The following is a 114,181-nucleotide window of genomic DNA, read 5'->3' as shown; positions in this document are numbered from 1 at the left end:
GTTGGTGCTGCAGGTCAAACAGGCAGCCCTGTCCGTGGTCAACGAATACGGCGGAATCGACACGGAACTATCCCCGGAGATCGGCCGTCGTGCTGCTGCCGCGGAACCCGGGTTCCGGGTCACGGCCAGCCAACGGATCCTGCAGGCGGTCTCGGACCCGTTCCTCGGTTTTGTCACCCTGGATGACAGGGCCTTCTACATCCGCCAGTTCCGGGACCACAATGTCTCCTTCGATCTGGAAACCCTGGATGCCGAGTCATTCGCCGACTACGTGGATGCCTGCGCCGTCACGTTGGCCCGGACCCATGCGCAGAGCCCCAACGCGGCGTTCATCGCCGGATACCTGGGCTCAGGCGGGAGTTTCGACAACGCCTTGGCCCGCTGGGCGACAAGCTATGCCAGGCAGTCATTGGCCGACTACCAGGCGCTGGTCGACGCGGTAAATTCGGGACGGCTCGGCGCATAGCACCGGCCCCTATGCATTGTCGGTCTCGGCCTCGTCAAAGGATTCGCCGATCGATTCCAGAAACACCATACGCAGCGTTTCCGCCGCTGGATTGGCCGACGAGTCATCCCAGGCCAGGTACATGTCCGAGTGATTCAGGTCCTTCAGCCCCTTGGGTCCCACCAGTTCCTCGAACACCACATTCGGTGGCGCGAAATCCATGGCGCTGGCCGGGACCAGTGATACTCCCAGATCGGCGGCCACCAGGGCCATCAGTGCCGGGATCTGGCTGGCGATCTGGGCGATGCTCGGTTTGGCCGACACCGAGTCGAACAGCCGGAGCACCAGGTCGTAGAAATACCGAGCCTCATTGGTGGAATACATCATCAACGGCAGGCCAACGATTTCCTTGATCAGCACCCCTTTCCCGGTGGCCAGGTGATGGCCCTTGGGCAGTGCCACCACCAGCCGGTCCTTCTTGACCAGATGGGTTCGGACTCCGGAACGGTTCACGACCGGGCGCAGCAGGCCGATATCGATGGTTCCCCGGCTCAACGCGTCGAGTTGCTCCACCGAGACGGCCTCACGCAGCACCAGGGTGACATGCGGAAGCTTGCGTGCCGCCGTGGACAGCAGTTGTGGCAGGACCGATTGCCCGGCGACGGCCGTGTAGCCCACCACCACCGTCCCGGACTCCCCGCTGGCCACCCGTGAGACCTCCAGGCTGGTCTTGTGGCTCAGGTCCAGGAGCCTGCGCGCGTTGGGCAACAGGACACGGCCTGCAGGAGTGAGTTCGACATTGCGTGAGTTGCGGATAAAAAGCTTGGCTTGCAGCTCGCGTTCCAGCAGCTGGATCTGCCGGCTCAAGGGCGGCTGGGTCATGTTCAGCCGCTCCGCCGCCGCCCCGAAATGTAGTTCCTCGGCCACTGCGACGAAGGATTCCAGCTGTATCAACGAAAACATCAATTCACCTCTTGAATCGTTAGTTGCGTTCTTTGGCTTGGACAGTATCGATCAACGCTTCTAGGGTGATTCTAGACACCCCAAGCCACAATGCCTGCGAAAGAGGACGAATATGTCTGAGCACTCATCCGCCGGACTGCTACCGGGCACGAACGCTCCGCGTAGCCCCATTACCGCTGTCCAGGTGGTGCCGGTGGCCTTTGCCGATCCGCCGTTATTGAATTCCGTGGGGGTGCATGAACCCTTTGCGCTGCGGGCCATCGTGATCGTGCACGCTTCCGGCGGAGTCCACGGGTTGGGCGAAACCTATGGGGACAGCGCGCACCTGGCCCGGTTGGAACGCGCCGGGAAGCTGCTGATCGGCACCGACGCCTTCAACCTGAACCAGGTTGCGGCACGTGTCGAGCAGTCATTGGTCGATGATGCGGGAACCGGCGGCCACGGCACCGGTGGAATGGTGACCACCACATCGTTGACCGACCGGGTGCTCTCCGCGTTCGACGTGGCGTGTCTGGATATCCAGGGAAAGGTGCTGGGCGTCCCGGTCAGCACCCTGCTCGGCGGCGCGGTGCGTGACGCTGTGGATTTCAGCGGGTACCTGTTCTACAAGTGGGCCGGTCACCCGGGCGCGGAACCCGATGCCTGGGGCGAGGCCCTGGACCCGGCCGGGATCGTCGCACAGGCCCACCGGATGATCGACAGGTACGGTTTCACCGCCCTGAAGCTGAAGGGCGGGGTCTTCGTCCCCGACCAGGAGGCCGCGGCGATCGAGGCCCTGCGGGCCGAATTCCCCGGCATGCCGCTACGCATCGACCCGAATGGTGTATGGACCGTGGAGACCGCGATCCGCATGGGACACCGCCTGGAACCTGTATTGGAATACCTGGAGGATCCGTGCCTGTCCATTGCGGATAACGCCGCGGTCCGCTCAGCGATCAACCTGCCGATCGCCACGAATATGTGCGTGGTGTCCTTCAACGACCTGCCCCCGGCGATCGAGGCCCACGCCGTTGACGTGGTGCTCTCGGACCACCATTTCTGGGGCGGGCTGTCCCGCTCACGCCTGTTGGCGGGTATCGCCCGGACCTTCGACCTGCGGCTGTCCATGCATTCGAATTCCCATCTGGGCATCAGTTTCGCGGCCATGATCCAGCTGGCGGCGGCCACCTCGAATATCGACTATGCGTGTGATACCCACTGGCCCTGGAAACGGGCCGAGGATGACGTCATCCGTCCGGGCGTGCTGGAGATCAGAGACGGCGCGGTCAAGGTCCCGACCGCACCCGGGTTGGGAGTGGAACTGGACGAGCAGGCCCTGGCCAGGTTGCACCAGCAATACCTGGACTGCGGGTTGAAAAAACGTGATGACACCAGCTACATGCAAAGCATCCATCCGGAATTCGAATTGAAGAGCCCACGATGGTGACCGGGCTGAAGGTCGTGGTGACCGACCCGATTGTCTCCCGCCTGGAGCCGCTGTTCCGGGAACTGGGGCCGGACCACGAGTGGCATTTCGTTGCCGGGCAAACCGACCGGGAACAGGATGCGGCAATCGCCAGCGCCCAGGTCTTGGTTTGTTCCCGGCTCACAGCCGAACAGGCAGCGAGCTGCACCGCTTCCTTGGTTCATATCACCGGTTCCGGAACCGATCGGGTGGCCTTGTCTTCACTGCCCAAGGACACCGTGGTGGCACGTACCGCCCATCATGAGCGATCGATTGCCGAACATGTGCTCATGGTGATCCTCGCCCACCAACGCAGGTTGCTGCAGGTCACCGGTGAACTACGGAACGGCGTGTGGAAGTCCGTGGCCACCGAAAACTCCACCGCTATGCACCGCAGCTTCCGTGAGCTGAGGATCGGCTTCGTGGGCCTGGGTGGAATCGGCCGTCAGGCCCTGGAATTGTGCGCCGCGATGGGGGCCAGCTGCGTTGCGGTCAAGCGCACCCCGCGCGAAGACGATCAATCACTACCGGGCTTGGAATGGGTCAAGCCCATGGGCCACCTTCCCCGATTGCTCGAAACCAGCGACGTGGTGGTTCTGGGCGTGCCGCTTACAGAGGATACCCGCGGGATGATCGGCGTAACCGAGCTGCACACCATGCGTGACGGTGCGCTGCTGGTTAATGTCTCACGTGGCGCGGTGGTGGACCCGGATGCATTGTACGAGGCCCTCGTGGCCGGCAGAATCGGCGGGGCCGCACTGGACGTCTGGTGGGATGCCCCGGAAGGATCCCGCGCACCGGATGACACGCAGAGGTTCTCTGCCCTGCCGAATGTCATTGCCACCCCACACTATTCCGGACATTCGCTACAGACATTTCGCAGTCGGGTTACGGAAATCACTACGAACATCAATGCGTTCAGTGCCCGTAGCGCATTGGCCAACACTGCGCCGGGAATCTCGGCACCTGACTACCGGTCGGCAGGCTGATTCCCCACCTTGCTCCCGGAAAAACCCGGGTAACGTCTCTCCCCCATATCAGTGACGCTACCCGGGCGTTGAAACGCTGCGGCAGAAGCCCGGCCTCTGCCGCAACGTGGACTTAGCGCTTCTCTTCGATGGTGACGGACCAGCCCGCGAAGCCTGCGGCGCTGACATCCAGGTAGTAGTTTCCTGCCGTGCGATGCAAGAACGTCTCGTCGCTGTCATCTTCGGTCAGCATGAGTTCCGGGATTCCGCCATCAACCTGGATATCGGTTCCCTCGGTCAACAGGTAGACCGCAGCCATCCCGAAGTCGCCACTTCCCTGGAAGTCATAGGTCATCCGTGTTTCGGCTCCAGTAAGTTCAAAGATCCCACTGGATTTATCGGATTTGCCATCCAGGGTCACAACTTCCTGCCAGGTTGCTTCCTGGACAGGTGCCGCTTCGGTTTCCTCAACAGGTTCAGCCGACTCAGCTGCGGGGTCTACCGATTCCACCTCGGCTTCCGCGATCGGCGCTTCGGCTACCGGTGCCGATGCTGGTGGCTGGGATGCCACGTTACCGGCGCTGTTCGCGCCACTGATGCCGCCAATGGCAAACAGGACCACGGTCACGATCCAGGCCACGATCTTGTGCTTGGAGTAGCCTTCCAGTGGACGACGGGATTTGTCGGTCATGCCGCCGCAGAGGATGATGATCAAGTCAATCAGCACCCAGATACCCAGTCCGCCAATCGTGAACAGCTTGAGTAATCCGGTGCCGACCTTGCCCAGGTAGAAACGGTCTACACCCAGGGCACCGAGGAAGAGCGAGAGCAGCCAGGTGACCAGGAAGGATTTCTGGGGCGTCGCGGGCTGGTATCCGGGCATTGGGGCCGAGTGTATCTGTGTATCAGTCATGGGGTTCTCCTTGATATGTGTGATTCAAGTGTTGGTTGTAGGGGTTCAGCTACTGCTTGACCCACGTGCCGCAGCGTTTGGATTCGAAGTCCTGTCCCTTTTTCACGGTGACCGTAGGTCGACCACCACCGGGGATTCCATTGCTGGCAATGTCACGGCCGTTGGTCCCTGATTTGAGCACTGCCCAGTAGCAGCTGCTACCCACCGATTCCTTCGGCCGATAGGTTCCCGCCGAGATGTCCTGGCCCACGGTCCAGACGCCGTCGCCGACCGAGTTCGCGGCCTGTTCGGCCTCGATGGTCCCGACGGCCTTTTCGCGCTCCAGGACGTCTTCTTCCTGGCTGGCCAGATCCTCGGCCCGTTCCTCGAGTTCGCCACTGCGTTCATCCAGTTCATCGGTACGCTTCTCGACCTCGGACTCCCGCTTTGCGATTCCGGCTTCCAGGCTGTCGAAGTCGGCCTGGATACGGTCGCGTTCCTGGATGAGCTTCCCGTTGCTGGCCTGCACGGTCTGGAACTCGTCCGATTCCATGGGATCCACCACTTCCATGCCCAACAGCAGGCCGCCGGCAAACGCTCCGGCCACCGCCACACCACCAATCACAATCCCCCAAGGCTTGCGTTTGGCAGGTTTCGGGCTTCCACTCGGTCCAGTGTTCATTTCTTGTCAGCTCCTTCGATCAGGACATGGACACCGTTATCCGGGTGGTATGACCAGCTGGCCTTATGGCCTTCCCAACTATCCGTTTGCGTACCGTCAAGGGCCCGGGTTCGGTCCATCTTGTGTTGGGTAGTTTCCGGAACCCCCAGTTCGTTGAGCATGCAGTAGTAGGCAAGGTAGTTTTCGGTTCCCGCGTCCCCTGAATCCTCGCCCTTGGTATCGAGTTGGATGGCCTTACCGCCGTCAAGAATCCTGTAGCCGGCCTCATCCATCCCGCAGCTTTCCACCGCCGCGGCGATCGCCTTTTCGTCCAGTCCGCTGCCGGACGATGCAGCGGAGGCCAGTCCGTAACCGCCGGCGAATCCCATGGTTGCCCCAATGACCAAGCCGATCGCGGCAGGTGCCATCCAGCGTGATTTCCTGCGGCTGCGCTGTAACTCCGGTGGCACGTACGGCCCTTCGCCTGTAGCTTGCATGGTTTCCTCCTGAATGACTGCGAGCGTTTCGGCAACCGACGCAACTCCGTTGAGCACATTGTGTCGGTGGCCGTGGTGATCTGAAATCCATACTTCTGGATGCGACTTCAGAAGTCTTGAAAACTACTGATAAGGGGTATTATCAGTGGTGTTCACGAACACGTCCGCAATTTGCATAGGCTGATTGCACGAACACCAATCACCGGATAGAAAGGGCCCCGATAATGGCATTCACCGAGGCTCTCTCCTTGGCTGATATCGCCCGGCTTGCCAAGGTCCAACGTCCGGTGGTCAGTGTCTGGCGAACACGAAGTCGGGATAGCGCGCGGCCATTCCCCGAACCGAAATTCCAGCGGAATTCACAGGACTACTTTGATCTTGGGCAGGTCGTGACATGGCTGCAGGAAACAGGACGCGGGAACAACCCGCATGCGGCAGAAGACGCTGCCGCATTCTCCATTGAGACCCGGATGGCGTTCGAAGAAGTCTCGGCCCTCCTGGCGCTACGCGCGCTTAGCGACCAACCATTAACGGGCATGGATGCTGATGAGTTGCTGGATCTGGCCGACGACATCGATCCGGATGACGAATTCTGCTATTCCGAGATCGAGCAGCTTGGTGACCGGATAATGCCATTGGCTGGCTACTGTGACAGGTTGGTCGATGCCTCATACGGTGCGGTGCCGGCGTTTGAATTCCTGCTCACCGACCGATTTCGGCTGGCACATCCCCCCTTGTCGCAAACGGCGCTAGACCATGACGCATTACAGCTGCTGGCAACCGCTGCCCTGGAAATCAGCGGACGACCCCGGGTCTTCGCTGAAGCCACCCCGGTGGGAAGCGACCTGCTGGTTGCCGTGGCAGAGCTCCTTGGCGAATCAACCGATGGAACTTTCCTTCTGGCCGAGATGCCCAGAAAGGGTTCGGATCTCAGCAGGCTGGCCACGCGACGGATAGTCGTCCTAACGGCCCTACGAGACAATCTTTCTTCCGCTTTGCCCCATAGCGCGCCGCCGGGCGTGGTGTATCTGGCCCAGTATCCGGGGCCCGGGGCTCCCGACATGGACGAGGTCTCCATCCTGCAGGCCATTGACGATCTGGTTTTGCAGCTTGGGCCGACAGACCGCGCAGTAATTATTGCTCCCGCCTCGTTGCTGATTGACCGGTTGGACTCCGCCCATCTGGAAGGGACACGGTCTGCGACTCTTCGCTCTGGCCGCGTACGGGCCGCCATCCGGCTGCCGCAAGGACTGATGGTATCCAAGCCGCGCCAGGCCATGGGACTGTGGGCTCTTGGCCCCGAACCGAAGTCGGTACCTCTGGGCGAGCGCGGGGTCATGGTTGCCGATCTATCCGAGTACACACTGGATGAAGCCGTCGTGGGCGATCTAGCCACTGATCTTGCGGCGTCACTTGGCGGTCCCGAGACCATCCACAAACATGCTTTCCGGTTCGCCAAGCTGGTGAGGACCAGCTCGCTGCTGGCTTCGGCCTCCGGTCTGATCCCGCGCGCGGCTCGGCATCAGCAGGGCATACCACCGAGACCTGACACTGCAGCCGAATCCCTCATTCGCCTCGAAAACGCCGTTGAGTCGGCCAATGCCTCAGCAATCGCACGGCCAGCACTGGGATTCGATGTCGTCTCACGTTCAGCGGGACAGTCCGCTGATCCATACCGTACGCTGGCCTCATTGCACGAAGACGGATCAATTCGCACACTGCCCGGAACACGAATCGACGATGCGGATTTATCCCGTGTTGGTGATTCGGGAATTAGTGTGTGGACGGCCCAAACCCTGGATTCTTCTGGCACCTCCGAGCGGATGGATCCCATGCTGTTGGCCGCCCACTACCCGCGCGCCATTCTGACCGAACCAGGTGATATCGTCTTTCGGACTGGGCCTACCCCAGCTGCGGTGGTGGATTCGCACGGTGCCAGCGCCGTCCAGTATCCAGCGCGCATCCTGCGGGTCAGTAAGAATTCAGGGACAGGCCTACTGCCCACCGTGCTCGCTGCGGAAATGGCCGCTTCGAAGCCCGGCCCTTGGAGGCGTTGGAGTGTTCGCACTGTCCCCCCGGATCAGGTTGATACCCTCGCTGAGGCGTTGACCGTGATTCACCGGGAGCGGGAAGCCGCCGAAGAACGCCTGAAGCGGTTGGCGGACGTCGAAACCCAGCTCATGAATGGATTGATCATGGGCAATCTTGAGATGATGAGAAGTATGAACAGTATGGAAGGACGGCCCTAGTGGCAGCAACAAGAAAAGCCGCGGCCAAGCAGGCAGCGGTACCCAGCACCATGAAGGAGCTGAAGGACACGTTGTGGAAGGCCGCGGACAAGTTGCGTGGATCCATGGACGCCTCCCAGTACAAGGACGTGATTCTGGGTCTGGTGTTCCTGAAGTACGTTTCGGATGCCTTTGATGAACGCCGTGAACAACTCGGTCAGGAATTGGCCGCCGAAGGTATGTCCGAGGACCAGATCGCGCAGCTGATCGACGATGTGGACGAATATACCGGTCGTGGCGTCTTCTGGGTTCCCGACACTGCCCGCTGGGAGTACCTTGCCCAAAACGCCAAGGGCCTGCCCGCTACGGGCGGTGAAGCACCCAAGAACATCGGTGAGCTCGTGGACGCCGCCATGGATGCCATCATGGCCGCCAACCCGACCCTGGCCGCTACCCTGCCACGTATCTTCAACCGGGAATCAGTGGACCAGCGCCGTCTGGGTGAACTGATCGACCTCTTCAATACCGCACGCTTCACCGGCCAGGGCGCAGGCCGGGCCCGAGACCTGCTCGGCGAGGTCTATGAGTACTTCCTGGAGAAGTTCGCCCGCGCCGAAGGCAAACGCGGCGGGGAGTTCTACACCCCAGCCGGGGTGGTGCGTGTCCTGGTAGAGGTACTGGAGCCAAGCAGCGGCCGGGTCTATGACCCGTGCTGCGGCTCCGGTGGCATGTTCGTACAGACCGAGAAGTTCCTCGACGCGCACAACGAGGACCGCACAGCGATTTCCGTCTACGGGCAGGAACTCAACGAACGCACTTGGCGGATGGCCAAGATGAACCTGGCCATCCACGGGCTGAACGCCAACCTGGCGCCACGGTGGGGTGATACCTTCGCCCGTGACCAGCATCCGGAGATGCAGGCCGACTACATCATGGCCAACCCACCCTTCAACATCAAGGATTGGGCCAGGAACGAAGCCGATCCGCGATGGCGTTACGGGGTACCCCCGAAAAACAACGCCAACTATGCCTGGATCCAGCATATTCTCTCTAAACTTGCACCGGGTGGTACCGCCGGTGTTGTCATGGCCAACGGTTCCATGTCCTCGAACTCCGGTGGCGAAGGACAGATCCGTGCCGAGATTGTGGAGGCGGATCTGGTTTCCTGCATGGTCGCACTGCCTACCCAACTCTTCCGTTCCACGGGAATCCCGGTGTGCACCTGGTTCTTCACCAAGGACAAGAGCGCAGGTGAACAGGGTTCGGTGGACCGCACAGGCCAGGTACTGTTCATTGATGCCAGAAACCTCGGTTACATGATCGACCGCGCTGAACGTGCGCTAAGCGATGAGGACATCGCGAAGATCGCTGACACGTACCATGCGTGGCGTGGCAGTGCGTCAGCGGACGGCAAAGAATACCTAGACGAGGCTGGCTTCTGCTATTCGGCAACCTTGGCGGAAATCAAGGAGGCAGACTATGCGCTCACCCCGGGACGCTACGTCGGCGCGGCCGAGGTTGAGGACGACGGCGAACCGATCGAGGAGAAGATTGCACGGCTGAAGAAGGAACTATTCGAACAGCTTGAGGAATCTGAGCGGTTGGCGGCGGTTGTACGCGAGCAGTTGGGGAGAGTTTCGTGATGACGAACATTCACCTCACTTGGGCCGACCTCGGAACCACATTCGACGGACCACACGCGACTCCTCAGCGCGTCAATGAAGGGCCATATTTTCTGAATATTTCCAGTCTGAATAGTGGCCGACTTGACCTCGAAAAATCGGACCACGTTACCCCTGAGGAATTCGCAAAGTGGACGCGACGGGTAACACCGCAGAAGGATGATCTACTGTTTTCGTACGAAACCCGACTTGGCGAAGCTGCATTGATGCCAGATGGAATTGAAGCATGCCTTGGCCGACGTATGGCGTTACTTCGACCTAATCGAGAGATTGTGAATCCCCGTTTCTTGCTCTACTTCTACCTGAGCCCAGCATTTAGGCAATTGATCGAGCAAAATACGATACATGGAGCGACGGTCAATAGAATCGGCCTGTCAACAATGGGTAACTGGTCACTCTCGATCCCTCCAATTGACGAACAAGGAAAGATCGCTGAAGTCCTCGGTGCTCTCGACGACAAGATCGCTACCAACAACAAGATCGCCCTCACGATCGAAGCTCTCGGTTCTGCCAGATTCCGACAGTTAGGTCTCGATACCGAGCCTTCGAATGACTATGTTTTATTAGGAGAGTATTTCGACCTCAATCCTCGTCGAAATCTCAAATCCGATAACCCCACGATTATAGATATGCAAGCTCTACCGACGACTAGTCCTATGATAGAACAGTGGAATACTGGCGTACGCAAAGGCGGTGCGAGGTTCACTAACGGAGACACTCTGATCGCAAGAATTACCCCGTGCCTCGAGAACCGGAAGACGGCTTTCGTTGATTTCTTACGCGACGGAGAAGTAGGAATCGGTTCAACTGAGTTCATCGTCCTAAGGTCTAAGAATGACCTTCCTCTTGGGTTGTCCTACTTCATGGCCATCAGCGAGCGATTCCGTGATTTCGCGATTCAGAATCTGGTGGGAACTTCTGGCAGGCAGCGAGTGTCTGCGGCGGATCTGGCTAGACACACCTTGACCCCTGCTGGGTCCTCCGAGGTTCGCGCATTCGGGGAATGGGCCGATCGTAGCCTCCAGTACCTAGGTTCCCTCCGCGAGGAGAACCGTTCCTTAGCCACGACCCGCGATACCCTCCTTCCCCACCTCATGTCGGGCAAACTCCGTGTCAAGGAAGTCGAATCGCTGGTTGAATCCGTCGTGTAACCGGTCACGATTTTGTCCGTAGCATGGGATAAGTTCTAGTTAGAGGTTGCTTTACAAGGGGGAGGACAAGTGGCATGGCTTCGGAAAGCAAGACATCTGATTCCGACGACGTCACGCGGTTTGCCAGCACACCGCCTGCCACCGGCCTTCCCCTGTGGTATCCGACGCTTCTTGATTCTGTTAGTGAACGGATATCCCAAGACCAACAGCGTGCCAGTCTTGCTGCCAATCAGGAGCTGGTAAGTACTTATTGGCACATCGGACACGATATTCTCGCCCGTCAGAGCGAACAGGGGTGGGGAACCAAAGTCATTGACCGGCTCTCCGCCGACCTCAGGGACCGTTACCCAGGTATCAAGGGATTCTCCCCTCGAAACCTGAAATACATGCGCTCATTCGCCGAAGTGTGGCCTTCAGATTCAATTGTGCAAGAGCCGCCTGCACAATTGCCGTGGTATCACCAGATCGCTTTGCTTGAAAAGCTTGACGATGAATCCACGCGCATTTGGTATGCCCATCATGCAGTTGCTGAAGGTTGGTCCCGCAATCACCTCGTCCGCCAGATCGAAACACGACTGCACGAACGTTCCGGCCAAGCAACCTCTAGTTTCCAGGCGACCCTCCCACCGCTAACGTCGAGCATCGCCCAGGAAGCGTTGAAGGACCCCTACGTCTTCGATTTCCTGACCATGAGCGAAAAGCGCAGCGAGCGAGAGCTTGAGGGCCAGCTCCTGCAACACGTCGAACGCTTCCTGCTGGAGCTGGGGCGCGGATTCGCATTCGTCGGTCGTCAAATTCGCTTGGACGTGGCAGGGGACGAGTTCTTCCCTGACATGATCTTCTACAATTTCGTCCTTCGTCGATTCGTCGTGATCGAACTGAAAGCAACCAAGTTCGAACCCGGCTATCTGGGCCAACTGGGCATGTACATGAGCGCCGTTGACGATCTGCTGGCCCAGCCGGGTGACGAACCGACGATCGGACTACTGCTGTGCAAGACCAAGAACTCCGTGGTTGCCGAATACGCATTGCGCGGTTTCAAGTCACCCATCGGTGTGGCGGAGTGGGCAACCGAACTCAAGGAAGCACTGCCCGAAGAGGTGTCCAGCAGCCTGCCGACCATCGATGAGTTGGAAGCCGAACTCGCAGGTTCCGGGATCGATGAGGAAGCCGGCCGCGAAACATGACAGCCGAGAAACACCCGAGCCGTTTCATCCACGGGGCTTCAGGCATGCGCAGGTCATGTCTGAACCGTGCACTTTCGATTCCACTACTAACTATCGAACAACGCCTGACTAACCTCCTCCCTGAGAACAAGGATTTGGCTCCATGACATTGCAGACCCGTTTCACCGAAGCCGATTGGGAATCGCTCGCCCTCGAGCGGCTCGGGGACGAGAATTGGCGACCGATACAGGGTGAGAAGATCGCCCCTGGTGCAGGAGAACGAGAATCCTGGGACGAACTGCTGATCCGTCCCCGGCTGCTGGCCGCGCTACGCAGGCTCAACCCCGGCGTGCCGGAGCAGTACCTGCAACAGGCGCTGGCGGAGATCGTTGCCCCGCAATCCCAGGACGCGATCACCGAGAACTACCGCATCCACAAGATGTTCACGGAAGGCCACCGGATCAACTATCTGGATCCCGATGGCACCGAGCAGAACCCCACGCTGCGGATTCTCGGGACCGAGGAAACCGACAATGACTGGTTGGCGGTCAGCCAGGTCACATTGGTGCAAGGCGAGCATCGCCGACGTTTCGATGTGGTGCTCTACTGCAACGGCATGCCGATCAGCATCATGGAGCTGAAACGGGCTGGTTCGCAGACCGCAGATGTCACCGCGGCCCACGCCCAACTGCAGACTTACCTGCGTGAGTTCCCTCTGGCTTTCCGCTTTTGCGTCTTCACCCTGGCCTCCGATGGGCTCTCCGCCAAGTACGGTACCCCGTTCACCCCGCTGAACCACTTCTCCCCCTGGAATGTGGATGATGACGGTGTGCCGGTTCCGCTGGATGCGGTTCTGGATGGAGAAGCCGTGCTTCCCATCGAAACCGCCATCACCGGTTTGTACAATCCCACCCGCTTCCTGCAACTGGTACGTTCCTTCACCGCCTTTGATGCCGGTGGCGATGGGCTACTTAAACGTATTGCCAAACCGCACCAGTATTTTGCGGTCACCAAAGCCGTAGGAAACACGGTCGAGGCTGTACGATCCCATGGCAAGGCCGGCGTAGTCTGGCACACCCAGGGATCGGGCAAGTCCATGGAAATGGAGCTCTACACCGCTGCCGTCATGCGCCACCCGGCGCTGAAGAATCCAACGGTTGTAGTGATCACCGACCGCAACGAACTCGATGGCCAGCTCTATTCCGGATTCGCCCGCTCCCAGCTCTTGCCTGATACCCCTCGGCAGATCCGCCGACGGGCGGAACTCCGTGCCGAGCTTTCCGGACGGGTCACCGGGGGCATCTATTTCACCACGCTGCAGAAGTTCGGACGCAGCAAGGCCGAGAAGGATGCCGGGGCCGAGCATCCATTGCTCAGCGACCGACGGAATATCATTGTCATCGTGGACGAGGCACACCGCAGCCACTATGACGATCTGGACGGCTACGCACGCCACCTGCGTGATGCCCTCCCCAACGCCACCTTGATCGCCTTCACCGGTACCCCGATTTCCTTTGACGACCGCAACACCCGGGACGTCTTCGGCGACTACATTGATATCTACGACCTGTCACGTGCCGTTGAAGACGGTGCCACGGTACCGGTGCACTTCGAACCCCGCCTGATCAAGGTTCGCATGGCCGAGGGGATGACCCAGGAGGACCTGGACGCGGCCGCGGACGAGGCCACGCTGGGATTGGATGACACCGAGCGTGCCCGGATTGAACAATCCGTGGCCGTAGTTAACGCCGTCTACGGTGCCCCCGAACGTCTTGGTGAACTGGCTAGGGACCTGATTTCCCATTGGGAAACACGTCGTGACGCCGTGGCCCCGTTCATCGCCGACACGGCAGGCTCCCCGACCTACGGCAAGGCCATGATCGTGGGCGGTACCCGGGAAATCTGTGCCAACCTCTACTCCGCCATCATCACCATGCGTCCGGACTGGCATGCGGAGGACATCGACCGGGGCAAGATCAAGGTGGTCTATTCCGGTACCGCCTCCGATGCACCGCCGATCTCCGATCATGTCCGCCGGGATTCCGAGAACAACGTCATCAAGGAACGCCTGAAGAACCCGGAAGACGAGCTGGAACTGGTGATCGTCAAGGACATGATGCTCACCGGCTTCGATGCACCCCCTTTGCACACCCTGTACCTGGACAGGCCGTTGAAGGGTGCACTGCTGATGCAGACACTGGCCCGGGTCAACCGCACCTTCAGGGGCAAGAGCGAAGGGCTGTTGGTGGCCTACGCCCCACTGGCCGAAAACCTTTCCAAAGCCCTGGCCGAGTACTCGCAGAGCGACCGTACGCACAAGCCCATGGGCAAGAACATCGACGAAGCGGTATCGCTGGCCGTTGACCTGGTGTCCCAGCTACGCGGGATATTGGTCGGCTACGACTGGCGTGCAGTACTGTCAAAGCCCGGCCCCAAGGCGTTCCTGAATGCCTCGACCGGAGCGGTGAACTACCTGCGCGACTCCACCACACCGGGCAATGCGCCTGACGCGGACGGCGCCCAGCCCTTGGCGGTCCGCTACCGCGAGGTTGCCGGACGTCTTGCCCGAGCATGGGCGCTCTGCACCGGATCCGGCCAGTTGGAGCAGCTACGTCCGGAAATCCAGTTCTACGAGGAAGTCCGGGTCTGGATGGGCAAATACGATGCCCAGGATCGGCAGTCCCGCGGTGAACCGGTACCCGAGGAGATCCAGCGGATGCTCGGACAGCTGATCGCCACCGCCACTGATGCCACCGGCGAGGTATTGGATATCTACGACGCGGCCGGTATGCCCAAGCCCTCCTTGGACGATCTGACCCCCGAGTTCATCGCCAAGGCCCAGAAAGCCCGCAACCCCCAGTTGGCCATCGAAGCCCTGCGCAAGCTGGTGGCCGACGAATCGATGAAGTCCACCCGCAACAACACGATCCGCCAGCGAGCCTTCTCCGATCGCATCACCGAGCTGATGAACAAGTACACCAACCAGCAGCTCACCAGCGCCGAGATCATCGCCGAGCTCCTGGAGTTGGCAAAGGAAGCGCTGAAGGAGGCCAACCGCGGGCAACGGTTCTCACCTCCGCTGGACTATGCCGAACTCACCTTCTACGACGCCATCACCCAGAACGAGTCCGCCGTCGAGATCCAGGGTGAGGGCGTGCTCGCGGAAATCGCGCGCCAGCTGGTTCAGGTCATGCGCCGTGATGTGCGCACCGATTGGACCGTCCGGGAGGACGTACGCGCCAAGTTGCGTTCCCAGGTCAAGCGGCTGCTCATTCTGAACGGATACCCGCCGGATGAGCAGCCGGAGGCCATCAGGCTGGTCATCGAGCAGATGGAAGTCATGGCGCAATTGGAATCCAGCGCCAAGGCCTGACGCCGCACCAACGGGGATCGAAACGTCCGGACAAGTGATAGATGCAAGGAGAACGTAACTGGGTCCGATCCCTCGTGTAGGCCATGGCTGCGATTTTCCGGGATCCTGCAACCCATCCTCATCTCTCGGCAACGACCTATTGCTTTGCGCTCTGACATGCGTGCTACTGTTCGTTTTGATGGCAACCGGTCGATCCATTCCCACCAGGGAACGTGTTGGCAGTGGTCACCAGGCCGTCACCTTGTTGACCGAGTTGGAAGGCCCTCGCAATGAGCAAAGAAAATGAGCCAGTCCCTCCCGCGGCTTCCGATGTGGTCTCAACTGAGGCGTCAAAAGAACTGTCACTGCCGGACCCCGAACCGGCCGAGGTTCCTCGCACCGGTTCCTCGCCGCTGCAGGCAACCGTTTCACGTCCGTTCATGCTGGGCCTGTTCATCACCCTCGGCGGGCTAACCGCACTGGGATTCGCCTTCACCCTGGGCAGGATCTCAACGATCCTGATGTATGTGGCCTTGGCGATTTTCATTGCCTTGGGACTGGATCCGTTGGTCCGCTGGTTGCAGCGCCGCGGCCTGAAACGACCTTTGGGTATCGGACTGGTCTATGCCACCTTCCTTCTGCTGGTCACCGGACTGACGCTGCTCATCTCACCCGTGGTGGTCCAGCAACTGACGAGCTTTATCGGATCCATTCCACAAATCATCACGGATTTCCAAACCTCGGATGCCTTTCTATGGGTCACCGAGAACTACGGCGACCAGGCTTCGGACGCATTGGCAACAGTTTCCGGTTTTGTGAGCGACCCGCAGAACCTGCTGGCCTTGACCGGTGGTGCCCTGCAGGTGGGGATCGGTATCGGCAATGTGCTTTCCGGGGCGTTGATCGTCCTGGTACTCAGCCTGTACTTCCTGGCCTCGCTGGAGACCATGAAAAGCTGGCTGGTCCGGCTGCTCCCCGCCTACGAACGCCGGCAGACCGCGAGCCTGGTCGAGCAGATCTGCCATTCGGTGGGCGACTACCTGGGCGGCATGACGATCCTCGCGCTGATGAATTCGATCCTCGTGGGGCTCCTGTCCATGATCCTGGGCCTGGCGTTCCCGCCACTGATGGCAGTCACGGCATTCTTCATCACCCTGATTCCATTGATCGGTACCGTCTTGTTCTGGGGCATTGGAACCGTGGTGGCGCTGTTCCACTCCCCGACCGACGCATTGGTCTTCGCGATCGTCTACTTCATCTACATGCAGCTCGAGGCCTACCTGCTCACCCCGAAGATCATGAACCGCAGTGTGGCCGTGCCCGGGGCATTGGTGGTGATCGGTGCGCTGGTCGGAGGCACCCTGCTGGGCCTGCTCGGCGCCCTGGTTGCCGTCCCGATCACAGCGTCCATCATCCTCATCGTCAAGCAGGTCCTCATCCCCAAACAGGATGCCAAGACCGCGGCCCCGTAGCGTCGCGTCACGTCTCCAACTCGTGAATGTTCCCGCGGAAAACTACACTTGGTCTCATGCACGATGAACACTTGCTCAATGCGCTCGAAAACGAGTTCACCGCCGTCCTGTTGCACGCCCGGCAGACCTTGCTGCGCCGGGCCAAGGAGATCCACCCTGATCTCCAGGCGCCGGGGTATCGGATCCTTTCGATCCTGATTCGCGAAGACGCGCAGCAGCAAGGTTACCTGGCTGAGTCCCTGCAGCTGGACAAGGCCACCATCTCCCGGCTGGTCAAGCAGCTCGAAGGCCAGGGACTGATCAGCCGTGTCACTGATCCCAGCGATGGCCGGGCGCAGCTGGTGTCGATCACCGATATGGCACGTGAAGCCTGGGTGAGCAGCGGACAAGCCGTACGCCAGCGATTGCATGACCGCTTGAACGAGTGGAGCGCGGATGACGTCCAGCGGTTCACCGATCTGCTGCACCGCCTGAACGAGAACATCAATGCCGGGGATCCGACCCCGAATTCGTAACTTCCGGTTCCGTTTCCCCGACTCCTGACGATTACCCCTGTCCTTTGGCGGATTAACCGCATAGCCTGACACTCATCCAGGTCGTCACCGGGCGGGAGCGAACATGTGCGCTACATCCATACCGAACTGGGATCCCCGTGATCCCGAGGTTTTGGAGGATCAGATCAGTGCCTACGACGGATTGCGCGCGCAATGCCCCATCGTGCACAGCGAGTTCCTCGGGTATTCGATTCTCGGACATGCCGATGCCTTGCGGGTCCTGAACGACCCGGACATCTTCAGCAATGCGGTATCCCACCGGCTGACTGTTCCCAACGGCATGGATCCGCCGGAGCACACCGAATACCGCGCCATCAACGACAAGTACTTCACCGATGAGCTGATGGATAAGTTCGAACCGGTCTGCCGGAAGATCGCCGTCGGTCTTCTTGATGCCTTGCCCCGGGGACGCGCCATCGACATCATCGAATCCCTCGCCGAGCTCTACGCACTCAGGGTCCAGAGCGCTTTCCTGGGGTGGCCCGCGTCGTTGGAAGAACCCCTGCGGGCCTGGACCGAGAAGAACCGGGTGGCCACCCTGGCACAGGACCGCCCGGCCATGAAGGCCATTGCGGTGGAATTCGACGGCTACATCCGGCGGCTGCTGGCCGAGCGCAGGGCTGCCGGTCAGGCCGCACCCCAGGATCTGACCACCCGGTTGCTCAAGGAACAGGTGTACGGTCGGCCGCTGACCGATATGGAGCTGATCAGCCTGTTGCGCAATTGGACTGTCGGGGAACTGGGCACCATTGCCGCCAGCGTGGGAATCCTGATCCACCAGCTGGCCACGAACCCGGAGCTGGCCAGCCGGTTACGCGGCGAGCCGGGTCTGATTGGCGTGGCCAATGACGAGGTGCTGCGCGCCCACGCCCCGCTGATTGCCAATCGGCGGATCACCACGGGTGGGGCGGAAGTCGCCGGACACCGCATCCCGGAGAACCAGCGTGTCACCGTCGTGTGGGCCTCGGCCAACCGGGATGAAACTGTTTTCGGTGATCCTGATGAGATCCGGCTGGATCGCGATCCAGCCTTGAACCTGTTATACGGTGCTGGCATACATTACTGTCCGGGGGCACCGCTGGCCAGATTGGAGCTCCGGGTGTTGGTGGAGGAACTGCTTACTCACACGACCTCCATCTCGCAGGTCGCCGGCATGGCACCGGTCAACGCGCACTATCCCGGCAGCGGATTCGCCTCCTTGCCTCTGGTACTTCGCTGAGCTTGCTACTCCATCAGCGCCAGGAAATCATCCGCGCTGAGCGTATTGGACTGGCCCGTCTCCGTCTGCTCACCGAGCACGTCGTTGAACAACCGGGTCTTCTTCTCCTGCAGGGCCAGCACCTTTGATTCAATGGTTCCCTTGGCGACCAACCGGTACACGTGGACCGGCCTGGTCTGCCCGATCCGGTGCGCCCGATCCACCGCCTGGGCCTCCGCCGCGGGATTCCACCACGGATCGAGCAGGATGCAGTAGTCCGCGGCCGTCAAATTGATCCCGAACCCGCCGGCTTTCAACGAGATGAAAAACACCGGGTATTGCCCTTCGGTGAACCCGTCAATGAGTTTTCTACGGTTCTTCTGGCTCGTGGACCCATCCAGATAGCCGGTCTGAACGCCCAACCGCTCGGCCACGTCCCTGGCCTTGGCCAGGAATCCGGTGAATTGGCTGAAGACCAACACCTTATGCCCCTCGGCCACCGCATCGGCGAGCAGTTCGCCCAGCAGCTGTAATTTGGCGCTCGGTGCGTCCCCCTCGTCGACGAGGGAGGGATCCAACGCCAACTGGCGCAACAAGGTCAACGACTGCAGGATCCGGAACCGGTTGGAATCCACGTCCTCGACCAGGCCCAGGATCTCCTGCCGCACCCGCGCGAAGCGGCGGTCGTAGGCCTTGCGGTGGGCCGGGTCCAGCTCCACTTCAAGTATCTGCTCGGTCTTCGCCGGCAGATCCGTGGCTACTTGTTCCTTGGTACGCCGCAGCACGAACGGGCGCAACCGGCTCTTCAACCGCTGCAGCCGGTCCGTCCTGCCCTCCGCGATCGGTTTGGCGTAGTTGTCCTTGAACGCCTTCAACCCACCCAGCAGCCCCGGGGCGGCCAGGGAAACCAGCGCCCACAGCTCCAGCAGGTTGTTCTCCACCGGGGTTCCGGTCACCACGAACTTGCACGGCACCACCATCTGCCGGGCCTGCTTATACCCCTTGGACGTGTGGTTCTTCAACTGCTGCGCTTCATCCAGGATCAGCACCGAGAAATCCAGTTCATCGAAGCTCTCGAAGTCCAGCCGGAAGACGGCGTAGCTGGTGATCACCAGCTGCGCATCATGGGCGATGTCCACGGCCTCGGCAACGCTCAACCCGCGTTTCTTGCTGGTTTCGGCCAGCAGCGCGGTCCGCATCTGCGGGGCAAAACGGGCGGCCTCGCTATACCAGTTCCCCGCCACCGAGGTCGGGGCGACCACCAGGAACTTCTGATCCGGGTTCTCCAGCCGGGCGGCTTCCAGGGCCGCCAATAACTGCACGGTCTTGCCCAGCCCCATGTCATCGGCCAACACCCCGCCGAGCTGGTGGGTGCGCAGGAAATGCAGCCAGGCGGTTCCGTGCTGTTGGTAGTCGCGCAGGGTCGGGGTGAAGTCCGAGGGCAGCTGGGGCTGTTCCAGTTGCGCCCCCGGGCCCAGTTGGCGCATGGTCTGCAACCAGTCGTTTTCCTGGGTCTCGATGATCCCCAGGGCCAGGAGCTCCTGCCACCAGTCGATGTTCAATTTATGCATGCGGACTCCGTCGTTGCGCACGTCGGCCAGTTCGCCGGCTTCGGCGATCAGCGCGCGCAGTTGGGAGAACTGTTTGTCGTCCAGGTTCAGCACGGTACCGCTGGGCAACACCATGTAGGGTTGTTCGTCATTCAGGGCGGTGAACAACTCGGCGAACGGCACGGGTTCGCCGCCAAGGGTCACCGCGACTGCAAGGTCGAACCAGTCGTTGGAGCTGCTATCGACTTCCACGGTGACCTGTGGAAGTTCGTCGGTCAGCCGGTATTCCGGGATGGGTGACTTTTCGATGATCCGCACATCCGGGTGCTCACGCAGCAATGGCAGGGCGTTGAGGATGAATTCTAGGGCCAACCCCGGGTTCATCACGGTATCGAGGAACTTGCCGTTGATCGGAACCCCAAGGATTCTGGTGTGCTCCCCCAACTTGTCCGTGATCCCGGCCAGGATCCCTGTTTCCAGCTTCCGGTCGCGGTCCCCACCATCCGCGTAGCTCCATGAGTAGCTGACGCGCAGCGTGGAACGGTCTTGCTGCAGTCCGATCTCCAGGGCAGGACGGACCGGATCGGGGATCCGGTAGCTGCCATCCGGGCTGACCAGTGGCGCGATTCTGCGTAACCTTCCCAAGAGCGTGGATTCGAAACGGGCGATATCCTCCGTCGGGACCTCGATCCTGCCCTGCTCCGCCAGGTTCAGCAGCTCCGTGGACAGCGTGGTGCCCAGGACCGACAAATGCTGTGCGGAGGGCTTGTCCGGTTCATTCGCGGACAGCAGGGCCAGCTGGGCAGGTCGCCCGATGCCGAGCATATCCCACGGCTGCTGGGCCGACCCGGTGAGCTGGGCCTGGACACTCAACCCTGCGTCGGTGCGTCGCAGGTCGATCAAGGGGGTGAGTTCCCCGGGTAGGAACTCGATCGGCTTGCGGGCAGGGGAATCGTCGACGATCACGACCCCGACGTCGATGAGTTTCCGGAAGGATTCCACCAGTTGCGGCCCGGGAACGTCGTTGAGCACCATCCACGCATCATCTTGCTGCTGGTAGTAGTACTGGGTGGCCCGCTGCAGTCCGTGCAGTGCCACCAGAGCTGCGCGTTGTTCCCGTCCGAAGCGCGGATCCCCGTACAGGTGGCTCCAGGAGACCCCGGTTTGGATCCACCCGCCCCGGGCTCCCGGACGCATCGGCCTAACCCGAACGGTCCTGCTCAGTGCACCACGGTATCCGGTATTGACCGAGAGCATCAGGGCCAGCGGCTCGATGTCCTCGTCGTTTTCCACCGGCACCGGCGGCACGCTCTTGTTGATGGCCCGGTACCACTGCGGCAGCGTTCCGTTGGCACGGGCTCCCGGATCGCTGTTGACCATGAAATCATCAGGGTAATCGTTGACCAATTCCAGCAGGAATGCTCCCAGATGCTCACAGCTTTCGGCTTCCAGACAGTCCCCACAGAAGGTCCGCACCCCGACTTGCTCGTGCAGGTAGTCCATTTCCACGGCCACCTGGACATCGTCGACATAGCCCATGGCCATGGTGGAGCGCTCCTTGTATTCAAAGCCGATGTCGCTGAATTCGCAGATTTCCCGAAGTCGCATCCCCAGGAGGTAGGAACGTACTCCCAGTAGTTCCTCAACTTGCCTGGTCTGCAGTTGGAGCTCCATAAATGTGTGTCGTCCTGTCGCTGTTCCGGGCCGGGTCCGATGTTCGCGCGGCACCGGTTGAGGTAGGCCGCAACCCCTTCCCCAGTCTATCTATTGCGCCTTCGTCTCATGACGCCGCATGAAGCAGGCGTTTACCCCGCTGTGCCGTCCTTGGTAGAAAAGAACCACTGAATCACGAGTTCCAACCACTTGCAGCCCTGGCTGGTTGGACGGCAACCCTATCCGCGCCATTGTGCGGGGTGCTCCAGGTGATGATTCGACGCTCCTGAAAGCCAGGAACGTAAGCGATGGCGCCCCCTCGCGCCAGAAAGGGGAACACTCCTCCCATGTCGAATGCAACAAGCACACTGTCAGTGGCCGAAGACCGCGCGCGTCGTCTCCAGGAGGCCGGCCAGGCCTGGTCCGAACGACTGGCCCAGGACCCGGCAAACGGCCAGCTGACCTTCAGCACCACCGGCGAGGGCATCGGGTCCGTGGCCAGTACCATCAAGGCCGGCAAGCACAGCTTCCAGGTCGACGAGCCCGCCCCGCTGGCCGGTGACGATATCGCCGCCAGCCCGGTGGAATACGCCTTGGGCGCGCTGGCATCCTGCCAGATCGTGGTCTACCGGCTCTATGCCCAGCAACTGGGCATCCAGGTCGATGACATTTCCATCACCGCCAACGGCGACCTTGACGTGCATGGCCTGTTCGGTGCCAACGACGCGGTGCGTCCGGGATTCTCGGACGTCCAGCTGGAAGTGCAGATCACCGGGCCGGAAGCACTTGAGCGTTATGAGGAACTGCAGCGCGTGGTGGATGAGCGTTGCCCGGTCCTTGATATCTTCAAGAACCCGGTGCCGGTCCAGGCCACCGTCACGGTGACCTCGGCGAACTAGGTGGATACCGATGTGCGTCGTTGCCCCTGCCACGGGCAACAGCGCACATCGTTGTAGTCGCGTTTACGAAGCAGGAAATCCCGGGCGGGCAGACCACGCACGGCTCTGGCCCTTCTCCGGATTCCCAATGTTCACGGGTCGCACAGAAGCCAGCGTTCCTCGCTATATCGTATGTCGTCAGTTGCCCAGCGCTTTTGCTATAGAACCCGGAAAACCTGAATCCGGACACCATCCGTATACCGCTCGCCTGTTCCGATAAATAGTGACCTGTTAACCCATCGGTGGATGGATACATCTTCAACGCTCAGTGTAGGGACGCACCTGAAGTAGATTAGGTCCGGGTTGACCGTGCGTCCATCCATGAGGGCTTTGAGACTCTCCGGTTCGGCGGTTCGCACGGCATTGTTTTCCACCAGCAAGTTGGTCCCATCGTCCAACCGGATCACATAGTTCGCCTCCAGCAAGGCCAGATCGCCGACCGGGTACCGCTGGAAATCAGCGCCGGCACCGTATACCGTGCCGTTTAGTTGCGGACCTTGCATCTGTCCGCCACGGATTGGAACCACCTTTCGCTCGCCATTGGCTGTCTGCCCGATATTGATGGGTGTGCCAACATCCACGGTGATGGTTCCCGTGTACTCCAATTGTGGGTTCTTCGGCTCGATCCGTTTCTTCATCATGCTGTGTTGTCCTTGAGTATCGCTTCGCTAACAATGACCTCACCTACCAAGCTCATCGAATGCATCTGGTTGCCCTTAGGCATGTTTCAACGCCAACCGCGCCTCGCGACGTTCTTGTTGCATCCTGGGGTTCGGAACGGGTGCTGCCGCAACAAGTTTCTTGGTATATGGATGCGTAGGGTTGTCGCACACGGCTGCGCTGTCCCCTTCCTCCACTATGCGCCCTTGTTCCAGGACAATGACCCGATCAGCGAAAGTACGCACTACGGCGAGGTCATGGGTGATGAACAGATAGGAAACATCCAGCCCCTCCTGCAATTCGCGCAACAGATCCAGCACCGCTGCTTGGGTGGAAACGTCTAGTGCGCTCGTTGGCTCGTCGCACACGACGAGCTTGGGTTCCAAGGCGAGTGCCCGTGCGATCGCGATCCGTTGCCTTTGACCTCCGGAGAAGTTGCCAGGGTACCGATTGACCGTGTCCTTGGGCATATGCACGCGATCCAGTAATTCGACAATACGGCGTTGGGCTTGCGCTCGACTGAACTTTCCGGAAGCTTCCAGTGGTTCCACCAGAATCTGGCCAATAGTCAGACCTGGGTTCAAAGATCCATACGGGTTTTGGAATATCACTTGCAAGTCACCGGACATCATCCGACGATCCCTCTTGTTCATCGCCAGCAAGTCGTGTCCTTGAAACTCGATGTTCCCCTCGGCCGCAGGCGTCAGCCCCAGGACGGCTCGACCAATCGAGGACTTGCCTGACCCTGATTCACCGACCAGTGCAAGTGTCTGTCCGACGGCAATTTCGAAGCTGACGTCGTGGATAACCCGGATCGAAGACCTGCGCCAACCTGGGCGTTTGTATTCAATCGCCAGGTTTTGGACCGTCAAAAGGGAGTTGGTCATCTCATGCTCCTTGGACAAGGGTCGGGGTATTGGCGATTAGCGTTTTCGTATACTGCTGTTCGGGTAAGTCGAATATCTCTTGGGTTACCCCCGACTCGACGATCTCCCCGTTCTTCATTACGTAAATCCGCTCACAGATGTCGGCAACCACACCCAGATCGTGTGTCACCAAGACAATTGACATCTGTTCGGTATCACGAAGGTGCCTCAGCAGGTCAAGTATTTCTGCTTGGACCGTCACGTCAAGTGCTGTGGTCGGTTCATCAGCGATCAATAGCCGAGGTGAACCGGCCAACGCAATGGCGATGACGACCCGCTGCAGCATACCTCCGGACAGTTCGTGCGGATATTTGCCTAGGAGCCCCTCCGGGTCGGGCATTTGGACCTGGGAAAGCAGTTGCAGGCAGCGTGTCCGGATATCCCTTGATGTCCCGTTGGTATAGAGCCGGACAACTTCACCCAGTTGGGATCCGATGGTGAACGAAGGGTCTAGGGCCACCATTGGCTCTTGGGAGATCAAACCAATCTTCGCCCCACGGATATCTTGCAGTTCACGTTCGGTCTTCCCCACCAGTGGCACACCGTCGATAAAAGCCTGGCCTGTGGTTACTGCGCCGTTAGAGGGTAACAGTCCCAGCCAGCTTAATGATGTAACGCTCTTTCCGCTGCCGGATTCACCCACCAACCCGACGATTTCCCCTGGGTGAACTTCCAAATCGATGTTCTTCACTGTCCGCGTCGTTTCACCGTTGGAGGTGAAGCCAATGGAGTAGTCGATGACGCTCAGCCTTGCCTCGGTGTTAGGTGGTTCGATTCTGTCTGTGACCTTCATGGGTTTGCGGAACAACGATGCTGCCGGTTGTTTGCGTGATTCCGACGCCATATCGCGCAAGCCATCACCCAGGAACCCGAAGGCGAAGGTCATGACTGCGATGATTCCGCCGGTAATGACCAGGAAATACCCGTGGCCAGACATCACTTCTGCCGCTTCACCGACCATCGATCCCCAGCTGGGTGCTGGTGGTTTACTTGCCACCCCGAGGAAGCCTAGACCGGTTTGTACAGACAGCGCCACCCCGCTGAAGATGGACAGCTGCACCAAGACCGGCCCAACCACGCCTGGAACGATATGTCGGGACATGATCCGCAGATCCGTCAGGCCCGAAACCATCGCCGCGTCGACGTAGAGCTCTCCCCTGATCGCCAACACAGCTCCTCTCACTACCCGGGTCAGGTTTGCCGAGGCCAGCACGCCGAGTGTGATCATTGATGCCGGCTGACTTTGGCTGAACACGGCTAGTACCGCAAGGATAATGATGGTGTTGGGCAGAGCCATGAACATGTCCACTACTACCCCGACAATGCGGTCGACCAGCCCGCCCAGATATCCTGCAAGCACACCGAGCAACACACCCACCAATAGAAACACTGTCAGAGCCAGGGCCACACCGAGCAAGGCGGGTTGTCCCCCATACAACAGCCTGCTGAAGATATCCCGCCCCAAGGAGTCGGTTCCCAACCAGTTCTGAGCATCTGGTCTCTGTAAGGTCCGCGATAAGTCCTGTTGTAAGGGATCATGCGGTGCGATCAGCGGGGCCAAGGCCACCATCAGGATCACGGTCAGGATCAGGACGCTTGGCAATCCGACCGCCAGATTCATCCGGATTCGGCGACGCTGCTTGGGTGCTTGGATAGTTTCCAACGGGGTCATGAGACTCTCACCTTTGGATTCAGGACCGTATAGACCAAGTCGACGGCAATATTAATGATGACCACCAAGAGTGTGTACGTAAGCACCACCCCCTGGGTGACAGGCGTGTCGTGGTTGTTGATCGCGCTGACTGCCAGCGATCCCAGCCCCGGCAGCGCGAAGACATTTTCCACGAAAACCGTGCCGGAGATGCAATGGATCATCGTCAGGCCGATCATGGTGCTGACGGGTATGCCTGCGTTCCGCAAGGAGTGTTTCCACACGAGCGAGCCCCTGCCCACTCCCGCGGCCCGCAAGGTGCGAATATAATCGGTATTTAACGAGGTCAGCATGCTTTCACGTGTAACCTTGGCGATCGTGGCAACGCCATTGAGCGACAAGGCTATCCACGGAAGAACCAGACACAACAACCATGGCGAGAAGCCATAGGCCAGCGGCTCATACCCCGTGGCAGGGAACAGCGGGATGGCAATGGCGAACGCCGCCACCAACAGCAATCCGAGCCAGAAATTCGGAATCGCGAATCCTGCCATGGACAGCCCGTCAAGAACCTTGCTGATGGTGCCTCCGCGCACCGCGCTCCACACGCCCAACAGGATGCCGAGCACCGCGGCCAGTACAACGGCCCCGATCATTAGCGCCAAGGTTACCGGCAACCGTTGCAGAATACTCGTGGCCACTGGGATGGAAGTGAAAATCGAAGAACCCAAATCACCCTGGATCATTCCTCCCAAGTAGTCACCGTAGCGAGTGATGAATGGTTCATCCAGCTGCAGTGCCTGTCGCAGTTTCAGGTAATCAGCTTCACTGGCGTTGACTCCCAACAGTGTTCGAGCGGGATCACCCGGCACCAACCCCTGCAGGACAAAAGTCACCGCGGAAACCAACAGGATCAATGGCACGGACAACAAAACTCTTTGCCCTACAGTTTTCAGCATTTCCCCCACCTTCCTCCAACGAATTCATTAGCCGTCATGGGACATATCCACGTCATTCACCGGCACGAGTCCAGGTGTCAATAGGCGAAAGCTTCGGGGTGTTTCCGAGGAAGCCAACCGATTCGACCGCTTCGGTGTCATAGAGATAGATTTCGTCGGCGGAAACCACGGGTAACGTGTAAGCATTTTCCACCAACATCTGCATGAAGTCCCGGGCCACTTCTTCCTGATCCTCCGTGGACGCATGGATCAGCTCATCGTAGGCGGCACCAATGTCTGGGTCATCGACGTTAAACGGGTTGAGCACACCACCGGGCAACCAGTTCATCTGTGCAGCCAGGACCAGTGGTCGACCAGAGGAATCCTGTTGGAAGGCTCCGTGCGTCTGCGATACCAACTTCGAGACCCATTCCCCGGTATTGGTGGAGGGCTGCAGGTCCAAGGTGACTCCTACTGCCTTGAGTTGCTCCGATAGTGCCTGGACCATTGTGGTGCTGGGTGCCTGCTGCCCCTTATAGGGAACACTCAGGGTAAAACCATCGGCGTAGCCAGCCTCGGCCAGGAGTTCCTTGGCCTTCGCCGGATCGTAGCTGTAATATTTGCTCAGCTCCTCGTCATAGCCATGGCTGCTGTCTCCTGGGACAGCTGGCTGCGTCTCGGCACGTCCGTAGTCCCCATACGCGGCAGCAGCGATCGCTTCTCGATCCACGGCATAGTTCAAAGCCTGTCGTACTTTTCGATCAGCTAGCTCAGGTGACAGGGTGCCATCGCGGTCGGCAAAGTAGAGCCCATTCCATAAGGTCGGTTGCGTCGTGATCCCGACGTTGTCCACGCCTTCAACTTCACCCATGATTGAATTGTCGCCCTGCATGACATCGATTTGCCCGGTCTTTAGTGCCTGAACCTGGGAGGTGAGGTTAGGGATAATCCGGATGGTGATCTTGTCGAAGTCCAATTCGTCATACTTGTAGTAGTTTTCATTGGGGACGTACACATAACGGTCTCCGCTGACGGTGGCAGCCGTGTCCAAGACATAGGGCCCCGCACCAAAGGTTGCTGCGTTCAAGGTCTCGGTGCTGTTCAGACCCGCCGACGAAATCACTCCGCCACCCATGTATTTGGGTGTCAGCAAGGTGGGAAGAAGTGGATTCGGCTCGGGGCTGGTGATTACAACGTTCAGGTCATCTGTTGCTTCCAGCTCAAGGTCCTTGAAATAGGTACTTGAAGGTCCTGATCCTGTCTTGAAGTACTCGATGGAGTCGACGACACTCGATGCTGTCAGTGCGGTGCCGTCGGCAAAAGTCAGTCCTTCTTGCAACGTGACTCTGACCTGAGTATTGCTGGTATCTGTGAATTCCCATGAGCTAGCCAACCCTGGGGCAAGCTCGCCGTTTTCGTCCAGTGTCAGCAACGAGGCATAGGCCAGATCAACGAACCAAGCCGAAGCATTACCATTGGCTGCAACAGCCGGATCCAGTCCAATGGGTTCGCTACTCACTGCCAGTGTGAGTTCGGAACTTCCGGCGGCCTGGGTACCTCCGCCACAACCGGTGAGCGCGAAGATCCCGATTACCGCAGGTGCGAGAATTTTGTGTAGTTTGCGCATGATGTCTCCTGTGTTGCGGGGGCGGCTACAGTGCAGCCCGCTGAATTTCTGTTTCGGGTACGGCAGGAAGGTGCAATACACACCGTGAGTGTCCTAGATGGATCTGCTGATGTGCGATCTCGGATTTTTCGCTGTCATAGCAGGTTTTTCCGGTATTCGGATTGGCGTCCCATCGCGGCCAATTACTCGAGGTGATATCGACACGCAACCGGTGACCCCGTGCAAACGTATACGCAGTGCCCAGCATGTTGACGGTAATGTGCACTTTCTCGCCTGGTTCCACCATCTCGGGTTCGGTGCCCCTGTACTGCGCGTCGTAAGTAAACATGTTGCGTGCCGAAATTCGTTGGATCCCGTCGGCAATGAGAATTGAGCGTCCGTCTTCAGTCACGTCGCACAGCTTTACGACGAAGTCCGTATCCGGTGCCGAAGTGGAAACAGTAAGGTCGATGCCAAGGTTGCCAATTACATGCAAGTCTGATTCAAGGACTTCGCTAGTAAAGGACAGGATGTCGCTACGCCCTGCCAGTGCTGACTGGTCCACCGGACCGACTCGGAATTCGGGCGGCAGCAACACGGGCCCCCCAAGCGTAGGTACCGGGTTCAACGGATCGTAGTCGTATTGCTCAACGCTCTCCCGGGACGGCTGTCTCGAACTGAGGATCCCTTCCGAATGCAGATGCCACTGTTGCATGACCAGTTCCTTAGGTGGATAGGTCTCAAATCCCAGCCATTGGTTGCGGCCCATGAGGAACAGTTTCACAGGATGTTCGACGTCCAGTTTGTCCGATTGCCCCTTGATCGTGGCATCGAACCAATCCAGTATTTGCTGTGTCATTGTGCCTATGCTTCCGGGCATTGCCGCCTTGGCATGGGGGCCGAATTTGAGATCCCCCAACCGGTCCAGGCTCTCCCGGTGCGACCAGGGGCCAACGATCAGGTGCGGCGCTCGGCTGTTTTTGTTCCGGGCTGCTTCCGCCAGTCCCTCATACTGTGCAAGCGTTGATCCGAGAAAGCAGTCGAACCATCCCCCATAGTTGAGTACCGCCACATCAGTAAATTGATCATATTTACCAGCAGTTCGTCCCAGCGAACGCCAGGTTTCCCCAGGCTCCTCACCAAAGATTCGACTCACATCGGACAAGAATCCGGCTTGGACATCGTGAATCCGTGAGAATGGGCGCAACTCGTAGATCTGCTTGGAATCGAACAGTTCCTGGTTTCGCGCGTAAAGAGCCACCAATTCTTCGCCGGAAGCCTCCGGCTGAGAGCGCCTGAACTCTTCAAAGGCTATAGAGGATTGCCCCCAGCCAAGGCGGCTGGCAAACTCCTGCGCTCCCCCGCGCATGGTAAAACCGTTGAACTGCGAGTGCGAGGGTGAATTGATGGGAATGATCGATGAGATTTCTCCCGGAGCGCCTTGGATCGCGCTCCACTGGGCCTCGGCTGCATACGACGAACCCCACATGCCGACTTTCCCATTCGATTGGGGCAGGGTATGGGCCCACCTGACAGTGTCCGCACCATCTTCGATTTCGTTAATCGATGGTTCAAAAACCCCCTCCGACCCGTAGCGGCCACGCACGTCCTGGAATACCAGGATGTAGCCCGCTTGCACGACATCCAGTACGTCGACATCACGTAGCAGCGGCCGACGATCCCTGCTATACGGGTGGCGCAGGATGATCACTGGGTAGGTCCCATCGCCAGCCGGTGCATAGACGTCGGCCGCCAGTTCTACTCCGTCACGCATAGGTACCCGCACATCAATCTGTACGTTTACGGTCTTGTTATCCAAAGAATCCTCCACTGCCATTAGACAAAATGTGTTGTTCGCCACACGATGTTCAATCATGGTATTCTGCAATCATTGTATTTTGCAAGGATATTTTTGAAAGTGACTGTTTTATCGAGAAGGACGAAGACAGTAATGAAACTGGGTACGGCATAGGATATTTGAAGAACAGATAGGAAAGATGTGAACGACAACCATGAAAACCTCATGCTTAAGGAAGCCGGTCTGGCCACGGAAGTCGGCTTTGTCATTTCACGAGCCAAGACACAAGTACTGAAGCAGGTAGACCACGTTCTGGAAGGCTTCGGTTTCACCAAACACCATTACGCGGTCCTGGCACTGGCCTGTAGTGTTGAAGCCCCATCGCAACGCGAGATTGCGACCTACATGCGCTTAGACCCGAGCCGCTTGGTCAGAATCCTTGACGAGTTGGAAGGCCAAGAGCTCGTGCGTCGCGAAAGATCTGCGCACGACCGTCGAACGTGGATCATTCAGGCCACTGATTCCGGGCATCAACGTCGCACTGAAGCCTCAATGGCCCTGCAGCAGCTCAACGATAATTTGCTCCGACATCTTGGAGAGACCCAACGCCAGCTATTAATCGGCGCGCTCCTGCACCTTGCCGAGATCGAAGTCCAAGTCGAGCAAAGGTAGTTCGACTCCACCTGAGGCCTTCGACTTCCTGGGGCCGATGCCCAGATGCGCGGTTAATCACCATGTTCGAACACCAGCGGAATGACGCACAACCGACCGCTACATACAACCTTTTCAGCATGCTCTTGCTTCGAACATTCAGCCTTGGATACGCGTCACGACGGTAAACACATGGCCTGTCTCGCTCTTCAACGTTATTGGCCAGGACTGCTCGAATATCTTCCAAGAAACAGAGACCTCGAGAATCTGCCCGGCAGGTTCTTCCGATGCCTATCCCGAAACTGAAGCACGAACGACCTGGAAACGACACACGACCCAAAGCTTTTCACGGTGCCTCCTCACTGGGCGATACCAAGCGCAAGACACGCTTCACCTCCGCCGTTCGATAAAGGCACAACACCCCCAGTCTCCTAAACCCGGGAAGTCATCTAGGCTAGATGACGATGATGACACGTAGAGACGCCGCGATTGCGCTGGACATTCCCCTTGAAATGGCCAAACGCCATGGCATTCCTTCACGCCTGAGTGAGAAGGAATTTGCCGCATTGAACGCTAACCCACCGGCTTGGCTGGTGCAGTCCCGGGCCAACCGCAAAGCCGGAGGCCGCCCGGTTTGGACCCAGCTCACCTGCGAGGTCTGCGGCTTTGCGGAATTCGAACGGACCAAGAAATGGTGGCCCGTCTTCGACTTCGTGCATTGCGCCGAACACTCCCCCGCACAGCTTCCCACACTGGAAGCCGGAAAGATTCGGGCCGAATACCCGAATATTTCTGCGCGGATGTACGGAATCGTCGACGAACGACGGTAGGAACCGAGGCAAGCGGCACGACTACCGGCGGACCCTGCTGGACCACTTTTAAAGCCGATGACCTGTTATCCCGAGAATTCGGGTTAACAGGTCATCGGCTTTCGACTCAGCCCACACCGGGCATGGGCCTTTGAGGTACCAGCACGCTTGGCCACGCGTTACTTCTGGCCAAGCTGCAGGCCGCCCCGTACCGGATCATGATCCGGGAAACGGGACAGGACCCGGAGAGAACAGCTGAGCCACATTGTTGGTCAGCCAGCTGTTGTCGTGGGCCTGCGACCCCGTGGCATAGCGGTTCCAGAGGGCTTGCCTGATCGACCTCGCCGCAGCATCACCAGGTTGACGTTACGGTTGGGCCTTGAACCAGTCAGTGAATCGGTGGCAACCCGGCCCATCGATGATGCCCGCAATTCCAGATATGGGTCCTGGCCCTAGAACCTGGTCTGGTTGTAGAACCAGGTGATGTGTTCCTCGAGCATGTGGGCCGCCCGCTCTCGGTTGCCGCTGGCGAACGCCCGATGGATGGCCTTGTGCTGGCGCCGGAGCACCTTCACGATCGGCTGCCAGCTTTCGTCATCCGGGATCGCAGCCGAGACGTAGTCGCTGATCGAGTGACGCAGCGACTCCATCATGGCTTCCACCACGGCATTGCCGGCCATGGAGGAGAGCAGCACATGGAATTCCGCGTCGATCCGGTGGAATTCCTCGCGTGAGAGCTGCGGGTCGTCCATCCGCATGATCAGCACCGCGGTCCGGTCGATCACATGTTGGGCGTAGGCCCGGTCCCGCGGCTCCATCTGCGCGGCCCAGGTCTCCAGCAGGATGCGGGATTCGACGATCTCACGTACCTGGATCCCCTTGGACGCCACGTGCAGGCGCAATGCCTGGGAGAGCCCCGCCGCCGGATTGGAGATGATCACTGCCCCGGAATTCGGGCCGGACCCGGTGGAGGTGCGCACCACACCCATCACATCGAGAATACGGATGGCATCTCGCACCGAGGCCCGGGAGATCCCGTGCTTTTCGGCCAGCGCACGCTCGCCTGGCAGCTGGTCGCCGAGCAGGAGCCTGCCCGAACGCAAATCGGCTTCAATAGCTTCAAGGACCACCTGGTAGGCGCGCGGTGCTGGATTAGTAGGCATCAGGACCCAGTTTAGTCACTAGGGAAGCATCCAGCTGAGCACTGGTGTGGACTGCAGGTACACCAGCACGCAGAGCACCAGCAGCAGGCCAACCGACCAACCGGCAACCTTCTTCAGGATCACCGATTCCTGCCCGTCCATCTTCACCGCGGTGGCCGCGATGGCCAGGTTCTGCGGGGAGATCAGCTTGCCGACCACACCACCGGAGGTATTGGCGGCGACCAGCAGGGTCGGGTCGATGCCGGCGTTGATGCCGGCGGTCTGCTGCAGCTTGGCGAACAAGGCGTTGGCGGAGGTATCCGACCCGGTAACCGCGGTGCCGATCCAGCCCAGGATCGGGGAAAGGAAGGCGAACGCCGCACCGGTTCCAGCCAGCCAGGTACCGATGGTGATGGTCTGGCCGGACAGGTTCATCACGTAGGCCAGGCCCAGCACCGACAGGATCGTCAGGGCGGCGAAACGCATGTTGTAGACGGTGCGTCCGATCTCGGCGATCGCATTGCGCACTGTCATCGCGTACTTGCCGCCGTCGTCGAACTTCGAGTAGACGACCGCTACGATCAGGCCGGTGATCAGCAACAGGGTTCCGGGGGTCGACAGCCAGTTCAGGTTGTAGATCGTCGAGGAAACCGGCTCGCCTTCGGCATCCACCACAACGTTGTAGAGGCCGGGCCAACCGAACTTCACATCGGTGGAGGCCAGCGCCGCCGGGATGTCCACACCCAGGCGCCACAGCTTGGCCACACCGAAGATGATGATCACCAGGATGTACGGGAACAGCGCCATCCAGGTCTGGCCCGGGTGCAGCTTCTTGTTGTGGTCAATCGGGATGGCCAGCGCCTCGGGGGTCAGGATTCGCGCACGCGCTTCCTCCACGCCCTTCGGGTGCCAGATGCGCAAGAGCAGCACGGCCACACCCAGACCGACCAGGGCCGCGACGATGTCGGTCAGTTCGTAGGAGAAGTAGGTGGCGCACAGCCACTGGGCGATGGCGAAGGAGACACCGATGGTGATGGTGGCCGGCAGGGTCTGGCGCATGCCGCGCCAGCCGTCGATAACCAGCACCAGAATCGAGGGGACGAACAGGGCCAACACCGGGGACTGGTGGCCGACCACGGCGCCGATTTCGGCCGACGGGATCCCGGTCAGGGCACCGGCAGTGGTGATCGGGATGGCTACGGCGCCAAAGGCCACGGGAGCGGTATTGGCAATCAGCACGGCACAGGCAGCCCGCAGCGGCGAGAGCCCCAGGGCCAAGAGCATGGTGGCCGTGATCGCCACCGGTGCCCCGAAACCGGCCAGCGCTTCAAGCAGGCCGCCGAAACAGAAGGCGATCAGTACGGCCTGGATGCGGACATCGCCGCCACCAATGACGTCGAAGACCCGGCGCAGATCCTCGAACCGGCCGGAAATGACGGTGACCTGGTAGAGCCAGATCGCCATGACCACGATCCAGACAATCGGGAAGGCACCGAAGACGATGCCCATGATTCCGGAGTTGAAGGCCAAACCGACCGGCATCTGCCAGCCGAAGATCGCCACGATGATGGCGACGGATAGGGAAGTCAGGCCGGCCCAGTGGGCCTTGACCTTGACGATGGCAAGCATGACAAAAAAGGTGAGCAAGGGAATGAGGGCAACCAGCGCGGAGATGGCCACGCTGCCTGCAATCGGCTCTGTTGATGGTGTAAACACGTGTGGGCGTCCTTATGTGTGATGGTCAGACCACGTATGGTCAGACCACCGATGTTACAAGGTGAGAGCAATCACAACAAGTCTTGACGGAACCGGATTCTTCGACCTAGTATGGTCAGACCACACAGCGAGAGAGTTAACTAATGCGTATTGCACTCTTTGCCACCTGCATCGTGGATGCCATGTACCCGGAAACGGCCAAGTCAACAGTGAAGATCCTGGAGCGCTTGGGCCACGAGGTGATCTTCCCGGCCGGCCAGGCCTGCTGCGGACAGATGCACATCAACTCCGGATACATGCCAGAAGCACTGCCGGTGGTTGAAAACCACGTCAAGGCCTTCGAGCGTTCCGACTACGATGTGGCTGTCGCCCCGTCCGGGTCCTGCGTCTCCTCGGTGAAGCACCAGCATCCGGTCCTGGCCAAGCGCCTGGGCAAGCCCGAACTGAAGGAGCGCGCCGAGGCCGTCGGGGCCAAGACCTATGAACTCTCGCAATTGCTGACCGATGTCCTGGGGATCACCAACGCGGCCGAACAACTGGGCAGCTACTTCCCGCACACCATCACCTACCACCCCTCCTGCCATGGCATGCGCACCCTGGGGCTGGAGGACCGGCAGCTGAACCTGCTCAAGTCCGTTGGCGGGATCACCGTGGAGGAGTTGCCCGAAGCGGACCAGTGCTGCGGTTTCGGCGGCACCTTCTCCCTGAAGAACTCCGAGGTGTCCAGCGCCATGCTCGATGACAAGGTCAAGAACATCTGCTCCACCGGGGCCTCCCTGTGCGCCGGAGGAGATGTGTCCTGCCTGATGCACATCGGCGGCGGCCTCTCCCGCAGCGGACAGCGCCCGGGCACCATGCACCTGGCCGACATCCTGGCCAGCACCCGTGAAATGGAGGTGGCACTGTGAGCCAAGTATTCCTCGGCATGCCCGCCCCGGGTGCCGGCAACCTCTTTGCCGAAGAACAGTTCCCCGCCGCGGCCCACCGCGAACTGGGCAATACCCAGTTGCGCGCCAACCTGCGCCACGCCACCCACACCATCCGCGACAAGCGCATCCGCGTGGTGGGCGAACTTCCGGATTGGGAAGCGCTACGTGATGCCGGCTCGGCCATCAAGGATGCCTCGATGGCCAACTTGGACCAGCGCCTGGAGGAGTTCGAGAAGAACTTCACCGCCCGCGGCGGCATCATCCACTGGGCCCGCGACGCGGACGAGGCCAACCAGATCGTCACCCGCCTGGTCAGGGACACCGGCAGTGACGAGGTTGTGAAGGTCAAGTCCATGGCCACCCAGGAAATCGGGTTGAACGAACATCTGGAGGCCCAGGGTATCGCGGCCTTCGAAACCGACCTGGCCGAGCTGATCGTCCAGCTGGACCACGACAAGCCCAGCCACATCCTGGTCCCTGCCATCCACAAGAACCGCACCGAGGTACGCGACATCTTCCTGCGTGAAATGCCGCAGGTGGATCCGGCGCTGACCAATGAGCCGGCAAAGTTGGCCGAGGCGGCCAGGCTGCACCTGCGCAAGAAGTTCCTCTCGGCCAAGGTGGCCATTTCGGGGGCCAACTTCGCGTTGGCCGACACCGGCACCCTGGGTGTGGTCGAGTCCGAGGGCAACGGCCGCATGTGCCTGACCCTTCCCGAAACCCTGATCACCGTGATGGGCATCGAAAAGGTCCTGCCCAACTGGCAGGACATCGAGGTGTTCATGCAGCTGCTGCCCCGCTCCTCCACCGGTGAGCGGATGAACCCGTACACCTCGTTGTGGACCGGGGTCACCGAGAACGACGGCCCGCAGAATGTGCACCTGGTGCTGCTGGACAACGGGCGGACCCGCGCATTGTCGGACAAGTTCGGGCGCACCGCCTTGAACTGTATCCGCTGCTCGGCCTGCATGAATGTGTGCCCGGTGTACGAGCGCACCGGCGGCCACGCCTACGGGTCGACCTACCCGGGGCCGATCGGCGCCATCCTCTCCCCGCTGCTGACCGGCATCGAGGCCGAGGAGAACAACTCGTTGCCGTATGCTTCCTCGCTGTGCGGGGCCTGCTACGATGCCTGCCCGGTGAAGATCAACATCCCGGAGATCCTGGTCCACCTGCGTGGTGAGGACGTGGATTCCAAACGCGGAAAGAAACTGCTGCCCACCCAGATGGATCTGCTGATGAAGGGCGGTTCGTGGGCCCTGAGCAGCGGCAACCATCTGGGCCTGCTGGAAAAGGCCTTGCCGTTGGGCAAGCTGGTGGCCGGCAAGGACAAGAAGATCAAGAAGCTGCCGGGCATTGCCGCGGGCTGGACCTCCAGCCGCGACCTGCCGGCTCCACCGAGCAAATCCTTCCGCGACTGGTGGAAGAGTGAGAAGGAGGGCAAATGAGCGCCAAGGATGAGATCCTGGGCCGGATCCGCACGGCCCTGGCCGACGCCCCCCGGGTGGAAGAGGTTCCCCGCAGCTACCGCACCACCTCCTCGCTCAGCGAGGAAGAGCTGATCGAGCTGTTGGTGGACCGGCTGGTTGACTACAAGGCCGGGGTGGATGTCATCGACGCCGCCGATATCCCCACCTTCGTGGCCTCCAAGCTGGATGCGGCCCACAGCGTGGTCTACCCGCATGGTTTGGATACCGGATGGCTGCAGGCCGTGCCCGAATCCGTCCAGCGCCACATGGACGCCCCCGGCTCGATGCTGACGATTCCCGAGCTGGATGCCACCAGCGCCGTGGTGACCTCCTCGGCGATTTCGGTGGCCGAGTCCGGAACCATCATCCTGGACGGTGAACCGGACCAGGGCCGCCGGGCGATTTCGCTGGTTCCGGACCACCATGTGTGCATTGTCCCGGTCTCCACGATCGTGCAACTGCTGCCCGAGGCGATGCCGCGCCTGGAGGTGACCCGTCCGCAAACCTGGATTTCCGGGCCCAGCGCCACCAGCGACATCGAGCTGGAACGTGTTGAGGGCGTGCACGGTCCGCGGACCTTGGATGTGCTGATCGTCCGCGGGCTCTGACACCGCCGCAATGCACCCGAAGGCCGGCTTCCATTGTTCCTCAAACCTCCTGGAAGCCGGCCTTCGGGTTACCCGCAATACCCTTTGCTCAGCGCATGGCTACCCCAGCGCCGCGGCCATTTCGTTCGGTGCCGCGTCCAGCGTGGCAGTGGCGGTCCTATCCCCGGTTTCCAGGTCAACCGCATGGACCTGGTTGTTCTCCGGATCCGCCACATAGGCGATCGAACCGTTGAGCGTCATGGCCGGATGCGGATCCTGCCAGTTCATCGGGCCCTGCCAGGGATCGAGCACATCGTACTTCCCGGTGATTTCCCCGGTGGACGGATCCAGCACGTGGATCGCCCCGTCGGTGGCCAGGATGTAGGCCTGCTCGTCCGGGCCGCGGACCACCCCGCGCCAGGTGTACTGCACCCCCGCGGGCAGCTCGATGACCTCATAGGAGTGCTTGGCGGTGTCGATCAACGCCATCCGGTTCAACAGATACCCCTCGGCGTCGGGATCATTCTTGTAATCCCCGACGATGATGGGGCTGTTCTCCGAAACGTAGGCATTGCCCATCCGCCCGTAGTCGTCCGGGGCGGTGAACTTGTCGAAGTGCCCGTCGTGGTACAGCAACGCCCCGTCCTCGCAGCCGAAGACCACCGCTTCACCCTGGGCGGTCTCCTCCCCGTGGATACCCGGGCAGCTGGTATTGGAATCCAGCTCCTGGCCCTGGCTATCCAGGGCCTTGGCGCCGCTGCGTGACTGCTCGGTGCCGATGGTGGTCACCAGGGTGCCGTCGGCCAGTTCGACCGAAACCCCGTGGTGGGCCTCCTGACCCGGGATCACACGGGTTTCGGGAAGCTGCCTACCGGCGGCATCGAGTGCGGATGTCTCGAAGACGGTGGTATCCCCGGTGCCGTCATCAAAGAGCACGGTCTTGCCCGCATGGCGCACCACGTGCCCCGGGGTGGTGGCCGAGAAGGTGGCCCCGGTCAGTTCCGGCACGGCGGTATCCAGCACCTCGAACCCGCGGGAGGTGGTCACGAGGATATGCTTGCCGTCACCGACCGCGTTGAGCCGGGTGAACTCCTCGCTATCCAGGGTCGCCAGCACATCCAGGCTGGTACCATCGAGCACCGCAATCCCGTTCTCGTAGCTGACGGCTAGCGGCGCCAGCCCGTGCTCCACGCCCTGCCCGGAAGCCGCCGGTTCCGGAGCGGAACCGGTTGACCCTGAGGCGCAGCCGGTGGCCGCCAGCCCCAGCAGTGCAAGTGTCGAGAACAGGGCCAAGGGCCGGTTCTGCAATTTCTTCATGGTGTTTCCTTTCATGGGGCGGGCTGCTCTAGCCAAGCCCGTCGGTAATTCGTTCGGTATTGCTGTACATCATTTCCAGGTAGCTTCCGGCCCCGTCACCGGGTTCGCTGAGCGATTCGCTGAACAGCTCGATGACCTCGACGTGGATTCCTGACTCCTCGGCCAGGGCCCGCACCAGCCGGTCCGGTTGCGAGGATTCGGCGAAGATCGCCGGCACCCCGGCCTGCCTGATAGCCGTGGCCAGCCCGTCCAGGTCCGCCGCACTGGGTGCGGCCAGGGTGGTGCCGCCCGGGATCACCGCGCCGACAAGCTTGAAATCATAGCGCTCGGCCAGGTAGCCGAAGACGTGGTGGTTGGTCACCAGGGCCCGGCGTTCGGACGGTATCCGCCTGAACGAGTCACGCATCCGTTCGTCCAGTTCCACCAGTTGCGCCCGGTATTCCCGGACGCCGAGTTCCACCGCCGGGATGTCGATCCCCTCAACCGTCGCCAGTTCCCTGCCCAGCGCGTCAACAACCTCGGCCATCCGCAACGGGTCGGTCCAGAAGTGCGGGTCCGGGGTGTCGCTTCCGGCATCGGGCGCGTAGTCCAGCACCGCCAGGTGGTCCCCGGCCACGAAGAGCCGTGAACCGGAGGCGGCGGCCCGGGACAGGTGCTGTTCCAACCCCTCTTCCAGACCCAACCCGCTGGTCACCAACAGGTCGGCCTCGGCCATCAGCGCCGATTCGCGGGCCGAGACCGCGAAGGAGTGCGGGTCGGCGTTGGGTTTCATCAAGGTGGTCACTTCTGCCGCATCCCCCACCACCTGTTCGACCACGTCGCCCAGGATATTGGTGGTCACCACGATCCGCACCGGTTCCCCGTCCGGTGCGGTGGCCGTGCACCCGGTCAGCAGCAGCGCGGCCACCGTGCCGACCAGCAGCAGCCGGCGCCTGAACCGCCCGGTCACCGGCCGGTCTCCGCCATGAAGACCGCGTCCGTCGGTGTGTCCAGGCTGCGAGTGATGCGCCCGCTATCGGCGAAATCGATCTCATGGACGGTTCCGCTGGCCGGGTCGTTGAGGTAGGCGCGGCTTTGGTCCACGGACAGTTCGACCCCCTGCAGCAGCTGCGGGTCGTCAACCAGGTGTGCCAGCAGCGGTTCGCTGACCGCGGTCTCCTCGCCGGACTCCAGCTGGTGGATCCGCAATCGCCCGGCATCATCCAACGCGATCACATGTCCCTTGGCATCGTCAACCGCGATGACCCGCAGCAACGTCCGGCCCTGCCAGATCCGTTCCCAGCTTTTTGCCCTGGCATCCAGGATCCAGGCGCCGTGCTCGCCGGCCAATGCCGCGACACTGGGCCGAGCCTTGCGCCCGGCGAAGTCCATGGCCCGCTCGGCGGCCGGAACCCGTTCCGGGTATGGAATCTTCTCGAATTCGGGGGTTTCGCCGGTCCCGGTGGCCACCAGCGCGCCGTCGGCGCACCCGAGAACTACCCCGGCAGCGGTGGTGATACTACCGTGGGCCTGTGGGCAATCGGCTTCGCTGTCCGCCACCGGTACTCCTTCCTCGTCCACGTATCGGACGCCCGTGACTTGGCCGTCGTTATCGGTCCGGCTGACCAGGGCCCCCTTCCCGAAGGGCGAGAGCAATGTCTGGTTTTCTTCGAGTTGGATACTGAAAACCTCTTGGAGGCGCCCGTGGGACAATTCCTTGTTATCCAGCACGGTCGCCTGGCCGGTCTCGGGGAAGAAGACCCCGGTGCCGCCGGAGGTGGAATGCGCCGAGATGGAGACGATCGCCGGGCCGCTCCCCTCCAGATTTCCCAACAGTCCCGGGGTGCCCCGGTAGTAGTGGAAGTGGTCCCCGTGGGCCCAGCTCCACATACCCGAATCAATGACCTGTACCCCTGCCCCGGTATCGGCAAAGACGTACCGCCCATCGCTGTCCACGTTGTGCGGAACCGGGATCTGTCCCAGCTCCCGGCCCTCTTCGGAGACCAGGTCCAGCATCCCGACCCGCCCCTGGGAATCGATGCTCACCAGATGTAGCGGGGCTTCACTGGTTTCCTGGACCCCGTGCTCGGGTTCGGGCTCGTGATCATGGGATTCGTGCTGTTCCCCGTTTCCGGAGAGGGTCGTTGATGGCTCGTTGCCTGGCGCGTTCTGGGCGCAGGAGGTGAGGACGAGCAGGGACACCGAGGTGGCCAGCAAGCCGGTGAGGGCGCGATTCATGCATTTCCTTTGCTCATGGCTGGAGTTGTTGTCGGTTGTGTGCGCTGGTGTGTTGCCGAATGGCCGCTGCGCATGGCCAGCGAGCGGACCAGCGCCGAGCACAGGCTCAGTCCTATGGCCGCGGCCGCAATGGAGGCCCCCGCGGCGGTCCCCAGATACCAGGAGATCAGCAAGCCGCAGAGCACCGAGGTGATGCCGAAGAGCGAGGCCAGCACCATGGTTCCCGGGATACGTGTGGTCCAGCGGTTTGCGGCCACCACCGGGGCCAGCAACAGGCCGACCACCAATAATGTCCCGACCGCCTGGTAGGAGGCGACAACGGCCAAGGTGACCAATCCGACCAGGATCACCTGGGTGCGCAGTGGCCTGAGTCCCAGGAGCTGGGCGATCCTCGGGTCGAAGGCGGCCGCGGTAAACGCCCGGTGGAACGTCACGGCAATCACGACGGCCAGTCCCAGCGCACAGGACAGCACCAGCAGGTCACCGGCGGAGATCGCGAGGATGTCGCCGAAGAGCATGGTGGTGGCGTCGGTGGCGAAACTCCGGGAGTGCGACACGATGATCACCCCGGCGGAGAGCATTCCGACAAACAGCAACCCGATGCTCGTGTCGTAGGAGAGCCGGCCCCGCCGTTGCAGTACGCCGATGGCCGCGCTCATCACGATCGCGCTGCCTGCAGCACCGAGGAGCAATGGCCATCCCAAGACGGTGGCCAATGCAACGCCGGGCAGCATGCCGTGGCCAAGCGCTTCCCCCAAGAAAGCCATGCCGCGGACAACCACCCAGGTTCCAGCAATACCGCAAATGATGGCCACCAGGCTGCCTCCGGTCAGGGCCCGGAGCATGAAGTCTGCATTCAGGGGTTCAATCAACACGAGAACGAACATACCGTTAATGAGAATCATTAGCAATTGATACACTGGTTGCATGACTTATGCCCCGCCCACCATCACCGCCAGCGACCTGTGCTTCGGTTACGCCACACAGGACGTGCTGCGCGACATCCACTTCCAGCTGCACCCGGGAGAATTGACAGCCATCGCAGGCCCGAACGGTTCAGGCAAGTCGACACTGCTGGAGTTGCTGGCCGGACTGCATGCGCCGCGGCAAGGGAAAATCCAGCGTCGCGGCACGGTTGCGCTGGTGGTGCAGCATACCCGGGTTCCCGACACCTTGCCGGTCACCGTACGTGATGTCATAGCCATGGGAACCTGGCGCCCACGCTCCGGCCGTCGCATCCCTACGGCGGATGTGGCGCGCTGCGCCCGCCAGGTTGACCTGGAGGATCTCCAGCATCGGCCGTTCAACACGCTCTCCGGTGGCCAACGCCAACGCACACTACTGGCGCAGGGGCTGATCCAACAGGCTCCGACCCTGCTGCTGGACGAACCGGCGGCCGGACTGGATATCGAGAGCCGGAAGAAGATGCATGAGATCCTCCGTCACGAAGCCGACCGCGGCACCGCCGTCTGCCTGGTCAGCCACGACCAGGACTCCCTGGAATTGGCTGACCGGGTCATCCGGTTGGAATCGGGCAGGCTGCTCGCAGCGCACTGACCAGGGGAAATCCCGACTGCCGGACGGCCGTCAGATCCTTCAGGCGTTGGGCAGCTGCCCCGTCCCTGCCCCACGGCGGCGCAGGGTGGGCGCGGGCACCTCCACGGGAACCTGGCACCCCTGGGTCGCGCCGGAACAACTGGCCGCACAAGAGGTGCCACAGCCGGCCGCCGCGACCTGCTGCGGAGGCAGGGCCGCGGTATCCCGGCGCAACTGTTCCGCGAGCCGGTACGGATCTTCGCCCTCCTGGCCCAGCACCACGAAGCCGGCGTCCGCGATCATGGCAAGATCCTGGACTGCCGCCTGCCCCTCGCTGGTCAGGTAGTCCCCCAGAAACAGCGAGTTGGCCACTTCCAGGGCCGCGGCCTGCTGCGAGCGCAGGTGCATTTCCCGGCCCCCGGCCATGCGCAGCTCCACATCCGGGCAGGCCAGCCGGACCAATGCCAGGATGCGCAGGCAGGCCAATGGCGTCAGCAGCCAGGTACCCTGTAGCGGAGTACCGTCGAAGGGCATCAGGAAGTTGACCGGAATGGACTGCGCGCCCAGCTCACGCAAAGCGAACACCGCCTCCACGAGCTGTTCCGGCGTTTCGCCCATGCCCACGATCAGCCCGGAGCACGGCGAAAGCCCCGCCTGCTGGGCCCGCTCGACGGTATCCACCCGGTCCGCGAAGGTGTGGGTGGAACAGATCTCGGGGTACAGGGACTCGGCGGTATTCAGGTTGTGGTTGTAGGCATCGGCTCCGGCCGCGCGCAGGCGCTCGGCCTGCCCTTCCTTCAGAATGCCCAGGCAAGCACACACCTCGATCTCGGGATGCTCGCCCTTGAGCCGCTCAACCATTCCAGCCACGCGGTCCACATCCCGGTCCGTGGGACCCTTGCCCGAGGCGACCATGCACACCCGCGATGCCCCACCGGCCACGCCGAGGCCCGCCTGGCGCACTGCCTCATCCTGCTTCAACCAGGTGTACTTGAGGATTTCAGAGGTGGACCCCAGGCGCTGCGAGCAATAGGTGCAGTCCTCTGGACACAAACCCGATTTCAGGTTCACGAGGTAGTTGACCTTCACGGTGTTACCGAAGTGCCTGCGCCGCAGGAGGCCGGCCGCGCCCACCAACGCATGGGTTCTCGAGTCGGGGGTGCTGAGCACGGCCAGCGCCTCGGTGCGATCAAGCCGATGCCCGTCGGCAATGCGCGCGGCTAGCGCGCTGGCATCAAAGTCGCTGCCGGCTGTCTCCGGCAGGGCCGTCGGGGAACTCTGGGTTGCTCTCATGGAACACGTCGCCTCTCACGGGGTGGCGTCCAGCATCACCAAGGGAATCACTGAACGCTGTTCAATACTGGTTGCGACCACTGTACACAAGAAACTTGAACACCGTTCAACGAAGAACGTAACATTTCCCGACTCCGCTGTCGGAGCAGGGGGCGGACGGGTACCGGGGTACGTGGGCCCGGCCGGTCAGGGAGGAGTCCCCCGAGGGGCACCCCACATCACGCATGCGTGGCTACTCGCCGGGCACTCCCACGTTGGAGAACATGCGCAATCTCATGGCCTTGGCCGTTCTCATGTGATCCTGGATCACCTGGCGGGCACGATCCGGCTCGCGGTCACGGATGCATTCCACGATCCGGGCATGTTCATCCAGGGATTCCTCCCAGCGTGCCCCGACCGACAGGGTCGAGTTCGGAGCGTGCACATGGTGTGTGGCCAGCCGGTCAAGAATATCTTCCAGTACGGGGTTACGCGCCGACTTCCACAACGCCTGATGGAATTCGATATTGGTGACCAGCCGCACGGCATTGTCGGGGCGTTCCAGGGACCTGTCCCTGTCAACCAGCGCCTGCAGGCGGATGATGTCAGGCTCGGTGCGGCTCAGTGCCGCTTCGGCGGCAGCCTGTCCTTCAAGCATGATGCGCAGGTCGTAGACCTGCATGATCTGTTCCGGATCGATTTCCTTCACATATAGGCCGCGGGCCCTTCGCTCTAGCAAACCTTCATGGAGCAGCCGGGTCAGGGCTTCACGGACCGGGGTACGCGAGACCCCGAATTCCTCGGACAGCGTCACTTCGCGCAATGCGTCTCCCGGCGCGTACTGGCCACTGAGCAGCCGCTGTTTCAACTTTGCGTGGATTGCCTCGGAATCGAGCTTCGCCATGTCCCTTGCCTACCTACCCGGTGGGGCCACCTCGTTCCCGCGGCGCAGGGTGTTGCCCCGCGGGAACGGTCAATGGATTACTTATGCCAGATTACCGGCTCGGCGGCCGAAGACGACACCGGCGGCCAGGCCCGACCCACCAGGGTAGTTGGTCGAGAACAGTCCGCCGAGCATTTCCCCGCAGGCAAAGAGCCCGTCGATGACCTCACCGTTCTCGTTCAGAACCTCGCCATTGATGGTCCCCTTCAGCCCCCCGAAGGTGAAGGTGATACCGCAGGTGACCGGGTAGGCGTAGAACGGCCCGGTTTCCAGCGGGGCCGCCCAGTTGCTCTTGGGAGGACTTACCTTGGCCGCACGCCCATCCAGTACGTTCGGGTCATAGGGGATGCTGGTGTCGATGGCGGCGTTGTACTCGGCCACTGTCCTGGACAAGGATGCGGCATCCACCCCGATCTTTCCGGCCAGTTCCTCGATCGAATCGGCAACCACCTCGGAGATCCCGGGCATCTCGTATTCTTCACTACGCAGCATCGGGCGCAGCGAGGCATCGAAGACCTGGTAGGCGATCGAATCGGGTTGCTGGAGAATGACCTTGCCGTACTTGGCGTAGGTCAGATTGCGGAAGTCCGCGCCTTCATCGAGGAACCGCTCACCGCGGTTGTTCACGATGATGCCCAACGGGTAGCTTTGGCGGGTCAACCGGTTGGTCAGTTCACGATTGGACTCGTTGTGCGCGGTGTTCGCATCCCACTGCACCGAGTGGCAGGTGTTCCAGTCCCCGCCCTTGGCGGCACCGATTTCCAGGCCAGCGGCGATCATTTCACCGTTATTGAACGGGGTACCGCGGACCTTGGCATGCTGCCACCCCTCGCCCAGGTGCTCGCGGCGCCATTCGGCACTGGACTCGAAGCCTCCGGCGGCCAGAATGACCGACTCTGCCCGCAGTTCCCGCTCCAGCCCATCGACGCGCACCTTCACTCCGACAACCCGTCCGCCGTCCACTATCAGCCCGTGGACATCCTGGCCGAACCGGACCTCGGTACCCAACTTCCCGGCCACGGCCAGGTGATCGTGCATGAGCCCCTCGCCACCTCCGACATTGCCCACATGCAGACCGCCCCAGAACAGGTAGGTGCCGTCTTCTCGGGCGTAGGCCTGGCGCTCGTACATCAGCCGGTACTTCAGTCCAAGTGAGTTCAGCCAGCGCAGCCCCGGGGCCGCTTCCTCGACCAGCACCGCGGTCATGTCCTCGTCATTGCGCCCCTCGGTGACTTTTTTGATGTCCGCGGCGTAGTCGGCAGCCGAATATGGAGGAACCTCGGAGAGCGGGTGGCGCTCATCGAACTCGATGAAGTCCTGCAGGTCCTCAAGCCCATCGTGGGCAATGCGGGTGGCCCCGGCGGTGTAGTAGCTGTTTCCGCCAAACTGGTCCCTTGGCGCCTTCTCCAGCAGCAGGACCTTGCGACCACGGATCGCGGCGGCATGGGCAGCAGTAAATGCCGCATTGCCTCCCCCGACCACGATCACGTCGGCATCCAGCGCAGTGCGGTTGGCTTCTGGGGTGGTTGTCATGTTCGGAACCTTTCCGGATGGCGAACCATGTTCTCAGGCACCCCGTCGGATGGGACTGCATGGTTCAGTGGTCAAAATCGTGGATCCGAAATTAGTGTATACACAAAAATACAATGAAAACCATAAAGCTGCGGTTTCTTTAGTTTCTAAACCCTCCAGCGGTAGCGGTGCTCGGGTCGCCCCGTCGCCCCATAACGCGGCCGTAGTTCCGCCAGCTTCCGCGAAACCAGGAAGTCAAGATACCGGCGGGCGCTGACTCGGGAGATGCCACAGGTCTCGGCAACCTCCCTGGCCGACAAGGTCCCGTCCCCCGCTCCATGGGCCGTTCGCAGCTCCTCGCTGATCATGGCCAGGGTTGGTGCGGTGAACCCCTTGGGTAGCTGGGTGGTATCGGCACTTGTGGCCTTCCCGGGCTCCAGCCACGATCCGGGGCCGACCGGCGGCAGGTCCCGCCCCGTCGCCGCGGCCATCAGCCGGTCGATCTCCTGCTGGTCCCATCCCCCGAAATCCGTACCGGCTTCAGCTTGCTCCACCCGGTCGCGGTAGGCCTCCAGCCGCGCGTTGAACTCCTGCACCGTAAAGGGCTTAACCAGGTAGTCATCCGCCCCTTGCCCCACGGCCCTGCGCACCGACTCGCGTTCGTTGTCCGCGGTGATCATGATGACATCCACCTCCAGATCCGCGGCACGCAACCTGGACAACACCTCCAGGCCATCAAGATCAGGAAGGTGGACATCCAGCAGCACCAGGTCGACGTCATTCTCCAGCACGAACGGCAGGACCGCCCCGCCGCGCTCCAGCACGCCTACCACCTCGAACCCGTCCAGGTGCTCGAGGAAGCGCCGGTGCAACCGTGCCACCGCGAAATCATCATCAACTACCAGTGCCTTAATCATCGCTCTCCAGGGTTCCACCGTTTTCACTCACCGTACCGCGCCGGGGCGTAACACGTTCGGGCCAAGCCGCCACTATATGCGCCCCGCCAAGATCGGCCCGCTCCACCCGGAGGACACCCTGTCGGCGGGTAATGATCCTATCGACCAAGGTCAACCCGATGCCCCGCGAATGGGCAGCGACTCCCGGCTTGAGCTTGCTGCTGTACCCCATGCGCAGCAGGGCCGGGAGCTGGTCCGGGTCAATCCCTGGTCCCGAATCCTTGACTTCTATACGCACCCCGGTGACACCGGCATTGATCCGCATGGACACGACCCCGCCGTCCCCGGCAGCCTCGATGGCGTTGGACAGCAGGTTCGAGGTCACCGTGGCTACATCCTCATCCGCCTTCCACCCAACCTTCGTGGATGTCCCGGGGTGGATCCGGAGCTCGACCCCGGCCTCCCGGGCCACGGCGAGCTGGGCATTACAGATCGCCGCCAACATCGGGTCCTCCACCGGTCGGTCGCTGTGCGCACCACTCGTCCCGGCATATCGCTGGATTTGCTCGGTGGCTTCCTCGATTTCCCCAATGGACAGTAGCCCCGAGACCAGGTGCAGTTGGTTGGTGAATTCATGGGCCTGTGCCCGCAACGTATCGGTCAGGCTCTTCTGCCCCCGCAATTCGCGTAGGGTGTTTTCCAGTTCCGTACGATCCTGGACCGTCAATGTCCGACCATAGCGGTTGTCTCCGACCAGCGCTTCGCGACGGGTGGCGATCAGTACGCGCTCACCCGAGAGGACGGTTTGGGTCATCTCGGCCTGCGGTGATTCGCTGCGCAACAATTGCACGACACCCGAATCCAGAACGGCCTGCATGGGTTGGCCGACCACCTGCTCGGGCAAATCCAGCAGCCTCCGGGCTTCCCGGTTCACCAGCGTCACCGTGCCCTCCCGGTCAACACCCAGCACCCCTTCGTCAATGCTGAACAGCACCGCCTGGTGCGCCTGCAGCAACGAGCCCACCTGTTCGGGTGCCACCCCGTAGATCCGGTACACCGCCCGGGAAGCCAGCCCGGCGCCAATGGTTCCGATCCCGGCAGCCAGGATGATCCACGGCGCGAAACCCCACACCACTTCCGCCAGATTGGCCCGTACCGTACTTTGCAACACACCCACCGACACCGTGCCCACGACCTGGCCCTGGTGGTAGATCGGCTCCTTCACCCGCAAGGTCAACCCCAGTGGCCCTTGCTCGATCCCCCTGAAGGTGCCGCCCTGGCGAATGTCCTCATGCTCCGAAGACACCGGCTGTCCGATCTGTCCGGGATCCTGGTGGGCCACGCGGATTCCATCCATATCCGCGATGGTCACGTAATAAACCCCGGATACGGCGGTGGCCATACTGGCGATAGGTGCCACCCGGGCCACCGGGTCCGTCGAGACCATGCCCTGCTGCACGGCCTGAAGTCCGGCCAGTTCGGAGGCTGCGGTCTCCACCCGATCGAAGGCCATCTCCTCGACCCGGTGGATCTCCACGCGCATCACCACCAAGGAGACCAGCAGCACGGTCCCCAGGACAATACCAAGCTGAAGCAGGAGAATCCGGGCGCGTAGCCTACGCGGATTGCCGGTTTTACCCATTGAACCCATCCACCATTTACTTTACTTTCTTAACGTCCAGTTATGACCAGAACCACATTTTCACTGTGTGGTTCATCACTTCTCTGTCATCGTTGAATCGCGCACATCGAGACTCGGTGAGGCGGATCACTAGCAATGAGGTTACGGAACATGGTGGACAAACGCATAATGGGCAAGGTGGTGTACGGCGTCGCGGTCGTGGCCATCGCCGGGCTCGCCTTCACCAACGCGGCGGCATCCGGTGGGGAATCCTCCGCCAGGAACAAACTGGTATTGATGGCACCGGCGGCCCCCGGCGGCGGTTGGGATGGTTTCGCCCGCGAAGCGCAGCAGGCCATGAAGTCCATCGGTACGGTCAATAACATCCAGGTGACCAACATTCCCGGTGCCGGCGGCACCATCGGCCTGAGCCAGTTCGTGCAGATGACCGGTCGCCACGACATGATGATGGTCACCGGCGGTGTGATGATCGGCGCCGTCGAGCTGGCCAACTCCGATACCACGCTGGATGATGTGGAGCTGGTGGCCCGCCTGGCCGACGATTATGCGGCACTGGTGGTGCCGGCCAAATCCGATATCCAGGACCTGGACGACTTCATCGAGGTGTGGCGTGAGGACCCCGGGGGCACCTCCATCGCCGGTGGCTCGCTCGGTTCCATCGACCACCTGCTCACCGGCTATGTTGCCCAGAAGGTGGGGATCGATCCGGCAGACACCAACTACATCGCCTATTCCGGCGGCGGCGAGGCGCTGACCTCGATGCTCTCGGGAACCACGGTGGGCGGGATCTCCGGCTACAACGAAGTAGCCGACCAGGTCGAGGTCGGAACCCTGCGTGCCCTGGCGATCTCCTCGGAAGAGCGTCTCCCCGGCGTCGATGTACCCACCTTCAAGGAACTGGGCGTGGATGCCGTCATGGCCAACTGGCGCGGATTCGTTGGTGCCCCGGGAATCACCGAGGAGCAGAAGCAGGAATTCGTCGAGATCGTCACCGAGTTTCGCGATTCCCAGCAGTGGCGCGACGCCCTGGAACGTAATAACTGGACGGATAGTTTCATGGTCGGCGACCAGTTCGCCGACTTCGTTGACAACGAAATCACCGTCACCGCACAAATCATCGAAGGACTGGGACTATGACTACCCCAACCACGCAACCGGAATCCCCGGCACCGCGCCTGCCCCAGCAGTCGACACACCAGGCACAGGGTTTCTGGGCCGGACGCAGCGAATTAGTCGTCCCGGCCCTGGTTCTGGCGCTGGCGGTATTCCTGACCTACCAGACGGCCACCATGCAGGTACTTGGCAGTTCGGTACCCGGCCCCCAGTCCTTTCCCACGATCGTCTGCGTGCTGCTCTACGCCATGGTGCTCATACACACCATCCAGATCCTGCGTCACCCGCGGCTGCCCGATCCCACCGATGACTCGGGTAATCCGGATTTCTCCAGCGACATGCTCGGTGACCTGGCCGATGCCACCGAACGCGGGCGCAGCAAGATCGAGGGGCGTACACCGGATGCGAAACTGCCCGCCGGGTGGAAAGCCTACTCGGATTGGAAAACCGTGGGCATGGTCATCGCCGGGGTTGCCGGGTTCACCTTGCTGCTGCCCTACGCAGGCTGGATCCTGTCCGCCTCGGCCCTCTTCTGGATCGTTTCCCGTGCGCTGGGCAGTAAGCGGGCCGTGTTCGACATCAGCATCTCGGTGCTCTTCGCGTCGGTAATCCAGCTGGCCTTCAACGCCGGACTGGGACTGAACCTGCCTTCGGGCTTCCTGGAAGGACTGCTCTAAATGGAACAGATCATGCTGTTGATGGAGGGCTTCTCCCAGGCCCTGACCCCGATGAACCTGCTGTGGGTACTGATCGGCGCCCTCTTGGGAACCGCCGTTGGTGTCCTGCCGGGACTCGGCTCGGCCATGGCAGTGGCGCTGCTGCTGCCCATCACCTTTTCGTTGGACCCGACCGCGGCCTTCATCATGTTCGCCGGTGTCTACTATGGCGGCCTCTTCGGCGACTCGACCTCCGGCATCCTGCTGAACACCCCCGGAAACTCCTCGGCCATCGCCTCAACCTTCGAGGGCCACCGCATGGCCCGCAACGGCTTGGCGGCCAAGGCCCTGGCCACTGCCGCCATGGGAGCCTTCATTGGCGGGCTGTTGGCCACCACCGTAGTGGTCTTTTTCGCCCCGACCCTGGTCAAGTTGGCCACGGCCTTCGGCCCGGCCGAGTACTTTGCGCTGGCGGTCTTCGCCTTCCTGGCAATTTCCTCCGTGGTATCCGATTCGATCGTCAAGGGCCTGATTTCCCTGGGGATCGGATTGGTGCTGGCCCTGGTGGGTGTGGATGGCCCGTCGGGAACGGTGCGGTACACCCTGGGTCTGCCCCAGCTCTTTGATGGCATCTCGATTGTGGTCATCACCGTGGGCTTGCTGGCCTTGGGCGAAGTGCTGCATATTGCCGCCCGCATCCACCGTGACCCCGAGGCGCTGAGGATCAAGCCAAGCGGCCGGCCACGGCTCTCCCGTCACGATCTGCGCAAGGCCATGCCGGCATGGTTGCGTGGCACCGCCTTCGGCCTGCCCTTCGGCATCATCCCGGCTGGTGGTTCGGAAGTCCCCACGTTCCTGGCCTACGGCACCGAGAAAAAGCTGGCGAAACGTCGTGGGGATATCGAGTTCGGTCAAATCGGTTCGATCCGCGGTGTCGCGGCACCGGAAGCAGCCGGCAATGCCACCGCAGGCACCGCCATGGGCGCCCTGCTGGCGTTGGGCCTGCCGACCTCGGCTACCGCCGCCATCATGATCGCCGCGTTCCAGCAATACGGCATGCAGCCCGGTCCGCTCTTGTTCGAACGCAGTGGCGACATGGTCTGGACCCTCTTGGCCTCACTGTTCATCGGCCTGGTCATCCTGCTGATCATGAATATGCAGTTCGCCGTGTTGTGGGCCAAACTGCTGCTGGTACCACGCCATTACCTCTACGCCGGGATCACGGTCCTCTCGGTACTGGGCGTCTACGCCATCAGTGCTTCCACCCTGGATCTGTGGGTTCTGCTGGGTGTGGGCCTGGTCGGCTTCATGATGCGCCGCTACCAACTGCCATTGGCGCCGGTGCTGATCGCGGTCATCCTCGGCCCGCTGGCGGAAACCGAACTGCGACGTGCCCTGACGGTGTCCGAGGGCGATCTGTCCACACTGGTCTCCAGCCCGGTCACCATTACCCTCTACATCATCTTGGCAATCACCCTGGTGGTCAGCGGCATGCAGCATATGCGCCACCGTCGGAAGGAACGCGAGGGACAGGCAAGTGAACTGACCAGCGTCTAAAGCAGGATAGCCCGAACGGGCTGTCCACCAAGGCCCCGGCCAGAACGCATATCGGCTGCCGGCCGGGGTGTTGGTGCAGCTTCGCTACTCCACGAGCTTGCCGGCCGTGGAAACCTCGCGGATCAGTTCGGCGATCTCCTGCGGGATGCCGGGAATCTCCTCGCGGCTGATTCCCGCCGTGGGAGACCACACCAGGTTCACCTGCAGCTCCGGGTCCATCTGCGGATAATCGCTGCGGTTGTGGCAGCCGCGGGTTTCGCGGCGTTCCAGGGCCGCCTCCAGGGTGGCCCTGGCCGACAGTGCCGAGGACAGCAGGTCGAAGGCATGGGCCAGATCCTGGTAGCCGGCGATATCCGGGTGGATGCCCACGTTCCCGATCCGTTCCTCGATCTGCGCGAGCTTCTCCAAACCCGCCGTCAACCCGGCTTCGTCGCGCACCACCCCGGCATGCTCGGTCATCAGGTCGCGGATCGCCCGTTGCAGGGCACGCACGTTCTCCACGCCATCGGCGGCCAACAGCTTCTCCACCCTGGCCCGCGCCGCGGCCACAGCGTCCGCCGAACGGGTCTGCGCTTGGAGCTTCGCCGAGTACTCGGCGGCAGCCTGGCCCACGATCCGGCCGAAGACCAGCAGCTCGATCAGCGAGTTGCCACCCAGCCGGTTCGCACCGTGCAGTCCGCTGGAGGCTTCCCCGATGGCGTAGAGCCCGTTGACCTCGGTGGCGTGATCGTGCGGGTTCACCCAGACCCCGCCCATAGAGTAGTGCGCGGTGGGGGCGATCTCTATCGGCTCGCGGGTGATATCACGCATCTGCACCTCCAGCATGGTCTGGTACACCCGCGGCAGCCGCTCCATGATGACCTCGCGCGGCAGGTGGGAGATGTCCAGCCAGACACCGCCCTTCTCCGTCCCGCGCGCTTCCTTGATCTCGGTATAGGCTGCCAGCGCCACCCGGTCACGGGTGGACAGTTCCATCCGCTCGGGGTCGTAGCGCTCCATGAACCGTTCGCCCAGTGCGTTGCGCAGGATCCCGCCCTCACCGCGGGCGGCTTCCGAGATCAGGGTTCCGGCGGCATTTTCCGGTTCGATGATGCCCGAGGGGTGGAACTGCACCAGCTCGGGGTCCCGTAGCCGGGCGCCGGCTTCCACGGCCAGGCGGAACGAGTCCCCGGTATTCTCATCCCGGCGCGATGAGGTGCGCCGCCAGATCCGGTTGTGCCCGCCGGCGGCCAGGATCACCGCGTCGGCGTGGATGAGATAGCGGGTTCCGTCGTTCAGGTCGAATCCGTAGGCCCCGAAGACCCGGTTGTGCTGAACCAGCAGGTCGGTGATGTACACGGTGTCCAGGATGGGGATCTGCAGTTGCTCACTGCGTGCCACCAGGCTTCGCTGGATTTCCAGCCCGGTGTAGTCCCCGGCAAAGGCGGTGCGGCGGAAGGTGTGGGCGCCGAAGAAACGCTGGGAAATCCGCCCGTCGTCCTCCCGGGCGAAACCCATGCCGTAGCGTTCCAGGTCGGCGATCCCCTGGGCGGCGCCGCGGGCCACGATCTCCACGGTGCGCGGGTCGGCCAGGTAGTAGCTTTCCTTGAGCGTGTCCGCCGCGTGCTGCTGCCAGCTATCCTCGGTGTCCATGGTGCCCAGTGCGGCGTTGATGCCCCCCGCAGCCAACGAGGTGTGCGCGTCATGGCGCGGCCGCTTGCCCACCGCGAGCACGTCGGTGCCCTGCTCGGCCAGCTCGATGGCCGAGCGCAGTCCGGAGCCGCCGGTGCCGATGACCAGCACGCTGGTGGCGATGTTCTTTTCCCTAACCGTTGTTTTCTTCATGCTTTCCACGCTAGAAACCACCCGGTCATTCGTCCAATGAATTATCCGAGTCATCTCAATGCGTTTATGCTATGAACATGAATCTGGAACAGCTTCAGGGCTTCCTGGCCGTGGCGAACACCGGCCATTTCACCAGGGCAGCGGCACAATTGCACCTGGCCCAACCCACCCTCAGCCGGCAAATCTCCACGCTCGAGACCGAGCTGGGTTCCGAGCTGTTCCACCGGGCCCGGGGCAACATCACACTCACCGCGGCCGGCGAAACCCTGCTGCCGGTGGCCACCCGGATGCTCGCCGATGCCGAGCACATCCGGTACCAGATGCAGCAGTTGCGCGGCCTGCACTCCGGCAGGGTTCGGCTTGGCGCCCCACCGACGCTCTGCGTCTCGCTGGTGGCCGAGGTGCTGGAGAAGTTCCATGCCGCCTACCCGGGCGTCGACCTGGTCCTGCACGAATCCGGTTCCCACGGCCTGCTGGAGGACCTGGCCACCGGAATGCTGGACCTGGCGCTAGTGGTCACCTCTGAACACGAGCCGGCCCCCACCCAAAGTCTGGAGCACCTGCCACTGTTCACCGAGGAGCTATTGGTGATCTCCTCCAAGCGCACACCGGGCGGACAGCCCGGACAGCAGCTGGCACTTGACGAACTGGCAGGGCTTCCGCAGATCGCCTTCTCGCACAGCTACGACCTGCGGGCGGCGACCATGCAGGCCTACCGGCAACATAACCTGACCCCGCATATCGTCCTGGACGGCGGCGAAATGGATGCTGTACTGCGCTTCGTCGAGCGCGGCCTGGGGGTGGCCGTCGTCCCTGCCATGGTGTTGCTGGACCGGCCCGGGCTGTCCACCAGCCGACTCGTTCAACCGGCACTGAGCCGCACCATCTCATTGGCCCACCGCAAGGATGTGCACCCCACCCGTGCAGCGGCCGCCATGCAGCAGATGCTGCGTTCCACGGTGGCCGATCTGGCCGCAGGCAATCCTGCCATCCGATCCTTGCTGTAGCGCTCTACGGTACCGGTCTTGGACAGGCCGGGGTATTGCGGCGACCATGGGAGCATGAGGACCTTGATCCAGTTCGTGAAAACCTACTTCCTGCTCGCGCTTACCGCCTGCGCCATGGCGGCCACACTGCTTCTGTCGTTGGCCGGCCTGGATACCGCCAGCCGCACGGTGGCCACCAGCATGATCGCGGTGGCCTGCCTGTGGATCGGGGTGGACATGTTCCGCAGCCTGCTGCGCAAGCACTATGGCCTGGACATCCTGGCGCTGGTGGCAATCATCGCCTGTGTGCTGGTCGGCGAGTATCTGGCCTCGCTGATCATCGTGCTGATGCTCACCGGCGGCGAAGCGCTGGAGGCCTATGCAGGACACCGCGCCACCGGGGAACTGGCCAGCCTGCTCGAACGCAAACCCACCCTCGCCCACCGGGTCGACGAGGCCGGGCAGATCATCGATCTCGCCGCCGGGGAGGTCCAGGTGGGCGACACCCTGCTGGTGCGGCCCGGCGAGCAGGTTCCGGTCGACGGCCAGTTGCTTGACCAGCAGGCCACCTTCGACGAGTCCTCGCTGACCGGGGAGTTCCTCCCGGTCACCCGCTCCCGGGGCGAGCAGGTGTATTCCGGCTCGGTCAACGGCTCAAGGGCCGTGCGCCTGCAGGCGGTGCGTACCGCCGATGACAGCCAATACCAGCAGATCATCGCCTTGGTCCGACAGGCCCGCGAGTCCAAGGCCCCGGTGGCCCGGCTGGCCGACCGTTTCGCCATCCCCTTCACCCTCTTTTCGCTGCTGCTGGCCGGCGGGGCATGGCTGCTCTCCGGCGATCCGCTGCGTTTCGCCCAGGTGCTGGTGCTGGCCACCCCCTGTCCGCTGCTGATCGCGGTCCCGGTGGCGTTTCTGGGCGGGATGTCCAAGGCCGCCAAGTCCGGGATCATCGTCAAGGGCGGGGCAGTGATCGAGCGGCTCGCCGCGGTGCGCGGCGCGGCCTTCGACAAGACCGGAACCCTGACCAGCGGCCGTCCCGACCTGGTCAGGATCATCCCTTCCGGTGTCATCAACGAGGACCGGTTGCTGCAGCTGGTGGCCTCGGCCGAACAGTATTCCAGCCATGTGATGGCCGCGGGGATCAGCAAGGCCGCCACCGGCCGGGGGCTGGAGCTGCTTGCCGCCCAGGACGCCCGGGAGATCGCCACCAACGGGGTCATCGCCACGGTGCAGGGTCACCGGGTGGCGGTGGGCAAACCGGCTTTCATCGCCTCGCTCGGCGCCCGGCCGGCGCGTGTGGACCTGGAATCGGGTCAGACCGCGGCCTACGCGAGCATCGACGGCGAATTCGCCGGAGCCCTCGTGCTGGCCGATACCCCACGCCCCGAGGCGCGCGACACCCTGGCCTGGCTGTCCTCCCACGGCATCGAACGCCAGGTGATGCTCACCGGCGACGTGGCCGATTCGGCCCGGCTGGTGGCCGGCGTTGTGGGGATTGAGGAAGTGCATGCCGAACTGCTGCCAGGCGGGAAGGTCCAGCTGCTCGATGCGTTCACCCCGCGACCACTGATGATGGTAGGCGACGGGGTCAATGACGCGCCGGCCCTGGCCACCGCCGATGTGGGCATCGCGATGGGGTCACGAGGTTCGACCGCCGCCGGACAGGCCGCGGATGCGGTGATCCTGCGCGACTCGCTGGCCCCGGTCGCCGAGGCGGTGGCCATCAGCCGTTTCACCTACCGGGTGGCGCTGAGCGCCATCTGGATCGGGGTCGCCCTGAGCGTGGGGCTGATGCTGGTGGCCACCACCGGGGTGATCCCGGCCGTACTCGGTGCGCTGCTGCAGGAGGTGGTGGACCTGGTGGTCATCATCTACGCACTGCGTACGCTGCGTGGGCCCCGGTAGGTTTCGACGCGGAACGCAATATCTTCGGGGTTCGACCCGTCTGTCTGGTTGGATGGGCTGTTGGCTCGATGTGAAGGACGGCGCAGCATGGCAGGAAACGACCCGACCCGGGTGCCGGACTCGGCACTGCGGTTCATCGGCTTCCTGGCCTTCTTCGATCGCTACGCCACCGCCCCGATGCTGCTGGCGCTGTCGCTGGCCACCGAGCTGAGCCTGGGCCAGGCGGTGCAGCTGGTCGCCGGGTACTCACTGTTCTACGCCGTGGGGCAACCGGTCTGGGGTATGCTCAGCGACCGGTTCGGGCGGTTGGCGGTGCTGCGCACGGCCCTGGTCGGCGCGCTGCTCGGGGCCCTGGCCAGCACCCTGTTCACGTCCTACCTGCCGCTGTTGCTGGTGCGGTCGCTGACCGGGCTGATGTTCGGTGCCCTCTACCCCACCTTGCTGACCCTGCTCGGGGACACCCGGACCGGGATCGAGCGGGCGCGCGGCCTGTCGGATTTGCAGGTCTATTCCTCCTTGGGTACCACCCTGTCCACACTGGCTGCCGGCGCACTGGCCACCTTCGTCGACTGGCGGCTGGTTTTCGCCCTGCCCGCCCTGGGCGCCCTGGCGGCCCTGTTCAGCCTGCGCAAGGTTGCCGCCGCAACCCGCACCGTCCGCGGATTCACCCTGAAGCCGGCCTTCACCGGATCCACGCTGCTGCTGTACGCCGTGGTGTTCCTCGAAGGTGCGCTGCTCATGGGCCTGCTGACCTACATCGTCCCGGCGCTGCAGGACCTGGGCATCGACATCGGGCTGGCCGGCCTGCTGGGCTGCGGTTTTGCCCTGGGTGTGATCCTCGGTGCCCGGTTGATGCGCCGGCTGGTGGCACGTTTGCCCCGAACCGTCCTGATCGGGCTGGGGGCCGTGATCCTGTTGGGCGGCTTCGCGGCTTCCGCCTTCTGGTTCTCCGCGGTGGCGCTGACCATCACCGCGACCCTGATGGGGGCGGCCAACGCCATCATGCATTCCTCCATGCAGGGCTGGGCCACCGATGTGGCCCCGACGGCGCGGGCCACCACCGTCTCCTTCTTCGTCTTCAGCTTGTTCCTCGGCGCCGCGGCAGCCACCTGGGTCACCGCCTCGCTGGCCGAGACCGGTCACTACGCCACGATTTTCCAGTACGGTTTCTACGCCACCATCCTGCTGGGCATCCTGGCCACCGGCACCCATGAATTGTGGAAACGAAAAGTCTCCTAAGTTCCTGTGCACTGTCCCCGGGCACTGGTGGCCCACGGCGCATATTGGTTCAATGGAACCACCAACTCCTCGAGGATCGTGACCATCATGTCGACTCCCGCCAACGAACCGCACAACCCCTATTCCCAGGGCGGTCCGTCCTATGACGGCGCGTCCTTCGACCAGCCGCCCCGGTTCCACGGTTACACCCCCGCCGGTGATCCGCTTCCCGGGCCCAACAACCCGCGACCGAACGATCAGGGCGCGCAACTGGCGCAGACCGCCATGGTGCTCGGGATCCTCGCCCTCGTCTTCAGTTTCCTGGGCTTCATCTTCGGACCGATTGCCATTCTCAAGGCCCGCCGCGCCGAACGGGACTTCGCCACCCCCGCCACCGTCGGCAAGGTCACCGGGTGGGTTGGTAGCATTCTGGGTCTGCTCTGGGTCATCGGCGCACTGTTTGCCCTGATCGCCTTGCTCTTCTTCATCCCGGTGGCCGGTTGAGCACCCACCACCGGCCTTCACAGACTTACCCCTTCGGCTGGGCAACCGCTAGCGTAAGGCTAATAGAGGTAGTACCAGCCAAGGAGATGGAATACACGTGAGCGCAAAGATCCGCATCGGCATTGCCGGCTACGGCAACCTGGGACGCGGCGTACAAGCCGCCGTCGCGAAAAACGCGGATATGGAACTGGTCGGCGTCTTCACCCGACGCGATCCGCAGACCCTGCAACTGGCTGCCGACGCACCGCGTTATGCACTGGACGATGTGGCCTCGCACGCCGGGGACATCGACGTGCTGATCCTGTGCGGCGGGTCGAAGTCCGACCTGCCCGAGCAGGGACCCGCGTTGGCTGCGCTGTTCAACACCGTGGACAGCTTCGACACCCACGCACGGATCCCGGAGCACTATGCCGCCGTTGATGCCCCGGCGAAGGCCGCAGGCAAGACCGCGTTGATCTCCGCCGGCTGGGATCCGGGAATGTTCTCCATCAACCGTGTCATCGGCGAGGCCCTGCTGCCCGACGGGGTCACCTATACCTTCTGGGGTCGCGGCCTGAGCCAGGGCCACTCCGACGCCGTTCGCCGGGTACCCGGTGTGGCCGGTGGTGTGCAATACACCATCCCGAGCCCGGCGGCGATCGATGCGGTTCGTGCCGGTCAGCGCCCGGAGCTGGAAACCCGGGACAAACACCAGCGCGAGTGCTATGTGGTGCTGGAGGACGGTGCCGATCCAGACACGGTGCGCGAGGCCATCGTGAGCATGGAGCACTACTTCGACCAGTACGACACCACCGTGCACTTCATCGACGCGCAGACATTGGCCACCGAGCACTCCGATATGCCGCACGGCGGCTTCGTCTTCCGTTCGGGCAATACCAGCGAACAGCAGTCCCAGGTCATCGAGTACTCACTGGCCCTGGGGTCAAATCCCGAATTCACCTCCAGCGTGTTGGTGGCCTACGCCCGTGCGGTCTTCCGGATGAACCGGGCCGGGATTACCGGTGCGCAAACCGTTTTCGATGTGGCCCCCGGTCTGCTGTCCCCCAAATCGGCCGAGCAGTTGCGCGCCGAACTGCTCTAGCCTGCAGCCAATCCCCCAGTGGCGGTGGTTAGGGTCTATCCACCGCCACCGTTGTGGGGCTAGCATTTGCTGGTATGAGCACCCCATACCGAAAATTGATCCTGGCACCCGTGCTCCTGCTGGCCCTGGCGGCTTGTTCGTCCGGCCCGGGAAAGTCCGATGAACACCCGTTGACCGGCAAGTTCGGCGGCGTAGCCGAAGGCGATCCCTTCCTGCAATTCGCCGAGGACGGTTCGCTAAGCGGCAACGACGGCTGCAACACCTTCACCGGCCAGTGGACCCGCGATGGCAATGAGGTGGATATCGAACTCGGCGCGATGACCCTGATGGCCTGCGAAGGCGTGGACACCTGGCTGAACACCGCGGCCGGGGGCACCGTGGATGCCACCATGCTGGCCCTGCGTGACGCCCAGGACCAGCCGATCGGCACCCTGGAACGTAACTGAGTTCCGCGTTAAACACGACGACCCCGGCAAGGGGGTCGTCGTTATTGCGGTGTGTGCCCCCAATGGGAGGTTTTACTCGGCGGTCGGCAGGACGAAGGCCGCGTCGATCTCGATCTTGACCTTGTCGCTAACCAGTACACCGCCAGCTTCCAGCGCGGCGTTCCAGGTGATGCCAAATTCCTTGCGGGAAATGGTGGTGGTGGCCGAGAAGCCGGCGCGGGTTGCGCCGAACGGATCCACGGCCTGGCCCCCGAATTCGGCGTCCAACTCGACTTCCTTGGTCACGCCCTTGATGGTCAGCTCGCCTACCAGGGCGAACGCGCCCGGTTCGCCCTGCAGGCCGGTGGAGCGGAAGCTCATGACAGGGAAGTTCTCGGCGTCGAAGAAGTCCTCGCCCTTCAGGTGGCCGTCACGGCCTGCGTCCTTGGTGTTCACCGAGGCGATCTGGATATCCGCGGTGACACTGGAGTCGGTCAGGGTCTCGCCGACCACCAAGGTGGCGTCGAATTCACCGAAGGTGCCGCGCACCTTCGAGATGCCAGCGTGGCGGACTACGAATCCGATTTCGCTGTGCGCTGCGTCCAGGTTCCAGGTGCCTGTGCTCAGGGTGGTGGCTGCTACGGTCATGGTGACTCCTTCTGGGTTCGGGTTCCGTGCCATTTGATTGACACATCAACTGTGCGTTGGTTCCAGTATGGCACAAAATAAATTGAAGCGTCAACAACATTCGTGGAATTCTTTGGTTCTTTTGCCACCGGCTCCCCCGGAATTCACGGAACCACTTGTCAACAAGGCATTAAAGACAACAGCCCGACAGGGAAATAACCTGCCGGGCTGTTCCAGGTGCTTCTAGGGTTCGGTGACCAACCCCTGTTGCACCATCCACTCGAAGGCGACGTCGGCCGGCTCCCGGCCTTCCACATCTACCTGCGCATTGAGGTCCTGCAGCGCTTCATCGGTCAGCAACGGGGCGATCTGGCCCATGATCTCACCAACCTGCGGCCACTGCTCGTTGAATCCGGCATTGATCATCGGGGCGACGTTGTAGCTCGGGAAATACTGTACATCGTCCTCGAGCACCGTCAGGTTCAGCGCCTTGATCCGGCCATCGGTCGTGAACACCTCCCCGAAGTTGCAGGCCCCGGCAGCCGTGGCCGAGTAGATGGCTCCCACGTCGTAGAGGCCGATATTCGATTCAGGCACATCGCTGCCGCGTTGCAACCCGATTTTCTCCAGCATCGGGGTCAGCCCGTCACGCCGCGAGTTGAATTCCGGATCCACGCAGAAGGTCAGGTCCGCGGCATCCACGTCCTTCAGCTCCGACAGCTTGGTGATTCCCAGTCGTGCGCTGACTTCCTCGTTCATCGCCATGGCATAGGTGTTGTTCAACGGCGCCGGCCGACCCCAGTGGATCCCGTTGGCCGCGTCTTCGTCATGCACCGCCTGCCATTGTTCCTCGGCGCCGATCACCGGCTCCTCGCGCCCGAGATAGGTCAACCAGGCGGTACCGGTATACTCCCAGAGCACATTGGCGGAGTTTCCCACCACCAGTTCACGCGCCGGCTGCGATCCGGGCACATTGGTCAGGTCGGTCACCTCGAACCCGGCCGTTTGCAGCGCGATGACCGCGATCTTCCCGACCAGCAGCTGTTCCGTGAACGATTTGGATGTCACGGTTACCGCCGCGTCATCTGGCAGATCCGCCAGTGGCTGGATCGTACCGGGGGCCGAGGCCGGCACGGTTCCGGTGGAGGGTGCCAGCCCGCAACCTGTCAGTGCCAACAGCATCGCGCCACCCAGGGCCAGTGTCTTCAATTTGCCTTTCACGACAGTCCCTTCGGTCGGGCCGCGGTTTCCACCAGCTGGCCAACCCAATCGATGCTCACTGCCAGCAGGGCCACCAGAATGGCCCCGGCAATCAGCACCGCGTTCAGGCTCAGATTCACCCCGGTGGTGATCAGGATCCCCAGGCCACCTCCGTCGATGAACGTAGCCAGGGTCGCGGTACCCACCAGCAGCACGAGCGCGGTCCGGATCCCGGAGAGCATGACCGGTACGGCTAAGGGGATTTCCACCTTGAACAGCACCGCCAGCTGGCTCATCCCGATACCACGACCGGCTTCCACCAGTCGCTGGTCGACCTGCTGCAAGCCGATCATGGTGTTGGATAGTACCGGAAGGATGGCATAGAGCACCATCGAAACCACTGCGGTCCGCGCGCCGAAGCCCAGCCAGAAGGCCAGCAGGACCACCAGGCCGATGGCCGGGGCAGCCTGGCCCACGTTGGCCACTGCACGCACCGCGGGAGCGGCGCGGCGGATTCCCGGCCGGGTCAGCAACACTCCGAGGGGAACGGCAATAACCAGGACGATCAGCGCCGCCCACAACGTGATCTCCAGGTGTTCACGGGTGTAGCCCCACACCGTTGCGGGGTCCAGGGTCTGGCGTTCGGTTTCGGTCAGGTCCGCGGTCAGCAGCCAGAGGAGCAGCAGCCCGAAGGCCGCCAGGATCCCCAGCAGCTGGAAAAGCAGTCCACGGTACGCGGAATTCACTGGCTACCACCACCGTCGTCGATGGCCACCTGGTTGATGGCCCCGGAATTCAATCCCACTGGAGCCTCCCCGTCGCCACCGGCCGCCGAATGAGCGGCCGCAATGGCCTCCATGACGGTCTGCACGGTGATCACCCCTTCGTACACATCCCGTCGGCCGGTGACAATGGCGGTTTCGGTGCTGGCCACCAGCATGGTGTCCAGGGCGTCATTCAAGGTGGCCTGCAACCCGACCGAGGGCAACGCGGGATCCGCGCTCCCCTCGATGATCTGGGCCCGGGAGAGCTGCCGGCGGGTCATCCGGCGTAGCGGACGATTGCGCGAGTCGAGCACCACTGCGTACTTCAAGCCGGCACCCTGCAGCTGGGAGAGCACATCGGAGGCATTCGCCCCGGGTTTGGTGGTAATGGCCTCGGCCAGCTCCACCTCGTGCACACGGGTAAGCGTCAACTGCTTGAGCCCGGCGCCGGAACCGATGAAGTTCTCCACGAACTCGCTGGCCGGGTTGGCCAGGATCCGCTCGGGCGAATCGTACTGTTCGAGCTGCGCCCCCTCATTGAAAATGGCGATCCAGTCTCCCAGTTTCACCGCTTCATCAAAGTCGTGGGTCACGCAGACGATGGTCTTCTGCACCTCGGACTGGATATTGAGCAACTCATCCTGCAAGCGCTGGCGGGTAATCGGGTCCACTGCGCCGAAGGGCTCATCCATCAGCAACACCGGCGGATCGGCCGCCAACGCCCGGGCCACGCCCACGCGCTGCTGCTGGCCCCCGGACAGTTCCTTGGGGAAACGGTGGCGGTACGTCTCCGGATCCAGTGACACCAGTTCCAGCAGCTCATCAACCCTGGCTGCGATCTTCTCCTTCGGCCAGCCCAGCATCTTGGGGACCATGCCGATATTTGTGGACACTGTCATATGCGGAAACAGGCCGCCGGCCTGAATCACATAGCCGATCCGGCGGCGTAGCTCGTCGCCGTTCATCTGGGTCACGTCGTCCCCATTGATCACGATCTTTCCACTGGACGGCTCGATCAGCCGGTTGATCATTTTCAGCGTTGTGGTCTTGCCGCAACCGGAAGGACCGACGAACATCACGATCGACCCGGCGGGGATTTCCAGCGTCAACCCGCCGACCGCGGACTTTTTCTGCCCCGGGTAGGTCTTGGTGACCTCCTCGAGCATGATGGATGCCCCGGTGACATTGTTTTCAGAATTGTTGTTTTCAGACACGGATACCTCGCGGTGTTGTCAGCCGGCCAATGCCGATCAGGATCAAATCAAGAATCAGGGCCAGGATGACCACTCCCACAACGCCGACAATCACGGACTCCAGGGAGTTGGCCCCGCCCAACCGGGATAGGCCCGAGAAGATCATGCCGCCCAGGCCAGGTCCCAGCGAGTAGGCTGCGATCGCAGCCACCCCCATGACCATCTGGGCGGCGATGCGGATGCCGGTCAGGATGACCGGCCACGCCATCGGCAGCTCCACCTTGAACAATGTCGGAAGCCGGCCCATGCCGATACCGCGCGCCGATTCAACCAATGTGGGCTCGATATTGTGTAGCCCGACGATGGCATTGCGCAGGATCGGCAGCGCGGCGAAGAACGTCACCACAATGACCGCCGGGGTCACGCCGAACCCCACCGGGACGATCAGCAAACCGATCAGGGCGAAGGAAGGAATGGTCAAGCCGATCGCGCTCACTCCGTTGGCCAGACCGTACATGGTTTTACTGCGGTAGACCAGAATCGCCAGGAAAACCGCGATGATCGTGGCCAGGATCAGGCACTGGACAACCAGTGAAAAGTGTTGCCACGAGGCAAATAGTATTTGGCGATATCGCTCGCCAACGAATTCTCCCACATCAAGACCTACTTCACTTCAGTTACGAATCACGTCTGCACAGGCCTCGTCAACACCTGTCCACAGATTCGTAGCTTAGCGAGCTTCATCCGGCCATTCCACCTTCTTGGCAGGTTTTCATTGAATGACTAGGGGATAACTGTTTCCGATTAGGCTAAATTGGCTACACGTCATCAACTAGCGTGCGCCGGGTCACTGGTAGTGTGATGGTGCTATGAAACTTGCAACCCTGCGCACCCCGGATTCCTCCACTATAACCACCGCCGCAGTTCTCGACACCGACGGCGCCTATCCGATCAGCGCGGTACCCGATGTGCTGGCCTTGCTACGTCTGGATCCTGCCGAACGACAGGATCGGATCGCGCAAGCCATGGCCGGCTCCCCGCTGCCGTCGGACTCCCTGGACTACGCCACAGTGATCCCAAACCCGGGCAAGGTCTTGTGCATCGGGCTGAACTACCGCAACCACATTGCCGAGGTGAAGTTGGAGGAGCCGAAGTATCCGACGATCTTCGCAAAGTTCGCCTCCTCGCTCACCGGCCCGAACGACAGCATTGAGATCCCCACGGAGGACCACCGTATCGACTACGAGGGGGAACTGGCCGTGGTCATCGGCACCGCGGGGCGTCGTATCGCACCCGAAGACGCAGCGGCCCATATCGCCGGCTACGCGGTTTCCAACGACATTTCCATGCGCGGCTACCAGGGACGCACCTCTGAATGGCTGCAGGGCAAGTGCTGGGATGCGTCCACCCCTGTTGGACCCTGGTTGGTGACCCCGGACGAATTCGTCGACGGTGCCCGAATCACCACCAAGGTCAACGGCCAGGTAGTCCAGGACGACTCGACCAATGACCTGGTCTTCTCGGTCACCGAGCTGGTTTCCTACATCTCGGCGATGACCGAACTGCAACCCGGGGACATCATCCTGACTGGCACCCCAGCCGGAGTGGCCGTCTCGCGCAAGGACGAGAACGGACGGCGCCCATGGCTGAAGGAAGGCGACATCCTGGAAACCAGCATCGAGGGACTAGGCACCAGCCGATTGACCTTCCACAACCAGTAACCACCCAACGAGCAAGGAGCTTCCCATGTCCCAGGCGCCTGATTTCACCACCTGCGACCTGTACGACACCGACGAAAACCTGCAGTCGGTGAGCACCCAGCTACGCAATTTCGGAGCACAGAAGAAATTCGCCGGCCGGATCCGCACCCTGCGCTGCTATCAGGACAACTCGGTACTCAAACAGATCGTCGCCACCCCCGGTGAAGGACAGGTGCTGGTCGTTGACGGAGGCGGCTCACTGGACGCCGCACTACTGGGTGACATGGTCGCCAAGACGGCTGCGGAGAACGGCTGGGCGGGCCTGGTGATCTTCGGAGCGGTGCGCGATAGCGTCGAACTGGCCACGGTGAATCTGGGCATCAAGGCTTTGGGGACAAACCCGCGAAAGACCCAGAAACTCGACTCCGGCTCACCCGACGTTGAGCTGCGCTTCGGCTCAGTGACCTTCCGGCCCGGGATGATGCTCCATAGCGATGAAGACGGAATTCTGGTGGAATCCGCAGGCTGACCGTACCAAATGCAATATAACCGGCAGGGATGGGCTAATCTTTCTCTGTGACACAAAGCACGTCACACTCATCACATATGCACACTCGGAGGATCTCACAACATGGACTCCCTTTCGACGCTTTTCGGGGATATCTCATCGGTTATCTGGGGGCCGTTCGTCCTCATTCCGTTACTACTGGGCACGGGGTTGTACCTGACCATCCGGCTCGGCCTGATCCAGCTGTTCAAGCTCGGCCCGGCACTGCGTCTTGGACTTATCAAACGCAAGGACGCAGACAGCGAAGGTGATGTTTCCCAGTTCCAGGCGCTGACCACCGCTCTGGCCGCTACGGTCGGCACCGGCAACATCGTCGGTGTGGCCACCGCCATCGGCATCGGCGGGCCAGGCGCCCTGTTCTGGATGTGGGTGACCGGCATCTTCGGCATGGCGTCCAAGTACACCGAGGCCTATCTGGGTGTCCGATTCCGTGGCACGGACGCAGCCGGTGAGAAATCAGGCGGTCCGCAGTATTACCTGGAACGTGGCATCAAGGGCCCGTTCGGTAAACTCTTGGCCCTGTTCTTCGCCATTGCCGCGGCCATAGCCAGCTTCGGTATCGGAAATATGACCCAGGCCAACGCGATTTCGGCGAACCTGGAGAACTCCTTCCATGTGCCGTTGTGGCTGACCGGCGTGATATTGACCGTGCTCTCACTGTCCGTCTTGGTCGGCGGCATCAAGTCCATCGGCCGCGTCACCGCCGGGTTCGTTCCCGTGATGATCATCTTCTACGTCGGCGCCGCCCTGTACATTCTCATGGCGAATGTGGGCCAGATTCCTGCGGCCTTCGCCACGATCTTCACCGATGCCTTCACCGGCACCTCGGCCGTCGGCGGATTCGCCGGATCCGCGATCATCATCGCCGTCCAGTTCGGTGTGGCCCGCGGCATCTTCTCGAACGAGTCGGGCATGGGTTCAGCGGCTATCGCGGCAGCGGCTGCGCAGACCACCCACCCGGTCCGTCAGGGTCTGGTCTCGATGACCCAGACCTTCATCGACACCATCATCGTGGTTACCTGCACCGGTCTAGTCATTATCACCACCGGTACCTGGAATCTGATCGACGAACGGTCCGGCGAGCAGGTTTCGGCAGCCCTGATGACAGGACAAGCCTTTACCCACGGGCTACCAGGTGAATGGGGCCATTGGATCGTCACCCTCGGCTTGGTCATGTTCGCATTCTCCACCATCCTTGGCTGGTGCTACTACGGCGAACGCAATATTGAGCGGCTGTTCGGTCGCAAGCTGGTCATGCCCTTCCGCGTGGTCTTCTCGCTGGTCGTGTTCGTCGGAGCAACCACCGAGCTGGAAGCCGTTTGGAACTTCTCGGATATGATGAACGGGCTGATGGCCCTGCCGAACTTGATCGGCTTGTTGATCCTTTCCGGAATGGTAGCCCGTGAGACCCGCTGGTACCTGAAAAACGATCCAAAGCTGGAAGCCAACAAGGTCCAGATCGAAAACTTCATGAAGGATCGTCCAGGCTGGGCCGAATGGAAAGCCGGGGATGTCGTCGGTTCGGCACACCGTCGTCGCGAGTAACATCCTCCTCCAATAGTTGAAGCCGGCCTCGTTGGGGCCGGCTTCAACTTTTAACTCGGCGGGGCAGATTCAGGCTCTTCCCCCAACTGTCATGGGGCAGAACAGAATGCCCCAGAGCCGACCTCGTGACCGCTTTCGCAGTGCGTCCCATGCAGGGACCGCATAGGCGTGTTGGGCTGCCTACGGGTCGGGACCGCAGCGAGGGCTGTCCTGTTGCAACGAATGCTTGAAACCCTGCACCCATTTAGACTGGTGCATCAATTGCGGAAAGGTGCGGTGCACCGCACCGGTAGCAGGTGGGGCCTTGGAGACGTAGGATAACGTCGTCAACGGGGATATTCGAATGGCATGCGGTCCCTTGAGGGCAACCACTTCAACCCATCCTGGCGATTCCTTAGCCTTGTTACAGCTCGGACATCGGCCAGCTGCGTTCTCAACGTCGGTAGGTCCACCCAGGTAATGCTGCACAACATGATCGATCTCATCCACAAGCCCATTGCAGAAGGGCGTACGGCAGTGACGGTCGCGGATCCGGACAAAACGACGCAACCCGTCCGGAAAAACCCTGGATTTGGAGTCCATGGCGACCAATTCAGTGTCTCCTGGCGCGGTGTAAATCCGTTGAAGCTCCGGGAAGGTCTCAAGGCGCTTGATATAGTCCTCCAGCGGCGGGCCTTCCAAATCCTGAAAGTTCTGTGCGGTATCGATTGAATCTCCTGCTACCAATTCACGTGCGAACTGGGAAGGAACAAACCCGTACCCCTCCAGATAGGCAGGCTCCCGCTCACCGACAAAGAGGGTCTTGTCCGTCATGATCAGACCGACATTGAGTTTCAGCGGCATTTTCTCGGGCTGACCGGCCAGCATGTACGTTGTCAGCAGGTCAGCCTTGATCTGCTCACGAGTGCGCGAATCACCGGATTTCACAATGCGGAAGGACTCCTGCCGTAGGTGCATCTGCATCGCGGTCCCTGCAATGACCGGCAGACGGCCGGAAATATGAATGCAGTTTTCACCACGACGGAACTTAACGTAGCGGCCTTCCTCGGCTTTCTTCGTCTTCTTGCACTGCTCATCGCTGGCGTATTTGAGTGTAAAACACTGAACTGTTTCACTGATTTGCTTGGTTCCTTGGGATTCGAACATGTCAGGGTTCTGCGAGAAGAGCCGATCGAACTCCTGGCGCTGCTCAGCATTGACGTCCCGCAGCGGACCGAGGATCGCCATAGCTTGCGATTCAGTGAGTTCCCCAAGGGCAAAGCGTTCGGCCAGATACGGGGTATCCTCGGCCAGGATACGACACTTGACCAAGTAGCTGCGGAAACCATCAGGTGAACGTCGACGCGACAGCGCAACCAGCGAGGCAGCCCCGCGCGTGGAGTCATTGAGGTTAATGCCGAGATACTCGTTGTGGCGAACAACTTCTTTTTCCAGTTGATGGGAGAGCATCGCTTGATGGAATCGATAGCTGGCTTCCAACGCATCAAGTTCTTCAATGGCCTGAGCACACTCTTCCTTGCTGCCGTGGTTTTCGATCCACGCCAGCTTCCCTTCCAAGGAGGCGACCAGGTCTCGTGATTCCTGGTGCAGCGACTCAATGGTTGAGCGGTGTCGTTGCGCCATTGCTTCGAGCATACTCCCATTATACCGTAGATAATCGAATATATCTTCGATAAAATTGGAAAAGAAGATCCCGACCCATCGGGTCGGGACGATCCTTATACGATACTAGGCATTCCACAGGCCGTAGGAATCGGCCAGATCCGCGATCTTCTGGGCACGAGCCAGACGCGGCAGGTACGAACCGTCACCCACTGAAGCGCCGGCAGCATGTGCTTCGAGAAGTTCCATGGCCCACGTCAATTCATCGGTGCTTGGAGCCAGCGCCGCATTGATTCCGTCCACATGGTCGCTACTCAGCGAAAGCTTTCCCGTCATGCCCATCGAGGCGGTCACGCGGGTTTCACTGGCCACGATCTCGGATGTCGCACCGGCTGGCGGTGGGCCGTCAATCGCGCCAGGCAACTTGCCCACGCGGGAAGCCACGACGAGCTTGCCGCGGGCATAAGCCAACGCAATGGGATCATCGGAAACACCGGTATCCTTGCGAAAGTCGTTGACTCCGAATGCCAGACGGAAGGTTCCCGGAGCTGAGGCGATGGCCGTAGCGTTCTCGATACCCAGAGCCGATTCCACCAGTGCCAGCACTGGAGTGCCTGCACGCAGGCGCATCGCACTGAGGGTCACTTGTTCGGGTTTTTCGGTCATCGCTAGCATGATGCCGCGCAGACCTGGTGCCTCGGATAGCGCGGCCAAGTCATCGGCCCAATATTCCGTGTCAATCCCGTTGACCCGAACCCAGGCAGTCATTCCAGTCGATAACGCGTTCACCACTGCATCTCGCGCCTGGCTCTTCTGGTCATCGGGAACTGCCGCTTCCATGTCGAAAATCACCGAGTCTGCCTCGGAGGCCAGGGATGGCCCGAAGGCTTCGGGCGTGGCGGCGTTAACCAGCAACCACGAACGGGACAATTTTGCGGGAAGCGCGGCGGCGCGACGATTACGGAATGCCATACCTCTACAGTACTCACTCGCCGCGACCGGCTTCCAGCACAGGTGTTTGTGTTGCGGCCTCGGTTTCGCTATTTTCCTTTGAAGGGCTTGACTCCGGCTTATAACGGGAGCGCTTTACCATGCCGGTCCACCTGCAGAGAAGAACGAAGGTGCGGTGGCGGAGGCGCACGTGGCCGTGTGGTGGATGGAACAGGCAGGACCCCGGCATCTCCGGCGGGTTCGTCGTTATCCTATGACGTATTCAGGCGCCTCGTTCTGGGGGTCGGTGTCATCCGGGCACCAAACTTCCAGCAGGGTAATCTCCGGTCCATATCGTTTAGCCGCTTCGGGCGCGAAGCGGCAAGCTTCACCGATTTCCTCAAAGTTCAAGGTTGAACCGTACCAACGGATGTTCATTCCATGTCCGAGAACCAACTGGTGGTACATGACATCGTGGGCCAGATGGTGCATGAACTTGTAGACCAGTGGGGCTTCAGCCCCCTGCATTGTCAGTTCCGGATGCCCAATCGAGCTCAAACCGATTGTGTAGCAGCGGCAAAAGGATGACTGAGGATCTTGGATGATCAAGGGGAAATATCCATTCCGCTGTATGTTGATATCAATCCCGAATTTCAGGTCGGCGTCGGACAGCCCGCCGATAAACACTGGCTCCATCGTGACAACTCCCTTTCCTTTGGCGTTGGGACGGTCGTTCCTTGGATAAGGGTGGCTGGGAACGACCCTGGCCCGTGGTTCGCGACATGGCCGCAAGTCTGGTTTACACCGCGCCGGCAACCCTGTCCCGGTGTCCCTTGCAGGCATGTTGCACCAGGTCACGATCCACCAGATGGATCTCGAGCACCCTCAGCGCTGCAGCGTACCGGCGATAGGCCACCACTGCTTGTTTGCCCGCCCCGTTCTTGGATACGAAGTACAGCCACTGACCGCCCTTCCAATCGGCGGTGTGCCCGTGGGCATACCGGGCACCGCGTAATACATCGCGGGCCAGGCCATCGAGCATCATCATGGTGTCTTCCTGGCAGACACCGCGCACCAAGAATTCGGGCTGCCCTATTTTCGTGAGCCCAACCGTATAGCCGATTACCCGCTTCGGGTTGGGGTCCTGGACGCAGATCACCGAGAATCCATGCTCCGCGATATGGCCATTGATTCGCCGCTCCACCTCGGCTGCACTTTTTCCTTCGCACATCAGACACATGCTGAACACTCCTTAGGATGGTCCTGGTTGGAAGTCCTCCCAGTGTTCAGCCTTTGGCTTGCCGGTGGGCAGTGGATTGCGAAATTGTGGATAAGTATTTCCCGGCCTCCGCCGGTTCCTGTTGCACAACGCGCGAAGCCGACAGGTGGCCAGTCGATACTGGCTACCTGTCGGCTCCGTGCGAGGCAGGAGTTCCTGCCTGGGGTATATTCCCTACTTGGCGTTCTCTGCGACCGCTGCCACCGCTGCGCAGACCGCAGGCATCACACGCTCATCCAGGGCGGAAGGAATGATGTAGTCGGCGTCGAGGTCTTCTCCCACCAGGTCGGCGATGGCGTGGGCAGCCACGACCTTCATTTCCTCGGTGATCTTCTTCGCTCCGGAGTCCAAGGCACCACGGAAGATGCCCGGGAATGCCAACACGTTGTTGATCTGGTTCGGGAAGTCGGAACGCCCGGTTGCAACCACGGCGGCGTACTTCCTGGCGTCATCCGGCATGATCTCCGGGGTCGGGTTGGACAGCGCGAAGATGATGGCATCCTTGTTCATCTTGGCCACGGCGGCCTCGTCGAACTTCGAGGAGGACAGGCCCACTACGACGTCGGCACCGTCCAGCGCCTCAGCCAGCCCGCCCATGACATCGTCATTGTTGGTGATGGCGGCCAGCTCGGCCTTGGATGCGTTCAAGTCGTCACGTTCGCGGTGGATGGTGCCCCGCGAGTCCAACACGATGACATCGGCCACGCCGGCCTGCAACAGCAGCTTGGTCACGGCCACGCCAGCGGAACCGGCACCGGAAACGACCACCTTAAGCGAGGACAGCTCGCGCTTGGTGTAACGAACGGCGCCGATCAATGCGGCCAGCACGACCACTGCGGTACCGTGCTGGTCATCGTGCATGACCGGAATATCCAGGGCCTCGATCAGGCGACGCTCGATCTCGAAGCAGCGTGGGGCGGAGATGTCCTCCAGGTTCACCGCACCGAAGCTCGGGCGCAGGCGGATGACGGTGTCGACGATCTCGTCGACATTCTTGGTGTCCAGAACCAGCGGGATCGAGTCCAGTCCGGCGAATTCCTTGAACAGTGCGCTCTTGCCTTCCATCACCGGCAACGAGGCAGCCGCGCCGATGTCGCCCAGGCCGAGCACTGCCGAGCCGTCGGAAACCACGGCCACCAGTCGGGAAGCCCAGGTGTGGGAATCGTGCTTGGCCGGATCGTCGGCGATGGCCTGGGAAACCTTGGCCACACCCGGGGTGTAGGCGATCGACAGGTCGCGCTTGGTGCGCAGTGGCATCTGGGAGATGACGCTGAGTTTGCCGCCGAGATGGGCGTCGAAAACCTCTGCATCGGTGATCTTGGAAAGGTCCTGGGTGGAGTCAACAGACATTAGACTTCTACTTCCTTCAGAAAGTGCTGAATACGGCATAACGCATTGCCCACGAAACTTGTGGCATAGCGAAGGGAACGCGTAAAACCAAGCATCGGGCCGCGTTTATGCAAAGCGAGCCAGAATCGGGCTCGAACTTCACTTCACAAACACACATAACAACAACGCCGCCGCCAGGTAAGGAGATCAGTCACGTCACTGCGTGCCGCAATGATGGTTGGTCAGTACTTTCTTTAGACCTTGGTTTCCACCATACGGGAACCATTCACCGCATGACAACTCCCGCTTGCCGCATCAGGTCATGTTTCGCGCCGCCGAGGTCCTGTCCACCGGGAACTCGACGGCGCGCTGCATCTACGCGGTCAGGCTGCGGCCGTTGGACGAGATCGGGAGGCCGCGAGGTTGACCAGCTGTTGGTTCATCGCCGATTCAAGTCGCTGGCGTAATGCGGCGCCGCAGGGATCTTCGGCAAGGTTTTCCAGCTCATCCGGGTCACTTCGGTGGTCGTAGAGCTCGTAGGTGCCTGCGCCCATATAGTGGGTCAGTCTTCCCTCCCTGGTGATGACAGTGCGCATCCGCACCGGCGCGGGAAGCCCGGGCAATGAGAATGGCTGATCTTCCTCGACCAACAATGCGCTGGCTCCTGGGCCGGTGCCCAGCATGCCTTCGTGGACCAGGCTTCTGCCCTGGACACCGCGGAAGGCTTGCACATTGGCCAGCTCCATGAGCGTGGGCGCCAGATCGGCGCTGGAAACCAGTTCGCTACTTCGGCGCTGCCCGTCCTGGCCTGGAAGGTGGATCATGAGCGGAACCCTGGTAACCGCCCGGTAGTGCACGAAGTGCTTGAGCATCAAACCGTGGTCCCCGAAAAGATCCCCGTGGTCCGAGGTGAATAGCACAATCGTTTCCTGGTCCTGTCCGGTCTGCTCCAGGGCATCGAGCACCAGCCCGATTTGCTCGTCCATGAACTCGATGAGCCCGTACTGGGCGGCAGCAGCAGCACGGTACTGCTCCTCGGTAACCGCAAAGGTCATCGTTGGGTCCTGGTTGGGCACTCCCCGCCGGTCGATCATTCGCCGGATGTGTTCCGGGGATTTGGTGTGGTCCTGGTCAAACCCGATCGGCAAACCCAGTTGCTGCGGATCGTAGCGTCGGGCATACTCGCGCGGCGGGGCAAAAGGGTGGTGCGGATCAGGAAAGGAGACGAACATGAAAAAGGGTTCCTCCACCGAGCTGTGTGCATGCACGGCTTCCACCGCTTTTTCCCCGATGTACCGTGTCGGGTGGGCTTGGGCCGGGATCGCGGAGGTATAGACCTGCTCCCAACTGTCCAGCACGTCCGTTCCTGCCTGGACTCCACCCAGCTCCCGGGGATCGATCCCCTGCTCCCGTGCCCAATGCGGCCAGTGGCCGCCGGGGGCATCCCCATGACCGATCACCAGGTCAACGTGCTGGTAACCGTAGTAGTCTTCTGGCATCGGCAGATAGCCTGCCTCGTGTCTCTCGCGGTTCTCCCACTGGTCCCAGCCCGGGTGCCGGTTGTGCACTTCGGCATCCGGTACAGCTGGATCCAATAGCTGCGGGTCAGTGGCCAGGATCTGCTCACGCTGTTCCGGTTCGTAATCCCAACCCATATTCTGATGGTGGAGCTTGCCGATGGCCTGGGTCCGGTACCCGCAGGTCCCCAGCTGCCGCACGAAGGTGGAGGCGTTGGGGTCCAGCGGAATTCCGTTGTATTGGGTGCCGTGTGCGCTGGGCCAGCGCCCGGTGAGCAGGCTGGCGCGATTCGGCATGCACGTCGGATTCGCCACATGAGCATGATCATAGACAGTACTCCGGGCTGCCAACCGGTCCAGATGCGGGGTGCGCACCTCTTGGTTTCCGTAGGCCCCAAGATGGTCGGCGCGCAGCTGGTCTGCGATGAAAACCAGGATATTGGGACGTTTGGGTGTCTGGCTCATGCCTGGGCCTGTCGGATCAGGGAGAGCACCTTGGTGCGCTGGGCAGAGAACTCCGGCAAGGCTCGGGTGTCTATCTGGTTGCGTGGGGAAGGCAGAACGACATCCATGACCTCAAGGACCCTCGCGGGCTTGTGGCCGATCGCCACGATCCGGTCCGACAGATACACCGCCTCGTCGATGTCGTGGGTAACCAACAGGATCGTCATGCCCAACTCGTCACGGATCTTGAGGCATAAATCCTCCAGTTCGAATCGGGTCTGCGCATCTACGGAGGCGAAAGGCTCGTCCATGATCAGGATCTCCGGCCGATAGGCGAGGGCACGGGCGATGGCCGCGCGCTGTTGCATGCCCCCGGACAACTGCCAGGGGTACCGCTTGGCAGCGTGGCTGAGGCCTACTTCTCCAAGGGCATCCTCGACCCTGCTGCGCATTTCCCGAGCCGGAAGCCGCAGGTGACGTAGCGGCAGCTGGAGGTTCTTCTCCACGGTCAACCACGGCATCAGGGAGCGTGAATAGTCCTGGAAGACCAGGGCCATCTCGGCGGGCGGGCCGCTGACCTTGCGCCCATCAATTGCCATGGTCCCGCCGCTGGAAGGTTGCAGGCCGGCTAGGCACTTGAGAAGGGTGGTCTTGCCCACCCCTGAAGGACCGACAATACAGACCAGTTCCCCGGCGTGGACCGAGAACGTCAAATCCTCGATGACTTCCACCGCTTTCGGGCCGCTGCCATAGGTCTTGGCCAACGACTGGACCAGAAGCCGCGGTGTGTTGCCAGGGGACACGTCGTTCGTGGTGTGAGTTTCCATGGTGGCGTTCACGATACCTTCTCCATTTTCTTGGATCCGATGTACCAGGACAGGACCCGGTTCTTGATGAGGTCAAAGAGCAGATTGCTCAGGAAGCCGATCAGCCCCAGCAGCAAGATGCCGGCCCACATGTCTGCGGCCATGAAGGTCTGCTGGGCCAGCAGAGTCATGGCTCCGATACCCTGCGCGGTGCCCATCATTTCCGAGGCGATCATCACGATGAACGCCACCAGCAGGCTCACCTGCATTCCCGCTGCGATCTGGGGGCCGGCCGACGGCAGGTAAACCGACAGCAGCCTGTCGCGCTTGGACAGCTGGTATACCGTGCAGACATCCTTCAGCCCGGAGTCGACGGCCCTGATCCCGTCAATGGTGGCGATCATCGTCGGGAAGACCGCGGCGATCATGATCGAGGAAATGCGCATTTCGTTGCCGAAACCAACCAGGGTAATCAGGATCGGGACCAAGGCGACGGGTGGAATACCGCGCAGCAGGTGCAGGCTGGGTTCGAACATGGCCCGCAGCAGCGGCACCGTGGCCAGGACGAAACCGAGGGCTACCCCCAGCACCACCGCGCTCACGAATCCCACCACCAGGTTGCCCAGACTCGGAAGAATGTCGCTGGTGAAGTGCTCGAATAGCCACAGATCCGCGAATCGGGAAAGGATCTGCCGCAAGGGCGGGAAGAAGGCGTTGGTTGAGGAACTCGAGGTCCCGTACCACACGACGACCAGCAGCAGCGGGGTGGCTACCGCCAGCGCCAGGTTGAACGCATGACGTTTCATTTTTCCACCTTCCGGAATGCCGGATGCCAATGCAGCACCCGCCGTTCAATGGCCGCGGTGAGGTTTTGCGCAGCCAGCCCCAGGACGCCCAGCACCAGGACCAGTGCGTACACCCCGGGATAGTCGCCGGCTGCCTGGGCCCGGTAGATCGCGCTACCCAGTCCGGGAGCCCCACCGAGTAGCCCGGCCACCACCACGATAATCAGCGCGGCGGGGGCACCGATGCGTACTGACGTGCCGATATAGGAAGCTGCCGAGGGCAGGGTGATCCGCCAGAGGCGTTCCATCCGCCCCATCCCGAAGGAACGGGCGGTGTTCATCGCCACCGGATCGGTGTCGTTCACCCCGGCAATGACCTGAATTGTCGTGGAGAGCACCGTCCCTATCATCACCAGTACCAGGGCCATGGTGTTGGTTGGCCCCCAGATCATCACGCATAGCGGCAGCACAACAATCGGCGGGATGGGCTTGAGGAACTCGGTGACCGCCCGGGTGGCGTAGAAGACCGATTCGATGGTGCCGATCAGCATCCCGAGCAGCACACCGGCAACCAGCGAGATCGCCAGACCCAGTACCGCCAACCAGATGGTCTGAGCTGTGGCGATCCAGAAGCCCGGGTCGCCCATCAACGTGGCCAGTTTGCCACCTGTGGCACCAAGGGTAGGCAGGCCCGGTCCAAATACTCCGTTGACGGCAGTCAGTTGCCAGCAAGCCAGGAGTATTCCTGCCCCGGCCGCCCTCAGGGCGATCCTGGCCACCGGGGAATCGTAGTCCCTTGCGCGACGCCGTTCCGGTGCTTCGTTCTCCGGCCGGCTAGCGAGCGCTGAAGATGATGGATTCATCGATACCCACCTCCTGCGGCAGGTAGCCGAGCTCTACCAGTTGCGCGTCCACCTGGGTCAGGTCAGCCAGCTCGACACTCGCCGGCCAGTAGCTTTCGGCACCTTGGCGGATGGTCTCGATGTCGACCCCGGTGATCTGGGCGGCCAGCTCATCCATCTCATCAAGGTTCTCGTTCGCATAGGCGTTGGCGCGGTAGATCGCCCGTTGGAAGGCCTCCATCACCTCGGGTTCGGCATCCGCAAGCTGTGCACCGGAGACCCACAGTCCCACAGCGCCCGGCCCGAAGAATTCCAGCCCGGGGCTGCCCAGCAAGTCCATTCCCTGGGCCATGGCATTGGAGGTGAACGGGGCCACCAACCCGGCGGCATCCACCCGCCCCTGCTGGAGGGACTGCAGTGAACTGGCCGGATCAAGCACCATCCAGTTGATGGTGTCGGGGTCTCCCCCGTCTTCAAGGACCATGCTGGCAACGGTGACCTCGATTTGGGCTTTGCGTGCCGGGACCGCTACGGTCTTGCCGGCAAGGTCCTTGGGGCTGGTGATCGCGCTGTCCGGTTGGACGAATAATCCGGTATCGTCCACCTTTTCTGGCTCCGCGTTTTCCAATGCGTCTGCGCTGTAGCCGTCGGCCGCGGCAATGACCCGAAGACCCACGTTCTGCGACAAGGCATTAATCAACGGGATCGAGGGCGTGTAGGTCAGATCCAGCTGGCCGGACTGGGCGGCGGAAATCCCCGCAGGAGGGTTGGCAACCACACTGGTGGTCACCGCCAGGCCTTCTTCGGCAAAGAAACCCTGTTCGATGGCCGTGGTGATGGCGGCATCGGAGCCGATCCCCACGGTTCCGACATTCAACTGGGTCAGGCTGTTGGAATCCGCGGACTGCGGATCCGGGGCGTCCCCGGAACAAGCGCTGAGCGTCATGCCCAGTGCCAGAGAGGTCAGTACTGCGGTCAAGGTGCGAATTTTCATGGCGGGTACCTATCATCGGGTTGTTGGTTGGGGTTGGTCAGCTGCTGTAGACAAGTTCGCCACCGACGAGGGTATGGCGAGTCGGGTTATCGGCCAGTCGGGTGACATCGGCATCGATCGGTTCCTGCAGGATGCACAAATCCGCGAGGTATCCCGCAGCAATGCGGCCCTTGTGGTTCTCGGCGTGATCCTGCCGGGCCGGGGTTTGGGTCATCATGGCCAGCGCCTGGGAGATGGTCAGCCGTTCGGCGTCACCATCCCCCGGGCCCGCGGTGGTATCGCGGGTCACGGCCGCGATGACGCTCTGGCGCCAGTCGGGGCTGGTGACCGGGGCGTCGGAGGCGATCGAAACATCCACGTCCCGCGCGGCGGCGCTGGCCAGCGGCTGCTGCGCTGCGAAGCGTTTCTCGCCCAGCAGCGAACGCATGAGTGCGCCGGCCGCGGAACGAATGGCTGGATTGGTGCTGTAGCCAAGGCCCGCACGATGCACGCGTTCGAGCAAACTGCCGTCCCGAAACGCCCCATGGATGATGTAGTGCCGGTTCCTCCTGGCCCGCTGCGCATCGGGAAGCGCCTCGATTGCCTCGATGAGCGCTTCGGTGGCGGCATCCCCGGTCACGTGTACCCCGGCCTGCAGCCCTGCCGCATCGATCCGGGTGAGAATGGCCCGGAATTCCTCCACCCGCTGCGCATCGTCCTGCCCTCGCAACACCAGGGCCCCATGTCCATGCCCGCAGGGAATCCGGTATTCGTCGTGGAACCAGGCAGTGCCCGACCGCGGGATCCCGTCGGCAAAGACCTTGACCCCGGCGATCCGCAGACGCATCGGGTCGATCCCCTCGGTTATCTGCAACAGCCCTCCGGAGAGACCGTGCTCGACCGATTCCAGCGATTCGCCGCCGGTTCCACCGAACAGCAGCAAGCAGTTGACGCGCAGGGTCAGCTCACCCGTGCGGGCCATCGAAGCCAGGATGCCCAGGGTCTCGGTGCCACAGCTGGCGGCCATCAGGCTAAGTCCCCCGGGACCCAGACCCGGCTCCGTCAGCGAGGTGATGCCAAGCGCATGCAGCTCCTGCTGATGCCGGGTCAGGGCCGTGCGCAACAATTGCTCGGGGATTTCCGGCAGCCCCTCATTGACCAACCGCATCGCCGCGTCCACGAACCGCCCGGTTGGCTGTCCGGCGGTATCCCGGGCGATGATTCCCCCCGGAACCTGGTCCGTGGTGTCCTGCAGCCCCAGCCGCTTGAGCCCCTCGGCGTTGACCATCACCTGGTGACCCGATGCGTCAAAGGCCACGATGGGGTGCTTCGGATTGGCCGAGAACAACGCTTCCGATCCGCCCGTGCCCAGCGTCGCCTCGTCCCATTCGGCGGCCCTGATCCATCCGCTGGCATCCGGTGCTGCCGATTCAAGCAGGAGGGCGACCTCGCTCCAGCTCCGTGCCCCACGCAGCGACAGGTGGGCGTGGCGGGTCATGGCGCTGGCGGCGAAATGCAGATGCCCGTCATTCAAGCCGGGCAGGATGGCCCCGCCGCAGGCGTCGATCAACCGGGTCCGATCGCCGGCCGTAGACAGCAGGGACTCGTCGCCCACCGCCTGGATACGGCCGCCGCGCACGGCGACCGCGGTCGGTCGCCCGGCACGAACTGCGGCATCAAGGTGGCTGCCCAAGCCGATCTGCGGGACCACTCCTCCGTGGATGATCAGGTCTGGTACCGCATGTTCCATGGTTTTCCACCCTTCCCGGACCGCCCGGATTCATGTGACTGAGCTAACAACTTCCAACAGTATGTCAAATGACTAAGTCACTTGACCAGCATTATGGGAGAATATTTTTAAACCGTTTTCCGGTACCGGTTTTGCCGCGAATCTTGGCGGCGGGATAAAGTCTCAAGGGAGCGCATGGCTTGCTGGCCATGCGTCCCGGCATAACGAAGGAGCCAGGGTGGCGCGGATATCAGTCGAGGATCGCAGCCGGCAGTTCATCGAGGCCGCGGCACGGGTGATCGCCGCCGAGGGGATTGTCGCGGCCACCACCCGTCGTATTGCCGCCGAGGCCGATGCCCCCCTGGCCGCCCTGCACTACTGCTTCCGGAGCAAGGACGACCTGCTCAACGAGGTCTACAACTACCTCAGCCGCGACTACGCCCGCGAGCTGGAACCGATGCCCACCCCGCGGACCCTCGAGGATGCGGTGGACCTGCATATCCGCCGCATCTGGCGGCGCATGCTCACCGCACCCCATGAACAGATCACCACCTTCGAGTTGCTACTGCGCTCGACCCGCCTGGACAAACCGCAGGAGATCGACTCGGCCAGGGTGATCAACCGCTCGATGTATGCGGCATGGATCGACTCCACCAGCTCGATCCTCGCAGCCGCGGCCCAAGCCGAGGGCCGGGACTCCGGAATCGACCTCGAAATGGTTTCCCGCATCATCATTGCCGGGATCGACGGGATCAGCCTGCAACATGTTTCCGACCCGGATGTGCAGCGCTCCGAACAACTCATTGAGGCCCTGTGCACTTCGGTCAAGGCCCTGCTTGGGCCCCGTACCCACCGGCCGGAGCATCCATGAGCTGCTGCCCTCCCGCACGTCCGGCAACCGCGGCCCCGGCGGCCGTTCAGGCACGCGATACCGGCCCCAGGCCCGTGGAACAAGTTGAAATCCCCGCAGGAAGTTTCATGATGGGCGATCACTTCAACGAGGGATACCCGGCTGACGGCGAACTCCCGGTGCACGAAGTGAGGGTGTCGGGATTCTCGATGGATCTCACCGCCGTGACCAATTCCGAGTTCGCACGCTTCGCCCAGTCCACCGGATACCTGACGGAATCCGAAAGGCTGGGATACTCGGCCGTCTTCCATGCGTACCTCACGGCGCCGCCCAAGGATGTGATCGGACCGGCACAGGGCGCCGCCTGGTGGCTGGGGGTCCGCCGGGCCAGCTGGCGCCATCCCACCGGCATCGATTCCCACTGGCAAGACGTCCCGGATCATCCAGTGGTCCAGGTTTCCTGGAACGACGCCGTAGCCTACTGCCAATGGGCAGGAAGGAGGCTTCCGACCGAGGCCCAATGGGAATATGCTGCCCGCGGCATGCTCCCGGGCAGACGCTATGCCTGGGGCGATGACCTGCTTCCCGGAGGCAGGCACCAATGCAATATTTGGCAGGGCGATTTCCCGACGCGAAACACCGCCGAGGATGGCTTCATCGGCACTTCACCGGTTGGCGCCTTCCCGCCCAACCCCCTGGGCTTGTACGACATGGCCGGCAATACATGGCAGTGGTGTCACGACTGGTTCCTACCCAAGTACTACCGCAACAGTCCGCTTCGGGATCCGCAGGGACCCACTATCGGCCGCGGACGGGTCATGCGCGGTGGATCGCACCTTTGCCACGAGTCGTACTGCAACCGCTACCGGGTTTCGGCCCGGAGCCACAACAGCCCCGATGCGGCAAGCAGCAACACCGGATTTCGAACGGTGGATCGATAGTCGCCCACGAACTTGGGGCAGAATGGAACCATGGCTTCACCTACTGCCGCACTGAGCAAGGTCCGCACCTTTGACGCACTGGATGAGAAGACCACCCGGCGCCTGGCCCGGGCCTTGGCCGAGTCCAACGACACCACGATCTTCGTCAACGGCACCGCGATGCAACTACCGGCGGCCGCCCACGATGCCCTGCTGGAGGTCCTGCAGCGACTCGCCAAGGGCGAGGCCGTCAGCATCGGCACCCCGCAGTTGCTGCTGAACACCTCGCAGGCCGCCCAGATGGCCGGGATTTCCAACAGCTACCTGCGCAAACTCACCGATGCGGGAATCATTCCCGTGGAATACCGCGGCACCCACCGCAGGATCCGTCCGGCCGCCATCGAGGCCTGGTTGGCCGAACGGGCCGAATCGGACAGCGGGCCAGTCTCGACATAGGGTCAAAACTCCTTCATACTCGTCTCAACAGACTTTTCCCAATAGGACACTTAAGTAGTTCAACAGACAACTTTTGTGCCGGGAGACCCAGGTTCAACGCCCCATCCACGGCCCGGCCCACACGAGGAGCACCATGACTGTCCCTTCATCCGCCCAGTCCATCACCGCACGGCACGAGAGCCTCTTCTCCGAACGCGCCGCAGGGATCAAGCAGTCGGCGGTCCGGGATGTTTTCGAGCTATCGCTGGATCCGTCGTTGGTGTCATTGGCCGGTGGAAACCCCTATCTGCAGTCCCTGCCGCTGGAGAAACTGGGCGAGATCTCCCGCCGGATCATCACCGAGCAGGGTCCCGTGGCCCTGCAGTACGGTTCGGGGCTGGGCACCGAGGAATTGCGCACCCAGATCCTGGAGGTCATGGCCGCCGAGGGGATCAACAATGTCGCCGTCGACGATGTGGTCGTCACCAACGGATCGCAGTCCGCCCAGGATATGGCCTGCAAGGTCTTCTGCGATCCCGGGGACACCGTGTTGTGCGAGGACCCGACCTATGTGGGTGCGTTGAACACGTTCGAGGCCTACCAGGTCCAGGTGGCCCCGGTGCTCACCGATGACCAGGGGATCGTCCCCGCGGCGCTGGCCGAACGGATCACCTCGTTGCGTGCGGCCGGCGAGCGGGTCAAGTTCCTCTACACCATCCCGAACTTCAACAATCCCTCGGGCATCACCCTGGCTGCCGACCGCCGCCAGCAGGTCGTGGATATCTGCCGCGAGGCCGGGGTGCTGATCCTCGAAGACAACCCCTACGGCATGCTCCGCTACGATGGGGAGCCGGCCCCCACGCTGCGCAGCCTGGATGCCCAGAACGTCATCTACATGGGTTCCTTCTCCAAGATCCTCTCCCCGGGATTGCGGATCGGCTGGGCTGCGGTCCCCGCGCATCTCTTCCGCCGTTTCTACCTGGCCGGCGAAGCGGTGGCGCTGTGCCCGCCTACGCTGAACCAGATGATCATCAGCACCTACCTGCGGGAGCACGACTGGCGTGGACAGATCGATCGTTACCGCACGCTGTACGCCGCGCGCCGCAACGCGATGCTCGATGCGCTGGATACGTACCTGCCAGCGGGCATCAACTACACCCGTCCCGAAGGGGGCTTCTTCATCTGGCTCACCCTGCCCGCGGGAATCAACACCTATGACCTGCTGCAAGAGGGCGTGAAATCCGGGGTGATCTTCATTCCGGGCACCGCCTTCAGCCCCGGTGACGAGCCGAGCCACAAGTTGCGCCTGGCTTTCTGCGCGGTCGACGAGGAAACCATCACCGAGGGTGTGCGTCGGCTCTCTTCACTGCTCGAACGCGAGTTGGCGAGCCTCTCCGGCTAGCTGGTTGGCCGGCTACTTCCTGCCGAGGCGGCCACCGAAGTCGTCGGCGATGTCCTGGGCGACCTGTTGCATCAGCGGCACCATTTGTCCGGTAATCGATTCCCGTTCCATCCGCCCGGGCTGCACCGAGACGTTCAGCGCCCCGAGCAGCTGGGTGCCCCGGTAGACCGGGACGGCCAGGCCGCGCAATCCTTCATCCAGCTCCTGGGCGACCATGGACCAGCCCTGGGCGGCGACCTGATCGAGTTCGGCGCGCAAGGCCTCGATACTGGACACGGTCTTGTCCGTGTAGTGGGTCAGCTCGATCCGGGAGAGGAACTCCTCGCGTTCGGCCGCGGGCAGCTTCGACATCAGCACGCGGCCCATGGAGGTCACCCAGGCCGGTAGCCGGTTGCCGATCGTGCTGTTCGTGGCATGCAGCCGCGGGGAGAGGACCCGTTCCACGTAGAGGATGTCCTGGCCGTCCAGCACGCACAGGGCCGTGGTTTCGCCCAGTTCCGCGGCCAGCCGCTGCAGGTGCGGGGCCGCCACCTGGGGGAGGGTGAGTCCGGACAGGTAGGACGCCCCGATATCCAGCACCCGCGGTGTCAGCCGGTAGGCGTTGCCCACCGTTTCCAGGTACCCCAGATCGGTGAGGGTGAGCAGGAAACGGCGGGCGGTCGCGCGGGTGGATTCGATGGCCGTGGCGATCTGCGAGACGGTCCGCGGATCGCTGTGCCCGTTGAATGCCAGCAGTACCGACAAGGTCTTCTCCGCAGATTTCACGAAGTAGTCGGGCTGCTCTGCCGCCATCGCCATCCCCATTTCAGTGTGTGTTGCTACCTACCGGCAAGCCGGTTCCTCTCGAACTGGGCAGCCAATCGCACGGGTGCGTTGGGTGCTCCGTATCCATCGTAGCCGTCGCGGCGTTCAACCACCTCGAAGAACAGGTTGCCCACGGTCGCGGTGTAGAAGTGCAGGAACACCCCGCGCTCGTCCCGGTCGTACAACAGGTTCAGCTCCCGCAGGGTCTGCAACACCGGCTCCGGCAGGTGGAAGCGTGCCGCCAGGTCCTCGTAGTAGTTCTCCGGCACCGGCAGGAACTCCATTCCGGCCGCGATCGCACGACGTGCCAGTAACACGATATCGTCGGTGGCCACCGCGATGTGTTCGGGGTACTCGTGGTTGCGCTCGATGGCCGCTTCCAGTCCCTGCGGCACGATATTCAGCGCCAGGCGTACGATCCCGTCCCCGGTGCGCAGCACCTGGGAACGGACCAGTCCCATCGGGCTGGGCACCTCGGTACCGGCGTTGGCCTGCAGGTTCAGGGTGCTGGTATAGAACAGTACCGATTCGTCAAAGGCCTGCCAGGGCTGGGCCAGGTTGATATGGTCGATCCCGGTGACCAGGCCCGGCTCGGCAGCCGGCGCGCCGACACCGAATTCCTCCTCCCAGGAGGCGGTCACCGCCGCCCGGGAGAAGAAGACCTCTCGCCGATCCGGGGCGGTGAAACCGGCCAGGGCCTGCTCGTCGCCGGTCTGGTGGCGCGGCACCCGCGGGGCCCGCAGGGCCCGGGCACGCTGCGCGGCCAGGGCGTCGTCATCAACCTGGATCCCGAATCCCGACACCTGCGCGGTGATCCCGCGGCTGCGCTGGGTGTTGATGATGATCCGCGCGTCCCCGGCCTTCCACAGCTGTACCGGCTTGCGTCGGTGCTGCCCATGGAAGCCGAAGCCGAGCTGGGAGAGCATCGCCGCGACCTGCTCCGGGTCCTCGGTGCGTACCTCGGCGTAGTCGAACCCGTTGGGGGCCTGGGCCCGGGGCAGGGCGGTGAGCTGCAGCGGGTAGCGTTCGGCCTCGTCCTGCATCAGCTGCAGGGTACGGTCCTGCAACCAGATCAGCGAACGCAACCCGTCCACCGCGGTATGCACGACGTTGGACTGGCGGAAAACATCGTTGAAGATCTCCAGCGAGACGATCCCGTCATAGCCCGAGCGCACCAGCTGGGCCATGAAATCATCCAGCGCGAAGCCGCCCTCCCCCGGGAAGACCCGGTAGTGGCGGGACCAGGACAGGATGTCCATGCTCATCACCGGGGCGTCGGCCAACTGCACGAAGAAGATCTTCTCCCCCGGGATCCCCGCGATATCCGCCGGGTCATCCCCGCGCGAGAGGATGTGGAAGGAATCCAGGCAGATGCCCACGTTCTCCCGGTCCACCATCCGGGCGATCTTCCAGGAATGCTGGTAGGTGTTCACGTATTTGCCCCAGGCCAGGGCCTCGTAGGCGATGCGCACCCCGTAGCCGGCAGCCAGATCGGCCAGCTGGCGGATCTGGCCGGCGAAGAGCTCGTCGTCGTTGATGGTGGCCGTGGCCACGTTGGAGCACAGCAGCACCAGGTCCATTCCCAGGCGCTGCATCAGCTTGAACTTCTGCTCGGCGCGGTGCAGGTTCTGTTGCAGCGTGTCCTGGTCCACCCCCTCGAAGTCGCGGAAGGGCTGGAAGAGGTCCAGGCTCAGACCCAGCCGCGCGGCCAGGGCGCGCACCTCTTCGGGTGATGAGGAGCTGACGGTCAGGTCCTGTTCGAAGATCTCGATCCCGTCGAATCCGGCCTTGGCGCAGGCGAGCATCTTTTCTTCCAGCGTGCCCGAGAGGCAGACGGTGGCGATCGAGGTGCGCATCAGAGTCCGGCCTCCAGCATTTCCAGCAGGTGGGCACGCATCCGGGAGGCATCGGCTTCCAACCCGGTGATGATGCCGAAGGCGTCCACCGCCTGCCCGACGGCCATGTTCCCGCCATCAAGCACCTGGCATCCGCGCTGGCGTGCGGCAAGCACCAGTTCGGTGTCCACCGGGCGGTAGACGCAGTCGGCCACCCAGTGGCGGGCTTCCAGACCGGCGATATCCAGTGGCAACCCGGGGTGGTGGTGCATGCCGATCGGGCTGGCGTTGAGCACACCATCAACGGTGGGCAGCAGTCCGGGGACCTGGTCCGGGATGGCGGTGGTGATGGTGCGATCCGCGAAACCGGCGTGCAAGGCAGCGGCCCGTTCCTGCGCCCGGGTGCTGTCCGGATCCACGAGGGTCAGTTCCTTCACCCCGGCGTCCAGCAACGCATAGGCCACCGCGGCCCCGGCACCGCCGGCACCGAGCTGGAGTACCTTGTCCAGTTTCACTCCCGGTAGTCCGGTGGCCAGTGCCCAGCCGAAGCCCGAGGCATCGGTGTTGTGGCCATGGAACTTCCCGTCACGGATCACCACGGTATTCACCGCCCCGATATTCTTCGCGTTTTCACTGATCCCGTCCAGGTGCCCGATGACCAGCTGCTTGCACGGGTGGGTGATATTGAAGGCGTTGAAACCCAGTTCGGCCCCGGCCCGCAGCAGCTCGCCCACGTCGTCACCCGCACGTCCCAGTTCACTCAGGTCGATGGGGCGGTACAGGTAGCGCAGGCCGTGGGCGTCGGCCTCGCGCTCGTGCATGGGCGGGGTCAACGAGGGGATGACCCCATCGCCGATCAGGCCGACCAGGTAGGACTGCTCAATGGTGCTCACCGGGGTTCCCCTTTTTATGTTGTGGACTTTTTCCAGTCACAAGGATTGTCTCAGATGTGATTTACCTCTATCCTAGTTGAATGCTCGCTTTGCGCACAAGTGTACGTATTGCGAACAGAGTAGAATTTTTCCACCATTGCATGGACATCACCCAAGGAGTATTCAGATGCCAGAAATGCAGCAGGCCGCCGGCCAGCAACAGCCGGAGACAGCCAAGCGAACACCGGTCAAGGCCGCACTGGCGAGCTTCATGGGAAGCGCCGTCGAGTACTACGACTTCTTCATCTTCGGATCGGCAGCGGCGCTGATCTTCCCGCACGTCTTCTTCCCGGATGCCGGCACCAATGCCGCGGTCATGTCGCTGGCCACCTTCGGCTTCGCCTACATCGCCCGCCCGGTGGGTGCAGTGATCCTGGGGCACTTCGGTGACCGCATCGGGCGGCAGAAGGTGCTGATGTTCACGCTGGTGCTGATGGGTGTTGCCACCTTCGCCATCGGCTGCCTGCCGACCTTTGACCAGGTGGGCTGGCTGGCACCGATCCTGCTGGTACTGGCCCGGCTGATGCAGGGTCTCTCGGCAGCCGGCGAGCAGGCCGGCGCCTCCTCGCTGAGCCTGGAGCACGCACCGGATCACCGCCGCTCCTTCTTCACCTCCTGGACGCTGACCGGCACCCAGGGCGGCCAGATCCTGGCTGCCCTGGTCTTCATCCCGGTGGTGGCACTGCCCGACGAGATCAAGTTCGGCATCGGCTGGCGCATCCCGTTCTGGCTCTCGGCCGTGGTGGTCATCGTGACCTACTTCATCCGGCGCACCCTGCACGAGACCCCGGAGTTCGAGGCGGCGAAGAAGAACAAGCAGATCGCCAAGCTGCCGCTGGGTGTGCTGCTGCGCTTCCATTGGCGCGATGTGCTGCGCGTGATCCTGTGCGCCTTCATCGCCGCGGTCTCCACCGTCTACGGCACCCTGGCCATCTCCTACGGCAAGACCATCGGCAACCTGGATGAATCGATCACCCTGTGGCTGGTGGTGGCCGGTAATATCGGGGCGCTGTTCACCCAGCCGCTGTTCGGGATGCTGGCGGATAAGATCGGCCGCAAGCCGGTGTACATCTATGGCGCACTGGGTTCGGCGGCCTTCATGCCCTTCTACCTGCGTTCCATGGAATCGGGCAACACGCTGCTGCAGTTCGCGCTGTCCCTGCTGGTCTTCTCCTGCGCCTACGCCGCGGCGAACGCCGTTTGGCCGAGCTTCTACGCCGAGATGTTCTCCGCCCAGGTCCGTTTCTCCGGGCTGGCCATCGGCACCCAGCTGGGCTTCCTGCTGGCCGGGTTCGCCCCCTCGATCGTGGCCGCCATCGGCGGGCTTCAGCCCGGCGGCTGGGTCCAGATCAGCGTGTTCACCGCCGCGGTGGCCCTGGTGGCCAGCATCTCGGCGCTGACCGCCCGCGAAACCTACCGGGTGCCGACCCACCAGCTGGGTCATCCCGTGCAGAAGGTGGTGCAGTAACAACAGGCGCTTGCGATATAGGGGGTGTTGGATCCGGTGGCGGCCGGGTCCAACGCCCCCTTTGGCGTGCCCCAGTCCAGGTGACAACCGTGGTGTCGTTTGCAAGGGACACCACGATCCCTACCGGCGCTTCCCGAGGCGATAAATGAACAGCTCGACCAGGGCGGTCGCACCGCTCGCGATCAGGGCGTAGACAAGGAAGACCGGGGCCACAAGGACAAGCCAATCAACAAGGTACTCGGCGACCGGACTCGGAATTGGCCAAGCGAGGAAATCCCAGAGCAGATGCAGCAGGCTCAGCCCCACAAATAGAAGCATGCCTTCGCGGGCCAGTGATGTTCGCTTCGTCAACCAGCTAGGCAAAACGGCGAACACCAGGGTCGCGGCGAACACCAGTGCGCTCATGAAAATGGCCCACTCAAGGCTTCCGACCTCATTGCCACGGATCACCACGACTGCAAAGCAAAAGACCATCGTCAAGACAGCTGTCCCCACCCACGAGACCAGCCGGGTTCCCACAATTGACGTGGCTGACCCGAATCCACCCGCTGCACGCTTGTTGCTTTTCAACTCTTCCAACGCATTCCGCCGCACGGTAATAGGTCCATGGAAGTAAACACCGCCCACCGCTCCTAGTTGGCTCAGCATACACCTGGGCACCCGCCGTTGATCTGTAGGATTGTGTGCATGCCTTACACCATCCGCCGCGCGCTGCCTGCCGATCTCGCTGGTGCGGCGCACACCCTGGCCCTGGCGTTTGACCGATACCCGTGGACACGGTGGGCCATTCCGGCCGATGGCTACAGTGCCCGGCTTGAGCAGTTGCAGGGGATCTATCTGGAGCACGCGCTGGCCCATGGTCTCGTGCTCGTCGATGACAACATACAAGGCGTCGGCGCCTTCCTGCCGGATACCGCCCCGGAGCCAAACGAGGCGACACAACACCGCATCGCAGAATTGCATGGGGACCGGTTCGGTCTACTCATGGATGCCGAACTTCCACCCCAACCCGTCAATGCGTGGAGCCTTGCGACACTGGGCACCCGGCCTAGCGCTGCCGGCCAGGGCCTTGGTTCCGCGATCATCAAACAGGGTCTGAGCCAGCTTGGAGGCAACGCGTCGGTCATCGGCCTGGAGACCTCCGATGAGCGGAATGTGCGCCTCTATCAACGCCACGGATTCGAGACCACCTCGAAAACCCGAATCCCCGATGGCCCCCTGGTTTATTCGATGATTCGCAATCACCCCACCACATAACAACCCGGGCCTGGCGTCGTATGCGGGCCATCACCGCGATAGGTGCTACGCAGCCCGGTTTACCCTGGGGATCGGCCATACTGGTGGGTATGGACAACTCCAGCCCCACGCACCACCCGCCGGTCACGGTTCAACGCGCCGCCAGCGTGTTGTTGCTGCGCGAAACCACGGGCGGACTGGAGGTCTTCATCCAGCACCGGGCGATGACCATGGACTTTGCCGCCGGTGTAATCGTGTATCCCGGCGGTCGGGTTGACCAGCAGGACACCGCGGCGTCCGGCGAGGTACCCGATGCGGTTGCCGCCGAACATGCGCGCCGCTGGGCCCGCACCTCGCTGGGGGATCTGGGACCGGAGCAGGCGAGATTCGCCTCCGCCGTGGTGGCCGCGGCGGCCCGACGGGAAGTCCGGGAGGAAACCGGGGCCGAGCTGCGCACCTCGCAACTCCATCCGTGGGCCAACTGGGTCACCCCGGTCGGAAATCCCAAGCGTTTCGACACGTTCTTCTATGTCGCCGCGCTCGAACCCGACCAGCAGCCACGTCACCAGACCACCGAGGCCACCGATTCGCAATGGATCCGCCCCGAGGAGCTGTTCCGGGCCTGCGATGCCGGCAAGGTCCGGTTGATGTCCCCCACACGGGCCACCTTGCAGGCAGTCGTGCGGCACTCGAGCCTGGCTGAGGTTCTGGGCCAGCGAGCCGAGATCGTTCCGGTCCGGCCCTTGCTGCCCTCGTCTCCCACGTCGGGTCAACGCACGTCGTGAACCGGCCGAAACATCCGACGATGGAGCGGTTGCATGCTGCGGGCCGCGTCACCGTCAGCCTGATGACGCCCGAGCCAGCCGCTCCCGGCCAGCTGGCCGATCACCGTGGGAACCGCCGCCGCGGTACTGCTCCTGCGTCACCCCATCCACCTGGCCAATGCCACCCTGGGCCTGGTTAGGCTCAGGGTGGCATTTTTGCCCTCGGGCTGGGGACCGGAAGGAGGAGTTCGCCTCCTTCCGGCAAGAGCACACCCACAGTGCACCCCTCTTCCGTGACAGGTGGCCACGCCTGCGTTCGGCTCTCTCGCCCGATGAATCGATGCATGAGCCTTTCCTCGAACCCACCGGCGGCTATTCCACCGGGCAGACCCTGCAATGGATCGCCCGTCATACCGAAGGCGGGGCGACCTAGTGTCGACCCACGCACATCCAGCGTGACCGCTTCGGGCTCTGGCGAAAGGCATTGGACTGGAGTCGGACGTGCCGCTACTTATCCACCCCATGCAGCTGGCCCTGGACCCCGACCCGATGGCGGCCTCGAGGGAACTTCGGCTGGACCTGCACGCCGGCGCCCAGGGCAGGAACGCTACTTGCGTGAGGCACACGTTCCGGGAATCGACCATGTGATGCTGCATATCGATCCGGGGCAGCGCCATCTCGACGAGATGCTCCCCCGGCTGTAGGGCAGGTGACCTCGCTCAGGAATCAACCAGTCCGCGCCCGACGATCAACTGCATGATCTCGTTGGTGCCTTCCAGGATCTGGTGTACCCGCAGGTCCCGGACGATCTTCTCCAGCCCGTACTCGCTCAGGTACCCGTAGCCGCCATGCAACTGGATCGCACTGTTGGCGGCATTGAAGCCGGCATCGGTGGCCACCTTCTTGGCCATGGCGCATAGGCGCACCGCATCGTCCGACTTGACATCCAAGGCGGCTGCCGCACGGCGCAGCAGGGTCCGGGCCGCTTCCAACTCCATGTCCATGTCGGCCAGTTTGAACACCAGGGCCTCCTGTCGGGTCAACGGGCCGCCGAAGGCCTCGCGCTCCTTCAGGTACGCCACGGACTTCTCCAAGGCCAGCTGTCCCCCGCCCAACGAGCAGGCCGCGATGTTCAGCCGCCCGCCGTTCAGCCCCTTCATCGCAATGGAAAACCCGTCTCCCTCGGCGCCGAGCAGATTCGTGGCCGGGACCCGCACATCCTGCATGATGACCTGGCGGGTGGGCTGCGCCTTCCAGCCCATCTTCTTTTCAATGGCGCCGAAGGACAAGCCCTCCGACTTGGCAGGCACCAGGAATGCGCTGACCCCGGAGGCCCCGGTGTCGGCAGTTCGGGCCATCACCAGGTAGAGGGCGGCCGCTCCGGCACCGGAGATGAACTGCTTGACACCGTTGAGCACATAGTTTTCGCCCTCACGGACCGCGCGGGTGGTCAGCGCCGCTGCATCGGACCCTACCCCGGGTTCGGTCAGGCAGTAGGCACCCAGATGCGCCATGGTGGCCATCTCGGGCAGCCAGGCTTCGCGTTGCTCGTCGGTGCCGTAGTGGTCGATCATCCACACCACCATGTTGTGGATGGAGATGTACGCGGCAATGGTCGGACAGGCCTTGGACAGCTCCTCGAAGATCAGCACCGCGTCGCTGCGGCTCAAGCCGGATCCGCCGTAGTCCTCGCTGGCATAAATCCCGCCAAGCCCCAGCTCGCCGGCCTCGGCCAGCACGTCGATCGGGAAATGCTGGGTCTGGTCCCACTCCAGCGCATGCGGCGCGATCCTATCCGCTGCGAAGTCGCGAACCGTCTGTACCAGCGCCAGTTGGTCTTCGTTTAGATCAAACATGCCCGGCCCCTCCCCGACCACCAGTATATGTGATCCACACTACAACGAGATGCTTGGAAACCCGAGTAGTTTCAGATACCTGCCCCCATGCCATGGGCCCGGTCCCACCAGCGACGAGAACACTGGTCATCGAAGAATACATGTGGGAAATGATCGGGTTCGGACACATGACCCGGTGAACCGGGCCGAGGTCGTCAGCATAGTGCGTGCGGAATCGCACCCACGTCACTGCATTCACGAACTCCGGGACTACCGCGAACCAGTTAGCACTGGCACGTGCAGGGTGCTTAACCAACGTCCGGGCGGCCTGTCACCCGATATAGGGTGGGGCTGTATCGTCCAGACATAGACATTCGAGGAGCAGCATGACCGAACGCAGCCGGTTGGCGCGATGGGTGCTACCCGACGGGGTGGAACCCGACCCGCGGTTCACACTGGCCAATGAGCGCACCTTCCTGGCCTGGATCCGCACCTCGCTGGCGTTCCTGGCCGGCGGCATCGCACTGGAGGCATTCACCGCGCAGGCCTTCGCCTCCCCGCTGCGCACCGTCCTGGCGGTATTGGTCATCGGGATCGGGCTGCTGATCGCTGCCGGGGCCGGGTTCCGCTGGATCCGGGTGGAGCGCAGCATGCGCACCGGAAACCCCTTGCCGATCCCCGCGATCGTGCCCCTGCTCGGTTTCGGTGCGGTCGCCGCGGCCATCGCCGCGGTTCTCATGGTCCTGCTCACCACCCAAGGACCATGAGAGGGCCGCTACATGCCGACCCCGGCCTGCAGCCTGAACGCACCGTGCTCGCCTGGGGCCGGACGCTGGTGTCCTTCCTGGTGGTCTCGGCGGTCTTCCTTCGCTGGCTACCGCATTACGGGTGGGGCATCGTGGGGTTGATCGCGATTTGCATGCTGCTGGCCACGGGGATCTTCCTGTCCCAGCGTCGCCGCTACCACCGCATGGCCATGGGCCTGGAAGGCGGGCGCATCCATGCGGACACGGTCGCGGTGCTGGTGATGACCGGATCCATGCTGGCACTGGGCCTCAGCGCCCTGGTCCTGGTGCTGGGCCGCCATTGAGTCAGGTCTCCAGCGAGCCCCAATCATAGTCCTCCCGGGCGGCCAACACCGAGGCGGCGTGTTGTTCGGACCATAACCGGATGGCATCCATCGCTGTCAGCAGGCTGGCCCCCAGCTCGGTCAGTTCATAGTCCACCCGGATCGGTACCTGTTCGGTGACCTTGCGGCTGACCAGGCCGTCGCGTTCCAGGGTGCGCAGGGTCTGGGTGAGCACCTTGGGGGTCACCGTGGAGATGCGCTGTCGTAACATGGAGAAACGCAATGGCCCGTCGGCAAGGAGCAGCAGCACCAGCGGCGTCCACTTCTCCCCCAGTCGTTGCATGATGGCACGCGAGGGGCAGTCGTGGGCCAGGACGTTGAAGTTCGTCGTGCTATCCATGAGGTAACCAAGTTCCGTTGTAGTTCCCAGTATCAAAAAGATACCATGTTCTCGAACAAACCAGACCGTCCCGAAAGGACCAAGCATGAAGATTGCAGTATATGGAGCCACCGGAGCCGTCGGTAGCCAGGTGGTCGCCGAGGCCCTGGGCCGCGGCCACGAGGTCACCGCGGTCAGCCGCTCCGGCACCGAGGTGGCAGGAACCGTCTCCCGCACCGCGGATATCAGCGACACCGCCACCTACCGCGAACTGGGCGCGGCCAACGATGCGGTGGTCATCGCCGTTCCGCCATCACGCACCGGCGGGGACCACCAGGAATACCTGGATGCCTTCGAGGCGATCACCGAGACCCTGATCCCGGCCCGCCTGCTGGTGGTCGGTGGCGCCGGCGCCACCGAGGTGGGCGGCGTACGCCTGGTCGACACCCCGGGCTTCCCCGAGGAATACAAAGCCGAGGCCAGCACCTGCGCCGAGGTCTACGACATGTTCACCTCGGTTTCCGGCATCACCTGGACCGTGGCCGCCCCGGCACCGGTCATCGCCCCGGGCCGTCGCACCGGCAGCTACACCCTGGGCACCGATTCGCCGGCCGGCGAGTTCGTCTCCACCCAGGATTTCGCGGTGGCCATCCTCGATGAGCTGGAAACCCCAGCCCATGAGAACCGCCGCCTGACGGTGGCCAGCGAGAAGTAACCGGCAAGCGCACGGGCGGGCGGGAATGTGATCTGGCATACCCGACCCGCCCTGGCTCCTTTAAGGTGGCTATTGTTGGAACAGAGAACGAACATCACTCTTTTCCCGCGAGGTAAGTTTTGCAACGTACTATCCGTACACGACGCCTGGTCACCGGCACCGTCGCCCTCCCGCTGGCCGCTGCCCTGTTGGCCGGCTGCTCCGCCTCCGCTCCCGGGGAGCAGGCCCAGGACACCGCCCCGGTGATCGGTGGCACCCTGGTCTACGCCTCCGGGGATGCCGAACCGACCTGCCTGGATCCGCATGTGGGCGGCAACTACCCGCAGGCCCTGGTGGCCTCGCAATACCTGGAATCGCTGTTCACCAAGGACGCCGCCGGGCAGATCGTCCCTTGGCTGGCCGAGTCCACCGAGCTGTCCGAGGACGGGCTGACCCGCACCATTACCCTGCGCGACGGGATCACCTTCCACGACGGCAGCAAGCTGACGTCCGAGGCGATCAAGGCGAATATCGAACACCTGCAGAACCCGGATACGAAGTCCTCCACCGGCTACCTGGCGGTGGGCAAGGTCCTTCAGGTCGAACCGGTCGATGAGTTGACTGCCGAGCTGCAGCTCTCGGCCCCGGACAACGCCCTGCTCGAGTCCCTGTCCATGCCCTGGTCGGCGATCCAGTCCCCGGATGCCCTCAAGCGCGGGCAGGCCGTGAACTGCGAGGCGCCGGTGGGCACCGGCCCGTTCAAGGTCGAGTCCTGGCAACACCAGCAGGCCGTGAACCTGGTGCGCTACGAGGACTATGTCCTGCCGGCCCAGGATGCGGGCCGCGAACGCGACACCGCGTACCTGGATGGCATCACCTGGCGTTTCATCCCCGAGGCGGCCACCCGCTATGCGGCCCTGCAATCCGGCGAGGTGCACGTAATCGACAACGCCCAGCCGGACACCATCGCCTCGGCCGAGGGCGCCGGGCTGGGCCACCTGGATGCCCCACGTCCTGGGGCATCCAACCGCATCGAACTGAACAGTTCCAAGGCGCCCTTCGACGATGCCGCCGTACGCGAGGCCTTCATCCGCTCGCTGGATGTGAACGCCGGCATCGACTCGTTGTTCTTCGGCACCGCCCCGCGCAGCTACTCGTTGCTCTCCTCGGTGGAACCGCTGGGAATCGCCCAGGAGCAGCTCTTCAGCCCGGATGCGGCCAAGGCCGCGCAGTTGCTTGATGACGCCGGATGGGGCGAACGGGACGCCGAGGGCTACCGGGTGAAGGACGGGCAACGCCTGAGCCTGGATTTCCCGGTCTCCACCAACCAGTCGGTCCCGGCCGAGCAGTCCCTCTTCGAGCAGATCCAGGCCTCCGCGAAGGAAGCCGGATTCGAGGTCAGGATCCAGCTGCTGGACCTGTCCAGCTGGTACGGTGCCCTGGCCGAACACAAGTACAACATGGTCTCCGCCCCGTACACCAAGGTCGGCCCCAGCGTGCTGCAGGTGATCTTCCATTCGGACTCCACCACCCCGGCCCCATCCGGGTACTTTGCGAACAATGCGCAGGTCACCGACGATGAGCTCGATGACCTGCTGACCCGCGCCGGGCAGACCAATGACGCCGCCGAGCGCGAGCAGCTCTACGCCCAGGCCCAGCGGATCGTGCTGGAGGGCCACTATGTGCTGCCGCTCTACGACCAGCAGAACCACTTCCTGTACGGCAAGGATGTCGCCGGCATGGGGGCCACCACCGCGGTGTCCTCGCCGATCTACTACGACGTGTTCCTGACGAACTGAGAACCGTGAGCTGATGGGAACGCTTCGCTGGGCCGCGGGCCGGGTAGGCGGTGCGCTGGTGGTGTTGTGGCTGGTGGCCACGGCGATCTTCATCGGTGTCCGGCTGATTCCCGGCGACCCGGCCGAAGCCATCATGGGTGGGCCCGGTTCCCAGGCCTCGGCCGAGGCGCTGGCCGCGGCCCGCGCCGACTACGGGCTCGACGAACCGCTACGGGTGCAGTACCTGATGTTCCTGGGCAAGCTGCTCCGCCTGGATTTCGGCACCTCCTACGCCCTGCGTGACCCGGTGCTGGGCATCATGGGACAGGTGCTGCCGCAAACCATCGTGCTCTCCCTGCTGGCCCTGCTCCTGGCCTGGGTGCTGGCCCTGGTGTTTGCCGCCGCGTCCCTGCGCGCCACCCGGGTGGGCGCGGTGCTGGGCAACGCGGTGGAGATCATCGCCGCCGCCGTCCCGCACTTCTGGCTCGGCGCGGTGCTGATCATGGTCTTCTCCTCCACCCTGGGCTGGCTGCCCGCGGTGGACAACGGCACCGGCGCGGGGCTGGTGCTGCCGGTGCTGACCCTGGCCCTGCCGTTGGCCGGATTCCTCACCCAGCTGATGCGTGATTCGCTGTCCACCGCGCTGGCCAGCCCGTTTTCCCTGGCCGCCCGCGCCCGCGGGGACAGCCGGTTGCAGGTCTTCTGGCGCCACGGGTTGCGCCATGCGGCGCTACCGGCGTTGGGCATGACCGGCTGGGCCTTTTCCTCGCTGCTCTCCGGGGCCGTGGTGGTCGAGGCGGTCTTCGCCCGACCGGGCCTGGGCCGCGCCCTGCTTTCAGCGGTGCTCTCCCGCGACATCCCCATGGTCACCGGCATCGCCCTGTTCTCCGCCGCCATCTACATGGTGGTGATGGCCCTGACCGAGGGCATCGAACGGGCCCTTCATCCGGCAGGAGTCGATTCATGAGCCGCTGGGCCAGGATCGGCAGCACGCTCTTTGTGCTGCTGTTACTGCTTGTCGCGCTGGTCCCCGGGTGGTTGGCCCCGGGCGATCCGTTGGCCATCGATCCGGCCGAGGCCTTCCAGTCCCCCAGCCCGGCGCATCCGATGGGTACCGACGAGTCCGGTCGCGACGTGTTGACCCGGGTGGTGCACGGGGCGCGGGATTCGCTGGTCATCGGCATCGCCGCCACTGCCCTGGGCATGGGTGTTGCCATCGTGCTGGGCACCGCCGCAGCGTTGTCCCCGCGCTGGCTGGACGCGGGGATCCTGCGCCTGCTTGAGGCCCTCTACGCTATCCCCTCGTTGTTGATGGCCCTGCTGATCATCGCCTTCACCGGTCCCGGGGTGGGACCGGCCATTGTGGCAGTGGGCCTGTCCACCGCCCCCGGCTACGCGCGTCTGGTGCGTAGCCAGATCCGTACCCTGAGGCACTCCGAAATGCTCCAGGCCGCCACGGTGCTCGGGCGCGGTACCCTGCTGCGGGTACGCAACCATCTGGTGCCCAATGCCCTGCGACCCTTGCTGGCGCTGATCACCCTGGGTGTGGGCCAGGCAGTCATCTGGGCCTCGGCGCTGTCCTTCCTGGGGTTGGGCACCCCGCCACCGGCCCCGGAGTGGGGAGCCATGCTGGCCGCGGGGCGCACCTACCTGCATCTGGCCTGGTGGATGAGCCTGTTCCCGGGCCTGGCGATCGTCGTGGTCGCGGCCGGGGCGACGATGATCGGGCGTGCCCTGGGCGGGAAGGTGAATGCCGCATGAGTGCCTTGATCAGTGTGCAAGACCTGTCGATCGGTTTCGCTTCCGACACCGTGGTGCAGGGGGTGTCCTTTGAGCTGCATGCCGGGCAATGCCTGGCCCTGGTCGGCGAATCCGGGTCCGGCAAGTCGGTAACCGCCCGCAGCCTGCTGGGACTCAGCGGCGGCAGCGTGGCGGCCAAGCGGCTATCGGTGCTGGGGTCCGATGGCAGGAAGCTCAGCGACCGCCAGTGGCGGGCGATCCGTGGCCGGCAGGTGGCCATGGTGTTGCAGGATGCGCTGATGTCGCTGGATCCGTTGCGCCCGGTGGGACGCGAGATCACCGATGCCCTGCCGCATCTGCGCTCCCGGGCCGAACGCCGGCGGCGGGCGGAGGCCATACTGGGCGAAGTGGGTATGGATGATCCGGCCCGGCGGGCCAAACAGCGCAGCCCGGAGCTCTCCGGCGGCATGCGCCAGCGCGCACTGATCGCCCAGGCGCTGGTCAACGACCCGCTGGTGGTCATTGCCGACGAGGCGACCACCGCACTTGATGCGCAGCTGACCGCACTGGTGCTGGAGCAGTTGCGCGCGATCAAGGAGTCGGGGCGGGCGGTGCTGATGATCAGCCACGACCTGGCGCAGGTGGCCCAACTGGCTGACCGGATCGCGGTGATGCGTGCCGGACGCATCGTCGAAACCGGACCGGCGGCCCGGGTCCTCTCGGATCCGCAACACGAATACACCCGCACCCTGCTGCGGGCCGTTCCCTCCGGGGTGCCCCGCTTCACGCCGTTGTCGGTGACCGAACGGCATCTGCCTGTCGAACGGGCCGAGCCATCCGGGACACCGGCACTGGTGGCCACGAACCTGGGCAAGTCGTTCTCCGGGCACCAGGCGGTGGACTCGGTCAGCTTCGACGTGCCGCGCGGCCAGACCCTGGGAATCGTGGGTGAATCCGGGAGCGGGAAAACCACGACGGCCCGGCTGGTGCTGGGGCTGCAACGCCCGGATAGCGGCAGCGTGAGCCTGCTCGGGGAACATTTCGCCCCACGTCGCGAGTCCGCCAGACGGGCCCTACGCCAGGGCCTGGGTGCCATCTACCAGAACCCGTTGGGATCCTTTGATCCGCGCTACACCGCCGGCGCCCTGCTGGCCGACGCCCTGAGCAGGGGCAGGACCCGCCGGGTGGCCGGCTACCGTGCACAGGTCAGCGGGCTGCTGGAGCAGGTGGAACTGGATCCCGGGCTCATCGACCAGTACCCGTCCCAGCTCTCCGGCGGGCAGCGGCAACGGCTGGCGATTGCCCGGGCCCTGGCACCGCAGCCGGCGGTGCTGGTCCTGGACGAACCGGTGTCTGCGTTGGATGTTTCGATCCAGGCCACGATCCTGGATCTGCTGGACCGGATCCAGCTGGAGACCGGGACCAGCTACCTGTTCATCAGCCATGACCTGTCGGTCATCGAGCACATGAGCGATACCGTCGCGGTGATGCACCGGGGCCGGTTCGTGGAGACCGGGCCCACCGCCAAGGTCTTCGGCGACCCGCAGCACCAGTACACCCGGCGGTTGCTCACTGCGCTGCCACGGTTTCGCTGAGCATGACCCCGATGGGCTCAAGCCGTCGAGCCGCAGGACAGGCGCTATTCGGTTCCCACGCGTTCAACCGGGATCCAGGGCTCGCCACGTCCCGCGGTTCGCGTGGTCTCGGGAACCACCTGCAGCCCGGCTGGCAGCTTCAGGTAGTCCACCCCTTCCGGAACCGGGGCGGTACCGGCCAGGGCATGCCAGTCCTCCAGTTCGGAGCCTTCGGCCACGGATGCACTGGGAGGTGGTGATCGATCGCTTGGCCCGAAAGATCGGACCGGCTCAACGACGCGGCAGAGTGCCCTGCAGATCGGCGATCCGTTGGCCCGCCCCACCGTCGGACAGGCCCACCTGATCATTCAGCCAGCGAAAGTGGTCTCTTGCCGACTCAAGCAGGCCCGGCAGGAAATCCCGTGGATCCACCCGGTGCACTGAGTTCCCGACCTGGAAAGTGGTTGAGCGCCCCTTCCGAACCAGCCTGATGGGCACCGGTTGCCCCGGATACAGCCGCTGACCGGTACCGGTGTCGAGGTACTCCTCGACAACCCCTATCAGCTCCTCCCAGATCCCGTCCACGTTATCCCAGAGGTCAGGGGCGATCAGCGGCTGGTGCCCGTACCGTAGCTGCACCAGCCCGTCCCCGCCATAGGGATTGCTCTGCAGCCGGGACCGGTAGCACCTGGCTGCACCGGCCGGATCCTGCTCGACCCACAGCAGCTGGTCATCGAGGCGGGCGGCGAAATCGGCCAGGTCGGTCACCGTAGGCGGAACCAGGATCCCGGTCCTGCTGGTGACTGCAGCCATCTCAGACCTGCTCGGTCAGCTGCTCACGAACCTGTTTGCGCAGGATCTTGCCCAGCAGGGAGCGCGGCATATCCTCGATGGCCACGATGCGCTTGGGAACCTTGTAGGCGGCCAGCAATCCACGGCAATGCTCGCGCAAGGCTTCTTCGTCCAGGGTGGCCCCGTCGTCCAGTTGCACCGCGGCCACCACCATTTCGCCGCCGCGCTCCAGCGGCTTGCCGAAGACCGCGGCATCAAGAACATCCGGATGGGAACGCAGCGCCATTTCCACCTCGCTGGGCGCGACATTGAAGCCGCCGGTAATGATCAGCTCTTTGGCCCGGTCCACGATGGTCGAGAAACCCGCCTCGTCCACGGTGACCACATCCCCGGTGCGCAGCCAGCCGTCGGCGGTGAGCGTCTTGGCCGTTTCCTCCGGGTTGTTCCAGTAGCCCTCGAAGACCTGCGGGCCGGAGATCAGCAGTTCGCCGGATTCGCCTGGGGCGACTTCCCTGCCCGGATCATCCAGATCCACAACCTTCATCAGGGTCGAGGGGAACGGGATCCCGATGGTGCCGTTGCGCCGTGAGGGGTGGAAGGGATTTCCCAAGGCCACCGGGGAGGACTCGGTCATCCCGTACCCCTCCACCAGCAGTCCACCGGAGAGGGACTCCCACAACTCCACCACGTGGTCGGGCAGGTTCATGGCCCCGGAGATGCAAAACTTCGCGGACTTCAGGGAAATCCCCTGTTCCCTGGCCGCCATCGCGGTGCGCTCATAGATCGGCGGGACGGCGCAGTACACGCTGGCCGGGGACTTCTTCCACGCCTCGAGCACCAGCTGCGGATCGAACTTCGGAAAGAGCACCAGCAGCCCCTGCTTCTTGATACCGAAGGTCAGATACAACGTCATGCCGAAGGCGTGGAACATGGGCAGGATCGCGTACAGGATTTCCTTGCGTTCCTCGGCCCCCTCCATCCAGGCTTCACCCTGCAGGGCATTGGCGTAGAGGTTGAAGTGGCTAAGCATGGCCCCCTTGGGATGGCCGGTGGTGCCCGAGGTGTACTGGATCACCGCCAGGTCCTTCACCTGGGGCTTGGGATGCTCCGGATTCAGACGTTCGGCCTTCAGCAGCTGCTTCCAGGCCATGGTGCCGCTGGTTGCAGCGGTCAGCGAGGCCTTGGTTTCCCGCAGCTTCTTCAGCGGCAGATTCAGCGCCATGCGCTTGATCGCCGGGAAGGCCTCCAGCAGATTCACTGCCACGATGGTATCCAGCGCAATGTCGTTCGGGAATTCCTGCAGCGCGGGAACTACCTTGTCCCAGGCGATGACCACACGGGCCATGTGGTCCTCAAACTGGTGGCGTAGTTCGCGGGAGGTGTACAGCGGATTGTGCTCCACGACGACGGCCCCCAGCCGCAACACCGCATAGAAGGCCACCACATGCTGCGGACAGTTTGGCAGGACCAGTGCGACCCGATCCCCGGGCTTCACCCCCAGCCGACGCAAGCCCTCGGCGGCCCGTTCCACCTGTTCACCGATCTCGGCGTAGCTGAGCTGACGGCCGAAGAATTCGGTGGCGGGACTGTCTCCGGCTTGGGCCACCGAACGCTCGAACATATGGCTGAGCGACTCGGTAGGCAGTTCAATGGTCTCAGGGACGCCTGGCTGGTAGTTCACGGTCCAGGGATGTGCCGAAGTATTCTCCATGCACACCATCTTGCCCTCTTGGGATCATTCGCGCGATTCGGCGGGGCGGGGCACTGATCAAGGTGAGGCGTCGGATGGTGTGATGGCCTCGCCCAGCTGGGCCACGCTCAGTTGCCGGGCGAAGAGTCCCATGGATTCCAATGAGGCCTCGTGGGCGGCCGGGGCCGCCGCTGATGACGCATCGGCCAGGACAAAGGTGTCGTATCCAAGATCGGCAGCTTGGCGGACCGCTCCCTCCACCGAGGCGTTGGTGGCCACTCCGCACACGACCACATTCCGGATACCCCGGTCCTGCAACTGCTGATGCAGGTCCGTGCCGCTAAACGGACCGGGACGCTGGTGAGTGACAACCAGGTCGCGCTCGTCCACGCCTGCCTCCGCAACGATCTGTGAACCGGGATCCGATTCCTTCAGGCACCCGGCCTGCTCCACCATCTGCAGCAATGGCAACGACGGGTCCAAGTCCGAATAGTCGTCCTTGAACACGATTCTCAAGGGCACCACGAGTCCTCCGGCGCTCCTGACCAGACTCATCGCCTGGGCACAGCGGGACACCACTTGGCGTTCAACCGCCTGCGGATTGAACAGGGCACCGAACGCCGTATGCGGTGAAACGATGTCATGTTGCAGATGAACCACCAGTAGTGCCGTGGCCTGCGGGGTCAAGGTAGCCAAGTCGTTCTCCTCTTGCCTGGATAGCGGGTTTCTCCCCTCATCCTTACCCACCGGAGCGGTACCGTGCCACCGGCGTTCCGCCTGCCGGGACGCCCCATGACGTCATCGGGAACCGGTCATCAAGCATTGTTTTCGGACAAACTGTTGACTACATCACAATCTACGAATAGTGTGATGCTCGTTACTGATATATCAATCGTGCATTAATCAGCTATCAGTTCGGAAGGACTGGAATTTAAGGAATCACACGAGAATATGGCGGAAAAATTACCCACCAAGGCGCATCTGGCCACGGTGGAAAAAACCAATTACCTGCGCGTGTTGACCTACGCAGGGGCGATCATCGCCTTCCTGATCGGCTCCGGCTTCGCGACCGGCCAGGAAATCATGCAGTACTTCACGTCCTACGGCTACTGGGGTGTCTTCGGGACCGGAGCGTTGGTCCTGGTCCTGATGAGCTATGTCGCCGTCGAGTTCTTCGTTGTCGGCAACGCCAAGAAGTTCGACAAACCCTCACGGATCTTCCACTACTACTGCGGCAAGTACCTGGGGACCTTCTTCGACTACTTCTCGATCCTGTTCGTATTCCTCAGCTTCACCGTGATGGTGGCCGGGGCCGGAGCGGTCTTCGAGGAGCACTATGGGGTCTCGAAGCACATCGGCGGCATCGGGCTGGCGGTGGCCGTGGGCATCAGCGTCTGGTTCGGGCTCAAGAGCCTGGTGGATGTGATTGGCAAGATCGGCCCGTTGATCGTCATCGTGGCCATCACCCTGGGGATCGTGGGCATCGCGTCCAATCCCGGCGGAATCTCCACCGGCAATGACTTGGTGGCCTCGTTGGATCTGACGCGCGCCTCGAGCAACTGGTTCTTGGCGGGCCTGTCCTACGTCGGATTCTGCATGCTCTGGTTGGCCGCCTTCCTCACCGCGCTAGGCAAGACCGCCCGCAGCAAGCGCGAAGCCGCCTCCGGCGGCACCCTGGGCGCGGTGGCCTTCTCGGTGGCGTGCATCGTCATCGGGCTTGGCCTGCTGGCCAATGTGGAACGTGTGGCCGGTGCCGAGATCCCGATGCTGATCCTGGCCTCGGATATCGGACCAGTGGTAGCCTCTGGCATCTCGGTCATGATCGTAGCCGGTATCTACACCACCGCAGTGCCGCTGTTGTGGACCGTGTCCTCGCGCTTCTTCCCGGACAAGACCCCGCGCTTCAAGTACCTGACCATCGGGCTGGCCGTCCTGGGGACCGTGATCGGCTTGCTGATCCCGTTCTCCCAGATGGTCAACTTCGTCTACGTGATCAACGGCTATGTGGGCATCATCCTGCTGGTGTTGATGCTGGTCAAGACCTTCACCCGTCTGGCCCGTCGCGAAAAGCTCTAGGGCTATGCGCCGGTGGCCCGGAACCCTCCCGGTTCCGGGCCATCGGTGCGTCCGGCCCCTATCGACCCCGCAGTTTCTGTGAGAGCTGGTGGGCATGGTGCAACAGCAGCCGTCCCAGTTCCGGCCGCCGTTCCGGGGCAAAGCGCGATTCGATGCCGGTCAGGCTCAGCGCCCAGGCCGGTTGGCCCGAGGCATCGAAGACCGCTGCGCCCATCCCCCAGCTCCCTTCCACGACTAAGCCCGGATTCACCGAGTATCCGAGCTGCCGGGTTTCGGCGACCTTGGCGCGCAAGTTCTCGGCATTGTGCGCCGCCCCGTATGAGCCACTGAAGTCATTGGACTTCAGGTAGCGTTCCACGGCGGGCTCGGGCAGGAAAGCCAGGATCGCGATACCCGCCGAAGCTACCCCCAGCGGGAAACGCCTGCCCTCGTACAGCACGAAGGAACGGATCGGGAAGGCGCCGTCCTGCCGCAGCAGACACACAGTCTCATCGCCGCGCCGGGCGGAGAGGAAGGCACTTTCCCCGGTGGCTTCGGCCAACGCCCGCACATGTTCATGGGCCAGTTCGCCGATGTCGTATCGTTCGGCCGCCACCGCCCCCATCAGATAAAGCTCCGGACCGAGCATCCAGCGCCCGGCCTTGCGATCATGGTCGCAGAACCCTTCGGCGGCCAGCGCGGCGAGCAACCGGTGCACCGTGGGACGAGCCAGCTTCGTCTGGCGGGCCGCCTCGGTAGTGGTGATTCCATCGGGCATGGAGGTACTGACCACACGCAGGACGCTGGCAAGTCGTCCGACCACCTGGGCTCCGGGAAGTGAACTGGGCATGCTCATATTATGGACGAAGTGCGCCAACCCGTGAACACCATGAGGTCACCAGACAACCCGCAGCCCCCTGGTCACCCAACACCTTCCCCCGGATGGGATGGCCGGCGCACCCGACATGCTGCTGAACAGCCAGCGAATACGCCCCCTTGGAAGCGGCTCCGCCGGTGACGGTTCATAATATGAACACATGCTCGCGGAATCATCACCTATAGAGCACTCCGATGCATTTCGTTGACCGGGATCCTTGAACCTCTGTAGTTTTTGAAGCAAGGCGACACAATCCACATCATGGACACAGGAGAAATGATGACCACAAAATATCGGCATGATCCCGCCCAGGCGTTGGCGGAAGTCATCCGGGACGGCATGACCATCGCGGTGGGCGGCTTCGGGCTGAGCGGTATCCCGTCCAGGCTGATTACCGCCGTGCGCGACTCCGGCGCCCGGAACCTGACGATCGTTTCGAACAATATGGGCGTGGATGGCAAGGGCCTGGGCCTGCTGATCGAGAACCACCAGGTTTCCAAGGTCTTGGCGTCCTACGTGGGCGAGAACAAGCTCTTCGCCCAGCAGTTCCTCTCCGGGGATCTGGAAGTCGAGTTCGTGCCCCAGGGCACCCTGGCCGAACGCCTGCGTGCCGGCGGGGCCGGCATCCCGGCGTTTTATACTCCCACAGGTGTCGGCACCCCGGTAGCCGAAGGCAAGGAAACCATGGATTTCGATGGGAAACCGGCCATCCTGGAACGCGGGATCGTGGCTGATATCGCCCTGGTGCGCGCCCACCAAGGCGATGCCGAGGGCAACCTGCGCTACCGGATGACCGCCCGGAACTTCAACCCGTTGGCCGCAGCCGCGGGACGGTTCACGCTGGCCGAGGTCGAGCAGGTGCTGGAAGGCTATATGGATCCGCAGCTGGTGGACACTCCCGGGATCTTCGTGCAACGGGTCGTGGACGCCGACCCGGTCAAGCACATCGAACAGCGCACCGTACGCGTGAAGCAGGAGGCCTAGCCATGTGGAACAGGGATGAAATGGCGGCCATTGCCGCCAGCGAATTAGTGGACGGCCAGTATGTGAACCTGGGGATCGGCATTCCCACCCTCGTGGCCAACAACCTGCCGTCCGGGGTCTCGGTCAAGCTGCAAAGCGAGAACGGGTTGCTGGGCATGGGCCCCTTCCCTTTCGAGGGCGAGGAAGACGCAGACCTGATCAACGCCGGAAAACAGACCGTCACGGTCCTGCCCGGCGGCAGCTTCTTCGACTCGGCCACGAGCTTCGGGATGATCCGCGGCGGGCATGTGCAGACCGCGATCCTCGGAGCCCTGCAGGTGGCGGCCAACGGGGACCTGGCGAACTGGACCATCCCGGGCAAACTCGTCAAGGGCATGGGCGGTGCCATGGACCTGGTCGCAGGCACCCCACGGGTGATCGTGCTGACCGACCATGTGGCCAAGGACGGGACCAGCAAGATCGTCGAGGAATGCGACCTGCCCTTGACCGGCGTCGGTGTGGTGGACCGGATCATCACCGACCGTGCGGTGTTTGATATCGAGGACGGGCACCTGGTCCTGCGACGTATTGCCGAGGGGGAGAGCCCGGAAAGCATCCGCGGGATCACCGCCGCCACATTCACCATCCAGCTAGAGGAGAACCAGAGAGCATGACCGTCAAGATCGCCGGCTACGCCCGCACCCCATTCCTGCGTTTCAATGGCGCCCTGGCCAATGTTCCAGCATCCGAACTGGGTGCCCATGCGGCCAGAGCCGCGCTGGAGCGTGCAGGGGTCCCCGCCGACAAGGTCCAGCAGGTCTATGCCGGGCAGGTCCTGCAGGCAGCCGCCGGACAGAACCCTGCCCGGCAAAGCGCGGTGGGGGCGGGCATCGGATTGGATGTCCCGGCCATCACGCTCAACGCCGTATGCCTCTCGGGCACCGAAGCCGTGGTGGCCGCAGCCCGGCTGATCACCGCCGGGGAAGCCGATGTCGTGCTGGCCATCGGCCAGGAGTCGATGTCCCTGGCACCCCATGCCCAGCGTGCCCGCGCCGGGTCCAAGTACGGGGCCATCGAAATGGTCGACACCCTGGAATACGACGGGCTGACCGACGCCTTCGAGAAACGTTCCATGGGTGTATCCACCGAGGAACACAACACCGTGCTCGGCCTCGGGCGGGAATCCCAGGACCGGTTGGCCGCAGCCTCGCATCAGCGGGCGGAGGCCTCGGCGGAGTTCCTGGCCGGGGAAATCGCGCCCTTCACCGTCTCCACCCGCAAGGGCGAGACCGTCTATTCCGCCGATGACGGGGTCCGCGCCGGGACCACCACCGAGTCGTTGGGTAGGTTGCGGGCCGCCTTCGCCAAGGACGGGTCCATCACCGCGGGCAATTCCTCGCAGATCACCGACGGGGCCGCGGCCCTGGTACTGGTCAGCGACAAGGCCGTGGAAGAACTAGGGCTCACCCCGATCGCCGAGATCCTGTCCCACGCCTTGGTGGCCGGACCCGACCGCACCCTGCACGAGCAGCCCTCCAATGCCATCACCGCGGCACTGGAGCGGACCGATTACACGGCCGAGGAACTGCAGGCAGTGGAGATCAATGAGGCCTTCGCCGCGGTCGGCGTGCGCTCGATCCAGCAACTGGGAATCGACGGGAACATCGTGAACCCGCATGGCGGGGCAATCGCCTTGGGGCACCCGATTGGTGCTTCCGGGGCCCGGATCATCGGCACCCTGGCCCGGCAGCTGGCCGCACTGGGCGCCGGCGCAGTGGGCGCCACCGGCATTTGCGGCGGCGGTGGGCAGGGCAGTGCCGTGGTTCTTCGGGCGCTGTAGTCGGTGGGCCGGTGGCCCGGTCCCGGTCATCCCGGGGCGAAACAGGTGCAGGATGTTCTGACCGGCAACGCGCAGCTCAGCGATCACCTGCTTGACCAGATTGCTCCAGCCCGCGCACAACCAGCACCTGATCGGGGTGAAGCCAGGACGTGGACGGAAACTCCGCAACAGTGGCCACGTATTCCTGGTCCTGGGTAGAACCATGTCAAGCCGTATCGGCAGCGTTGTGCGTCAATCATTGGTTCGCTACCCACGGTTATCCTCTTGGAATTTCGCGATAGCCTCCGGAACCTGACACGCTGGATAGGCCTTTGCGTGCCTTGTCCCGGTTGTTCACCCGAGGGTTTCCTGGCCAGGCATCGTGAAGATCCGATGGCTCCCGCTCCATTGGCGGGGCCGCCCGAGGTGCGGGCGGCATGCTCTCGCCAGGTCCTTCAAAGGGATATTCGCCAAGCACCATTTCCTGTGTCCCACCCGGCTGTGGATAGACTTCACTGCCGGTTCGGAAAACCCTGGTCAGCCGAAGTCCGTGATGGGTCGGCCTCGCTGCGGCAACAGCCGGGGTACCAGCCTGACAAACAGCACCATGCCCAGCAGCTCCACCAGGGTTTGGGTGACCACCACGGCCGGGGCGATACCCAGGGTTGTTGGCAAAGCCAAGGCCAAAGGCAACACCACCAGCGAATTGCGGGTGGCTCCGCTGAAGACCAGGGCGCGGGCGGTCGGGATATCCATGCCGAAGAGCCGTGCCACCCCGATCCCTGCCAGCAGCATCAGGGCAAGGAACCCGGCATACAGCGGAACCACCGGGAACAGGGCGGTACCCGAGGCCAGGACCCGCGGGGTCTGCGAGGCCGTCACGATGAACAGCACCAGCACCATCAGCGGCACCATGGATCCGGTGCCGACCTGCATGACCGCTGCCGCCCGCGCGCTCCCGCGGGCCAGGAACTGGGTGGCTGCGGCCAGGGCCAACGGGACCAGGACCAGCCAGATCAGTGCGCTGAAAAACGGGGTCGGGTCGATGATGCCCAGGGTGTCCGGGCCAGCCATCAGGTAGAGGTATCCGGGCAAGAGGAGCAGTTGCGCCACCAGGAGCAGGGGTGCTGCCGCCAGCAGCTTCCCGTGGTCGGCCCCGGCCAGCCCGGAGAACACGATGACGTAGTCGATGCAGGGGGTGAGCAATACCAGTAACACGCCGATCAGCAACCCGGCATCGTGGGCGACGAACCGGCTGAGCCCGAACACCAGCACCGGTACCACCACGAAATTCAGCACCAGCAGGGCACCGAGGAACCTCCGGTCGCCGAACCCCCTGCCCAGCCGGGTCATCGGGATTCCCAGGAAGGTGGCGTAAAGCAGCAGCCCCAAGGACGGGGTCAGCCCCGCCTCCAGTACGCCGGCGTGGCCAAAGGCCGCACCGGCCCCCACCCCGGCAAGGATGCCCAGCAGGTAGAGCGGAATCTGCCAGCGCTCGGCGGCATGGCTGAAGCGTTGCAGCAGGTGGGATCCGGAAGAAGGCACGAGTCCGATTCTAGCGTTGCACGAACTCGTGCAACCGCCGGGTATCGAGCACCAGCACCTCGCCGTTCTCCACGCGCGGGTGCGGACTCTCGGCCAGCGCACCGAGAACCAGCCGGATCAGCGTCCCATGCGCCACGATGACCACCCGCGAATCCGGGTTCTGCTCCACCAGGGTGCGCAGGGCGTCGACCGCACGGACCACCACATCGTCCTCGGCTTCCCCGCCGGCCAGCAGCCGCTCGCGTTCCTCGGGGCTGATCCGGTCCAGGTAGCGTCCCTCGGCAGCCCCGTAGTCGCGTTCGACCAGGCCCTCGACTTCCAGCACCTGCCAGATACCCAGGTAGTCGGCGATGATCTGCGCCGTCTGCCGGGCCCGGCCCAACGGTGAACAGACCACCAGGTCCCACGGGCCTTCCTTGGCCAGCTGCACCCCGGCCCGCTCGGCCTGTTGCCGCCCGGTGGCGTTCAACCTGACATCGGAGCGGCCCTGCAGGCGGTTATCCAGGTTCCAGGCGGTCTGCCCGTGGCGCACCAGTACCCAACGTTCCTCGGGCTTGTTCAGCACCTGATCGGTGTCGCGTTCCTCGCTCATGCCGCGACCGTCGAACGCTGGGGTGGCGTGCCGGCAAAGACCCGGGCGGCCGTAACCCGCGGGCGTACCAGCTCGCCTTCGTTCGGGGTGTTCCCCGTTCCCATCACACGTACCTCCACTCCGACCCAATCCAGGCTGGTCTCGTGCCCGTGTGCGGTGCGCAGCACGGAGGTGACCCGGGCCAGCTGGGCCTGGTTGAACTGATCCGATGATGCGACCATAGCGCTTTCGAGCTCGATTGCGGTAGGGGCGACCGCCGCCACCGCCCGTCGTGAACGGCCGTTGGGACCGATCGCCCCGTCGTGCAGGCAGGTCCCCGCAGCTGCCGGATCCCCGCTCAACCCCGGCAGCGCCAGTCCCGGGTGGTCCGCGTGGAAACTGGAGCCCACCAGCGTGCCGGCGAACAGCGTGGCATCGCTGATGAAGGAGGCGACGATCCGGTCGGCGAGCGCGGGCGCTTCGGAGCGGTCGCGGGTGACATGGACCGCGGTCAGCAGTTCCAGACGCAGCCGTTCGTCCAGGCCGGTCGTTGAATAAACGTGTCATCTGCTGGCGGCAGTCCGACCCCGCTGGGGTGGCGCTGCGTTGCCTCCAGGAGTACCGCGCACGTCACCGGACAAACCGGGCTTGAAATGGTGTTACGCGGCCGAGATCCGGGCTACACCGCGCGTGCGGAGCACAGCGAATGCAGGCTGGCCCCGAGCACGATGAGCCCGATCCCGGCCAGTTCGCCCCAGCCCAGCTGCTGGCCGAGCAGCAGCAGCCCCATCAACACCGCCCAGATCGGGTTGATGCTGGTCAGTACCCCGAAGGTGGCCGCGGACAGGTGCCGCAGTGCCAACAGGTCCAGGGCGTAGGGCACCACCGAGGCCAGGACCGCGCATCCGGCGGCCAGCGCCAACGCGCCCGGGGTCGGCGGATGGTGCAGGAACCAGACCCCGGCCACCGGAACCCACAGGATGGTGGTGCACAGGCTGGCCGCGGCGGTCCCCTGCAATCCGGGCAGGCGTTGGCCTGCGCTGCGGTTGAGCAGGATGTAGCCGGCCCACCCCACGGCGGCGGCCAGCGCCAGCAGGATCCCGGGCATATCGGTGCTCGGGCCGGGACGGACCAGCAGCAGCACCCCGCCGCCGGCGATCAGCGCAAACAGGGCGTCGACGGCACGGCGGCTTCCGGCCAGGGCCACGGCCAACGGGCCGAGGAACTCCAGGGTCACCGCCAGGCCCAGGCCGATGCGTTCAATGGCCGCGTAGAGGCAGATGTTCATCAGGCAGAAGGAGAACGCCAGGCCGATGACCGGGCGCCATTGGCCGGCGGTGAGCCGGGAGAACCGCACCCGCACCAACGCGGTGAGCACCACCGCGGTCAGGATCTGGCGTACGGCAACCACCCCGACGGGCCCCAGCACGGGAAAGGCCATGGCCCCCAGCGCCGCCCCGGCCTGGTTCGAGATCCCGGCACCCAACGCCATGGCGCTCCCGTGCAACTGATTGCCGCCGGCACCGGGGATGCCGACCCTAAGTGATTCCTGGGTATCCATAACTTGAGGGTAGGTTTCGGCCACGGCATAACACTAGTGAATATTATGTCGATCCCATACGCTGTGGTTATGGATTGGTCCCTTCGTGATCTGCGGTTCTTCGTGACCGCCGCCGAGGCCGGCTCCTTCACCGAGGCGGCCGGCCAGCTGTTCGTCTCCCAGGCCGCGGTTTCGCGGACCATTGCGGGATTCGAACGGCAGGTCGGTGATCAGCTGCTGCGGCGCACCGTGCGCGGCTGCGAGGTCACCGGGGCCGGGGCCCAGCTGCTTCCCGAGGCCCGCCGGGTGCTGGCCGAGGCCGAACGGTTCAACCGTTTCCTCACCGCCCGGCACCGCACCCTGCGCCTGGGCTATGCGTGGGCTGCCCTGGGCGTGCACACCCCCGCGCTGCAACGCCAATGGCCGGACCTGTGCGGCGGGCTGGAACTGGAGCTGCTGCGGCACAACTCCCCGACCTCCGGGCTGGCCGAGGGCCTCTGCGATGTGGCGATCATGCGCCGCGAGGTGAATGCCGAGCTCTACGACTCGGTGGTGGTGGGGCTGGAGCGGCGGCTGGTGGTCTTCGCCGCCGATGACCCGCAGTGGGCACGGCGCCGGGTGCTGTCCATGTCCGAATTGGCCGACCGCACCGTCTTCATCGACACGCGGATGGGGGCCACCGATCCTTCGCTCTGGGCCGATGCCGGGCAGCGGCCGCGGTTCCTGGAATCCTCGGATGTGGATAGCTGGCTCGATGGCATCGTGGCCGGTCGCGGGGTGGGCACCACCGCCGAGGCCACCGCCCACCACCACCCGCGCCCCTCCGTGGCGTACCGGCCGTTGCGGGACGGGCCGCGTATCGCGGTCCGTCTGGCCTGGCACCGCAACGAACCGCCGGAGGGACTCGGTGAGCTGATCTCGCTGGTCACCCGGCTCTACTCCTGAGCCCGGCTACTGTCCAAGGTGTCCGAGAGCAGATCGGCCAGTTCACCGGCCGGGCCGAAGGCCGGCTGGCCGCTGATCCGCTGCACGGCCAGGTTCACCGCGTTGAGCACCAGGGCATGGCTGATCCGGCTGGCCAGGATCTCGCTGTCTCGTTCATTCGAACCGGTCACCAGCACCAGGTCCGCCACCTTGGCCAGGTCCGAGATCCCCGAACTGGTCACCGCGATCACGGTGGCCCCGGCATGCCCGGCGGCCTGCACCGTTTGCAGGGTGTGCCGGTTGGCCCCGGAGTAGCTGACCGCAATGCAGGCGTCACTGGGCTTGAGTAGCCGGGCCGCGAATTGCTGGCCCAGCACATCGTGGGGCGCCACCGCCGTGCGTCCGCTCATGGTCAGCCGCAGGGCCGCGTCCTGCGCCGGGATGGAGGAGCCCCCGGTGCCGGCCAGCAGGATCGTACCGGCTGCCGCGAGCCGGGCCACCGCCCTGTCGAAGACCTGCCGGTCCAGCATGGCCTGGCTGGCACGCACATCGGTGATCGCCGCCGTGAACACCTGCTTCAGCAGCGCGTCATGCACCGAGCCACCGTGGTGCGACGGCAGCCCGGTAGCGTCCCTGTCCCGCTGACTGGCCGCCACCCTGATCGACTGCAGGCGCAGCTGCTGGAAGCCGGAGAACCCCATGCGCTGGCAGGCGCGGACCACGGTGGCCGCCGAGCAGCGGGCTTCGGCCGCCAGGGCCACCGCCGAGTACTCCTCCAGACGGTGCAACTGCCGGATCAGCACCTCGGCGACCCGGCGTTCGGCAGGGACCAGTGCGGTGGCGGCGGAGCGCAGGTGGGCCAGCAGGGTCTCGTGCGTCGGGGCTGCGGTGGTCATTCAGGCAGGCTAGCCGAACGGATTTAACGGCAACGGACGGCCAAGCTAACGGCGAGTAAACACGCGACCCACTACGCTTGATGACAGATAACCCGATTCCCGCCTTGAATGAGGAGCGTTAGCCATGCGCGGCAGCAAAGTTGTTTCCTTCGGCCATTACCAGCCCGAACAGATCGTACCCAACACCGAGCTGGAGAAACTGGTGGAAACCAGTGACGAATGGATCACCCGCCGGGTCGGCATCAAGGAACGCCGCTGGGCGCAGGATCATGAAAGCGTGGACTTCATGGCGACCGAAGCCGGCGCGATGGCGCTGGGCAATGCCGAGGGCATCACCGCCGCCGATATCGACATGGTCGTGGTGGCCACCTGCACCGCGGTGGATCGCGCACCGAATATGGCCGCCCGGGTGGCCCTCGCGCTGGGTATGGAACACAGCCCGGCCACCCTGGATGTCAATACCGCCTGCTCCGGCTTCAACCATGCCCTGGCCCTGGCCCAGCACGCCATTATCGCCGGCAGCGCCACCAACGCCCTGGTCATCGCCTCCGAACGGCTCACCGAGGTCACCGACTTCACCGACCGCACCACCTGCGTACTCACGGCCGACGGTGCCGGAGCGGTGCTGGTTACGGCCTGCGATGAGCAGCTGGTGTCCCCG

At 63.0% G+C, this 114,181-nt stretch carries 106 protein-coding genes and 1 riboswitch (2 of these 107 cut by a window edge); of the genes, 51 read left to right on the top strand and 55 right to left on the bottom strand.

The features are described from left to right. Positions 1 to 466, top strand: the 3' portion of a protein-coding gene (locus OK351_RS09070) for a DUF2252 domain-containing protein (protein ID WP_265158087.1). It extends 866 nt beyond the left edge of the window; only the last 466 of its 1,332 coding nucleotides appear in the window; the start codon falls outside the window, past its left edge; its stop codon occupies positions 464 to 466. 9 nt (positions 467 to 475) lie between these two features. Here the strand turns inward: OK351_RS09070 and OK351_RS09065 are convergent, their stop codons facing one another. Next, positions 476 to 1,408, bottom strand: coding sequence for a LysR family transcriptional regulator (locus OK351_RS09065; protein ID WP_265158085.1), 933 nt, complete (start codon positions 1,406 to 1,408; stop codon positions 476 to 478). Positions 1,409 to 1,520: 112 nt separating this feature from the next. Here OK351_RS09065 and OK351_RS09060 point away from each other — a divergent pair, with 112 nt between their 5' ends. Both OK351_RS09060 and OK351_RS09055 read left to right on the top strand, forming a co-directional pair. After that, positions 1,521 to 2,834 (top strand): enolase C-terminal domain-like protein, encoded by a 1,314-nt coding sequence (locus OK351_RS09060; RefSeq protein ID WP_265158082.1) that lies wholly within the window; start codon positions 1,521 to 1,523, stop codon positions 2,832 to 2,834. Beyond that, on the top strand, positions 2,828 to 3,841 hold the full coding sequence (locus tag OK351_RS09055; protein WP_265158079.1) for a 2-hydroxyacid dehydrogenase: 1,014 nt from the start codon (positions 2,828 to 2,830) through the stop codon (positions 3,839 to 3,841). Before OK351_RS09060 ends, OK351_RS09055 begins: the two co-directional genes overlap by 7 nt. A gap of 112 nt (positions 3,842 to 3,953) precedes the next feature. On the opposite strand, the gene OK351_RS09050 is transcribed toward OK351_RS09055, so the two are convergent. From OK351_RS09050 to OK351_RS09040, 3 genes are read right to left on the bottom strand one after another with little or no spacing between them, the layout of a single operon-like run. After that, entirely contained in the window at positions 3,954 to 4,733 is a 780-nt protein-coding gene (locus OK351_RS09050) for a TM2 domain-containing protein (protein WP_265158076.1), read from the bottom strand. Positions 4,734 to 4,782: 49 nt separating this feature from the next. Continuing rightward, on the bottom strand, positions 4,783 to 5,394 hold the full coding sequence (locus OK351_RS09045; protein WP_265158075.1) for a hypothetical protein: 612 nt from the start codon (positions 5,392 to 5,394) through the stop codon (positions 4,783 to 4,785). Continuing rightward, positions 5,391 to 5,870, bottom strand: a complete 480-nt coding sequence (locus OK351_RS09040) for a hypothetical protein (RefSeq protein WP_265158072.1) — start codon at positions 5,868 to 5,870, stop codon at positions 5,391 to 5,393. Before OK351_RS09040 ends, OK351_RS09045 begins: the two co-directional genes overlap by 4 nt. A gap of 224 nt (positions 5,871 to 6,094) precedes the next feature. On the opposite strand from OK351_RS09040, the gene OK351_RS09035 reads away from it, so the two are divergent. From OK351_RS09035 to OK351_RS09000, 8 genes are all read left to right on the top strand, one after another. Next, positions 6,095 to 8,119, top strand: coding sequence for a hypothetical protein (locus OK351_RS09035; RefSeq protein WP_265158069.1), 2,025 nt, complete (start codon positions 6,095 to 6,097; stop codon positions 8,117 to 8,119). Positions 8,120 to 8,169: 50 nt separating this feature from the next. After that, complete coding sequence (locus OK351_RS09030; RefSeq protein WP_265158385.1) at positions 8,170 to 9,741, top strand: class I SAM-dependent DNA methyltransferase; 1,572 nt, start codon at positions 8,170 to 8,172, stop codon at positions 9,739 to 9,741. Further along, entirely contained in the window at positions 9,741 to 10,931 is a 1,191-nt protein-coding gene (locus OK351_RS09025; RefSeq protein WP_265158384.1) for a restriction endonuclease subunit S, read from the top strand. The genes OK351_RS09030 and OK351_RS09025 overlap by 1 nt, the downstream gene beginning before the upstream one ends. A 74-nt stretch (positions 10,932 to 11,005) precedes the next feature. Then, positions 11,006 to 12,118, top strand: a complete 1,113-nt coding sequence (locus tag OK351_RS09020; protein WP_265158067.1) for a PDDEXK nuclease domain-containing protein — start codon at positions 11,006 to 11,008, stop codon at positions 12,116 to 12,118. 142 nt (positions 12,119 to 12,260) lie between these two features. Next, a complete protein-coding gene (locus tag OK351_RS09015) occupies positions 12,261 to 15,470 on the top strand; it encodes a type I restriction endonuclease subunit R (RefSeq protein WP_265158064.1) in 3,210 nt (1,069 codons plus the stop codon). 269 nt (positions 15,471 to 15,739) lie between these two features. Further along, positions 15,740 to 16,921 (top strand): AI-2E family transporter, encoded by a 1,182-nt coding sequence (locus tag OK351_RS09010; RefSeq protein WP_265158061.1) that lies wholly within the window; start codon positions 15,740 to 15,742, stop codon positions 16,919 to 16,921. A 56-nt stretch (positions 16,922 to 16,977) separates the two neighbouring features. Beyond that, positions 16,978 to 17,436 carry a MarR family winged helix-turn-helix transcriptional regulator gene (locus OK351_RS09005; protein ID WP_265158058.1) on the top strand — a complete coding sequence of 153 codons (459 nt, stop codon included), beginning with the start codon at positions 16,978 to 16,980 and terminating at the stop codon, positions 17,434 to 17,436. 103 nt (positions 17,437 to 17,539) lie between these two features. Then, the gene (locus OK351_RS09000) at positions 17,540 to 18,694 is read left to right on the top strand and encodes a cytochrome P450 (protein WP_265158055.1); all 1,155 of its coding nucleotides are present in this window, start codon (positions 17,540 to 17,542) and stop codon (positions 18,692 to 18,694) included. A gap of 5 nt (positions 18,695 to 18,699) precedes the next feature. Here OK351_RS09000 and OK351_RS08995 read toward each other — a convergent pair whose 3' ends face one another. Continuing rightward, positions 18,700 to 21,897 carry a DEAD/DEAH box helicase gene (locus OK351_RS08995; protein ID WP_265158052.1) on the bottom strand — a complete coding sequence of 1,066 codons (3,198 nt, stop codon included), beginning with the start codon at positions 21,895 to 21,897 and terminating at the stop codon, positions 18,700 to 18,702. Between the two features lie 170 nt (positions 21,898 to 22,067). Further along, a riboswitch (SAM riboswitch) is annotated at positions 22,068 to 22,190 on the top strand. 33 nt (positions 22,191 to 22,223) lie between these two features. Here OK351_RS08995 and OK351_RS08990 point away from each other — a divergent pair. Next, on the top strand, positions 22,224 to 22,775 hold the full coding sequence (locus tag OK351_RS08990; RefSeq protein ID WP_265158050.1) for an OsmC family protein: 552 nt from the start codon (positions 22,224 to 22,226) through the stop codon (positions 22,773 to 22,775). Between the two features lie 197 nt (positions 22,776 to 22,972). Here the strand turns inward: OK351_RS08990 and OK351_RS08985 are convergent, their stop codons facing one another. From OK351_RS08985 to OK351_RS08960, 6 genes are all read right to left on the bottom strand, one after another. Next, the gene (locus OK351_RS08985; protein ID WP_265158047.1) at positions 22,973 to 23,455 is read right to left on the bottom strand and encodes a DUF3237 family protein; all 483 of its coding nucleotides are present in this window, start codon (positions 23,453 to 23,455) and stop codon (positions 22,973 to 22,975) included. A gap of 75 nt (positions 23,456 to 23,530) precedes the next feature. Further along, positions 23,531 to 24,361 (bottom strand): ATP-binding cassette domain-containing protein, encoded by an 831-nt coding sequence (locus OK351_RS08980; RefSeq protein ID WP_265158045.1) that lies wholly within the window; start codon positions 24,359 to 24,361, stop codon positions 23,531 to 23,533. A 1-nt stretch (position 24,362) separates the two neighbouring features. Continuing rightward, positions 24,363 to 26,072 (bottom strand): dipeptide/oligopeptide/nickel ABC transporter permease/ATP-binding protein, encoded by a 1,710-nt coding sequence (locus tag OK351_RS08975; RefSeq protein ID WP_265158043.1) that lies wholly within the window; start codon positions 26,070 to 26,072, stop codon positions 24,363 to 24,365. Beyond that, positions 26,069 to 27,010, bottom strand: a complete 942-nt coding sequence (locus OK351_RS08970; RefSeq protein ID WP_265158041.1) for an ABC transporter permease — start codon at positions 27,008 to 27,010, stop codon at positions 26,069 to 26,071. The genes OK351_RS08975 and OK351_RS08970 overlap by 4 nt, the downstream gene beginning before the upstream one ends. 52 nt (positions 27,011 to 27,062) lie before the next feature. Then, on the bottom strand, positions 27,063 to 28,616 hold the full coding sequence (locus OK351_RS08965) for an ABC transporter substrate-binding protein (RefSeq protein WP_265158039.1): 1,554 nt from the start codon (positions 28,614 to 28,616) through the stop codon (positions 27,063 to 27,065). Between the two features lie 25 nt (positions 28,617 to 28,641). After that, positions 28,642 to 30,471, bottom strand: coding sequence for a CocE/NonD family hydrolase (locus tag OK351_RS08960; RefSeq protein ID WP_265158037.1), 1,830 nt, complete (start codon positions 30,469 to 30,471; stop codon positions 28,642 to 28,644). Positions 30,472 to 30,594: 123 nt separating this feature from the next. Between OK351_RS08960 and OK351_RS08955 the strand changes: the two genes are divergently transcribed. Further along, a complete protein-coding gene (locus tag OK351_RS08955) occupies positions 30,595 to 31,065 on the top strand; it encodes a MarR family winged helix-turn-helix transcriptional regulator (RefSeq protein ID WP_265158035.1) in 471 nt (156 codons plus the stop codon). A 443-nt stretch (positions 31,066 to 31,508) separates the two neighbouring features. Continuing rightward, positions 31,509 to 31,874 carry a hypothetical protein gene (locus tag OK351_RS08950; RefSeq protein ID WP_265158033.1) on the top strand — a complete coding sequence of 122 codons (366 nt, stop codon included), beginning with the start codon at positions 31,509 to 31,511 and terminating at the stop codon, positions 31,872 to 31,874. Between the two features lie 431 nt (positions 31,875 to 32,305). Here the strand turns inward: OK351_RS08950 and OK351_RS08945 are convergent, their stop codons facing one another. Continuing rightward, positions 32,306 to 33,016, bottom strand: a complete 711-nt coding sequence (locus OK351_RS08945) for a FadR/GntR family transcriptional regulator (protein WP_265158031.1) — start codon at positions 33,014 to 33,016, stop codon at positions 32,306 to 32,308. Between the two features lie 18 nt (positions 33,017 to 33,034). Continuing rightward, positions 33,035 to 34,711, bottom strand: a complete 1,677-nt coding sequence (locus tag OK351_RS08940; RefSeq protein ID WP_265158029.1) for an L-lactate permease — start codon at positions 34,709 to 34,711, stop codon at positions 33,035 to 33,037. A 143-nt stretch (positions 34,712 to 34,854) separates the two neighbouring features. Here OK351_RS08940 and OK351_RS08935 point away from each other — a divergent pair, with 143 nt between their 5' ends. Genes OK351_RS08935 through OK351_RS08925 form a run of 3 tightly spaced genes read left to right on the top strand, consistent with a single transcriptional unit; the run spans position 34,855 to position 37,717 of the window. Next, positions 34,855 to 35,619 carry a (Fe-S)-binding protein gene (locus OK351_RS08935; protein WP_265158026.1) on the top strand — a complete coding sequence of 255 codons (765 nt, stop codon included), beginning with the start codon at positions 34,855 to 34,857 and terminating at the stop codon, positions 35,617 to 35,619. Beyond that, positions 35,616 to 37,088: a LutB/LldF family L-lactate oxidation iron-sulfur protein gene (locus tag OK351_RS08930; RefSeq protein ID WP_265158024.1), complete on the top strand. Its 1,473-nt coding sequence runs from the start codon at positions 35,616 to 35,618 to the stop codon at positions 37,086 to 37,088. The genes OK351_RS08935 and OK351_RS08930 overlap by 4 nt, the downstream gene beginning before the upstream one ends. Next, on the top strand, positions 37,085 to 37,717 hold the full coding sequence (locus OK351_RS08925; protein ID WP_265158022.1) for a LutC/YkgG family protein: 633 nt from the start codon (positions 37,085 to 37,087) through the stop codon (positions 37,715 to 37,717). The genes OK351_RS08930 and OK351_RS08925 overlap by 4 nt, the downstream gene beginning before the upstream one ends. A gap of 99 nt (positions 37,718 to 37,816) precedes the next feature. Here OK351_RS08925 and aztD read toward each other — a convergent pair whose 3' ends face one another. The 4 genes from aztD to aztB are packed head-to-tail and all read right to left on the bottom strand — an operon-like array spanning position 37,817 to position 42,105. Then, complete coding sequence (gene aztD / locus OK351_RS08920; protein WP_265158020.1) at positions 37,817 to 39,013, bottom strand: zinc metallochaperone AztD; 1,197 nt, start codon at positions 39,011 to 39,013, stop codon at positions 37,817 to 37,819. 28 nt (positions 39,014 to 39,041) lie between these two features. Continuing rightward, positions 39,042 to 39,962, bottom strand: coding sequence for a zinc ABC transporter substrate-binding protein AztC (gene aztC / locus OK351_RS08915; protein WP_265158018.1), 921 nt, complete (start codon positions 39,960 to 39,962; stop codon positions 39,042 to 39,044). Continuing rightward, the gene (locus OK351_RS08910; RefSeq protein ID WP_265158016.1) at positions 39,959 to 41,230 is read right to left on the bottom strand and encodes an ABC transporter; all 1,272 of its coding nucleotides are present in this window, start codon (positions 41,228 to 41,230) and stop codon (positions 39,959 to 39,961) included. Before OK351_RS08910 ends, aztC begins: the two co-directional genes overlap by 4 nt. Beyond that, positions 41,227 to 42,105 carry a zinc ABC transporter permease AztB gene (gene aztB, locus OK351_RS08905; protein ID WP_306349478.1) on the bottom strand — a complete coding sequence of 293 codons (879 nt, stop codon included), beginning with the start codon at positions 42,103 to 42,105 and terminating at the stop codon, positions 41,227 to 41,229. Before aztB ends, OK351_RS08910 begins: the two co-directional genes overlap by 4 nt. 52 nt (positions 42,106 to 42,157) lie before the next feature. On the opposite strand from aztB, the gene OK351_RS08900 reads away from it, so the two are divergent. Next, entirely contained in the window at positions 42,158 to 42,787 is a 630-nt protein-coding gene (locus OK351_RS08900; protein WP_265158012.1) for a metal ABC transporter ATP-binding protein, read from the top strand. A 39-nt stretch (positions 42,788 to 42,826) separates the two neighbouring features. Here OK351_RS08900 and bioB read toward each other — a convergent pair whose 3' ends face one another. From bioB to OK351_RS08875, 5 genes are all read right to left on the bottom strand, one after another. After that, a complete protein-coding gene (bioB, locus tag OK351_RS08895; protein WP_265158010.1) occupies positions 42,827 to 44,059 on the bottom strand; it encodes a biotin synthase BioB in 1,233 nt (410 codons plus the stop codon). Positions 44,060 to 44,291: 232 nt separating this feature from the next. Then, positions 44,292 to 44,942: a GntR family transcriptional regulator gene (locus OK351_RS08890; protein ID WP_265158008.1), complete on the bottom strand. Its 651-nt coding sequence runs from the start codon at positions 44,940 to 44,942 to the stop codon at positions 44,292 to 44,294. A gap of 81 nt (positions 44,943 to 45,023) precedes the next feature. Continuing rightward, positions 45,024 to 46,514, bottom strand: coding sequence for an FAD-dependent tricarballylate dehydrogenase TcuA (gene tcuA, locus OK351_RS08885; RefSeq protein ID WP_265158006.1), 1,491 nt, complete (start codon positions 46,512 to 46,514; stop codon positions 45,024 to 45,026). A 146-nt stretch (positions 46,515 to 46,660) separates the two neighbouring features. Beyond that, complete coding sequence (locus OK351_RS08880; RefSeq protein ID WP_265158004.1) at positions 46,661 to 47,410, bottom strand: response regulator; 750 nt, start codon at positions 47,408 to 47,410, stop codon at positions 46,661 to 46,663. Beyond that, complete coding sequence (locus OK351_RS08875; RefSeq protein WP_265158002.1) at positions 47,403 to 49,031, bottom strand: sensor histidine kinase; 1,629 nt, start codon at positions 49,029 to 49,031, stop codon at positions 47,403 to 47,405. The genes OK351_RS08880 and OK351_RS08875 overlap by 8 nt, the downstream gene beginning before the upstream one ends. 135 nt (positions 49,032 to 49,166) lie before the next feature. On the opposite strand from OK351_RS08875, the gene OK351_RS08870 reads away from it, so the two are divergent. The 3 genes from OK351_RS08870 to OK351_RS08860 are packed head-to-tail and all read left to right on the top strand — an operon-like array spanning position 49,167 to position 52,357. Continuing rightward, positions 49,167 to 50,168, top strand: coding sequence for a Bug family tripartite tricarboxylate transporter substrate binding protein (locus OK351_RS08870; RefSeq protein WP_265158000.1), 1,002 nt, complete (start codon positions 49,167 to 49,169; stop codon positions 50,166 to 50,168). After that, positions 50,165 to 50,821, top strand: a complete 657-nt coding sequence (locus tag OK351_RS08865; protein ID WP_265157998.1) for a tripartite tricarboxylate transporter TctB family protein — start codon at positions 50,165 to 50,167, stop codon at positions 50,819 to 50,821. The genes OK351_RS08870 and OK351_RS08865 overlap by 4 nt, the downstream gene beginning before the upstream one ends. After that, entirely contained in the window at positions 50,822 to 52,357 is a 1,536-nt protein-coding gene (locus OK351_RS08860; RefSeq protein ID WP_265157996.1) for a tripartite tricarboxylate transporter permease, read from the top strand. Positions 52,358 to 52,441: 84 nt separating this feature from the next. Here OK351_RS08860 and OK351_RS08855 read toward each other — a convergent pair whose 3' ends face one another. Next, positions 52,442 to 54,181 carry an FAD-binding protein gene (locus OK351_RS08855; RefSeq protein ID WP_265157994.1) on the bottom strand — a complete coding sequence of 580 codons (1,740 nt, stop codon included), beginning with the start codon at positions 54,179 to 54,181 and terminating at the stop codon, positions 52,442 to 52,444. A 77-nt stretch (positions 54,182 to 54,258) separates the two neighbouring features. Between OK351_RS08855 and OK351_RS08850 the strand changes: the two genes are divergently transcribed. From OK351_RS08850 to OK351_RS08825, 6 genes are all read left to right on the top strand, one after another. Further along, entirely contained in the window at positions 54,259 to 55,188 is a 930-nt protein-coding gene (locus OK351_RS08850; RefSeq protein WP_265157992.1) for a LysR family transcriptional regulator, read from the top strand. A 54-nt stretch (positions 55,189 to 55,242) separates the two neighbouring features. Next, positions 55,243 to 57,072, top strand: a complete 1,830-nt coding sequence (locus tag OK351_RS08845) for a heavy metal translocating P-type ATPase (RefSeq protein ID WP_265157990.1) — start codon at positions 55,243 to 55,245, stop codon at positions 57,070 to 57,072. An 87-nt stretch (positions 57,073 to 57,159) separates the two neighbouring features. After that, positions 57,160 to 58,311 (top strand): MFS transporter, encoded by a 1,152-nt coding sequence (locus tag OK351_RS08840; RefSeq protein WP_265157988.1) that lies wholly within the window; start codon positions 57,160 to 57,162, stop codon positions 58,309 to 58,311. An 87-nt stretch (positions 58,312 to 58,398) separates the two neighbouring features. Then, complete coding sequence (locus tag OK351_RS08835; protein WP_265157985.1) at positions 58,399 to 58,794, top strand: DUF4190 domain-containing protein; 396 nt, start codon at positions 58,399 to 58,401, stop codon at positions 58,792 to 58,794. 97 nt (positions 58,795 to 58,891) lie between these two features. Then, positions 58,892 to 59,875, top strand: coding sequence for a diaminopimelate dehydrogenase (locus tag OK351_RS08830; protein ID WP_265157983.1), 984 nt, complete (start codon positions 58,892 to 58,894; stop codon positions 59,873 to 59,875). Between the two features lie 74 nt (positions 59,876 to 59,949). Then, positions 59,950 to 60,321, top strand: coding sequence for an META domain-containing protein (locus OK351_RS08825; protein ID WP_265157981.1), 372 nt, complete (start codon positions 59,950 to 59,952; stop codon positions 60,319 to 60,321). A gap of 72 nt (positions 60,322 to 60,393) precedes the next feature. On the opposite strand, the gene OK351_RS08820 is transcribed toward OK351_RS08825, so the two are convergent. The 5 genes from OK351_RS08820 to OK351_RS08800 all read right to left on the bottom strand — a co-directional run bounded on the left by OK351_RS08820 (position 60,394) and on the right by OK351_RS08800 (position 64,739). After that, positions 60,394 to 60,948, bottom strand: a complete 555-nt coding sequence (locus tag OK351_RS08820) for a YceI family protein (protein WP_265157979.1) — start codon at positions 60,946 to 60,948, stop codon at positions 60,394 to 60,396. A 222-nt stretch (positions 60,949 to 61,170) separates the two neighbouring features. Next, positions 61,171 to 62,148, bottom strand: coding sequence for a glycine betaine ABC transporter substrate-binding protein (locus OK351_RS08815; protein WP_265157977.1), 978 nt, complete (start codon positions 62,146 to 62,148; stop codon positions 61,171 to 61,173). Continuing rightward, on the bottom strand, positions 62,145 to 62,873 hold the full coding sequence (locus tag OK351_RS08810; protein WP_265157975.1) for an ABC transporter permease: 729 nt from the start codon (positions 62,871 to 62,873) through the stop codon (positions 62,145 to 62,147). Before OK351_RS08810 ends, OK351_RS08815 begins: the two co-directional genes overlap by 4 nt. After that, a complete protein-coding gene (locus tag OK351_RS08805; RefSeq protein ID WP_265158383.1) occupies positions 62,870 to 64,057 on the bottom strand; it encodes an ABC transporter ATP-binding protein in 1,188 nt (395 codons plus the stop codon). The genes OK351_RS08810 and OK351_RS08805 overlap by 4 nt, the downstream gene beginning before the upstream one ends. Positions 64,058 to 64,097: 40 nt before the next feature. Then, entirely contained in the window at positions 64,098 to 64,739 is a 642-nt protein-coding gene (locus OK351_RS08800) for an ABC transporter permease (protein ID WP_265157973.1), read from the bottom strand. Between the two features lie 214 nt (positions 64,740 to 64,953). Between OK351_RS08800 and OK351_RS08795 the strand changes: the two genes are divergently transcribed. From OK351_RS08795 to OK351_RS08785, 3 genes are all read left to right on the top strand, one after another. After that, complete coding sequence (locus OK351_RS08795) at positions 64,954 to 65,805, top strand: fumarylacetoacetate hydrolase family protein (RefSeq protein ID WP_265157971.1); 852 nt, start codon at positions 64,954 to 64,956, stop codon at positions 65,803 to 65,805. Positions 65,806 to 65,830: 25 nt separating this feature from the next. Beyond that, on the top strand, positions 65,831 to 66,313 hold the full coding sequence (rraA, locus tag OK351_RS08790) for a ribonuclease E activity regulator RraA (protein ID WP_265157969.1): 483 nt from the start codon (positions 65,831 to 65,833) through the stop codon (positions 66,311 to 66,313). 102 nt (positions 66,314 to 66,415) lie between these two features. Continuing rightward, complete coding sequence (locus OK351_RS08785) at positions 66,416 to 67,897, top strand: alanine/glycine:cation symporter family protein (RefSeq protein ID WP_265157967.1); 1,482 nt, start codon at positions 66,416 to 66,418, stop codon at positions 67,895 to 67,897. Between the two features lie 180 nt (positions 67,898 to 68,077). On the opposite strand, the gene OK351_RS08780 is transcribed toward OK351_RS08785, so the two are convergent. The 11 genes from OK351_RS08780 to OK351_RS08730 all read right to left on the bottom strand — a co-directional run bounded on the left by OK351_RS08780 (position 68,078) and on the right by OK351_RS08730 (position 80,154). Beyond that, positions 68,078 to 69,532, bottom strand: coding sequence for an HNH endonuclease (locus tag OK351_RS08780; RefSeq protein ID WP_265157966.1), 1,455 nt, complete (start codon positions 69,530 to 69,532; stop codon positions 68,078 to 68,080). A 93-nt stretch (positions 69,533 to 69,625) separates the two neighbouring features. Next, positions 69,626 to 70,471, bottom strand: coding sequence for an HpcH/HpaI aldolase/citrate lyase family protein (locus OK351_RS08775; RefSeq protein ID WP_265157965.1), 846 nt, complete (start codon positions 70,469 to 70,471; stop codon positions 69,626 to 69,628). 225 nt (positions 70,472 to 70,696) lie between these two features. After that, positions 70,697 to 71,125 carry a hypothetical protein gene (locus tag OK351_RS08770; RefSeq protein ID WP_265157964.1) on the bottom strand — a complete coding sequence of 143 codons (429 nt, stop codon included), beginning with the start codon at positions 71,123 to 71,125 and terminating at the stop codon, positions 70,697 to 70,699. A gap of 103 nt (positions 71,126 to 71,228) precedes the next feature. Further along, positions 71,229 to 71,660: a DUF4262 domain-containing protein gene (locus OK351_RS08765; protein ID WP_265157963.1), complete on the bottom strand. Its 432-nt coding sequence runs from the start codon at positions 71,658 to 71,660 to the stop codon at positions 71,229 to 71,231. 222 nt (positions 71,661 to 71,882) lie between these two features. Next, positions 71,883 to 73,058 carry an NAD(P)-dependent malic enzyme gene (locus OK351_RS08760; RefSeq protein WP_265157962.1) on the bottom strand — a complete coding sequence of 392 codons (1,176 nt, stop codon included), beginning with the start codon at positions 73,056 to 73,058 and terminating at the stop codon, positions 71,883 to 71,885. Positions 73,059 to 73,420: 362 nt separating this feature from the next. Continuing rightward, positions 73,421 to 75,019 carry a sulfatase family protein gene (locus tag OK351_RS08755; RefSeq protein WP_265157961.1) on the bottom strand — a complete coding sequence of 533 codons (1,599 nt, stop codon included), beginning with the start codon at positions 75,017 to 75,019 and terminating at the stop codon, positions 73,421 to 73,423. Further along, complete coding sequence (locus OK351_RS08750) at positions 75,016 to 75,825, bottom strand: ABC transporter ATP-binding protein (RefSeq protein ID WP_265157960.1); 810 nt, start codon at positions 75,823 to 75,825, stop codon at positions 75,016 to 75,018. The genes OK351_RS08755 and OK351_RS08750 overlap by 4 nt, the downstream gene beginning before the upstream one ends. A gap of 8 nt (positions 75,826 to 75,833) precedes the next feature. Beyond that, a complete protein-coding gene (locus tag OK351_RS08745) occupies positions 75,834 to 76,610 on the bottom strand; it encodes an ABC transporter permease (protein WP_265157959.1) in 777 nt (258 codons plus the stop codon). Further along, positions 76,607 to 77,368, bottom strand: coding sequence for an ABC transporter permease (locus tag OK351_RS08740; protein WP_265157958.1), 762 nt, complete (start codon positions 77,366 to 77,368; stop codon positions 76,607 to 76,609). Before OK351_RS08740 ends, OK351_RS08745 begins: the two co-directional genes overlap by 4 nt. Before the next feature lie 55 nt (positions 77,369 to 77,423). Next, positions 77,424 to 78,425, bottom strand: a complete 1,002-nt coding sequence (locus OK351_RS08735; RefSeq protein ID WP_265157957.1) for an ABC transporter substrate-binding protein — start codon at positions 78,423 to 78,425, stop codon at positions 77,424 to 77,426. A 37-nt stretch (positions 78,426 to 78,462) separates the two neighbouring features. Beyond that, positions 78,463 to 80,154 carry an amidohydrolase gene (locus OK351_RS08730; protein WP_265157956.1) on the bottom strand — a complete coding sequence of 564 codons (1,692 nt, stop codon included), beginning with the start codon at positions 80,152 to 80,154 and terminating at the stop codon, positions 78,463 to 78,465. Positions 80,155 to 80,371: 217 nt separating this feature from the next. Between OK351_RS08730 and OK351_RS08725 the strand changes: the two genes are divergently transcribed. From OK351_RS08725 to OK351_RS08710, 4 genes are all read left to right on the top strand, one after another. Then, positions 80,372 to 81,004 carry a TetR/AcrR family transcriptional regulator gene (locus tag OK351_RS08725; protein WP_265157955.1) on the top strand — a complete coding sequence of 211 codons (633 nt, stop codon included), beginning with the start codon at positions 80,372 to 80,374 and terminating at the stop codon, positions 81,002 to 81,004. Further along, on the top strand, positions 81,001 to 81,924 hold the full coding sequence (locus OK351_RS08720) for a formylglycine-generating enzyme family protein (RefSeq protein ID WP_371931406.1): 924 nt from the start codon (positions 81,001 to 81,003) through the stop codon (positions 81,922 to 81,924). The genes OK351_RS08725 and OK351_RS08720 overlap by 4 nt, the downstream gene beginning before the upstream one ends. A 30-nt stretch (positions 81,925 to 81,954) precedes the next feature. Next, the gene (locus OK351_RS08715; protein ID WP_265157953.1) at positions 81,955 to 82,359 is read left to right on the top strand and encodes a helix-turn-helix domain-containing protein; all 405 of its coding nucleotides are present in this window, start codon (positions 81,955 to 81,957) and stop codon (positions 82,357 to 82,359) included. A gap of 133 nt (positions 82,360 to 82,492) precedes the next feature. Then, positions 82,493 to 83,740, top strand: a complete 1,248-nt coding sequence (locus OK351_RS08710; RefSeq protein WP_265157952.1) for an aminotransferase-like domain-containing protein — start codon at positions 82,493 to 82,495, stop codon at positions 83,738 to 83,740. A gap of 12 nt (positions 83,741 to 83,752) precedes the next feature. Here OK351_RS08710 and OK351_RS08705 read toward each other — a convergent pair whose 3' ends face one another. The 3 genes from OK351_RS08705 to OK351_RS08695 are packed head-to-tail and all read right to left on the bottom strand — an operon-like array spanning position 83,753 to position 87,272. Further along, positions 83,753 to 84,532 (bottom strand): IclR family transcriptional regulator domain-containing protein, encoded by a 780-nt coding sequence (locus OK351_RS08705; protein ID WP_265157951.1) that lies wholly within the window; start codon positions 84,530 to 84,532, stop codon positions 83,753 to 83,755. A 26-nt stretch (positions 84,533 to 84,558) separates the two neighbouring features. Further along, positions 84,559 to 86,400: a sugar phosphate isomerase/epimerase and 4-hydroxyphenylpyruvate domain-containing protein gene (locus OK351_RS08700; protein ID WP_265157950.1), complete on the bottom strand. Its 1,842-nt coding sequence runs from the start codon at positions 86,398 to 86,400 to the stop codon at positions 84,559 to 84,561. Beyond that, positions 86,400 to 87,272, bottom strand: coding sequence for a shikimate dehydrogenase (locus tag OK351_RS08695; protein WP_265157949.1), 873 nt, complete (start codon positions 87,270 to 87,272; stop codon positions 86,400 to 86,402). The genes OK351_RS08700 and OK351_RS08695 overlap by 1 nt, the downstream gene beginning before the upstream one ends. A gap of 175 nt (positions 87,273 to 87,447) precedes the next feature. On the opposite strand from OK351_RS08695, the gene OK351_RS08690 reads away from it, so the two are divergent. After that, entirely contained in the window at positions 87,448 to 88,779 is a 1,332-nt protein-coding gene (locus OK351_RS08690) for an MFS transporter (protein ID WP_265158382.1), read from the top strand. A 120-nt stretch (positions 88,780 to 88,899) separates the two neighbouring features. Here the strand turns inward: OK351_RS08690 and OK351_RS08685 are convergent, their stop codons facing one another. Then, positions 88,900 to 89,427, bottom strand: coding sequence for a hypothetical protein (locus OK351_RS08685; protein WP_265157948.1), 528 nt, complete (start codon positions 89,425 to 89,427; stop codon positions 88,900 to 88,902). Positions 89,428 to 89,466: 39 nt separating this feature from the next. On the opposite strand from OK351_RS08685, the gene OK351_RS08680 reads away from it, so the two are divergent. Both OK351_RS08680 and OK351_RS08675 read left to right on the top strand, forming a co-directional pair. Then, complete coding sequence (locus OK351_RS08680; RefSeq protein WP_265157947.1) at positions 89,467 to 90,036, top strand: GNAT family N-acetyltransferase; 570 nt, start codon at positions 89,467 to 89,469, stop codon at positions 90,034 to 90,036. Between the two features lie 89 nt (positions 90,037 to 90,125). Next, complete coding sequence (locus OK351_RS08675; protein WP_265157946.1) at positions 90,126 to 90,800, top strand: NUDIX hydrolase; 675 nt, start codon at positions 90,126 to 90,128, stop codon at positions 90,798 to 90,800. Between the two features lie 698 nt (positions 90,801 to 91,498). On the opposite strand, the gene OK351_RS08670 is transcribed toward OK351_RS08675, so the two are convergent. Further along, complete coding sequence (locus OK351_RS08670; RefSeq protein ID WP_265157945.1) at positions 91,499 to 92,635, bottom strand: acyl-CoA dehydrogenase family protein; 1,137 nt, start codon at positions 92,633 to 92,635, stop codon at positions 91,499 to 91,501. A gap of 365 nt (positions 92,636 to 93,000) precedes the next feature. Here OK351_RS08670 and OK351_RS08665 point away from each other — a divergent pair, with 365 nt between their 5' ends. Together OK351_RS08665 and OK351_RS08660 are read left to right on the top strand one after the other, a co-directional pair. Beyond that, positions 93,001 to 93,381 carry a YidH family protein gene (locus OK351_RS08665; protein WP_265157944.1) on the top strand — a complete coding sequence of 127 codons (381 nt, stop codon included), beginning with the start codon at positions 93,001 to 93,003 and terminating at the stop codon, positions 93,379 to 93,381. Continuing rightward, positions 93,378 to 93,704, top strand: a complete 327-nt coding sequence (locus tag OK351_RS08660) for a DUF202 domain-containing protein (protein ID WP_265157943.1) — start codon at positions 93,378 to 93,380, stop codon at positions 93,702 to 93,704. The genes OK351_RS08665 and OK351_RS08660 overlap by 4 nt, the downstream gene beginning before the upstream one ends. A gap of 1 nt (position 93,705) precedes the next feature. Here the strand turns inward: OK351_RS08660 and OK351_RS08655 are convergent, their stop codons facing one another. Continuing rightward, the gene (locus tag OK351_RS08655; protein ID WP_265157942.1) at positions 93,706 to 94,083 is read right to left on the bottom strand and encodes a winged helix-turn-helix transcriptional regulator; all 378 of its coding nucleotides are present in this window, start codon (positions 94,081 to 94,083) and stop codon (positions 93,706 to 93,708) included. Between the two features lie 85 nt (positions 94,084 to 94,168). Between OK351_RS08655 and OK351_RS08650 the strand changes: the two genes are divergently transcribed. The 5 genes from OK351_RS08650 (at position 94,169) to OK351_RS08630 (ending at position 99,869) form a co-directional block, all read left to right on the top strand. Then, positions 94,169 to 94,777, top strand: coding sequence for an NAD(P)-dependent oxidoreductase (locus OK351_RS08650; RefSeq protein WP_265157940.1), 609 nt, complete (start codon positions 94,169 to 94,171; stop codon positions 94,775 to 94,777). 119 nt (positions 94,778 to 94,896) lie between these two features. Then, entirely contained in the window at positions 94,897 to 96,555 is a 1,659-nt protein-coding gene (locus OK351_RS08645; protein ID WP_265157938.1) for an ABC transporter substrate-binding protein, read from the top strand. 13 nt (positions 96,556 to 96,568) lie between these two features. Beyond that, complete coding sequence (locus OK351_RS08640; protein ID WP_265157936.1) at positions 96,569 to 97,501, top strand: ABC transporter permease; 933 nt, start codon at positions 96,569 to 96,571, stop codon at positions 97,499 to 97,501. Continuing rightward, entirely contained in the window at positions 97,498 to 98,295 is a 798-nt protein-coding gene (locus tag OK351_RS08635) for an ABC transporter permease (RefSeq protein WP_265157934.1), read from the top strand. The genes OK351_RS08640 and OK351_RS08635 overlap by 4 nt, the downstream gene beginning before the upstream one ends. Further along, on the top strand, positions 98,292 to 99,869 hold the full coding sequence (locus tag OK351_RS08630; RefSeq protein WP_265157932.1) for an ATP-binding cassette domain-containing protein: 1,578 nt from the start codon (positions 98,292 to 98,294) through the stop codon (positions 99,867 to 99,869). Before OK351_RS08635 ends, OK351_RS08630 begins: the two co-directional genes overlap by 4 nt. Positions 99,870 to 99,913: 44 nt before the next feature. Here OK351_RS08630 and OK351_RS08625 read toward each other — a convergent pair whose 3' ends face one another. The 4 genes from OK351_RS08625 to OK351_RS08610 are packed head-to-tail and all read right to left on the bottom strand — an operon-like array spanning position 99,914 to position 103,026. Beyond that, positions 99,914 to 100,087 carry a hypothetical protein gene (locus tag OK351_RS08625; protein WP_265157930.1) on the bottom strand — a complete coding sequence of 58 codons (174 nt, stop codon included), beginning with the start codon at positions 100,085 to 100,087 and terminating at the stop codon, positions 99,914 to 99,916. A 52-nt stretch (positions 100,088 to 100,139) separates the two neighbouring features. After that, entirely contained in the window at positions 100,140 to 100,661 is a 522-nt protein-coding gene (locus tag OK351_RS08620; protein ID WP_265157928.1) for a hypothetical protein, read from the bottom strand. A 1-nt stretch (position 100,662) separates the two neighbouring features. Beyond that, on the bottom strand, positions 100,663 to 102,351 hold the full coding sequence (locus tag OK351_RS08615) for a long-chain-fatty-acid--CoA ligase (RefSeq protein WP_265157926.1): 1,689 nt from the start codon (positions 102,349 to 102,351) through the stop codon (positions 100,663 to 100,665). Positions 102,352 to 102,408: 57 nt separating this feature from the next. After that, a complete protein-coding gene (locus OK351_RS08610) occupies positions 102,409 to 103,026 on the bottom strand; it encodes a cysteine hydrolase family protein (protein WP_265157924.1) in 618 nt (205 codons plus the stop codon). 255 nt (positions 103,027 to 103,281) lie between these two features. On the opposite strand from OK351_RS08610, the gene OK351_RS08605 reads away from it, so the two are divergent. Continuing rightward, complete coding sequence (locus OK351_RS08605; RefSeq protein WP_265157922.1) at positions 103,282 to 104,406, top strand: YkvI family membrane protein; 1,125 nt, start codon at positions 103,282 to 103,284, stop codon at positions 104,404 to 104,406. A gap of 58 nt (positions 104,407 to 104,464) precedes the next feature. Here the strand turns inward: OK351_RS08605 and OK351_RS08600 are convergent, their stop codons facing one another. After that, positions 104,465 to 105,235 carry an IclR family transcriptional regulator gene (locus OK351_RS08600; protein WP_265157920.1) on the bottom strand — a complete coding sequence of 257 codons (771 nt, stop codon included), beginning with the start codon at positions 105,233 to 105,235 and terminating at the stop codon, positions 104,465 to 104,467. A gap of 306 nt (positions 105,236 to 105,541) precedes the next feature. Between OK351_RS08600 and OK351_RS08595 the strand changes: the two genes are divergently transcribed. Genes OK351_RS08595 through OK351_RS08585 form a run of 3 tightly spaced genes read left to right on the top strand, consistent with a single transcriptional unit; the run spans position 105,542 to position 108,065 of the window. Next, positions 105,542 to 106,246 carry a CoA transferase subunit A gene (locus tag OK351_RS08595; RefSeq protein WP_306349480.1) on the top strand — a complete coding sequence of 235 codons (705 nt, stop codon included), beginning with the start codon at positions 105,542 to 105,544 and terminating at the stop codon, positions 106,244 to 106,246. 2 nt (positions 106,247 to 106,248) lie between these two features. Continuing rightward, a complete protein-coding gene (locus OK351_RS08590; protein WP_265157916.1) occupies positions 106,249 to 106,899 on the top strand; it encodes a 3-oxoacid CoA-transferase subunit B in 651 nt (216 codons plus the stop codon). Further along, on the top strand, positions 106,896 to 108,065 hold the full coding sequence (locus tag OK351_RS08585) for an acetyl-CoA C-acyltransferase (RefSeq protein ID WP_265157914.1): 1,170 nt from the start codon (positions 106,896 to 106,898) through the stop codon (positions 108,063 to 108,065). Before OK351_RS08590 ends, OK351_RS08585 begins: the two co-directional genes overlap by 4 nt. 516 nt (positions 108,066 to 108,581) lie before the next feature. Here the strand turns inward: OK351_RS08585 and OK351_RS08580 are convergent. From OK351_RS08580 to OK351_RS08570, 3 genes are read right to left on the bottom strand one after another with little or no spacing between them, the layout of a single operon-like run. Then, positions 108,582 to 109,589: an arsenic resistance protein gene (locus OK351_RS08580; protein WP_265157912.1), complete on the bottom strand. Its 1,008-nt coding sequence runs from the start codon at positions 109,587 to 109,589 to the stop codon at positions 108,582 to 108,584. Positions 109,590 to 109,599: 10 nt separating this feature from the next. Beyond that, positions 109,600 to 110,181: a histidine phosphatase family protein gene (locus OK351_RS08575; protein ID WP_265157910.1), complete on the bottom strand. Its 582-nt coding sequence runs from the start codon at positions 110,179 to 110,181 to the stop codon at positions 109,600 to 109,602. After that, entirely contained in the window at positions 110,178 to 110,570 is a 393-nt protein-coding gene (locus tag OK351_RS08570) for a hypothetical protein (protein WP_265157908.1), read from the bottom strand. Before OK351_RS08570 ends, OK351_RS08575 begins: the two co-directional genes overlap by 4 nt. On the opposite strand from OK351_RS08570, the gene OK351_RS08565 reads away from it, so the two are divergent. Continuing rightward, on the top strand, positions 110,553 to 110,714 hold the full coding sequence (locus OK351_RS08565) for a hypothetical protein (RefSeq protein WP_265157906.1): 162 nt from the start codon (positions 110,553 to 110,555) through the stop codon (positions 110,712 to 110,714). The two genes, OK351_RS08570 and OK351_RS08565, sit on opposite strands and share 18 nt — an antisense overlap. A gap of 125 nt (positions 110,715 to 110,839) precedes the next feature. On the opposite strand, the gene OK351_RS08560 is transcribed toward OK351_RS08565, so the two are convergent. After that, positions 110,840 to 111,721, bottom strand: coding sequence for an EamA family transporter (locus OK351_RS08560; protein WP_265157904.1), 882 nt, complete (start codon positions 111,719 to 111,721; stop codon positions 110,840 to 110,842). 69 nt (positions 111,722 to 111,790) lie between these two features. Between OK351_RS08560 and OK351_RS08555 the strand changes: the two genes are divergently transcribed. Further along, positions 111,791 to 112,645: a LysR family transcriptional regulator gene (locus OK351_RS08555; protein WP_265157902.1), complete on the top strand. Its 855-nt coding sequence runs from the start codon at positions 111,791 to 111,793 to the stop codon at positions 112,643 to 112,645. On the opposite strand, the gene OK351_RS08550 is transcribed toward OK351_RS08555, so the two are convergent. Beyond that, on the bottom strand, positions 112,636 to 113,520 hold the full coding sequence (locus tag OK351_RS08550) for a MurR/RpiR family transcriptional regulator (protein WP_265157900.1): 885 nt from the start codon (positions 113,518 to 113,520) through the stop codon (positions 112,636 to 112,638). The genes OK351_RS08555 and OK351_RS08550 overlap by 10 nt on opposite strands. A 124-nt stretch (positions 113,521 to 113,644) precedes the next feature. Between OK351_RS08550 and OK351_RS08545 the strand changes: the two genes are divergently transcribed. Further along, positions 113,645 to 114,181: the 5' portion of a beta-ketoacyl-ACP synthase III gene (locus OK351_RS08545; protein WP_265157898.1), read on the top strand. Its footprint extends 411 nt past the window's final position; the window shows 537 of its 948 coding nt (coding positions 1-537); its start codon is at positions 113,645 to 113,647; its stop codon lies off the right edge, out of view.

It is taken from the genome of Glutamicibacter sp. MNS18 (assembly GCF_026107515.2).
Taxonomy (GTDB): Bacteria; Actinomycetota; Actinomycetes; order Actinomycetales; family Micrococcaceae; genus Glutamicibacter.
Note: the sequence above shows the minus strand (reverse complement) of the source record. Positions and strands in the feature narration are given on the sequence as shown.

Bases quoted from the DNA above. Each gene is read 5' to 3' on its own strand.
- OK351_RS08600 (WP_265157920.1), bottom strand. From the start codon at position 105,235: ATGCCCAGTTCACTTCCCGGAGCCCAGGTGGTCGGACGACTTGCCAGC.
- OK351_RS08935 (WP_265158026.1), top strand. From the start codon at position 34,855: ATGCGTATTGCACTCTTTGCCACCTGCATCGTGGATGCCATGTACCCG.
- OK351_RS08750 (WP_265157960.1), bottom strand. From the start codon at position 75,825: ATGGAAACTCACACCACGAACGACGTGTCCCCTGGCAACACACCGCGG.
- OK351_RS08550 (WP_265157900.1), bottom strand. From the start codon at position 113,520: ATGACCACCGCAGCCCCGACGCACGAGACCCTGCTGGCCCACCTGCGC.
- OK351_RS08860 (WP_265157996.1), top strand. From the start codon at position 50,822: ATGGAACAGATCATGCTGTTGATGGAGGGCTTCTCCCAGGCCCTGACC.
- OK351_RS08720 (WP_371931406.1), top strand. From the start codon at position 81,001: ATGAGCTGCTGCCCTCCCGCACGTCCGGCAACCGCGGCCCCGGCGGCC.
- OK351_RS09050 (WP_265158076.1), bottom strand. From the start codon at position 4,733: ATGACTGATACACAGATACACTCGGCCCCAATGCCCGGATACCAGCCC.
- OK351_RS08965 (WP_265158039.1), bottom strand. From the start codon at position 28,616: ATGCGCAAACTACACAAAATTCTCGCACCTGCGGTAATCGGGATCTTC.
- OK351_RS08660 (WP_265157943.1), top strand. From the start codon at position 93,378: ATGAGAGGGCCGCTACATGCCGACCCCGGCCTGCAGCCTGAACGCACC.
- OK351_RS09065 (WP_265158085.1), bottom strand. From the start codon at position 1,408: ATGTTTTCGTTGATACAGCTGGAATCCTTCGTCGCAGTGGCCGAGGAA.
- OK351_RS08985 (WP_265158047.1), bottom strand. From the start codon at position 23,455: ATGATGAAGAAACGGATCGAGCCGAAGAACCCACAATTGGAGTACACG.
- OK351_RS08950 (WP_265158033.1), top strand. From the start codon at position 31,509: ATGATGACACGTAGAGACGCCGCGATTGCGCTGGACATTCCCCTTGAA.
- OK351_RS08875 (WP_265158002.1), bottom strand. From the start codon at position 49,031: ATGGGTAAAACCGGCAATCCGCGTAGGCTACGCGCCCGGATTCTCCTG.
- OK351_RS08825 (WP_265157981.1), top strand. From the start codon at position 59,950: ATGAGCACCCCATACCGAAAATTGATCCTGGCACCCGTGCTCCTGCTG.
- OK351_RS08755 (WP_265157961.1), bottom strand. From the start codon at position 75,019: ATGAGCCAGACACCCAAACGTCCCAATATCCTGGTTTTCATCGCAGAC.
- OK351_RS08630 (WP_265157932.1), top strand. From the start codon at position 98,292: ATGAGTGCCTTGATCAGTGTGCAAGACCTGTCGATCGGTTTCGCTTCC.
- OK351_RS08705 (WP_265157951.1), bottom strand. From the start codon at position 84,532: ATGGCGGCAGAGCAGCCCGACTACTTCGTGAAATCTGCGGAGAAGACC.
- OK351_RS08650 (WP_265157940.1), top strand. From the start codon at position 94,169: ATGAAGATTGCAGTATATGGAGCCACCGGAGCCGTCGGTAGCCAGGTG.
- OK351_RS08870 (WP_265158000.1), top strand. From the start codon at position 49,167: ATGAGGTTACGGAACATGGTGGACAAACGCATAATGGGCAAGGTGGTG.
- aztD (WP_265158020.1), bottom strand. From the start codon at position 39,013: ATGAAGAAATTGCAGAACCGGCCCTTGGCCCTGTTCTCGACACTTGCA.
- OK351_RS08710 (WP_265157952.1), top strand. From the start codon at position 82,493: ATGACTGTCCCTTCATCCGCCCAGTCCATCACCGCACGGCACGAGAGC.
- OK351_RS08595 (WP_306349480.1), top strand. From the start codon at position 105,542: ATGACCACAAAATATCGGCATGATCCCGCCCAGGCGTTGGCGGAAGTC.
- OK351_RS08995 (WP_265158052.1), bottom strand. From the start codon at position 21,897: ATGGAGCTCCAACTGCAGACCAGGCAAGTTGAGGAACTACTGGGAGTA.
- OK351_RS09040 (WP_265158072.1), bottom strand. From the start codon at position 5,870: ATGCAAGCTACAGGCGAAGGGCCGTACGTGCCACCGGAGTTACAGCGC.
- OK351_RS08575 (WP_265157910.1), bottom strand. From the start codon at position 110,181: ATGAGCGAGGAACGCGACACCGATCAGGTGCTGAACAAGCCCGAGGAA.
- OK351_RS08555 (WP_265157902.1), top strand. From the start codon at position 111,791: ATGGATTGGTCCCTTCGTGATCTGCGGTTCTTCGTGACCGCCGCCGAG.
- OK351_RS08925 (WP_265158022.1), top strand. From the start codon at position 37,085: ATGAGCGCCAAGGATGAGATCCTGGGCCGGATCCGCACGGCCCTGGCC.
- OK351_RS08685 (WP_265157948.1), bottom strand. From the start codon at position 89,427: ATGCTGAGCCAACTAGGAGCGGTGGGCGGTGTTTACTTCCATGGACCT.
- OK351_RS08700 (WP_265157950.1), bottom strand. From the start codon at position 86,400: ATGCGCACCTCGATCGCCACCGTCTGCCTCTCGGGCACGCTGGAAGAA.
- OK351_RS08605 (WP_265157922.1), top strand. From the start codon at position 103,282: ATGGCGGAAAAATTACCCACCAAGGCGCATCTGGCCACGGTGGAAAAA.
- OK351_RS09020 (WP_265158067.1), top strand. From the start codon at position 11,006: ATGGCTTCGGAAAGCAAGACATCTGATTCCGACGACGTCACGCGGTTT.
- OK351_RS08990 (WP_265158050.1), top strand. From the start codon at position 22,224: ATGTCGAATGCAACAAGCACACTGTCAGTGGCCGAAGACCGCGCGCGT.
- OK351_RS09060 (WP_265158082.1), top strand. From the start codon at position 1,521: ATGTCTGAGCACTCATCCGCCGGACTGCTACCGGGCACGAACGCTCCG.
- OK351_RS08640 (WP_265157936.1), top strand. From the start codon at position 96,569: ATGGGAACGCTTCGCTGGGCCGCGGGCCGGGTAGGCGGTGCGCTGGTG.
- OK351_RS08820 (WP_265157979.1), bottom strand. From the start codon at position 60,948: ATGACCGTAGCAGCCACCACCCTGAGCACAGGCACCTGGAACCTGGAC.
- OK351_RS08615 (WP_265157926.1), bottom strand. From the start codon at position 102,351: ATGGAGAATACTTCGGCACATCCCTGGACCGTGAACTACCAGCCAGGC.
- OK351_RS08560 (WP_265157904.1), bottom strand. From the start codon at position 111,721: ATGGATACCCAGGAATCACTTAGGGTCGGCATCCCCGGTGCCGGCGGC.
- OK351_RS08795 (WP_265157971.1), top strand. From the start codon at position 64,954: ATGAAACTTGCAACCCTGCGCACCCCGGATTCCTCCACTATAACCACC.
- OK351_RS08775 (WP_265157965.1), bottom strand. From the start codon at position 70,471: ATGGCATTCCGTAATCGTCGCGCCGCCGCGCTTCCCGCAAAATTGTCC.
- OK351_RS09055 (WP_265158079.1), top strand. From the start codon at position 2,828: ATGGTGACCGGGCTGAAGGTCGTGGTGACCGACCCGATTGTCTCCCGC.
- OK351_RS08635 (WP_265157934.1), top strand. From the start codon at position 97,498: ATGAGCCGCTGGGCCAGGATCGGCAGCACGCTCTTTGTGCTGCTGTTA.
- OK351_RS08760 (WP_265157962.1), bottom strand. From the start codon at position 73,058: ATGTCTGTTGACTCCACCCAGGACCTTTCCAAGATCACCGATGCAGAG.
- OK351_RS08620 (WP_265157928.1), bottom strand. From the start codon at position 100,661: ATGGCTGCAGTCACCAGCAGGACCGGGATCCTGGTTCCGCCTACGGTG.
- OK351_RS08730 (WP_265157956.1), bottom strand. From the start codon at position 80,154: ATGGAACATGCGGTACCAGACCTGATCATCCACGGAGGAGTGGTCCCG.
- OK351_RS09025 (WP_265158384.1), top strand. From the start codon at position 9,741: ATGACGAACATTCACCTCACTTGGGCCGACCTCGGAACCACATTCGAC.
- OK351_RS08590 (WP_265157916.1), top strand. From the start codon at position 106,249: ATGTGGAACAGGGATGAAATGGCGGCCATTGCCGCCAGCGAATTAGTG.
- OK351_RS08680 (WP_265157947.1), top strand. From the start codon at position 89,467: ATGCCTTACACCATCCGCCGCGCGCTGCCTGCCGATCTCGCTGGTGCG.
- OK351_RS08840 (WP_265157988.1), top strand. From the start codon at position 57,160: ATGGCAGGAAACGACCCGACCCGGGTGCCGGACTCGGCACTGCGGTTC.
- OK351_RS08855 (WP_265157994.1), bottom strand. From the start codon at position 54,181: ATGAAGAAAACAACGGTTAGGGAAAAGAACATCGCCACCAGCGTGCTG.
- OK351_RS09000 (WP_265158055.1), top strand. From the start codon at position 17,540: ATGTGCGCTACATCCATACCGAACTGGGATCCCCGTGATCCCGAGGTT.
- OK351_RS08735 (WP_265157957.1), bottom strand. From the start codon at position 78,425: ATGAAAATTCGCACCTTGACCGCAGTACTGACCTCTCTGGCACTGGGC.
- OK351_RS08675 (WP_265157946.1), top strand. From the start codon at position 90,126: ATGGACAACTCCAGCCCCACGCACCACCCGCCGGTCACGGTTCAACGC.
- OK351_RS08655 (WP_265157942.1), bottom strand. From the start codon at position 94,083: ATGGATAGCACGACGAACTTCAACGTCCTGGCCCACGACTGCCCCTCG.
- OK351_RS08690 (WP_265158382.1), top strand. From the start codon at position 87,448: ATGCAGCAGGCCGCCGGCCAGCAACAGCCGGAGACAGCCAAGCGAACA.
- OK351_RS08585 (WP_265157914.1), top strand. From the start codon at position 106,896: ATGACCGTCAAGATCGCCGGCTACGCCCGCACCCCATTCCTGCGTTTC.
- OK351_RS08865 (WP_265157998.1), top strand. From the start codon at position 50,165: ATGACTACCCCAACCACGCAACCGGAATCCCCGGCACCGCGCCTGCCC.
- OK351_RS08900 (WP_265158012.1), top strand. From the start codon at position 42,158: ATGACTTATGCCCCGCCCACCATCACCGCCAGCGACCTGTGCTTCGGT.
- OK351_RS09010 (WP_265158061.1), top strand. From the start codon at position 15,740: ATGAGCAAAGAAAATGAGCCAGTCCCTCCCGCGGCTTCCGATGTGGTC.
- OK351_RS08945 (WP_265158031.1), bottom strand. From the start codon at position 33,016: ATGCCTACTAATCCAGCACCGCGCGCCTACCAGGTGGTCCTTGAAGCT.
- OK351_RS09035 (WP_265158069.1), top strand. From the start codon at position 6,095: ATGGCATTCACCGAGGCTCTCTCCTTGGCTGATATCGCCCGGCTTGCC.
- OK351_RS08845 (WP_265157990.1), top strand. From the start codon at position 55,243: ATGAGGACCTTGATCCAGTTCGTGAAAACCTACTTCCTGCTCGCGCTT.
- OK351_RS08880 (WP_265158004.1), bottom strand. From the start codon at position 47,410: ATGATTAAGGCACTGGTAGTTGATGATGATTTCGCGGTGGCACGGTTG.
- OK351_RS08765 (WP_265157963.1), bottom strand. From the start codon at position 71,660: ATGTGCGAAGGAAAAAGTGCAGCCGAGGTGGAGCGGCGAATCAATGGC.
- rraA (WP_265157969.1), top strand. From the start codon at position 65,831: ATGTCCCAGGCGCCTGATTTCACCACCTGCGACCTGTACGACACCGAC.
- OK351_RS08960 (WP_265158037.1), bottom strand. From the start codon at position 30,471: ATGATTGAACATCGTGTGGCGAACAACACATTTTGTCTAATGGCAGTG.
- OK351_RS08970 (WP_265158041.1), bottom strand. From the start codon at position 27,010: ATGCTGAAAACTGTAGGGCAAAGAGTTTTGTTGTCCGTGCCATTGATC.
- OK351_RS09045 (WP_265158075.1), bottom strand. From the start codon at position 5,394: ATGAACACTGGACCGAGTGGAAGCCCGAAACCTGCCAAACGCAAGCCT.
- OK351_RS08670 (WP_265157945.1), bottom strand. From the start codon at position 92,635: ATGTTTGATCTAAACGAAGACCAACTGGCGCTGGTACAGACGGTTCGC.
- bioB (WP_265158010.1), bottom strand. From the start codon at position 44,059: ATGAGAGCAACCCAGAGTTCCCCGACGGCCCTGCCGGAGACAGCCGGC.
- OK351_RS08745 (WP_265157959.1), bottom strand. From the start codon at position 76,610: ATGAAACGTCATGCGTTCAACCTGGCGCTGGCGGTAGCCACCCCGCTG.
- OK351_RS08835 (WP_265157985.1), top strand. From the start codon at position 58,399: ATGTCGACTCCCGCCAACGAACCGCACAACCCCTATTCCCAGGGCGGT.
- tcuA (WP_265158006.1), bottom strand. From the start codon at position 46,514: ATGACAACCACCCCAGAAGCCAACCGCACTGCGCTGGATGCCGACGTG.
- OK351_RS08805 (WP_265158383.1), bottom strand. From the start codon at position 64,057: ATGCTCGAGGAGGTCACCAAGACCTACCCGGGGCAGAAAAAGTCCGCG.
- OK351_RS09005 (WP_265158058.1), top strand. From the start codon at position 16,978: ATGCACGATGAACACTTGCTCAATGCGCTCGAAAACGAGTTCACCGCC.
- OK351_RS08890 (WP_265158008.1), bottom strand. From the start codon at position 44,942: ATGGCGAAGCTCGATTCCGAGGCAATCCACGCAAAGTTGAAACAGCGG.
- OK351_RS08770 (WP_265157964.1), bottom strand. From the start codon at position 71,125: ATGGAGCCAGTGTTTATCGGCGGGCTGTCCGACGCCGACCTGAAATTC.
- OK351_RS08975 (WP_265158043.1), bottom strand. From the start codon at position 26,072: ATGACCCCGTTGGAAACTATCCAAGCACCCAAGCAGCGTCGCCGAATC.
- OK351_RS09015 (WP_265158064.1), top strand. From the start codon at position 12,261: ATGACATTGCAGACCCGTTTCACCGAAGCCGATTGGGAATCGCTCGCC.
- OK351_RS08715 (WP_265157953.1), top strand. From the start codon at position 81,955: ATGGCTTCACCTACTGCCGCACTGAGCAAGGTCCGCACCTTTGACGCA.
- OK351_RS08665 (WP_265157944.1), top strand. From the start codon at position 93,001: ATGACCGAACGCAGCCGGTTGGCGCGATGGGTGCTACCCGACGGGGTG.
- OK351_RS08785 (WP_265157967.1), top strand. From the start codon at position 66,416: ATGGACTCCCTTTCGACGCTTTTCGGGGATATCTCATCGGTTATCTGG.
- OK351_RS08980 (WP_265158045.1), bottom strand. From the start codon at position 24,361: ATGACCAACTCCCTTTTGACGGTCCAAAACCTGGCGATTGAATACAAA.
- OK351_RS08780 (WP_265157966.1), bottom strand. From the start codon at position 69,532: ATGCTCGAAGCAATGGCGCAACGACACCGCTCAACCATTGAGTCGCTG.
- OK351_RS08850 (WP_265157992.1), top strand. From the start codon at position 54,259: ATGAATCTGGAACAGCTTCAGGGCTTCCTGGCCGTGGCGAACACCGGC.
- OK351_RS08910 (WP_265158016.1), bottom strand. From the start codon at position 41,230: ATGAATCGCGCCCTCACCGGCTTGCTGGCCACCTCGGTGTCCCTGCTC.
- OK351_RS09030 (WP_265158385.1), top strand. From the start codon at position 8,170: ATGAAGGAGCTGAAGGACACGTTGTGGAAGGCCGCGGACAAGTTGCGT.